Raw genomic sequence first — 98346 nt, forward strand, 5'->3', positions numbered from 1 at the left:
AGGGACCGAGGAATTCCCGGGACCGCCCTTGACCAGCGTCGATGCCACCATGCCGCACACTCCAGAACGTCAAGTTCTGAGTGTTGGGAGACCCCGAGGGCAATGAATTCTGCGTGGAGTGCGCCGAGGCCGAACGAGCGGCCATCATCGCGGCCGAGAACGCGTGACAGAGAGAGGCAGGGCAGAGGGACGCGGCAAAGAGGCGTGGCGCCCTACCCCCGCGCCGCCTCCCTCAGCTCCCCCTTCACCACCTTCCCGCTCGCATTCCTCGGCAGTTCCGCCACGAACTCGACCGACCTCGGCACCTTGTAGTTCGCCATCTCGCGTCGCGACCACGCCATCAGGTCGTCCGCCGTGACCACGGAACCCGGGCGCCGCACCACGTACGCCTTCCCGACCTCGCCGAGGCGCGGGTCGGGTACCCCGATCACCGCGACGTCCGCCACCGCGGGGTGCAAGCCGAGCAGTTGCTCTATCTCTGCGGGATAGGCGTTGAAGCCGCCGACGATGAACATGTCCTTGATCCGGTCCGTGATGCGGAGGTTGCCCTCCTCATCGAGCACGCCCACGTCGCCCGTCCGCAGCCATCCGTCGGGCGTGAGGCTCTTCTTCGTCTCGGACGGGTCCTCGAAGTAGCCCTGCATGACGTTGTGTCCGCGGACCAGGACCTCACCCGGGTGGCCGGGGGCCTGCGCCGCCCCCGACGGCGCCACCACCCGCACCTCCGTGTCCGGGATGGCCCGGCCCGAGGTCGCCGCGATGACCTCCGCCGGGTCCCCGCGCCGGCACATCGTGACGATGCCGCTCGCCTCCGAAAGCCCGTATGCCGTGAGGACCGTGGCGATGCGCAGCTCCGCCCGCAGCCGCTCCACCAGCCGCAGCGGCACCACCGCGGCACCGGTCACCACGAGCCGCAGCGCCGACAGGTCGTGCTGGTCGCGCGCGGGGTGGTCCAGGATCGACTGGTGGAGCGTGGGCGGACCCGGCAGCACCGAGATCCGTTCCGCGGCGACGTTCGCCAGGACCGTGTCCACGTTGAAGACCGGCTGCGGCACCATCGTCGCGCCCCGCATCAGGCACGCGATGATCCCCGCCTTGTAGCCGAAGGTGTGGAAGAAGGGGTTCACGATCAGATAGCGGTCGCCCTCGCACAGCCCTGCCAGCTCGCTCCACACGTCGTAGCAGCGCAGCGTCTGCGCGTGGGTGATGACCGCGCCCTTGGGGCGGCCCGTCGTGCCCGACGTGAAGATGATGTCCGAGGGCGCCGAACCCTCCACCGACGCCGCCCGCGCGCGGACCGTGTCGCCGGACAGCCCCTCCCCGTCGGCCAGGAAGTCCTTCCAGGTGCGGAAGTCCTCCGGGGCGTCGTCGGCGAGCACGATCACCTGGTCCAGATGCGGCAGCCCCGGCAGCGGCCCGTCCCCCGCCCCCTCCCCCGCCGCCCGGCGCAGCGAGGCGACGTACGACGTACCGAGGAACGTACCGGTGACGAACAGGATCTTCGCCCGGCTGCGCGCCAGGACATACGCCGCCTCGGCGCCCTTGAAGCGGGTGTTGAGGGGGACGAGCACCGCGCCGGCCGAGACCGCGCCGAGCGCGGAGACGATCCAGTCGAGGGTGTTCGGCGCCCAGACGGCGACGCGGTCACCGGGCTCGACGCCGTTCGCCACGCAGGCGGCCGCGGCCCGCGCCACGCGCTCGCCCAGCTCCCGGTACGTCACACGGGTACGGCCCTCGACGACCGCCTCCCGCTCTGCATACCGCTCGGCGGACGCCCGCACGAGTCCGGGGATGCTGCCCCACTCCAGGTCGCCGCGCATAGCAAGCCCTCCCGACGCAGTAGCTGACTATCCGTCAGATTAGCTGTAGCCTGACGCGCTGTCAGCAGTGGGGACACGCTCGCGAGACGGCGGAGGTTCCGTTGCCCATGGGCTCAATCAAGGACGCTACAGCGATAGTCGGGATCGGCCAGACCCCCTTCGCGAAACAACTCCCGGACAGTGAGAAGACGTTGGCGTGCAAGGCGATACTCGCCGCCCTCGACGACGCGGGCATCGACCCTTCCGAGGTCGATGCCTTCGCCTCGTACACGATGGAGGAGACCGACGAGGTCGAGGTCGCCAAGGCCATCGGCGCGGGCGACGTGACCTTCTTCAGCAAGGTCGGCTACGGCGGCGGCGGTTCCTGTGCCACGGTCGGACACCTCGCATCCGCCATCGCCACCGGGCAGGCGAGCGTGGGCATCGCCTGGCGGTCGAGGAAGCGGGGCAGCGGGCCCCGCCCCTGGAAGAACACCACCGTCCAACTCCCCACGCCCGCCCAGTGGACACGCCCCTTCGGGCTGCTCCGTCCGGCCGACGAGATCGCGATGCTGGCACGCCGCCACATGCACGAGTACGGCACCACCCGCGACCACCTCTTCAACGTCGCCCTCGCCTGCCGCAACCGCGCCAACCAGAATCCGGCCGCGATGATGTACGAGCGCCCGCTGACCCGCGACATGTATATGACCTCGCGCTGGATCAGCGAGCCGCTCTGCCTCTTCGACAACTGCCTGGAGACGGACGGCGCGTTGGCGTGCGTGATCGTGTCGGCCGAGCGGGCCCGCGACTGCCGCCAGAAGCCCGTGTACGTCCACTCCGTCGCGCAGGGCCTGCCCGCGCAGCACCACGGAATGGTCAACTACTGGAACGACGACCCGCTCTCGGGCCCGGCCTGGACGGCGGCCCGACACCTGTGGAAACAGGCGGACTTCGGCCCCCAGGACGTGGACGTGGCCCAGATATACGACGCCTTCACCCCGCTCATCCCGCTCTCCCTGGAGGGCTACGGCTTCTGCGGCCGGGGCGAGGGCGGCGCGTTCACGGAGGGCGGCGCCCTGGAGAGCGGCGGCCGCCTCCCCATCAACACGGGCGGCGGCGGCCTCTCGGAGGCCTACGTCCACGGCTTCAACCTCATCAACGAGGGCGTGAAACAACTACGGGGCACGTCAACGGCCCAGGTCCCGGACGCGGGAACGTGCCTGGTGACAGCGGGAGAAGGGGTCCCGACGTCGGCGATCCTGCTGAGGTCCCCGTAAAAGGGGGCGCGCCCCGTAAGGGGCACGGGGAACTGCGCGACCAGCCACAACAATCCCGCACCCGCAAAGGACGACCAACATGGCAGACGCGACGGCGAAACACGAACCCCTCCTGACGCCCACCTTCGACGACGACGGCGCCCCTTTCTGGGAGTACGCCGCGAAGAACGAACTCCGCATGCAAGCCTGCGCCCGGCAAGGCTGCGGAGAGCTCCGGTTCCCGCCAAGGCCCTGCTGCCCCCACTGCCGGTCCTTCGACAGCGAGTGGCGCAGGATGAGCGGCCGAGGCCGCATCTGGTCCTACGTCTTCCCGCACCCCCCACTGCTCCCCGCCTACGCCGAACAGGCCCCGTACAACGCGATCGTCGTCGAACTCGCCGACGCCCCCCGCATCCGCCTCGTCGGCAACCTGGTCGCATCCCCCGACGCCCCGCTGAACTCCGTCGACCCGGACCGGCTCCGGATCGGCGCGAAGGTGCAGGTCGTCTTCGCGGACGTCGGCGGCGTCGCGGTCCCGCGCTGGATCCTGGAGCGCCCGTGAGCGCCCTGCGCAGCACCAAGGACAAGGACTCGGGCGTGGCGGTCCTGACCCTGGACCGCCCCGAGCGGCACAACGCCATCGACCTGGAGACGGCCGCCGAACTGGCCGCCGCCTGGCGGCAGTTCCGGTTCGACGACACCGTGCGGGCGGTGGTGGTGACGGGCGCGGGCGAGAAGGCGTTCTGCACCGGCATCGACCGCGGCGCGGACGTCCCCCAGCCGAACTCGCCGTACACGATCGACGATCCGCTCATCGCGATCGGACCGAAGGCGAACGACCTGTGGAAGCCGGTGATCGCCGCGGTCAACGGCATGGCCTGCGGCGGCGCCTTCTACCTCCTGGGCGAGGCGGAGTTCGTCGTCGCGGACGAGCACGCCACGTTCTTCGACCCGCACACCACGTACGGCATGGTCAGCGCCTACGAGACGATCCACATGGCGCAGCGCATGCCGTTCGGCGAGGTCGCCAGGATGGCCCTGATGGGCACGGCCGAGCGGGTCTCGGCACGGCGGGCGTACGAGACGGGCCTGGTCTCCGAACTGACGGCCCCCGGCGGCGCGTTGGCGGCAGCGGTCCGCTCAGCCGAGACCATCGCCTCGTACCCCACGGAGGCGGTGCAGGGCACGGTACGGGCCGTCTGGTCGGCGAAGGAGGCGGCCCGAGCCCAGGCCCTGGCGCACGCGCCGCACCTGATCGCCCTGGGGAACCTGCCGCCGGACCGCCAGGCGGAACTGTTCAAGGAACGGAGAAGCGGCGAGTTCCGTACGAGATAGCAGTACGGGATGGGAGTACGGGATTGCGGTACGGGATAGGAGTACGCGATTGCGGTACGGCCTCCTCACCCCGTGAGCCCAGCCCTCTCGAGGCGCGGCCGGTCTCGTCACATGGCGGGCGTCACGCACCCGGCGTAGCGTCGATCTTGAGAGGCGCGTCAGGAACCGCGCACGCACGAGGAGGCCCTACATGGTCCGCAACGTCCTCGGGTCGATCCTCGCTCTCATCGGAGCGACGGCCGCCGTATGGAGCCCCTTCCAAGCCTGGTACGACGGCCGTCACGGACGTGACTTCCGCATCGAGGAACTCTTCTCCGGGGCCGGGATCACGGACGCCGAGGCCGAGCTCTTCGGCTCGCTCTTCCTCCCCTTCGCCTTCGCGGCCCTGGTGACGCTGGTCGGCCTGATGCTGCGCGCACGGCTCCTGGTGGCGCTCGCGGGCGTGATCGTGCTCGGCTTCACCGTGCTGTGGATGGTCCGCCAGGGCCAGGCGGAGGGCAGCCTGACCGTCTCCGGCGACGGCTCGGGCCTCGGCCAAGGGCTCCTGAACAGCTTCGGGGGCGGGATCTTCCTGCTCCTGGGCGCGGCCGTGATGAGCGGTCGCGCCACCCGCCGCACCGCTCCGGAGCCGGCCCCCACGGTCCCCACCCTGGACGGCGACGACTGGCCCCCGCCCCAGCAGGACCCACCCCAGCAGGACCCGGTTCCCCCGCACCGGTCCTAGGCCGAGGCACACGCCGGGCCCGGCCTAGGTACGGGGCGACGTCCCCGTCCCCCGCTCCGCGTCCAGCGCGTACACGCAGCGGTCCTTGCTGCACGCGTACACCACGCCGTCCCTCACCACGGGCGCCCCGGTGATCTCGCCGCCCGTGGCCAGCTTCCAGCGGAGGCGGCCGTCGTCCGCCTTCAGGGTGTACAGGAGGTGGTCCGTGGAGCCGAAGTGGATCCGCCGGTCGGCGACCACGGGCGCGCCCACGACCTCGCCGCCCGCCTGGAACCGCCACTTCGGCGTGCCCGTCACCGCGTCGAGGGTGTAGAGGCCCTTGCCGCTGCCCACGTGGACGTGGCCGTCCGCGACGAGGACCGGCTCGATCGAGGAACGGGACTCCGTGGCGATGCGCCAGCGGTCGCGGCCGTCCGTGGCGTCGAGGGCGTACACCGTGCCGAGGTAGTCGGCAAGGTAGACGCCGCCGCCCGTCACGGCGGGGCCCGGCGCGAAGGCGGGCGGGCAGAGGAAGGCCGCGGGGGCCTCGAAGTGCCAGCGGACGTGGCCGCTCGCCACGTCGATCGCAAGGACTCGGGTCCCCGCGGCCACGTACACGTACCCGTCCTGGGCCTGGGTGAGCCGCACCGGCACACCTCCGCAGGACGCGGCGTCGCCCACGGGGTAGGACCAGCGCTCCTCCCCGGTCCTGGCCTCCAGGGCGCGCAGCCTGGCGTCCTTCCAGACGTAGACCGTGCCGTCGAACGCGGCGGGCCCGGCCTCCGGCGTCTCGAAGTCGGTCTGCGCCCCGGTGATCTCCCAGAGCTTCTCGCCGTTGACCGCCTCCCAGGCCTGGACGCCGCCGCCGCGCGTGCCGGTGACGACGGTTCCGCGGTCGGCCTGGAGGGAGTACACCCATGCGTCGGTCGGCAGGCGCCACAGGTCGGAGCCGTCGGCGCCGTCCAAGGCGTAGAGCGTCGGGCCGTCGGAGGCGTGGATACGGCCGTCCGCGACCGCCATCGACCAGGCGACGTCCCTCGTCTTGAAGCTGCGGCGGCCCGTGGAGACGTCCAGGGCGTGGACCTCGAAGGAGGTGACGTAGACCAGGTTGCCCGCCACCGCGGGCGTGCCCCACACGTCGTTCGACATGCGGAAGCGCCACGGCCGCCATGACGTGGTGCCCGGGTCGGGCGACGCGGCGGGCGCGGGCACGGCGGGCGCGACGCCGTTGGTCGCGCCCTTGGGCGTCGAGGACCGCGACCAGGACGCGGCGAGCCCGGAGCCGCCGGGCACCGCGGCCGAACGGGCGTCGGCCACCCGCGGCCCGGGGCCGATCGGCACCTGCGCGCCCGCGAGCCGCACGGGCCCCGCGTCGGGCGTGACCGCGAACGGCGCCTGGGACGGCGCGGGCGGCGGCTGCTGCGGCGGAGGCGGCGCCGTGACGGGCGCGGCGGACGGGGCCTGGGCGGCGGCACCGCGGCTGCCGCCGCGCGCCACGGCGGCCGGGACCCTGGCCGGCGGGCGGCCGCCCCTGCGGGCCTCGATGAGCGCGACGGCCCGCTCGGGCAGCCACGCGGAGGCCGTGCCGCTGTCGTCGTCGCCCGCGCTCTCGGAGGCGAAGAGGTGGGGGGCGAGCTGCGCCTGCAGGTCGGCGGGCGTGGGCCGCAGGGCGGCCTCCATCTGCATGCAGGACTCGATGAGGGGCCGCAGCTCGTCCGGCAGCCCCTCCAGGTCGGGCCCCTCGCGCAGCAGCATGAAGACCGTCTCGACGGGGTTGGCGCCATGGAACGGCGCGTGCCCGGTGGCGGCGAACACGAGGGTCGAGCCGAGCGAGAAGACGTCACTCGCGCCGGTCACGCTGCGCGAGTCCTTGGCCTGCTCGGGCGACATGTACGCGGGCGTGCCCACGGCGACGTTCGTCATGGTCAGGCGCGTGTTCGAGACGCCGGACGCGATGCCGAAGTCGATCACGCGCGGCCCGTCCTCGACGACGAGGACGTTGGACGGCTTGAGGTCGCGGTGGACCAGGCCCGCGCCGTGGATGGACTCCAGCGCCTCGGCCACGCCCGCCGCGAGCCAGCGCACCGCCTGGGTGGGCAGCGGCCCGTGTTCATTCACTATTTCTTCGAGCGAGGGCGCGGGGACGTACGCGGTGGCGAGCCAGGGCACGGCGGCCCGCGGATCGGCGTCCACCACAGCGGCCGTATAGAAACCGGACACGGCGCGCGCGGCCTCGACCTCACGCGTGAAGCGGACACGGAACAGCTGGTCCTCCGCGAGCTCGGTCCGCACCGTCTTGATCGCCACGCGCCGCCCCGACGCGGAGCGCGCGAGATAGACCAGACCCATGCCACCGGCACCGAGTCGCCCGAGGACCTCGAACGGGCCGATCCGCCTCGGATCGTGCTGCGTCAGCTGATCCACCACTTGCCCTGCCACCTCCCCGTACGCGGCCGCCGAAGAAGACAGCCCCGTGCAGCGTCTCACCACCGAGCCGCTACGGCGGCACGCACCCTGATTCTTCCTGTCCGAGGCGGCGGTGGCGAACCCGGGGCGGGATCGGGGTGTCTACGGACAAATCACTAGTCGACCTGTCCTACAGATCGTGTCGCCACGTCCTACAGATCGTGTCGCCACGTCCTACAGGTCGTGTCGAGCCGCCCCGCAGCCCCTCTCGGCCCGTCCTAGAGATCCTGCAGAACCGCGAATCTCGCCCCTTGATTGTCCGTGAGCACGACGAACCGCCCGTACGGAGTGTCGACGGGTGGCGCCTGCACGCGCCCGCCGAGCCGCGTCGCCGCCTCGGCCGTCGCGTCGGCGTCGGTGACATTGAAGTAGACGAGGAAGTGCGCGGGCATCTCCGCGGGAACGGAGTCCCCGACCAGGGCGCGCCCGCCGATCGCGGTGTCCGTCCCCGGCACGGCCCCCGCGGGCGACCAGATGCGGAAGCTCTCGCCGCCGATGTCCAGGTCGAGGCCGCCGTATCCGAAGACGCCCTCGTAGAAGGGGTCGACCACGCTCTTGTCACGGGAGTACACCTCGGCCCAGCAGAACGACCCGGGCCGCTGCTGCTTGCCGAAGCCCGGGTGTGTGCCGCCCTGCCAGAGCCCGAAGACCGCGCCCTCGGGGTCGGCGGCGAGCGCCATCGCCCCGAAGGGCCCGACCGGCATGACCTCCATGATCATCGAGCCGCCCGCGCCCTTGATCCGCCCGGCGAGCGCGGCGGCGTCGGGCGTGGCCAGGTACACCGTCCATACGGTGGGCATGCGGCCGTCGGCCTTGGGCGCGAGGGCGGCGACGGGCAGCCCGTCGCTGTACGCCTGGGCGTAGCGCCCGTACTCCGGCCCCGCGCCTTCGTCGAAGGTCCACCCGAAGAGCGCACCGTAGAACCGCTTGCCGCCCTCGACGTCCGGGAGCATCGCGTCGACCCAGCAGGGCACGCCCTCCGCGAATGCGCCCCCTGTGTCCCGCTCTGCGTAGTCCATGCCAGTCAAGCTAGCCGCCCGCCACCGTGCCCGCAGCGCGTCGATTCGAACATTTGGCCAATTCCTACGGGGTGAGCCCTCCGCCGCTCTCACGCGCCCCAACCCCATTTGCACTCGGCCGAATCGCGCTCCGATCACCCCTCGGTAAGCTGACGGCATGACAGGACAGGTACGTACCGTCGACGGCCGTGTGGCCGGTCGACGAGGTCAGGCGACGCGTCAGAAGCTGCTCGACTGCCTCAGCGAGATGCTCAGCTCCTCGCCCTACCGGGACGTCAAAGTCATCGACGTCGCCCGGAAGGCGGGGACTTCACCCGCGACCTTCTACCAGTACTTTCCGGACGTGGAAGGTGCCGTTCTCGAGATCGCGGAGCAAATGGCCGCGGAGGGCGCCGAGTTGACCCAGTTGCTCGACGGTCGCTCGTGGGTCGGCAAGGCCGGCTGGCAGACCTCTCAGGATCTGGTCGACGGCTTCCTCGACTTCTGGCGCAAGAACGACGCGATCCTCCGGGTCGTCGATCTGGGCGCCGCCGAGGGCGACAAGCGCTTCTACAAGATCCGGATGAAGATCCTCAACTCGGTCAACAACTCCCTTACGGACACCGTGAAGGAGCTCCAGGCCAAGGGCAAGGTCGACAAGGACGTCAGCCCCGCCGCCATGGCCGGCTCCCTGGTCGCGATGCTCGCCGCGGTCGCCTCGCACCAGCGCGGCTTCCAGACGTGGGGCGTCAAGCAAGCCGAACTCAAGCCGAATCTGGCGATGTTGGTGCATTTGGGCGTGACCGGAAAGAAGCCGACGAAGTAGCCCTGGCGGGCTCCCGTCCTCTTGTCCTGTCAGCCCGGCGGCGGATCACTTGCGTGATCCGCCGCTGTGGTCTCCAGGACTGGGCGCCGACCTTCTTCCGCGGCTGCGCTGTGGTTGCTCGCGCAGTTCCCCGCGCCCCTGACGGGGCGCCCCCTCAGCGGCGTTCCAGGCGGAACAGGCGGATCTCGCGGTTCACCCGGGATTGGTACGTGGCGTACGGCGGCCAGAATTTCAGTGCTGCCGACCAGACCTCCGCCCGCTCCTCGCCCTTCAACAGCCTTGCGCGGACCGGGATGTCCGCGCCCCGCCAGCTCACCTCGGCGTCGGGATGGGCCAGCAGGTTGGCGGTCCACGCGGGGTGACCCGGCCTGCCGAAGTTGGAGCCGATCAGAATCCAACTGCCCGACTCCTCCTCCGGCATGCACGCCAACGGCGTACGCCGCGACAGTCCGCTCTTCGCGCCGCGCGCCGTCAGGACGACGCCGGGCAGCATCTTCGCGCTCAGGAGCACCTTGCCGCGGGTCAGGCGGTGCACAGTGCGGTCCATCGCCGGGATGAAGTGCGGGGCGATCCTCGCGAAGGTCCGGGTGGACGACACCTTCTGCATCAGGCGCCGGCCCGGCGACATCAGACGGCCTTCCCGAGCTCGGCTTCGTCCGCGGACTCCACGGACTCCACGACCTCCACGGCTCCCGCGGCCTCTCCCTCCTGGTCCGCGAACAGCCCCGCCCGCTCCCCCGCCCGCGCCCGCAGCCGGTGCACGGGGCCGAGGAGCAGGTCGTCGCCCGCCGCGCGCTTGAAGTAGAGGTGCGCCTCGTGCTCCCAGGTGAAGCCGATCCCGCCGTGCAGTTGCACCGCCTCGGACGCGGCGGTGCGCAGCGCGTCGAGCGCCTGCGCGAGTGCGAGGCCGCCCGCCCGCTCGGCCCCCTGCCCGCCGAACCCGGCGGCCTCGGCGCCCGCCGCCCACGCCGCGTAGTAGGCGGCCGATCGCGCGGCCTGCACCTGCACGTACACGTCGGCGAGGCGGTGCTTGACCGCCTGGAAGGAGCCGATCGCGCGCCCGAACTGCTCGCGCTGCTGGACGTATTCGACGGTCCGCTCCAGGGCCCGGTCCGCGGCGCCGACCAGTTCGGCGGCGACGACCGTGGCCGCGACGTCCCCGACGGCGGCGAGCGCGTCCGGCACATCGGCCTCGTCCGCCGTGTCGGCGCCCAGCAACTCCGCCTCAACATCCCGCAGTTCGACGCGGGCCTGGGTGCGGGTCTCGTCGAGACCGGTCTGCCGCGCCCGCACCATGCCGGGCGCTCCCTCGCGTACGAGGAACAGGAGCGTCCGGGAGCGCGCGAAGCCGCCCGCGTGCGCGGCCACGACAAGGAGGCCCGCGCTGTGCCCGTCGATGACCTGCTCGGCCTGGCCGTACAGCCGCCACACCCCGTCGTGGAGCCTGGCCTGCACGCCGCCCGCACGGCCGCCGCCCGCCCAGTCGCCGCGGTTGTCGCCGACGAGGCCGAGCGCCGTGGCGAGCCCGGTGCCGGGGACGGCGAGGGCGGCCGTCAGCTCACCCGCGGCGATGCGGGGCAGGAGCTCCGCGCGCTGCTCGTCGGTGCCGAGCGCGAGGATCAGCGGGGCGGCGAGGGCGGCGGTGGCGAGAAGCGGGGTGGGGGCCAGGGCACGGCCCAGCTCCTCGCAGCCCAGGGCGAGTTCGGCCGTGGTGCAGCCGACGCCTCCGTACGCCTCGGGAAGGGCGAGGCCGGGCAGGCCGAGCTGTTCGGCGAGGGCGCCCCACAGGGCGCTGTCGTGACCGGCCGGGGTGCGCACCGCGGCCCTGACCTCGTCGGGTCCGCAGCGTTTGGTGATCACTTCGCGAAGGGTGCGGCGGATCTCGCCCTGCTCCGCGCTGAAGGCGGCGTCCATCGGCAGGCTCCTCCCCCGGGCACGGCGAACCCGGACCCGAATCTGACGGGCCGTCATGCTAGGCCGGTGGCGGCGATATGCACAGAGCGGTGACGTCACACAACGCGTCCCCGCCCCTCTCCCGCACCCGCACATCTGATGTACCGTCAGATTCATGCCTACTGCCCCCAGTTCCACCTCCACCAGGCCGGGCACGCGAGGCCCCGGCCGCAAGGTCGCCGTCGTCGGTGTCGCCCTCTCGGACTGCGGCCGGGTCGACGAGGCCACCCCCTACGCACTGCACGCCCAGGCCGCCCGCCGCGCGCTCGCCGACTCCGGGCTCGGCCGCGACGTCATCGACGGCATCGCGTCGGCGGGCCTCGGCACGCTCGCCCCCGTCGAGGTCGCCGAGTACCTCGGCCTCGCGCCCCGCTGGGCGGACTCGACCTCGGTCGGCGGCTCCACCTGGGAGGTGATGGCCGCGCACGCGGCGGACGCGATAGCGGCGGGGCGGGCCAACGCCGTACTCCTCGTGTACGGATCGACGGCCCGCGCGGACATCAAGGCGAAGCGGCGTACGTCCAACCTGTCGTTCGGCGCGCGGGGACCGCTGCAGTTCGAAGTCCCCTACGGGCACTCCCTGATCGCCAAGTACGCGATGGCCGCCCGCCGCCACATGCACGAGTACGGCACGACACTGGAGCAGCTCGCCTCGGTGGCCGTGCAGGCGCGGGCGAACGCGGCGACCAACCCGGACGCGATGTTCCGCGACCCGATCACGGTGGACGAGGTCCTGAGCGGCCCCATGATCGCGGACCCGTTCACCAAACTGCACTGCTGCATACGGTCCGACGGCGGCTGCGCGGTGCTGCTCGCCGCCGAGGAGTACGTACGGGACTGCGCGTCCGAGCCCGTATGGGTCCTCGGCGCGGGCGAGCACGTCTCGCACACGACCATGTCGGAGTGGGACGACTTCACCGTCTCCCCGGCGGCGGTCAGCGGCAGGATCGCCTTCGAGCGGGCGGGGGTGCGGCCCGCGGACATCGACATCGCCGAGATTTACGACGCCTTCACCTACATGACGCTGGTGACGCTGGAGGACCTCGGCTTCTGCGAGAAGGGCGAGGGGGGATCCTTCGTGGAGAAGGGCCGCCTGCTGCGGGACGGCGAACTGCCGACCAACACGGACGGCGGCGGCCTCTCCGCCCAGCATCCGGGCATGCGGGGTCTCTTCCTGCTGGTGGAGGCGGTGCGGCAGCTGCGGGGGCAGGCGGGCGAAGGGCAGGTGCGACGGGCGGACGGGAGCGTGCCCGAGCTGGCGGTGGCGTCCGGGACGGGCGGCTGGTTCTGTTCGTCCGGGACGGTGATCCTTGGCCGATAGGCGGTCGACCGGCCGCCGCCAGGTGATCACTGAGGCTGTGCAGAGTCCCCCCCAGCCTGCATGAGGAACCGTCAGTCCTGGGGAAGGCAAAGGGAGTTGCCCCACACGGAGGGCGTGAGCGTGAAGGTGGGGGCGGATTCGGGTGAGCCGACGGTGCGGGGCCCCGGAGGAGGGGGCGTTCGCGGACGGGGTGTTCGCGGACGGGGTGTTCGCGGACGGGGTGCTCGTGGACGGGGTGCTCGTGGACGGGGTGCTCGTGGACGAGAGGTTCATGGACGAGAGGTTCATGGACGGCGAGCTGCTGTACGGCGCACTGATGGCACAGCTCGTCGGGGAATCGGAGTGAAACGGGACCCGGCATCGGGGTGATTCCCGGGAGCCACGGCGTCGGCGCGCCCGTCCGCGCTCACCCACGGTGACTTCCTGGAGGCGACACGATCCCTCGCCCCACCCCGAAGGAGCCGCTCCGTGCGCCACCTCAGACGCACCCTCGTCGCCACGGCCACCGCCCTGGCCGCCACCGCCTTCCCCGCCCTCTCGGCGACCGCCGACACCGGCACCACCTCCGGTCCGCTCCCCCCTGGCCTGACGGGAGCGGGCTATCTCCAGCTCCACGCACGGGACTTCGCGCCCTTCTGCGACCTGGAGCCGGACGGGGAGCCCCGGGCCGACACCCGCACGCTGGCCATGGACTTGAAGCGGCTGCCCGGCCTGGAGGAGTCGTACCGGGCCGAGCTGGCGATCGAGGGCGAGGTCCAGCTGGGCGTGGACGAGGAGGGCGGGGACTCCCTGTACTGGATCGGCGAGGCCGAGGGAGATCCGACCTCCTTCGTCTTCATCGCCGTCGACGGGGCGTGCACGGAGACGGCCGCCGACGACGACATCACCGGGACGGCGGAGACGAAGGACCGCGAGTACCTCTTCGGCTCGGACCCCGAGGACCCGGAGCGGACCGAGGTCGTCGACTTCGAGCCCGAGCGGCTGCCCGCGCCCGCGGTGCCGCCCCTCAAGCTCCCGAACACGCTCCCGAAGGCCCCGGCGACGTCCCCAAAAGTCCAGACGCCCACCGGTGAGGCCCGCGCGGGCAAGAAGGCCGTCATCGACGTCGTCATCGGCTACACGCCGCTCGCCGAGCAGGGCCTCAAGGACGGTACGAACTCGCAGGAACGCATGCTGTGGGGCAAGTCATTCCCCTGGCAGCCGCGGGAGATCGGCGACACCATCAAGGCCGCCGAACTGCAGATGAACCGGGCGTTCAAGACCAGCGGGGTGAACGCCGAGGTCAACGTCGTCCACTCCTTCGAGGTGAAGGGCTACAAGGGCACCGAGGACCCGTCCGTCCTCCAGGAGGACATGGAGGCGGGCCGCGGCGAGCTCGGCAAGCTGGCCCACAAGGTGCGCGAGCAGTACGGCGCCGACCTGGTGTCGTTCTGGACCAACGTCCCGAAGGCGATCGGCACGCCGTTCACGGCGGGGCAGGGCAGCCTGTCCTCCACCAAGCTGTCGAAGGGCACGAACGGACTCGCGTACTCCACCATCGACGTCTTCACCGCGACGGGCCGCGACCCGGGCTTCGCCCACGAGCTCGGCCACAACCTGGCGCTGTGGCACGACCCGATCACGCTGGAGCAGCAGATCAAGCAGGCCGCGAAGGAGAACAACCTTTCCGAGGCCGAGGTGCGCAAGCAGATGGTCCCGCCGTACCCGGGGTCGCAGGGCTGGATCACGCCGGACGGCAAGTTCTTCACGACCATGGCGTACCGCATCACGTGCGAGGCCAAGTTCGGGGAGGGCAAGGGGAAGTGCGAGTACGCAGGGGCGTACTCCAACCCGAAGGTGATCGCGAAGGACAAGAAGGACCCGCTCGGCACGGGCGGCACCTCGAACGCGGCGGCCGTCCTGAAGCAGACCGCCCCCGTCGTCGCCGACTACCGCAAGGCCGCCGCCGCGAAGCTGGTGACGCGCGTGGCGCCTGTGGCGAAGGCGGGCAAGGTCGCGGCCTCGCCGAAGGCCCCGTACACGAAGGGCACCCAGGTGACGCTGACGGCGGCCCCGTCGAAGTACTGGGCGCCGCGCTCGTGGCTGGTCGGCACGGCGCGGCAGGCCGCGAAGGGCAACAGGACCGTGGTGACGCTGCCTGCGGGCACGCAGACGGTCACGGCCGAGTTCGGCTGCCGGATGCGCACGGCGGGCGGCACCCTCGGCAAGGCGTGGGCGAAGGCGGGTGCGGAGAAGAAGAAGCTGGGCTGCCCGACGGGGGCCCCGGTGCGCGCGAAGAACAAGGACTTCTCGCAGCGCTTCGAGGGCGGCACGATCGCGTGGGTCGCGAAGACAGGGAAGGTCGTCGTGCGCTGACACTGCGCACGCTCGTTTCCTTGCCCTCGGGGCCGCCCGGCGCTGCTGCCGGGCGGCCCCGCGCCACAATCGACACATGAAACCACCGGCAGAAGCCGTTCCCCAGGAGACCTTCCGTACGCTGCTCCGGTCCCAGAAGGTCTGGGACATCGAGCTCCCCGCCTTCGATCCCGCGCACGCCCCTGCCGCTCCCCTGCCCCTCTTCCACACGTGGTTCGCGGAGGCCGTGGCGTCCGGGCAGCCCGAGCCGCACACCATGGGCCTCGCGACGGTGGCCGAGGACGGCGGGCCCGACGTGCGGACCGTGATGCTGCACGACGCGGACGACCACGGCTGGCACTTCGCCTCGCACACGAGCAGCCGCAAGGGCCGCCAGCTCGCCGCCCGGCCGGAGGCCGCCCTGCACTTCTACTGGGCGGCGCAGGGCCGGCAGATCCGGGTCAGGGGCCGGGTCAGCGCGGCACCGCACGCCGAGAGCCTCGCCGATCTGCACGCCCGCTCGACCGGCGCGCTGGCGGCGGCACTGGTGGGCCACCAGAGCGAAGTCCTGGGAAGCACCGAGGAGTTGGCGCGTTCGTCGGCCGCCGCGTGGGAGCGGGCGCAGGCGGAGCCGGACGCGGACTCGCCGACGTGGACGCTGTACGTCCTCGACCCCCTTGAGGCGGAGTTCTTCCAGGGGGACGAGCGGCGCCGCCATGTCCGGCTGAGGTACCGCAGGGAGGAGGCGGACGAGACGTGGGTCAAGGAACTGCTGTGGCCGTGACCGGGGGGAGGTCGCTCGTGGCCGGGGGGGCGCCGCTCGCGGCCGAGGGGTCGTCGCTCGTGACCGAGGCTTCGCTCGGGGAGGGCTCCTGCGGCATCCGGGGTTCGCGGAGCACCCGCAGTCGGCGGCTGTCTTCTCCTAGCCGTCCTGGCGAACCCTCTCGGTGAAGTCGTACTGGGCGAAGTCCCGCACGGGGCGGTAACCGATGCGCTGGTAGAGGCTGTTACTGGTCGGGTTGGCGAGGTCCGTGAAGAGCAGAACCTCGGCCGCGCCCGCGTCCAGGGCGGCGCAGGTGACCGCGGCGGTGACGGCGCCGCCGTAGCCGCGGCCTCGCTGGTCGGCGGGGGTGTAGACGGGGGCGACGCGGACCTGGCCCGCGCTGCGGCGGGTGACTCCTGCCATGGCGACGGGGGTGCCGTCGGGGGTCTCCCAGAGCGTGCAGCCTCCGTAGGCGAGGCGGGCGTCGGCCCACGCGCCGGGGGCCATGGCGGGGCGCTCGCCGACGGCTTCGCCGAACTCTTCGTGCCAGCGCGCCAGGAGCTCCCGGTCCGCCTCGGTGGCGACGCGGGCGCGGCCGGGCGGTGCGGTCTCGGGCGGGGTGAGGGTGCCGAGCCGGTAGAGGCGCTGGAGCCTGTCGGCCGCCACGGATGCCCCGGTGCGCTTCTCCCAGGCTTCGGCGAAGGCCTCCGCGGTACCGCGCTCGGTGGCGACTCCGGGCAGGTCGGGGCTGATGTCGGCGAGCCTGCGGGCGAGGGCGTCGGCGGCCTCGGGGCTGACGGGGCCGAGGGCGACGCGGTGCGGCGGGGTCCGCACGAAGGCACCCCGGACGGCGCCGTCGTCTTCGGCGTACGTGCCGAAGAGGGGTTCTCCATCGCCGTACGTGTGGAGACCGCGCGCACGAAGGTTGTCCGTGACGCTGAGAAGGACGGTGTGCAGGGCGGGTTCGGAGCGCAGGAAGTCTCCGGCGCGGGCAAGGAACTCGTCGAGATCAGCGGTCAACTGCCAGGCGGAGCGCGGTTCTGAGGGCATACCCCATGATCCCGCGCACCCCTGTCACCCGCCTCCGGATTACCGCCGCCCCGGCCGCGCCGACCGCCTCCGGACCACGACCGCCCCAGCCACGACGACCACCTCCGAACCACGACCGCCCCGGCCACGACGACCACCTCCGAACCACCGCCACCCGGCCGCCGCAGGCCTCCCCCGACCCCCTGCCCAGCCGTCGGCTATCCGTCCACCGGCCGGAACACCGCGACCGCCGCTTCGTCCACCGCCTCGCGGCGGAACCTGACCTCCACGGCCATCCCGATCCGCAGCGCGTCCTCCTCGCAGTCGACGATCTCCGTCATCATGCGCGGCCCCTCGGCGAGGTCGACGACGGCGGCGACGTAGGGGACGCGGCCACCGAACGGCGGCAGGTCGTTGCGGTGCACGACCGACCAGGTGTAGAGCGTGGCCCGGCCGCTCGCCCGCTCCCAGGTGACGTCCTCGCTCCAGCAGTGCGGGCAGAACTCGCGCGGATAGTGGTGCGCCGCACCGCACGCACCGCAGCGGCGGATCAGCAGCCGCCCCTCGGCGGCGGCGTCCCAGTAGGGCCGGGTGAAGGCGTCCGCCTCGGGCAGGTCGAAGCGCGGGGTGGTGGGCAGGTCCGTACTCATCGGCAGAGTCCGATCGCGTCGTCGGGGCACCTGATCCGCCAGGACGGGCCGGGAAACCGGAAGAACCAGCCGTTCTCGGCCTGTTGGCGCTCGGGCACCGGGCACCGCGGCCCTGGGCCAGCGCGGGGCGCCGCGAACTGATCGGCACCGGTACGCCGTTTCCAGTCCACGCCGCGGTCTCTCCCACTTCGCCTGACGGTTCTACGTTTCTGACGGTACGTCAGTTCAACGCACCGGACGCCGAGCGCGCAAGAGGCGTACACCCCGTACGCCCGTGATCAGTTCGCAACCGATTTCGGACTTGACCGTCACCCATCAAGTAATCGCGCGGTTACTCTCCAGTCATGGCCGACTCGTCCCCTCCGCTTACGCCCCGGCAGGACCGCCCCGTCTACGTGATCGGCGGCGGCCCCGGCGGTCTCGCCACGGCGGCGGCCCTGCGCGCACGCGGCGTCCGCGCGGTCGTCCTGGAGAAGTCCGAACGCGTCGGCGCCTCCTGGCGCGGCCACTACGACCGCCTCCACCTGCACACGACGCGCCGCCTCTCCGCCCTGCCGGGGCTGCCGATCCCGCGGTCGTTCGGCCGCTGGGTGTCGCGGGACGACGTCGTCCGCTACCTGGAGAAGTACGCCGAGCACCACCGCCTCGACATCGTCACCGGAGTCGAGGTGACCGGCCTGGAGCGCGCCGCCGACGGCACCGGCTGGCTGCTGCACGCCACCGGAGGGCGGGAGTTGACGGGCAGCGCGGTGGTGATCGCCACCGGCTACAACCACACCCCCCACCTCCCGGACTGGCCGGGCCGCGACACCTGGTCCGGCGAACTCCTGCACGCGGGCGACTACCGCAACGCCAAGCCCTACGCCGGCAAGGACGTCCTGGTCGTCGGCGTCGGCAACACCGGCGCCGAGATCGCCGTCGACCTGGTCGAGGGCGGCGCGGCCCGGGTACGCCTCGCCGTGCGCACCGCCCCGCACATCGTGCGCCGCTCCACCGCGGGGTGGCCCGCGCAGCTCAGCGGCATCCTGTGCCGCAGGCTCCCGGTCGCCCTGTCCGACCGCCTCGCGGGCCCGGTCACCAGGCTCAGCGTCCCCGACCTCTCGGCGCAGGGGCTGCCGCGCCCCGACACGGGGCTGTTCTCACGGGCCGCGCAGGGGGCGATCCCGGTCCAGGACGTCGGCCTGATCGACGCGGTGCGCAAGGGCCGGGTCGAACCGGTCGCCACGGTGGAGTCCTTCGAGGACGGCAAGATCGTCCTGGCCGACGGCAGCCGCATCGGCCCGGACACGGTCATCGCCGCGACCGGCTACCGCCGCGCCCTGGAGAACCTGGTGGGCGACCTCGACATCCTCGACCCCCGAGGCCGCCCGAAAACCCACGGCCGCCGCACGTCGAAGCAGACCCCCGGCCTGTACTTCACCGGCTTCACGAACCCCATCAGCGGGATGCTCCGCGAACTGGCCAGGGACGCGGAGAGAATCGCGAAGGCGATAGCCCGCTGACGATCCACCTGCCGGGCGCGCCCGCCCCGCAAGGGGCGCGGGGAACTGCGCGATCACCCACACCCGACCGAATCCCGCAAGGCAACACATCCTCCCCCCATGGCGAACAGGCGCCCCACCCCGGCCGATTCACCCCCTTGGCATAAGCCGGACCCTGCGCTTCCGTGGACAGGCAAGGACACCTGAGCCCCGCCCCCGCCCCGCACCGCCCCGCCAGGCTTTACATGCAGGGCCATTCCTGACACAGCGTCAGTTCAGTAATCTGACTGTGCGTCAGTTAAGTGCTGTCACACAGGAGCGGGCGGACCGATGCTTGGATCGACTCACGGCACCTTCACCACCGACCCCCGCCGCGCGCATGTTGTGGCCTGCGGCGAACTCCCCCCTCACGCCGTCCACGGCAGGGCCGACCCCGCACAGGACCTGGACGTCAGCGGCCGGCCGCTGCATGCCGACGTACCCGATCTGGACCGCTTCTTCCGGCCCGAGTCCGTCGCCGTCATCGGCGCGTCCGACGCCGAGGGCCGCCCCAACACCGGCATCACCCGCCAGCTCATCGCCTGGGCCGAGCGGGTCGGCGCGCGGCTGCACCCCGTGCACCCCACACGTCCTTCGGTCTTCGGCATCCCCTGCTTCCCTTCCGTCGCCGACCTGCCCGAACAGGTCGATCTGGCCGTGCTGTTGGTCGGCGACCCACTGCCGGTGATCGAGCAGCTCGCCGAGGAGAAGGTGCGGTTCGCCGTCGCCTTCGCCTCCGGGTTCGCCGAGACCGGCGAGGAGGGCGCCGCCGCGCAGGCCCGCCTCGCGGCGGCCGTGCGGCGCTCGGGCCTCAGGCTGCTCGGCCCGAACACCAACCTCAACGCCTTCGAGAAGTTCCGCGACGACCTCGAAGGCCCCGCCATCGCGCTGATCACCCAGTCCGGCCACCAGGGCCGCCCCCTCTTCACCCTGCAGGAGCTGGGCATCCGCCTCTCGCACTGGGCACCCACAGGCAACGAGGCCGACCTGGAGACCGCCGACTTCATCTCCTACTTCGCCGGGCAGCCCGAGGTCGGCGCCATCGCCGCCTACGTCGAGGGCCTCAAGGACGGCCGCGCCTTCCTGCTCGCCGCGGACCGGGCGGCGAGGCAGGGCGTGCCCGTCGTCGCCGTCAAGGTCGGCCGGACCGAGACCGGCGCCCGCATGGCCGCCTCACACACCGGCAAACTGACCGGCGCCGACGCGGTGGTGGACGCGGCGATGCGGCAGTTCGGCGTGATCCGCGTCGACGGGCTCGACGAACTCCAGGACACCTCGGCCCTGTTGGCGCGCGCCAGGCCGCCGAAGGCCGACGGTGTCGTCGTCTATTCGATCTCGGGCGGCACGGGCGCGCACTTCTCGGACCTGGCGACCGAGGCGGGCCTGACCCTGCCCACGCTCGGTGACGCCAAGCAGGCGGAGCTGCACCAGTGGATACCGGAGTACCTGAACGTCGCCAACCCCGTCGACAACGGCGGGCACCCCGTCGGCGACTGGCGTGGCCGCAGGATCATCGACGCGATCCTCGACGACCCTGAGGTGGGGGTGCTGATCTGTCCGATCACCGGCCCCTTCCCGCCGATGAGCGACAAGCTCGCGCAGGACCTGGTGGACGCGGCGGAGCAGACGGACAAGCTGGTGTGCGTGGTGTGGGGCTCGCCCGTGGGCACCGAGGACGCCTATCGCACGACGCTGCTCGGCTCCTCGCGCGTCGCCACCTTCCGCACCTTCGCCAACTGCATCACGGCGGTGCGCGCCTATCTGGACCACCACCGCTTCACGGCTGCCTACCGCTCCCCCTTCGACGAGGCGCCGCGCTCCCCCTCGCCCTCCTTCCGCAAGGCGCAGGCCCTGATGCGGCCGGGCCAGCAGCTCAGCGAGCACGCGGCGAAGCAGCTGCTGCGCGCGTACGGGATCCGGGTGCCGCGGGAGCAGTTGGTGACCAGCGCGGCGGCGGCCGTCCGCGCGGCCGGGCTCGTCGGCTACCCGGTCGTCATGAAGGCCTCGGGTCCTCAGCTTGCGCACAAGACCGAACTGGGCCTGGTAAAGGTGGGGTTGACCTCGGCGAGCCAGGTGCGGGACGCCTATCGGGAGCTCACGGACATCGCCCGCTACGAGGGCGTCTCGCTGGACGGCGTCCTGGTCTGCCAGATGGTCGAACGGGGTGTCGAGATGGTCGTCGGCGTCACGCACGACTCGCTCTTCGGGCCGACCGTGACGGTCGGGCTCGGCGGCGTACTCGTGGAAGTCCTGCGGGACGCGGCCGTGCGGGTGCCGCCCTTCGGGGACGACCAGGCGAAGGCGATGCTTCTGGAACTGCGCGGGCGCGCCTTGCTGGACGGGGTCCGGGGGGCGCCGCCCGCCGATGTCGACGCGCTCGTCGAGGTCGTGCTGCGGGTTCAGCGGATGGCGCTTGAACTGGGCGATGAGCTGGCGGAGTTGGACATCAATCCGCTGATGGTGCTGCCGCGGGGGCAGGGGGCCGTGGCCCTCGACGCCTTCGCGGTGTGCCGTTGATGCCGTTGACCCGAGCCTCCACCGCACCCACCTCCATACGAAACGGAGCCACTCCCCCGTGACAGCCACGACAGCCTCCCCCGGCCCCGAAACTCCCCGCGATCCCCTCGACTCATTGATACGCCACGCCACTGACAACGGCGTCTCGTGGATCACGCTCAACCGGCCCGAGGCCATGAACGCCGTCACCTGGGACCAGCGCGAACGCATCATCGCGCTGCTCGGCGAGGCCTCCGGAGACCCCGCCGTGCGCGCCGTCGTGATCACCGCGACCGGCAAGGGATTCTGCGCGGGCGCCGACCTGCGCGGTGCGCCCGGAACCGGCACGCCCGGAACCGGCACGCCCCGCACGGGCGAACGCGTACCCGGCGACGTCGCCCGCACCATCCGCCAGGGCGCCCAGCGCCTCATCGCGGCCGTGCTCGACTGCGAGAAGCCGGTGATCGCCGCGGTGAACGGCACCGCGGCCGGCATCGGCGCCCACCTCGCGTTCGCCTGCGACCTGGTCATCGCGGCCGAACAGGCCAAGTTCATCGAGGTGTTCGTACGCCGCGGCCTCGTGCCGGACGGCGGCGGCGCCTATCTGCTGCCGCGTCTGATCGGGCCGCAGCGCGCCAAGGAGCTGATGTTCTTCGGGGACTCCGTGTCTGCCGCGGACGCCGAACGCCTCGGGCTCGTCAACCGCGTCGTACCGGCCGACGACCTGGAGAAGACGGCCCGCGAGTGGGCGGAGCGGCTCGCGACCGGGCCGACCCGCGCCATCGCCATGACCAAGCAGCTGGTGAACGCCTCCCTGGAGTCGGACCGCGCGACGGCCTTCGCCGCGGAGGCCGCGGCGCAGGAGATCAACATGACCACGGCGGACGCGAACGAGGGCGTGGCGAGCTTCGTGGAGCGCCGCACCCCGTCGTACGAGGGACGTTGACGTCGCCGCGCGACCTCCTATGGTGATGCCCAACGGCGCGGCAGAGGAGGGCACATGGCCCGCTATCCACGCGACGGCGTCTATCTGATCAGGAGCGATGCCGGCGACCTGTACGTCGAGTTGACCGACGGCGACATCGGCCCGAACGTGCCGCTCGTCGGCGGGCCCGCGCACAAGGGGCCCAGCCAGCAGTGGGAACTGGTCGCGGTGGAGCCGGAGCCCGACGACACCCACACCAACACGTACACGATCAAGAGCAAGCTCGGCGAGGTGTACGCGGGGCAGCTCGCGTCACGCCTCTTCCCGCCCCGGGCAGGATCCCGCCCCACGCCGCTCACCTGGTCGATCGAGTACGTCGACGAGGGCGTCGTCCGCATCCTGAGCCCTCGCTCCGACCAGTCGTTCGAGCTGGAGAGGGACGGCGCGGTGCCGGAGATCCTGCTCACCCGCTGGAAGAACGCGCCGACGCAGCGGTGGATCCTGGAACAGATGTAGCGGCGGGTCGGCGGAGAGGGAGCGGAGAGGGTCAGCGGTCCCGGCGCAGGATCTGGATGTCGGGCGAGTCCGGATCGCCCTCGCTCACGAAGAGTTCGGGGTCGCCCTCCGTGCCGCCGATGATCCAGTTCTGCAGGCCTTCGCAGGCGGCTTCGTAGGCGTCGTCGACGTCCGAGGCGTCGGCCGCGGAGGGGACATCGATCCGGACCGACGGCCGGTCCAGGTCCGTGTCGACGTCCACCGTCCAGGTGGCGCTCTCCGGGCAGCCGCGCGCCTGGGCACGGCCGTCCTCGCGCAGCCGCAGTTCGACGGCGTCCCCGTCCCCGCCGCGCCAGACGCCGACGATCTGCTCGGAGGCGAGCTGCGGCGGCTCGTACTCCTTGATCAAGCCCGTCCCTGTGGCCACGAAGCCGAAGGTCAGGGCGGCCCCGAAGAGGCCGATCGAGGCGGGCACCGACCAGAACCACATCCTGCGCCGCCGCAGCGGCTTGCCGGTGCGGGCCTCGTACCCGCGGTGGTACGCGACGGCGAGCGCGGGCAGGACTCCGCTCACCGCGATCCACAGGGCGGGGTCGACGTACGGGCCGCCGAGGGCCACGAAGAAGACCGCCCAGACCAGGGCCACGGGCACGAGCCCCGCCAGGGTCCACGCCCACCCCGGACCCCGGTCGCGCGACCGCGCGGCGGCCATGCGCCCCAGGGAGACCGCGGGGAGCGTCAGGACCACCGAGTGCACGAGACCGATGAGCGGGAACAGCACGGGCCCGAAGAGGAACGCGCAGGCCAGGCCGATGAAGTCGCCCTCGGGCGCTCCGTAGTTGTCGTTGTCGAACGACAGCGCCCAGCTCAGCATGACGGCCGCCGGTATCTGCGCGGCACAGGCCGCCGTGGCCGCCGTGACGCCGCCGTCGCTCCAGGCCTCGCGCATGGACTTTTCGCCATTCCCCCACTTCATGGGGCTGAAGATACGCGCGGCCCTGAGGAGCCCCTGAGGCAGCCCGCCCACCCCTTCCCATCTGACGACCCGTCAGCTTCAATGGTCGGTGTGATGGGACACGCAGGGATGGCGGCCACCGCTGTTCGATACCTCAGGTCGGTCGGGGCCCCCACCACGGGCCCCGTGGAGGCTCTACCGCGCCCCCAGCTGCGCGCGGTCGGCGACGACGAGCGGGCGCCGCTCGATCCGGGCGAGTTCCGGCGCGTGCTCGGGAACTTCGCGACGGGCGTCACCGTGATCACGGCACCCGCCGTCGAGGACGACCCCGAGGGCAGGACCGGCCCCGCGGGATTCGCCTGCCAGTCCTTCTCGTCGCTCTCCCTGGACCCGCCGCTGGTCTCCTTCATGGTGGCGCGTACGTCGACGACGTGGCCCCGCATCGCGCGCGCGGGCGTCTTCTGCGTGAACGTCCTCGGCGCCGACCAGGGCGAGCTGTGCCGCGGCTTCGCGGTGAGCGGCGCCGACAAGTTCGCCGGGGTCTCCTACGACGCGGCGCCGGTGACCGGCTCCCCGCGCCTGGCCGGGGCGCCCGCCTGGATCGACTGCACGATCCAGGCCGTGCACACCGGCGGCGACCACCTCATCGTGGTGGGCCGGGTGGACGCCCTCGGCACGGCGGACGGCGACACCGGGCCCCTCCTCTTCCACAAGGGCGCCTTCGGCCGCTTCACGCACTGAGCGCCACGGGTTCAGGCGCCGAGCGCCACCGGAGCCGTCTCGCGCCGCCGGATCACCAGCGCCATCAGCGCGGCCGCCGCGCACAGCGCCCCGGAGGCGTACCAGATCACGTCGTACGACCCGAAGGTGTCCCGCGCGACGCCGCCGAGGAACGCGACCAGGGCGGCGCCCACCTGGTGCGAGGCGAGGACCCAGCCGAAGACGATCGCGCTGTCGTCGCCGTACTGCTCGCGGCACAGGGCCAGGGTCGGCGGGACGGTGGCCACCCAGTCCAAGCCGTAGAAGACGATGAAGAAGAGCATCGGCGGGTGGACGTTCGGCGCGAGCAGGATCGGCAGGAAGAGCAGCGAGACGCCGCGCAGCGCGTAGTACACGGCGAGCAGGCGCCGCGCGTCGAAGCGGTCCGTGAGCCAGCCGGACGCGACGGTCCCGATGACGTCGAAGATCCCGATGACGGCGAGCAGCGAGGCCGCGGCCTGGATGGGCATGCCGTGGTCGTGCGCGGCGGGCACGAAGTGGGTCTGGACGAGCCCGTTCGTCGAGGCGCCGCAGATCGCGAAGCTGCCCGCGAGGAGCCAGAAGGGGCCGGTGCGGGCGGCCTTGAACAGCACGCCGAGCGTGCGCCGCGCGGCTCCCGTGACGGGCGCGGGCTTCTCCACGAACTCCTTCGCGCCATACGGCTTGAGCCCCACGTCGGCCGGGTGGTCGCGCAGCAGCAGCCAGACGAAGGGCACGACGACGAGCGCCGCGAGCGCGACCGTCACGGCCGCGGGCCGCCACTCGTAGGTGTCGACGATCCAGGAGAGCAGCGGCAGGAAGATCAACTGCCCCGAGGCGGAGGCCGCGGTGAGGATGCCGGTGACCAGGCCGCGCCGCTCGGTGAACCACCGGTTGGTGACCGTGGCGGCGAAGGCGAGCGCCATCGAGCCGGAGCCGAGCCCGACGAGGAAGCCCCAGTACAGGAGCAACTGCCAGGCGGAGTCCATCCACACGGTCAGGCCGGAGCCTGCCGCGATCACGACCAGGGCGACCGCGACGACCTTGCGGATGCCGAAGCGGTCCATCAGCGCGGCGGCGAACGGCGCGGTCAGGCCGTACAGCGCGAGGTTGATGGAGACCGCGAGCCCGATGGTGCCGCGCGACCAGTGGAACTCCTGGTGCAGCGGGTCGATGAGCAGGCCGGGCAGGGAGCGGAACGCGGCGGCACCGATGATCGTCACGAACGTGAAAGCGGCGACGAACCACGCGCGGTGGATACGGGAACGGCGGCGCGCGGGCCCGCTCGGCGGGGAGGTCCGCGCGGGCGTCTCGGTTGTCTGGTTCACGTCATCCAGAATCCGCCGACCACCCTCCCCGAACGAGTGGCCCGAGGGACAGCATTCGCTAGGATCGGGCCATGGCCGAACCCGCTGCGACACCCCCCGCTCAGGACGGACACCGAGTCGCCGTCCTGGCCCTGGACGGGGTGATCCCCTTCGAACTGGGCATCCCCCAAAGGATCTTCGGCCGCGCGCGCACCGAGGAGGGCCGCCACCTCTACTCCGTGGTGACCTGCTCGATCCGCCCGCCGGGCCCGGTCCGCACGGACGCCGACTTCGCGATCCTGGTCGAGAACGGCCCCGAGGCGCTGGCCGAGGCGGACACGGTCGTGATCCCGGCCTCGTACGAACTGGGTCCGGTGTACGAGGAGGGCCGCCTCACCGACGAACTGGCCGCCGCCCTCGCCCACATCAGGCCGGGCACGCGCCTGGTCGCCATCTGCACGGGTGGGTACGTCCTGGCCGCCGCGGGCCACCTGGACGGCCGCGCCGCAACCACGCACTGGTCGTCGGCCGAGCACTTCCAGAAGCTCTTCCCGCAGGTCAAGGTCGACGCGGACGTCCTGTTCATCGACGACGGCGACGTCCTGACATCAGCAGGCGTGGCAGCGGGGCTCGACCTCTGCCTCCACGTCGTACGCCGCGACCACGGCACCGCGGTCGCCAACGACGTGGCCCGCCGCACCGTCGTACCGCCGCACCGCGACGGCGGCCAGGCACAGTACATCCAACGCCCGCTCCCCGAACCACAGTTGGCGACCACTCGCACGGCGCGTGCCTGGGCGCTCGGCCGCCTCGACCAGCCCCTGCAACTGCGTGACATGGCGGAGCAGGAGGCGATGTCGGTCCGCACCTTCACCCGGCGCTTCCGCGAGGAGGTCGGCATCAGCCCCGGCCAGTGGCTGACGCAGCAGCGGGTGGAACGGGCCCGCCACCTCCTGGAGTCGACCGCCCTCACGGTCGACCAGGTGGCACGGGAGGCGGGCTTCGGCACAGCGCAATCGATGCGCCAGCACCTACAGGCGGCGCTCGGGGTCACCCCCACCGCGTACCGCCGTACGTTCCGCGACGTCACCCCCGCCTGAGCCGAGGCGCTCCTCAGCCGGCGGCCGCACTTCCCCCAACGCCGCGATCACAGTGAGTACGAGACCGAGGCCCACCCCTGCCAACACGGCCGTGGACGGCGAGACGACGCTCAGCAACCCACCGGCCAGCGACCCGCTCGCCGCGTAGCCCGCGCCGACCGCCGCGTACATCACCGAGTACCCGGCGGCGAGGGCGCTGGGCGGCAGCACTTCGCGCAGGGAGAGGTTGCGGGTGAGCATGACCCCGGCCTGCAGCACACCGGCGACGCCGAGAACAGCAAACATCCACGCCACACCGGGCACAACAGCGACAACGGCCAAACACCCGGAGAGCGCGAACATCAACACCATGCTCTGCGTCCGGAGCCGTCCGGTCCATGTCCTGAGCCCATAGACGAACGACCCCACGGCGGACCCCACGGCAAGCACCGCCAGGAGGGGCCCCGCCCAGCCGACCCCGATGCCCCTCTGCTCCAGCAGGGCGGGCAGCACCAGTTCGGCGAGGGCGAGCATGGACAGACCGGCCGCTCCGGTGACGAAGATCGGCCAGGCCCGTACGAGGATCCGCGCCATGGGCTCCCCACCGCGGTCGTCCGTGTCGGCCTGCCACCCGGCGGGCAGCATCCAGAGCCCGGCGACGGCGGAGGCCATCAAGCCTCCGGCAAGCAAGAGCGGCAGAGCGGGCGAGGCCCCCAACGCAAGCCCGGTCACGACGGCCGGGGCAACGGCCCATACCCCGAAGGTCAACATCGATTCGACGGACAGGGCCTGGGCGACGGCCTTCTCCGGTACGAGGCCGGTCAGCAGCGCGCGGAGCCCTCCGGGGGCGGCGGCGGGGGCGGCCCCGGCAAAGAAGGCGAAGCCCCCGAGCACAACAGGATGGGCACCCGGCAGAACCCCCAGCCCCAGAAACGCGACGGCCCCCACGGCAAGCCCCGCGGCCAACTGCGGCCGGGCCCGCTCGGCCCGCATCCGCATGCCGAGGAGCGGCGCCCCCACGATCTCGCCCACGACATACACAGCGGCGAGCACGGCTCCCAGGGCATACCCCCCGGGCCGCTCCCGCACCAGAAACACGAGGGCGAGCGGCGCCCCCGCCACAGGCATCCGCGCCCCCACAGCCACGGCACCCCACCGCAGCACGCCCCCAGTCATGACCTCGCGATAACCCATCCCCCGAAACTAGACGCCTCCACGGGGAACGTCCCTGAAATTTCCTCACCCGACGGCACCCCTTCCCCCGCCGCTCCGCGGCGGATATCCCCCACCCACCCGCAACCGCTGGAAGCCACCCCGCAACCGGTGGAGGTCGCCCCGCAGCCGGTGGAAGGCGCACCCCCACCCACCCGCAGGCGCCAAGCCGACGCGAGGGGACGCGGGGGTATGTGCGCACGGAGCACCGAGCACAACGCCAACCCCAGCCGCAGCAACAACACCCCACAACAAAGATGGCGAGTACGGACATACCCCCGCGGCCCCGCACCCAAAGAAACAAGGCGTACGACCCGCACAGGGCAAAGCACCCACACCAAAAGACGAACCAGCCCCCACACCCACGACCACACCCCACACACCCGCAGACAAACCCCACGCGAAAGGTCACGATGCCCAGCACCGCCCTCCTCCGCGCCGCCCTCCTCTCCCCCTTCAAGCACCCCCGCCCCGACGCACAGCCACCCCGCGCCCACCTCACCGCCGCCCTCACCCCCGACCCCCGCCACCTCGCCGTCTACGAGCGCGTCTGCGGGTTCGCCACCGGTCGGGACAGCATTCCCCTGACGTACCCGCACGCCCTCGCCTTCCCCCTGGCCATGCGCCTGATGACCGCCCGGGACTTCCCGCTGCCGCTCCTCGGGCTCGTGCACACGTCCATCGACATCACCCAGCACCGAGCCCTACACCCCGGCGAGGAACTACAACTGGACGTACACGTAAGGAAGTTGGCCCCACACCGCCGCGGCACAGAAGCCACCGTCGTCACCGAGGCGAAGGCGAAGGACGGCACACCGCTCTGGGAGTCCAGCAGTACGTACTTGGCCCGACACAAGACACACGGACCCAAAGAATCCAGACCCCGCCCAGAGCAACCCCCCACACCCCACACGCCCCCCACCACCGAAACAACCTGGCATCTCACCTCCGACCTGGGCCGCCGCTACGCCTCCGTCAGCGGCGACCGCAACCCCATCCACCTGCACCCCCTGACCGCCCGCCTCTTCGGCTTCCCCCGCGCCATCGCCCACGGCATGTGGACCGTGGCCCGCTGCCTGGCCCAGCACAGCGCCGACGACCCCGCCCACGTCCACGCCCACGTCCACGCCCACGCGGAGTTCAAGGCACCGATCCTGCTCCCGGCCACGGTGACGTACGGCTCACAGGGCACGACGTTCGAACTACGCGGCACCAAAGGCCAGTTGCACATCAGGGGCGAGGTCACACCCCGCTGAGAGGAAGCCCCGCCGACATCACGACGGAGCCCAACGCCGCCCCTCCATCAGATCCCCGAGCCCGGCCCACGCGAAGTTCATGAGGGTGGCCGCCGCCTCCTTCGCCGACACGGACGCATCCGTGTTGGCCCACCCCGCAAGCGACTCCGCGGCCCCCACCAACGCCTGGGCGAGCCCCGCGACTTCACGGTCCGGCAGCGAGGGATCGCCGTGCGCCGCCCGCGCCGCCTCCGCGATCAGCGACGTCACGAACGCGACGATCTCCTCCCGCATCGCGGCGACCTCGGCCGCGAACGGCTCCCCCTGCGTCCGCGCCTGGCTGTGCAGCACGGCCCACCCGTCGGGCCGCTCGGCGGTATGCGTGAAGAACGCCCGCAGTCCGTCCCACAGTTGACGATCGGCGGTCTCCCCGGAGGGATCACTCACCCCACTCCGCACCGCCTCCACCAACGCGGCGGCCTCCCGCCGAATGCACGCGCTGAAGAGCTCTTCCTTGGAGTTCAGGTACAGATACACCAGCGGCTTCGACACCCCGGCGAGCTCCGCGATCTCATCCATGGACGCGGCCCGGTACCCCCGCTGCCCGAAGATCCGCACCGCCGCGTCCAGCATCTGCTGCTCACGCACGGCCCGCGGCATTCTCGTCTGCCGCCGCTTCTCGCCCACCCGGCCCCCGCTTTCCCACGCTGTCCGTTCACAGGTCAGCGTACGGTCAACGGAGGCCGGAGAACGATTACCGGATGCGGAGCCCCACGGGCACGATCAACGCGTCGGCCCGAGAGCCGAGCTTCTCGGCGACGCCGTCCCGCAGCGGCCCGTACACCTCGTCATGGAGACGAAGCAGCTGCGAGGACCCTAGAACCTCGTCCCCGGCGTGGAAGTCCGAGCGAAGCAGCCGCACCACATCCGTGGCCTCGTCCCGGACCAGGAGCCGGAACCGCCCGAGCCGGCAGATCACACCGCCGCCCGTCTCATCGACGACAGCCACCTGAAAATTGCCGAGGCGCTCGAAGTGGCTCTCCTTCTCGAAGAGTTCAGCGGCCCGTTCGGCCTCACCCAGCGCCACGAGCGCCACGATCGCGGCGCCCGCCAATTCCATCGCGGGCCGGTCACAGACTCGGCCGAGTTTTTCCAGAATCACGGGACCAATTCGATACGGAAACGTATGCGCCTGGCACCGCACGAACCCCTCGTGATCCCCCACCACCCAACCGACCCGCTCAAGCGTCTCTCCGTAAGTGCGATACCAGTCCCCCGATTCCCTGTACCGGTTGTACTTCTTGTTGGCCACGAGCTGCGCAAGGAGAACAGAATGGAGAACATCCTTCCTGTGCCCCTTGGAAACCCCCGCCGAAAACGCGACGAGACTGCCGCCGTCGACAGCGACGGCGGCGCCGTCCCCACCACGCGGAACCGAGACCGGGACCGTCATATCTCCAGCTCGTCGATGAACTTGTCGGCCTTGTCGCCGAGCTTCTCGATGATCGCCTCACGGACCTGTTCGTACACGTCCTCGTTGAGCGTCATCGTCTGCCGGGACTGGTACATCGTCGTGCTGGCACGCGGGAAGCTGAAGAACAGCACGCGCGTGACGCGCTCGTTGGTCTTGAAGTGGAACGCGCCGATCTTCATCACGACGGTGTCGCGCGCCGAGACTCCGCACGTCGAGATCTGGAAGTTGCCCAGCTTCTCGCTGTGCGAGCTGCTCTCGAAGAGCACCACGCGACGGTCCCTGTCCGGCAGGGCCTTCAGCGCCGCGATGGCGGCCTTGGCAGCCGTCAGTTCACCGCCCGTGGCAATGGCCTGGAGCAGCGCGATGACGGCCCGGTCCACGGTGAACCGCGACCCCGCCACCGAGAGCTTGGCGAACGAGAAGGACGGCACGACCCAGCCGACCTGTTCGAGCACCGTCCGGTAGAAGCCGTACCACTTGGCGGTGTCCTTCTCCCGGTCGTACTTCTTGTTCGCCGCGAGCTGCGCGACCAGCGTGGAGTTGAGGACATCGGACTTCTGCTGGCCGTTCAGGCCGTCGGTAAAAGCGACGACGGATCCGGCGACGACCGCGGCCGACTCCTCTTCTTCCTGGAGCGCCACGCCTGCCGGGAAATAGCTCATTTCCGGAAGATCGAGCTCCAGGGAATCGATGAACTGAAGCGAATCGGCGACCTTCTGTTTCTGTTGGAGTTCAATGTCGGAAGACGTCACAACGCCCCCTCTGCTCCCCCATCGGCTGGCGCCGAGTACCAGAACAAGCTGCCGATCGGCGCCACTGGTGAGGGTAATAGTAAACCCGCCGATGCACCCGTCAAGGGCAGGGCAGAATGACCACGAAAAGCCCCGCTCCGGATCAATTCCGGGGCGGGGCTGATGCGTTGAGAAGAGAGCCGTAAGCCTTACGCGGTCGCAGGCACCGCACGCGACGACGGCGCCTCGTCGAAGTCGTCGAGCGGCGAAGAGGAGGCACTCTCGTAGGCCTCGCGGTCCAGGATCTTCTCCCGCGCCGCGACGACCACCGGAACCAGCGCCTGGCCGGCGACGTTCGTCGCCGTGCGCATCATGTCCAGGACCGGGTCGATGGCGAGGAGCAGACCCACGCCCTCCATCGGCAGGCCGAGCGTCGACAGGGTCAGGGTCAGCATGACCGTGGCGCCCGTCAGACCCGCCGTCGCCGCCGAGCCGACGACCGACACGAACGCGATGAGCAGGTACTCCTTGATGCCCAGGTTCACGTCGAAGATCTGCGCGACGAAGATCGCGGCGATCGACGGGTAGATCGCGGCGCAGCCGTCCATCTTGGTGGTCGCGCCGAAGGGCACGGCGAAGGACGTGTACTCCTTCGGGACGCCGAGGCGCTCGGTGACCTTCTGGGTGACCGGCATGGTGCCGACCGAGGAGCGCGAGACGAAGGCCAGCTGGATCGCGGGCCAGGCGCCCTTGAAGAACTGGAGCGGGTTGACCTTGGCGACGAACGCGAGCAGCAGCGGGTAGACGCCGAACATCACCAGGGCGCAGCCGATGTAGATGTCCGCGGTGAAGGTCGCGTACTTGCTGATGAGGTTCCAGCCGTAGTCCGCGATGGCGAAGCCGATGAGGCCGACGGTGCCGATCGGGGAGAGCTTGATGACCCACCACAGGGCCTTCTGCAGGAGGGCGAGAACCGACTCGCTCAGCTCCAGGATCGGCTGGGCCTTGTCGCCGATCTTCAGTACGGCGACACCGGCGACGGCGGCCATGAAGACGATCTGCAGGACGTTGAGCTCCGTGAAGGGCGTGATGACGTCCGTCGGGATGATCCCGGTCAGGAAGTCGATCCAGGAGCCCGCGTGGTCGGGGGCCTTGCCGTCCTTGGGGGTCAGGCCGGTGCCGGAGCCGGGGTTGGTCAGCAGGCCGATGGCGAGGCCGATGACCACCGCGATCAGCGAGGTGATCATGAACCAGAGCAGGGTGCGGCTGGCAAGGCGCGCGGCGTTGTTGACCTTCCGCAGGTTGGTGATCGACACCAGGATCGCGAAGAAGACGAGCGGGGCGACCGCGAGCTTCAGGAGCCCGATGAAGGTCTCACCGACCTTGGAGAGGGTGGTGACGAGCCAGGAGATGTCCTGGCTGCGGGCGAGCCAGCCGAGCAGGACACCCAGGACGAGACCGCCGAGGATCTGCGCCCAGAACGGGATCTTGAGGAACTTGGGTATCCGGAAGCCGGACTGGGGCTTCTCGGGCTGGCCGGCCTTGTCGGCGGGCGTCGCGGAATTCGCGGACACGGACACACTCCGGTGAGGACAGAAAGGGGGAGGGAGACGTACGGGAGCGGCGACCGCGAAGGGTCAGCGGCGCCACTGCAGCGGGGGTCACGGTCAGACGTGACAGGCCGCGGACATGCAGCGGCAGAGGTCGACATGCAGGCGCGCCACGAGCGGGACGCTCATGGCGTGGCGGTGCGCTGCTGCTGTCTTCATGTCGAACACGTTAACACTTGTACTTTGAGAACATCAAAGGTCTTGTTTGAGGTAAGCGGAAGGGCTACCCCCGCTTGATCGGCGCCCCAGCGGCCCCAACTCCCCCACGACGCAAGGAACCCCGGCCCCGGAGCGAGATGCTCCGGAACCGGGGTTCCGAGAAGTGTGTGACGAAGCTTACGAGCCCTGCGGGCGTCGCTCGCGAGCCTACGAGCCCAATGCCTACGAGCCCGACGCCTGCGCGCGGGCGGCGTCGTCGGCGCCGTCCTCCTGGGTGCGGTTCGCCTCCAGGTTGGCCTTGGCGCGGTCGACCTTCGCGACGACCTGCTCGGACGCGCGGTCGCGCTCCTTGCGGAGGGCCACGAAGCTGATGGGCGCGGAGATGACCAGCGACAGGAGCAGCACCCAGAGCAGGTTGGACTCGCCGAGGCCGCGCGGCAGGATCTCGGTGTAGACAAGGCCCCAGACGACCAAGAAGCAACCCACGAAGATCCCGAGGCGCATCAGCGTGTAGCGGAGCATGTCAATCCACTCTTCCGTTCCGAAATGGGCCCGAGCTGGACGAGCCTCTCCAGTGAAGCATGGGAATCCCCGCGCGAGGCAAGCGGGTACGTCCCGGAGCAGGTCTACGCCAGCGGCAGCAGCATCATGACGTCGCCCCTGCCCTCGCCGGACCCGACGCGGATGGCACCGGGCACGCGCCCGACCTCCTTGTATCCGCAGGAGGCGTAGAAGCGGTCGACCCCGGTGCCGCCCCGGCAGGTGAGCCGTATCGCCTCGATGCCGTCGATCCCGCGGGCCGCCCCCTCGGCGGCCGCCATCAGGTCGCGGCCGTAGCCCTTGCCCTGGTGGCGGGGGTGGACCATGACCGTGTAGAGCCACAGCCAGTGCTTCATCAGCCGGTGGGTGTTGTACGTGAGGAAGGCGGTGGCGGCGACGGCGCCCTGCTCGTCGCGTCCGACGAGGAGGCGGGCGCGCCCCTCGGCCATCGCGACCAGGTGCCGTACGAACTCCGGGCGGATCTCGTCGGCCGTGACCGGCGGCACGAACCCGACGGCGCCGCCCGCCGCGGTGACCTCGACCCACAGGTCGAGGACCCCGTCGCGCAGGGCGGCGTCGACAGGGGGCGCCTCCCACGCCCTTCAGGCAGTGGGGGAGGGTCGAGCTGGAAGGTGAGCAGCATGAGTGGGACCGGCCCGCCTCAGATGCGCATGGCCTGCGGCGTCTCGCGCAGCATCGGGTCGGGGCCCTCGTACTCGCGGATGGCCTCGTAGCGGGTGTTGCGCTCGACCGGGCGGAAGCCTGCCTCACGGATCAGGTCGAGGAGGTCCTCGCGGGTCAGCTTGTTCGGCGTACCGAAGTTGTCCGCGTCGTGCGTGATCTTGTACTCGACGACGGAGCCGTCCATGTCGTCGGCGCCGTGCTGCAGGGCGAGCTGCGTGGTGTGCAGGCCGTGCATGACCCAGAAGACCTTGACGTGCGGGACGTTGTCGAACAGCAGACGCGACACCGCGAAGGTCTTCAGCGCCTCCGCGCCCGACGCCATGGTCGTGCGCGCCTGGAGCTTGTTGCGGACCTTGCCGTCCTGCATGTCGACGAAGTCGTGCTGGTAGCGCAGCGGGATGAAGACCTGGAAGCCGCCGGTCTCGTCCTGCAGCTCACGCAGGCGGAGCACGTGGTCGACGCGGTGGCGGCGCTCCTCGATGTGGCCGTACAGCATCGTGCACGGGGTCTTCAGACCCTTCTCGTGCGCGAGGCGGTGGATGCGCGACCAGTCCTCCCAGTGGGTGCGGTGGTCGACGATGTGCTGGCGGACCTCCCAGTCGAAGATCTCCGCGCCGCCGCCGGTGAGCGACTCCAGGCCGGCCTCGATGAGCTCGTCGAGGATCTCGGAGGCGGACAGGCCGGAGATGGTCTCGAAGTGGTGGATCTCGGTGGCGGTGAAGGCCTTCAACGACACGTTCGGGAGCGCCTTCTTGAGCTCGCTCAGCGAACGCGGGTAGTAGCGCCACGGCAGGTTCGGGTGCAGGCCGTTGACGATGTGCAGCTCGGTGAGGTTCTCGCCCTCCATCGCCTTGGCGAGGCGGACGGCCTCCTCGATGCGCATCGTGTACGCGTCCTTCTCGCCCGGCTTGCGCTGGAACGAGCAGTACGCGCAGGACGCGGTGCACACGTTCGTCATGTTGAGGTGACGGTTGACGTTGAAGTGCACGACGTCGCCGTTCTTGCGCGTGCGCACCTCGTGGGCGAGGCCGCCGAGCCAGGCCAGGTCGTCCGACTCGTAGAGCGCGATGCCGTCCTCGCGGGACAGCCGCTCGCCGTCCCGGACCTTCTGCTCAAGATCGCGCTTGAGACCTGCGTCCATGCCTCGCCCTTACCTCTCCCTACGACCTGCCACAAACCCCGCCAACGGTACTCCCCCGCCCATCGAGCGGGAGGCCCCGCCTAGACCTCTTCGGGGAGTTCGCCGACGCGGTTCTCCCACTTGGTGGAGAGCACGATCGTGGTCCGGGTGCGGGAGACCCCGCGGGTGCCGCTGAGCCGGCGGATCGTCTTCTCCAGGCCGTCCACGTCACTGGCCCTGACCTTGAGCATGTACGAGTCGTCGCCCGCGATGAACCAGCAGTCCTCGATCTCGTGCAGGTCCTTCAGGCGCCGCGCCACGTCCTCGTGGTCGGCGGCGTCGGAGAGCGAGATGCCGATGAGGGCGATGACGCCGAGGCCGAGCGAGGCGGAGTCGACGGTCGCGCGGTAGCCCGTGATGACACCGGCCGCCTCAAGACGGTTGATCCGGTCCGTGACGCTGGGGCCGGAGAGGCCCACGAGCCGCCCGAGTTCGGCGTACGAGGCCCGGCCGTTCTCCCGCAGGGCCTGGATGAGCTGCCTGTCCACGGCGTCCATAGGTGCGATGCCTTTCATTATTCAGTGATACCGCGAGTCTATGTGTAGAATCTAAGGCGCAACAGGGTTCACACCCTGTGAATCTTTCTCAATCTCAGCCGATCAACGACGATCCTTCAGGAGTGAGTCACCCGTGTACTCGATCGAGATGGCCTACGCCCGCATGCGCGAGCTCCAGGACATGGCCAACCGCTCGCGTGCCCACCAGCCCACCCCCGCGCCCAAGGTGTCGGCCCGCAAGAAGCGCGCCGCCAAGAAGCGCTAGTCCCCACGGGAGCCAGAGCCACCTCCGGATCCGGAGCCCAGCTCTCCCTCCCAACGGCGGTACAAGCTGTGCGGCACCCCTGCCGCGTCCAGCACCCGCCCGGCGACGAAGTCCACCAGATCCTGGATGTGCGTCGCCCCCGCGTAGAACGCCGGAGAGGCGGGCAGCACGTTCGCGCCCGCCTCGTCCAGGCTCACCAAGTGCTTCAGCGTCTGCCCGTTCAGCGGGGTCTCGCGTACGCAGACCACGAGCCGTCGGCCTTCCTTCAGCGTCACGCTCGCCGACCGCTGCAGCAGATCCTTCGAGAGCCCGAGCGCCACGCCCGCTACGCACGCCGTGGACGCGGGCACGATCAGCATCCCGCGCGTCGCGTACGACCCCGACGACGGCCCGGCCGCCATGTCGCCGGCGGCCCAGTACCGCATGTCGGCAAGGGACTCCTCGCTCACGTCGAACGTGTCCGGCTTGCCGTCCGCACCGCGCCCGAGCCACTGCCGCAGATCCTCGCGCCAGTGCGCGTCGCGGAACGAGATGCCCGTCTCGTCGAGCAGCGTCAGCCGCGAGGCGCGCGACACCACGAGGTCCACGCTCTGCCCCGCGTCGAGCAGCGCGCGCAGCACGGCGGCGGCGTACGGGGTCCCCGAGGCCCCCGACACCCCCACGATCCAAGGCTTACGCTGCGTATCTCCTGGATTCACGCTGTGAGCCTATCCGGCGGCCGTTCAGACGGTGAGCCCGCGTACGAGCAGATCGAGCAGCGCGCACACGAACAGGGCGATCCCGATGAAACCGTTCACCTGGAAGAACGCGCGGTTCAGGCGGGACAGGTCGTGCGGCTTCACGATCGAGTGCTCGTACACGAACGCGCCCGCGACGACCGCGAGCCCCAGCCAGAAGAACGCACCCGCGTCGGTGAGCGCCGCGTACCAGACGAACAGCGCCGTGGTCACCAGGTGGCAGGCGCGCGCGCCCCGGATCGCGGCGGGGATGCCGAACCGCGCGGGCACCGACATCACGCCGACCTCGCGGTCGGTCTCCACGTCCTGGCAGGCGTAGATCAGGTCGAAGCCGCCGATCCAGATGCCGACCGCGAGGCCGAGGACCACGGCGTGCCAGGACCACTCGCCCGTGATCGCGATCCAGGCGCCGACCGGACCCATCGCCTGGGCGAGGCCGAGGATCGCCTGCGGGAAGTTGGTGAACCGCTTGCCGTACGGATAGACGACCATCGGGATCACCGCGATCGGCGCGAGCGCCAGGCACAGCGGGTTGAGCAGGGCCGCCGAGCCCAGGAAGATCACCAGGGCGATGAGCGCGCCCGTCCACGCGGACTTCACCGACACCGCGCCCGTGACCAGTTCGCGGTGGGCGGTCCTGGGGTTACGGGCGTCGATCTCGCGGTCGATGATCCGGTTCGCGGCCATGGCGAACGTCCGCAGACCGACCATGCAGATCGTCACCAGGAGCAGCCGCCCCCAGTGGATGTTCTTGTCGAGCTGGAACATCGCGGTCAGCGACGCGATGTAGGCGAAGGGCAGCGCGAAGACCGAGTGCTCGATCATGACGAGCCGCAGGAAGGCCTTGGTGCGCCCCGGCTGCGGGATCGCGGCAGAGGCTGAGCTCACAGCCCGTACTCCTTCCAGCGGCGGTCGACCATCGCCGCCGTATCCGGGTCGGACTCGACCATGTCCGGCCAGCCCCCGTCCCGTACGTATCCCTCTTCGGGGAGCTTCTTCGTCGCGTCGATGCCCGCCTTGCCGCCCCAGAACTGCTGGTACGAGGCGTGGTCGAGGTGGTCGACCGGGCCCTCGACGACGGTGAGGTCACGGGCGTAGTCGGTGTTGCCGAGCGCGCGCCAGGACACCTCGTGCAGGTCGTGCACGTCGCAGTCCTTGTCCACGACGACGATCAGCTTCGTCAGGGACATCATGTGCGCGCCCCAGATGGCGTGCATCACCTTCTGCGCGTGCTTCGGGTACTTCTTGTCGATCGAGACGATCGCGCAGTTGTGGAAGCCGCCCGACTCCGGCAGGTGGTAGTCGACGATGTCCGGGACGATCACCTTGAGGAGGGGCAGGAAGAAGCGTTCGGTCGCGCGGCCCAGCGGACCGTCCTCCGTGGGCGGGCGGCCCACCACGATCGACTGGAGCAGCGGACGCCTCCGCATCGTCACGCAGTCGATCGTGAGGGCGGGGAAGTCCTCCTGCGGCGTGTAGAAGCCGGTGTGGTCGCCGAAGGGGCCCTCCGGCAGCATCTCGCCCGGCTCCAGCCAGCCCTCGACGACGACCTCGGCGTGGGCAGGGACCTGGAGCGGGACCGTCTTGCAGTCGACCATCTCGACGCGCTTGCCCTGGATGAACCCGGCGAGCATGTACTCGTCCATGTCACCGGGCAGCGGCGCCGTGGAGGCGTACGTCACGGCGGGCGGACAGCCGAAGGCGATCGCGACGGGGAGCTTCTCGCCCCTGCGGGCGGCCACCTGGTAGTGGTTGCGGCTGTCCTTGTGGATCTGCCAGTGCATGCCGATGGTGCGCTTGTCGTGGCGCTGCAGGCGGTACAGACCGAGGTTGCGCACCCCGGTGTCCGGGTCCTTGGTGTGGGTCAGGCCCAGGTTGAAGAAGGAGCCGCCGTCCTCGGGCCAGGTGAAGAGCGCGGGCAGCTGCTCCAGGTCCACGTCGTCGCCGGTGAGGACGGTCTCCTGGACGGGGGCGCTGTCGGACTTCACCTTCTTCGGCGGTACGTGCGTCATCGCGCCGAGCTTGCCGAACGCCTCGCGGATGCCGACGAAGCCGTGCGGCAGCTCCGGCTTGAGCAGGCCGCCGATCTTCTCGCTGATCTCGCCGTAGGACTTCAGGCCGAGCGCCTTGAGCAGGCGGCGGTCCGTCCCGTACACGTTCATCGCCAGGGGCATCGACGAACCCTTGACGTTCTCGAAGAGGAGCGCGGGACCGCCGGACTTCTGCACCCGGTCGACGATCTCGCCGACCTCCAGGTACGGGTCGACCTCGGCCTTGATGCGCTTGAGATCGCCCTCGCGCTCCAGTGCACGGAGCAGGGAGCGAAGATCGTCGTAAGCCATGCGTTCCAGTATCCGGCACCGGCTACCCTGGCCCCGTCACCGGGGGCTCGCACGCCTCCCGCCGCCACCTCTTGGGGGATCGCGCCACCATGCTCAGGTATCTGCCGTTCCTGCTGGTCCTGGCAGTGTGGATCTATGCCTTCATCGATGTCCTGAACACCCCGGAGAAGGAGGTCAAGCACTTCCCCAAGGTGGTGTGGGTCATCATCGTGCTCCTGTTCGGCGAGGTCCTGCTCGGCCCCATCGCCTGGTTCGTCACGGGCAAGGTGCGCCACGCCCCCGGCGCGGGCGGCGGCGGCATCGGACGCGGCCGGGGCCGGACCCAGTGGGTGGCGCCCGACGACAACCCCGAGTTCCTCAAGTCCCTCAGGGACGAGGACCCCGACGAGAAGAAGAAGCGGGACCAGGGCGAGGGCTGAGATCCCGTGGAACTGCGGCTGCTCGTGACCTTCGAGAAGGTCGCCACCGTCCTCAGCTTCACCCGGGCCGCCACCGAGCTGAAGTACGCCCAGTCCAGCGTCACCAGCCAGATCCGCGCCCTCGAATCGTCCCTCGGCACCGAGCTCTTCGACCGGCTCGGCAGCCGGATCAGGCTGACCGAGGCCGGTGAGCGGCTGCTGCCCTACGCCCGGCAGATCATCGAACTCGCCGACGAGGCACGGGCCGCGGTCGTCGGCGAGGAGGAGCCGTCCGGCGCCATCGCGGTCGGCACGATGGAGTCGCTGACCTCCTACCGGCTTCCGCCGCTCCTGGAGCTCTTCCACCACCGCTATCCGAAGGTGCGGCTCTCGCTGCGCCCCACCCTGGGCGACGAGACCCGGCAGGCGCTGCGGCAGGGGACGTACGACGTGGGGTTCCTGATGGAGCCGGAGACCGAGCACCAGGGCCTGGAGACCGAGGTCCTCGCGCGGGAGCCGCTGGTCCTGGTCTGCGCGCCGGACCATCCGCTGGCCGCGCGCGGAGCCGCCCCGCTCGCCACGGGCGATCTGGCCTCCGTGCAGCTCGTCGGCACCGAACCCGGCTGCCCCTACCGGGACCTCTTCGAGGACGAGCTGCGGACGCGGACCGGGGAGCCGCCGCCGTTCATGGAATTCGGCACCATCGAGGCGACGAAGCAGGGCGTGGCCGGCGGACTCGGGGTCGCGCTGCTGCCCGCCGTGGCGGTGGCCAGGGAGCTGGCGGACGGCACGCTGGTGCGGCTGCCGTGGGAGCCGCCGTTCACCTTGTGGACGCAGCTCGCATGGCGGTCGGGGAAGCGTCTTCCGTCCCATGTGCGGCTGTTCGTGGAGCAGGCCGTGCGGCTCGTGCGGGAGCAGGGTTCGCCGCCCGCGCAAGGGTGACCTTGAGGCTCGCGAGCACGATCAGCGGGACGCCGAGCGCCTGGACGAGCCCGATGTGGTGGCCGTAGACCGCCCAGTCGGCGACCATCGCGACCGCCGGGTAGGTGAAGGCGAGCACCGCGATCTTGGCGGTGGGCAGCTTCGCGTACGCCGCGTACATCAGGACGTACATCAGGCCGGTGTGGATCACGCCGAGGCCGACGAGCCAGGCCCATCCGGTGCCGGTGCCGCTCATCGCGCCGAAGTCGGCGAAGGGCAGCAACAACGGGATGCCGACGACGACTTGGGTCAGTGCGATCAGGTGCGGACGTACGCCGGTGACGCGCTTGGTGACGAGCGTGGACAGGGCGTAGAGGAGCGCCGCGAGCAGCGCGAGGCCGATGCCCGCGAGCGAGCCCGCGTCGCCCGGCCGCACCCCGGAGACCAGCACGAGCCCCGCGAACGCGGCGGCCAGCCAGCCCAGTTGGAAGCGGGACAGGCGCTCGCGCAGGACGAGGGCGCTGAGCAGCACCAGGAAGAACGGCTGCGTGTGGTAGACGACGGTGGCCAGCGAGATCGAGGTGGCCTCGTACGCCTTGAAGAGGAACACCCAGTTGAAGACGATGAACACCCCGCCGAGCGCGGCGAGTGAGAGCTTCTCGAGGGTGAGGCCGTGGTCGCGGAAGTAGCCGCGGGCGAAGGCGTACGCGCCCAGGGCGAGGGCGCCGAACAGGACGCGGAAGAAGACGACGTCGAAGGCGGACGCGCCGGACTCGACGACGAAGATGCCGAGGGTCCCGGAGAGCACCATGGCGGCGGTGAGCTGGGCCGTGCCCGTGCGTTCCGAAGAAGCGCCCTCCGAAGAGGTGCGTTCCGAAGAGGTGTTCGCTGTCATGCCAAGGACGCTACGAGCGGGCGTATGCCCTGGTCCACGCGCCAGTGGGGCGTCCTTCCGATGGGCCGATCGGCGCTGTCGATGAGGCCTGACTGGGGCCTCGCGCGGGCACGATGTCAGGCATGAGCAGCGCACCCCGCACCCCGACGAGCGCACCCCGCATCCCGACGGTCGACCTCGGCCCGTGGCTGTCCGGCGACCCCGAGGCCCGCGTGCGCACGGCGCGCACCGTCGACGAAGCCCTGCGCACGGCGGGGTTCCTCCTGGTGACCGGGCACGGCGTCGATCCCGCCCTGCGCGCCGCGATCCGGGCGTCGGCCCGCGGCTTCTTCCGCCTGCCCGTCGAGACGAAGCAGCCGTACGCGGTGAAGGTGGGCGGGCGCGGCTGGCTGGGCCCCGGCGCCGAGGCCAACAGCTACGCCGAGGGCACGGCCGCTCCCGCGGACCTCAAGGAGTCGCTGTCCTTCGCGGCCGACGAGCCGACGGGGAACGCTGCGGTGGACGCCGAGTGGTTCGCGCCCAACACCTGGCCGGACGAGACGCCCGAGCTGCGGGCTCTCGTCCAGACGTATCTGCGGGAGATGCGGTCGCTCTCCGACCGCCTCCTCGAACTGCTGGGCGCCGCGCTCGGTGAGGGCGAGGACTTCTTCACCCGGCACACCGGGCACCCCACGTGGGGCTTCAACATCAACTGGTATCCGGGGCGGGAGACCGTGGGCGAGCCGGAGCCGGGCCAGTTCCGCATCGGCCCGCACACCGACTTCGGCACGGTCACGGTCCTGGACCGGCAGGCGGGCCGGGGCGGGCTCCAGGTCTTCACGGACGAGGGCGGCTGGGAGGACGCGCCGTTCGACCCGGAGGCGTTCACGGTCAACATCGGTGATCTGATGGCGCGTTGGACCGACGGACGGTGGCAGTCGGGCCGTCACCGCGTGCTGCCGCCGCCCGCCGAGGAGCCCGCGGAGGAGCTGATGTCGCTCGTCTACTTCTACGAGTGCGATCCGGGCACGGACGTCAGGGGCATCGACTCGCACGTGTATCTGCGGGGCCAGCTGGACGCGATCACGGTGGAGTCCGGCGATGCCACGGACGTCACCGGTGGCTGAGGCGCGGGACCGCGCCTGGCTCGCGACCGCCGTCGCGGAGGCCAGGCAGGGCCTCGCCGAGGGCGGCATCCCCATCGGCGCCGCGCTCTACGCCGACGACGGCACACTCCTTGGCCGCGGGCACAACAGGCGTGTGCAGGACGGCGATCCGTCGGCGCACGCGGAGACGTCGGCGTTCCGCGCCGCGGGCCGGCAGCGCTCGTACCGCGGCACGACGATGGTGACGACGCTCTCGCCCTGCTGGTACTGCAGCGGCCTGGTACGGCAGTTCGGGATCTCGCGGGTGGTCGTGGGCGAGGCCCGGACCTTCCACGGCGGCCACGACTGGCTGGCGGAGCACGGCGTGGAGATCGTGCTCCTCGACGACGCGGAGTGCGCGGCGATGATGCGTGGGTTCCTGGCGGAGCGGCCCGAGCTGTGGGCCGAGGACGTCGGCGAGTAGCCCCGCGGCTCACTGCTCGGCGGCGTACGCCTCGCGCAGTTCCCGCCAGCGGTCCAGGCTCCACGTCGACCAGTCCTTGGGGCGGCCGGCCAGCGCGTCCACCAGGAACTCGAAGTGGTTGTGCCATCCGGCGAGGCAGTCGAGCCGCAGCGCGTCGTCGCCCTCGAACTCGTTGGTGAAGCGGACGGTGGTGGCCGTCGCGCCCGCGGGCTCCAGATGGAACCGGCAGCGGCCGTGCAGGTCGATCGTGTACTCGGCGACGCGCTCGGGGTCCCACGCGGTGACGCGGCCCGGGTGGACCGCGTCGTCCTCGTTGTTGAGCCAGCGCAGCGTGACGGCGCCGCCGAGCCTCGGTTCGAGGACATCGGCGGCGGCGAGCCAGCCCTCCAGGCCGCCGGGCGTGGCCACGGCGACCCAGACCTTTTCCACAGGCTGGGGAAGGCGGAGCTCGTAGTGCAGGTGCTGGGTGGGGCCCTCGGTCCGGCTGGTGCCCTGTCCGATCGTCGCGGTCATGGCACAAGACTCACCCGGTCCGCCCCGTTCCGCACCCCTTGGGGGTACTTACGGACGCTGCCCCGCCTTGTCGACGACGGTGCGCTCCAGGACGGCGCTGAGGCCGAGGACGTCGCCCTTCTCGGCCCCGGACGGCAGATCCTCGACCGCGACCTCCCGCTCGCCCAGGAACTGCTTGGTCTCCTTGTCGAAGATCAGCTCCTCGCGGATGCCCTGGTCCTCACGGGCGATGGCGACGCCGTGCCGCCCCTCGACGTCGACCACGTCGTCGATCAGCTCTACGCCGGGGATCTTCGCCGCGGCGAGCCAGAGGGCCGCGGCCTGCTCGGGCGGCATCAGCGACTCGTGCGAGAGGTCGCCGACCAGCGTGAAGGTGGCCTGGTCCTCGCCGGAGCCGCCTTCGCTCTCCTTGTGGAGCCAGTCCAGCATGTTGACCGGGTCGGTCGGCAGCTTCTGCAGGTTGCGGTAGTAGGTGTCCGTCGGCATGAGCGGCGTCTCCGCCTCCATGGCCTCGTGCTCGGCGCCCTTGGCGGGCTCGTGCCGCATGTCGTCGTGCTTGCCGTCCACCGAGTACCACATCTCGCGCGAGTGGACGGGGTCGAGCTTCCCGGGTCCGCCGTCCTCGTCGTCCGACACGTAGCCGACCTTGCTCTTGATGTAGACGTACTGGTCGTCCCTGATCTCCTTGGGCATGGGCTGCTTCTCCGCCGCCGCGGCGATCTCCTCCAGCATCCGCACGGTCTCCTTCGACGGAGGCCCCGCCTGCGCCGCCTGGTCGCCGAAGGGCGAGGCGACGAGGACGGCCGCCGCGACGGACGCGGCCACGGCTCCCGCGACGAGTGCGGGCCGGAACCAGATCTTGGCGTTCCGCCTCGGCACGGGGACGGTCTTCTTCTCGTACGGCTTCTCGTTCGTGTTCTCGTTCGTCTTCTCGTTCTGCCGGATCTCGGTCAACAGGTGCTCCCTGAGCAGGTGATGACGGCCCGGCGGAAGGTCGCGCTCGGGAAGTTCGTTCATCGGTTTCCCTCCCTGATGGGCCCGACCGCGGGAGTGCGGTCGTCTCTTACCTGTCCGCGGCGCTTGGGGGGTTCCAAGGCTTTCGCGAGTTTTGTACGGGCCCGGGAGAGCCGGGAGCGCACCGTGCCGACGGGGATGCCCAGGGCGGCCGCGGCGGAGGCGTAGTCGAGCCCCGACCAGACGCACAGGGCGAGCACCTCCCGCTCGGTGCGGCGCAGCGTTTCCAGGGCCGTGCGCACGAGGGCGAGCTGGTCCTTGTCGTCGATGCGCCCGGCGATCTCGTCGGCGAAGTCGGCTACCACCTCGTCACGCGGCAGCCGGGCGACGGCGGCCGCGTGCCGCCGCGCAGCGCGGCGCGTGTTGCGGGTGACGTTGGTCGCGACGCCCAGCAGCCAGGGCCGCAGCGAGCCGCCCTCCTCGTCGAGCTTTCCGCGCAGCCGCCAGGCGTCCAGGAAGGTGAGGGACACGACGTCCTCGGCCTGCGCCCAGTTACCCGTGAGGCGGTAGGCGTGGTTGTAGACGGAGCGGGCGTACGCGTCGAAGAGCTCGCCGAAGGCGTCGGCGTCACCGTCCCTGATCCGTACCCGCAGGGCGCGGTGGCGTTTCCGCAGTTCCTGAAGTTCCCCCTGATTCGTCTCCACGCCCTCTACCTGTCCGTACGCGAAAGGCCGGTTCCCGTGACCTGGGTCACAGGAACCGGCCTCAAGCGGCAACGGCGGTACGGGGGTTGGGCCCCCGGGGGCTCAGAGCCCAGGGCTCAGACGCCGGCGTACGAGTGCTTGCCGGTGACGAAGATGTTCACGCCGTAGTAGTTGAACAGCCAGCAGCCGAACGCGATGAGCGCCAGGTAGGCGGCCTTGCGGCCCTTCCAGCCCGCGGTCGCGCGCGCGTGCAGGTAGCAGGCGTAGGCGACCCAGGTGATGAAGGACCAGACCTCCTTGGGGTCCCAGCCCCAGTAGCGGCCCCAGGCGTCGCCCGCCCAGATCGCGCCCGCGATGATCGTGAACGTCCACAGCGGGAAGATCGCGGCGTTCAGGCGGTAGGAGAACTTGTCCAGCGAGGCCGCCGACGGCAGCCGCTCCATGACGGACGAGGCGAACTTGCCGGGCTGTCCGCCGCTCTGCAGCTTGGTCTCGTAGCTGTCCCGGAAGAGGTAGAGCATCGTCGAGACAAAGCCGACGTAGAAGACCGCACCGCAGAAGATCGCCGTCGAGACGTGGATCCACAGCCAGTACGAGTGCAGGGCGGGCACCAGCTGGTCGCTGGAGGTGTACAGGACGGTGACGGCGAGACCGAGGTCGAGCAGGATCGTGGTGACCAGCGGGAGGCCGAGCCAGGCGATGTTCTTCTTCAGCGCGAACAGCACCAGGTACACACCGACGGCGGCGGTGGAGAAGGTGATGCTGAACTCGTACATGTTGCCCCACGGCGCCCGCTGCACCGACAGCGCGCGGGTGAGCACACCGCCGAACTCCAGGAGGAACGCGAGCACGGTGAGGGACACCGCGATGCGGCCGTAGAGGTCGCCCTTCTCGTCGCCCGCCGCGGCCCCGGGCCCGTCCGGCACGTCACGGCTTCCGGCGACGGACCGCGTGACGACCTTCGGCCGCTCCAGGGTGGCGGTGCCGCCCTTGGCCTGGACGGCGACCTCGGGCGCCTTCGCCGCGGCCTTGCTCGGGGTGAGCGCGGCGGCGGTGCGGGCGACCTTGCTGCGGCTGCCGAAGAGCCACTCCGCCATGTGCGCGAAGAAGGCCAGGAGGTAGACGGCCATCGCGGAGTAGATCAGCACGTTGCTGATGTGCGCGAGGCCCTCGTTCGGTTCGGCGGCCAGGGTGGTGGCGAGATTCACTTCTCAGCCCCTTCGGCAGGAACAACAACATCGGGGTCGGGGTCGGGCGCGCTGGGCGCCTTCTCGTGCAGGTGGGCGGCGAGGTCGGCGAGTTCCTCGGGGAGCTTCGCGGACTCGCTGCGGCCGAGGCCCGCCATCTCCACGACGGTGACGCCGTCGGCGCCCTTCACCGCACGCACCCACACGCGGCGGCGCTGGATGAACAGGGAGCCCGCGAGGCCGACGATCGCGGCGACCGCGCCGACCAGCGCCCACACGGAGCCGGGCTCCTGGGAGATCTGGAAGGTCGCCCACTCCTTGAGCTCCTTCTCGTACGTGACCGACCCGGCGCCGTTCGGCAGCTTCATGGTCTCGCCCGGCCGCATCCGCTGCTTGAGCAGGTCGCCGTTCTTGTCCTTGAACTTCTGCATCTTGCGGGTGTCGAGCTGGTACACGTTCTGCGGGACGCCCGCGTTGACGCCCAGGCTGCCGTGGTAGGCGGAGAGCGCGAGCACCGGGTACTCGGGGGCGGGGAACTGCGAGAACATCTGCCCCTTGCCCGCGCCCGCGAAGGTCGGCACGAAGAAGGCGTTGAAGCCGAGCTGGTCCGGCTTGCCGTCCTTGTCGCGGTAGCCGTCCATGACCTTGATGGCGCCGGTCGCGGTGCCGTTCTGGTCGATGGGCAGCAGCGGGACGGACGCCGAGTAGACGACCTTGCCCTTGCCGTCGCGGACGGTGACCTTGGGGGCGTAGCCGTGGCCGATGAGGTAGACCTTCGAGCCGTCGATCTCCAGCGGCTTGTTGACCTCGATGGTCTTCTTCTTCTCGGGCCCGTCGGCGCCTTCGCTGTAGCTGACCTTGGCCCGGTAGGTGCGGGGGGTGCCGCGGTTGGGGCCCGACTTCTCGTACGTCCCCTCGAAGTCGTCGAGCCTGAAGCTGAACGGCGCCAGCTCCTCGGTGTCGAAGAGGCTGCCGGACTTGAAGTCGTCGTACTGGCTGAGCGTGTTGGAGAAGCCGTCGCCCTCCATGATCAGCTTGCCGCCCTCGGACTTGAACAGCTGCCCGGCGGCGAACGCGATCAGCATCACGATCAGCGAGATGTGGAAGATCAGGTTGCCGGCCTCGCGCAGATAGCCCTTCTCCGCGGCGACCGAACCGCTGGAGCCGGAGCCCGCGGCGGGGACGGTGTGCGAGCGGAAGCGGCGCTCCTTGAGCATCGCGAGCGCGGCCTCGTGCACCTGCTCGGGCTCGGCCTCGGTGCGCCACGTCGTGTACGCGGGCAGGCGCGTCAGCTTCCTGGGCGCGCCCGGCGGACGGCCGCGCAGCTGGCCGACGAACTGCCAGGTGCGGGGCACGATGCAGCCGATGAGGGAGACGAAGAGCAGGATGTAGATCGCGGAGAACCACACCGAGCTGTAGACGTCGAAGAGCTGCAGCTTCTCGTAGATCGGCCCGAGCGTCGTGTGCCGGTCCATGAAGTCCTGGACCTTGAGCTCGTCGACGTTGTTCTGCGGGATCAGCGAGCCAGGGATCGCGCCGAGCGAGAGCAGCAGGAGCAGGATCAGCGCGACCCGCATCGAGGTGAGCTGCCGCCAGAACCAGCGGGCCCAGCCGATGACGCCGAGCGAGGGGAGATGGGGCGTCTCCTCCTTGGGAGCGGTCGACAGCTGCGCGCCGGCCGCGCCGAGTTCGCTCTGCTCGCTCTGTTCGTTCTGCTCTTCAGGGGCTTCGGTCTTGCTCATGGATCAGATCCCCACCGTGTAGCTGTTGGTCCAGACCTGCATCTCCTGGATGATGCTGTCCCACGCACCGGTGACGAGGAGCAGGCCGGTCGCGATCATCATGATGCCGCCGATCCGCATCACCCACGCATAGTGCCGCTTGATCCACCCGAAGGCGCCGAGCGCCTTGCGGAAGGCCACGGCCGCGAGGATGAACGGGATGCCGAGCCCGAGGGAGTAGGCGATGCCCAGCAGCGCGCCGCGCTGCGGGTTGCCCCCGTCGGTGGCGAGCAGCAGGACGGAGGAGAGCGTCGGGCCGATGCACGGCGTCCAGCCGACGGCGAAGAGGGCACCGACTATCGGGGCACCGGCAAGACCCACCGAGGGGCGCTTGTGGAAGCGGAACTCGCGCTGGGTGAGCCAGGGCATGAGCCCCATGAAGAAGAGTCCGAGCACGATCATCACCACGCCGAGCACGCTGTTGATGGTGCTCTGGTGCTCCTTGAGCGTGCGCCCGATCGCCCCGAAGAAGACGGTGGCGGAGACGAAGACCACGGTGAAGCCGGCCACGAAGAGAGCGGCACCGGCGACCATCCGGCCGCGCCGGGCCTCGCCGAGATCCTGGCCGCTGACCCCGGTCACGTACGACAGATAGCCGGGCACGAGCGGCAGCACGCACGGGGAGAAGAAGGAGACGAGCCCGCCGAGCACCGCGACCGGGATCGCGAGGAGCAGGGCCCCGCTCAGGACGGTCTGGTTCGGACCCGTGATGGCCGCGAGCGTCGACATCACTTCTCCGCGAGCACGGGGTCGATCATCTTCCGCAGCTTCTCTTCGTTCAGCGGCTGCTGCGAGCGGGCCGCGATCTTCCCGTCACGGTCGACGACGAGCGTCGAGGGGATGAAGTTCGGGTTCATCGTGCCCTTGGGGAAGCGCAGCATCAGCTTGCCCGTCGGGTCGTACACGCTCGGGTAGGTGACCTTGTGTTCCTTCTCGAACGCGATGGCCGGGCCGCGCTCGGGGTCCCGGGTGTTGATCCCGACGAACTCGACGCCCTTGGCCTTCGTGTCGGCGGCGACCTTCACGAAGTTGGGTGCCTCGGCCCGGCACGGCGCGCACCAGGAGCCCCAGACGTTGATCACGAGGATCTTGCCCTTGTAGGCCTTGCCGAGGTGGAGCTGCTTGCCGTCGAGCGTCTCGCCGTCGAGCTCCGGGAGCGGCTTGCGGTCCGCCTTCTTGGCGGTGGCGATGCCATCGGAACCGGCCACGAAGTTGGTGTTGCCGCCGCCGCCCGACGTGCCGCCGGAGCCGCACGCGGTAAGGACCAGCGCTCCGACCGCGGCTCCCGCGGAGAGCAGGGCCACACGGCCGCGGCGGCCGCCGATCCGGCGGCTACGGCTGCGGTTCGCGGTCTCGGGGGCGCGGCAGGCGGCACTCATGTGAAAAGTTTCGCATGCCCGTTTCGGGGATCTTCCGCACCCCCCGCGGTTGCGGAAGATCCCATTTCAGGCGGCCTTTCCGAGGCCCTTCCAGCCACCCGCGGGCTGCTGTCCGACCTCCAGGCCCTGGAGCGCGGCGAGGACCTTCGGGTCCTGCACGTCGAGCCAGTCGACGAACTGCCGGAAGGAGACCAGGCGTACGTCCTTCTTGCCCGCGATGTGCTTCAGGGCCTCCTCGACGGCATCCATGTAGATGCCGCCGTTCCACTCCTCGAAGTGGTTGCCGATGAAGAACGGCGCGCGGTTGGACTCGTAGGCCCGCTTGAAGCCGGAGATGTAGGCCTCGGTGGCCTGCTTGCGCCAGCCCGGGTAGTTGGCCGGCGGCGCCTTCGTGGAGTTCTTCGACTGGTTGGCGAGGATGTTGTAGTCCATCGACAGGACCTCGAAGGAGTGCCCGGGGAAGGGCACGGCCTGCAGCGGCAGGTCCCAGATGCCCATCTTCTTCTCGGGCCAGCGCTGGCGGCCGCCGGGCGAGGACGCGTCGTAGCGCCAGCCGAGCTTCTTCGCCGTCGGCAGCAGATTGTTCTGGCCGAGCAGACAAGGCGTGCGGCCGCCGACGAGTTCCTTGTCGTAGTCGAAGGGAAGCGACGGCAGATCGGTCCAGCCGGTGTTCGTACGCCACTTCTTCACAAAGGACTTGGCCTGGTCGATCTCGTCCTGCCATTGCGCGGGCGTCCAGTTGGCGACGGAACCCGTGCCCGCGCAGAAGTGCCCGTTGAAGTGCGTGCCGATTTCATGGCCGTCGAGCCATGCCTCGCGGACGTACTTCAGCGTCTCCTTGATGTGACCGTCGGTGAGATAGCCGATGTCGGAGGCGCCGACGGCGTTGTTCGGCGGACGGTACAGACGCTTCTTGGATTCCGGGAGCAGATAAAGCCCGGAGAGGAAGAACGTCATGTGCGCTTCGTGCTCCTTGGCGAGCTTCAAAAAGCGCGGGAACAGTCCGTTCCCCACTTCGCCCGCGCCGTCCCACGAGAAGACGACGAACTGCGGAGGCGTCTGACCGGGCTCCAGCGGCACCGGCTTGTCCGGCTGGTGGGGCTGCTTGCCGGTGAAGGCGGTCGACCCGTCACCGATCGGCTTGGCCGGGCGCTCGGCGCCGGGCTGCCCGTCCTTGGACTTTTCCGCGGGCCCCGACGCATCGCCGTCACCCCCGGTGCCGCATGCCGCGAGCCCGAAGGCGGCGGCCGCACCGGCTCCGAGACCGAGCATTCCCCTGCGGCTGATGTCGCGCATTCCATCCCCATTCGTCGCGCCCCTGGGTCCGTACCGCTGCATCTGCCATGCAAGACGGACAACCACTTAGAGGGCGCGACGAACACGGGGGTTCCGACAAGTCGCACATATTTATGAGCTTTTACCCGCAAGGGACATACAGTCGCGACGCGATTACCCCACGTCGCGATTGTTCACGTCGGCAATGCGCGGGATTATCAGGCGCCGAACGCCTTGTCCTTGCCCTTCACCGGCTTGGCGCCCGCGAGAAGATGTGCGGGCACGAGATCGCGGGCCGGTTCCGTATATCCCACCGAGACGATCTTGTCGCCGCGATAAGTGAACGTGGTCAGCGAGGCCAGCGTGCACTGCCGCTTGCGCGGGTCGTGCCACAGCCTCCGCTTCTCCACGAAGCTGCGCACGATCCAGATCGGCAACTGGTGGCTGACACACACCGCCTCATGCCCGCGGGCCGCGTCCTTCGCCGCGTCCAGGGCGCCCATCATCCGCACGACCTGCTCGATGTACGGCTCGCCCCAGGACGGCTTGAAGGGGTTGACGAGGTGCTTCCAGTTCTCCGGGTTCTTCAGCGCGCCGTCGCCCACCCCGAAGGTCTTGCCCTCGAAGACGTTGCCCGCCTCGATGAGCCGGCCGTCCGTGGCGAGGTCCAGGCCGTGCGCCTTGGCGATCGGCGTGGCCGTCTCCTGGGCGCGGTCCAGGGGGGAGGCCACGACATGCGTGACGTCGCGCCCGGAGAGGTGCTCGGCGACGCGGTCGGCCATCTGCCGACCGAGCTCGGAGAGGTGGTAGTCGGGCAGGCGCCCGTACAGAATCCCCTCCGGGTTGTGCACCTCGCCGTGGCGCATCAGATGGACGACGGTCAGCTCCTCGCCCGCCGGGGTGCCGGTCATGCGGTGGCCTCCGTGGCTTCCGCGGCCGCGCGCGCGGCACCCGGCAGGGCGGCGGCGATCCGCTCGATGGCCCGCTCGTCGTGAGCGGTGGACACGAACCAGGACTCGAAGGCCGAGGGCGGCAGATAGACGCCCTGCGACAGCATCGAGTGGAAGAAGGCGGTGAAGCGGAAGGACTCCTGCGCCTTCGCGTCCTCGTAGTTGCGCACCTCGCGCTCGGTGAAGAAGACGGAGAACATGTTGGACGCGTTCTGCAGCCGGTGGGCGACGCCCTCCTTGGTGAGCGCCTCCGTCACCAGCGAGCGCAGCTGCGCGGAGACGGCGTCCACCTTCTCGTACGCGGCGTCGTCCAGGAGCCGCAGCTGCGCGAGGCCCGCGGCCGTCGCGACCGGGTTACCGGACAGCGTGCCCGCCTGGTAGACGGGACCGGCCGGGGCGAGGTGCGCCATGACGTCGGCGCGGCCGCCGAAGGCCGCGGCCGGGAAGCCGCCGCCCATGACCTTGCCGAAGGTCATCAGGTCGGGCGCGACGCCGTCGACGCCGAACCAACCGGCCTTCGACGTACGGAAGCCCGTCATGACCTCGTCGGAGATGTACAGGGCGCCGTTCTTGGCGCAGGCGGCCTTGAGGCCTTCGTTGAAGCCGGGGCCCGGCGGGACCACGCCCATGTTGCCCGGCGACGCCTCGGTGATCACGCAGGCGATCTCACCGGGGTACGTGTGGAAGGCCTCGTGCACCGCTTCCAGGTCGTTGTACGGAACGACGATCGTGTCGCCCGCCTGGGCGCCGGTGACGCCGGGGGTGTCGGGCAGGCCGAAGGTGGCGACGCCCGAACCGGCGGCGGCGAGCAGGGCGTCGACGTGCCCGTGGTAGCACCCGGCGAACTTGATCACCTTGGCGCGGCCGGTGAAGCCGCGGGCCAGACGGATGGCCGACATGGTCGCCTCGGTGCCGCTGGAGACGAGCCGCACCTGCTCCACGGGCTCGATGCGGGCCACGATCTCCTCGGCGAGCGCGACCTCGCCCTCGCCGGGCGTGCCGAAGGAGGTGCCGCGCGCGACGGCCTCCTGCACGGCGGCCGTCACCTCGGGGTGGGAGTGTCCGAGGATCATCGGACCCCACGAGCACACGAGGTCGACGTACTCACGGCCGTCGGCGTCAGTCAGGTACGGACCGGTACCGGACACCATGAAACGGGGCGTACCACCCACAGCGCGGAACGCGCGCACGGGAGAGTTCACACCGCCGGGCGTCACGGCCGCCGCACGGTCGAAAAGAGTCTGCGAAACTGGGGCGCTATACGGGAAGCTCACACGAGCCATGGTGTCAGAGGGTCCGGACATCCTGCGGACAGGTGTTTCACTCCACGTTTTAGAGGGTGACCGTGGGGGAGGTCACTGACACGATGATCGGGTTGCGTGGCGGGGGCCGCGAGGCCTAGAAAAGACAGGGCTCTGCCGCCCTGGAAAAGCAGTCGGGTGGAGATATGCATCGCGGTGGCGGACTGGGCGAGGGGACCGACGGCCTGGGCCCCCGGCGTGCCCGGCGGGGCAAGCACCGACGCGAGGCGGAAGCGGATCCGGCACAGACGCCCGAGCAGCCGCGTGGCGGATCCGGTGAGTCCCGGCGGGACCGGGCGAGCAGCAGGAGTGGCGGGGTGGGGGTGACGTACAAGTACTTCGGCGCCCCGGACGGCGCGACCGCCGCCCGTGTGCCGATCTCGATGCGGCCCGAGGAGCTCGGCGGTGACGAGCTCGGCATGGGCGGCATGTTCACGAAGATCAAGCCGGAGACGATGGCCGCGATGGTCCTCACCGGCATCGAGGGCATACCCCTGCACAAGGTCCCCCCGCTGGAGCTGGTCGTCCTCCACCCCGACTACGCCGTGGTGAAGCTCCCCATGACCGTCGTCGACCCGCTGCGCGGCATCGGCGAGGAATCGGTCGGCGCCGCGGCCTTCATATGGTCGACCGTCCCGGACCGCGGCGGCCCGCGCGACGCCTTCAACGTCTACCAACTCCTGCACGAGTGGCAGGATTTCAGCCACCGTCTGCACGACGCGGGGCATCAGGCGTACTGCCTGGTCTGGCCCTGACCCCTCATCCGGCCCGACTCCTCACGTGATACCGGCCCGACCTCTCACGTGATCCGGACCGACCTCTCACATGATCCGGTCCGGCACCTCACATGATCCGGTCCGGCACCTCACACGGCTTTCCGGCTGCCGTACGCTGACGGCATGGGGAAATCCGTGAACGAACCGATGGGTGTCGCTACCGCACTGGTCCGTTCCGCGTTCCTGGTCAACGCCGTGTACGCCGAGTCCGGCAGGGAGTACGGCCTGACCCCGCAGCAGGGACAGCTGCTCTGCGTCCTGATGATCCAGCCGTACGGCATGCGGGAGTTGGGCGCGATGCTCGGCCTCGCCAAGTCCAGCCTCACCGGTCTGGTGGACCGCAGCGCCCAGCACGGCCTGGTGCGCCGCGAGCCCGACCCGCTGGACGGCCGCGCGATCCGCGTCGCGCTGACCGAGCACGGCAGCCGCCTCGCCGACGACTTCTACACCGAGACCTGCCGACGCATCGAAGCGTTGCCGGCAGGCCTGGGCGCGAGCGACCGCGGCACGCTCACGGAGCTCCTTGCCCGCGTCGTGCGGGACAACGAAGTGCCTGCGGTCTTCATGGAGGAGCAGGGGGCCAAGTCCTAAGGACCGCCGGGCCGCCCCGAGGGGATCAGTTCCGAGGCCCCTCGACGCCGAACAGCTCCTCGAACCGCCCGGTGAACAGATCCGCGCCCTTGTACTGGGCGACGGTCTCGGCGGGCAGGACGGACACCCCGTCGGGGCCCGGCACTTGGCCGACCCCTCCCGTGGGGCCCAGCGGCAGCAGCACCGAGGGGACGGGCGAGGGCAGATAGCGCGCGGCGGGCTCCTCGCCGCGCAGCTGGGCCTTGATGTTCTCGGCGACGACCTCGGCGTGCTTCATGGCGTACCCGGCCATCTTGGCCTCGGCGAGGTCGGTGAGGTCGCCGAGCGCGTAGATGTGGCGGTGCCCCTCGACGTTGAGCGCCTCGGTCACGCGGAGTTGGCCCTTGGGGGTGCGCGCCGCGGCCAGGACGCCGTCGAGATAGCCGCTGTCGACGCGCACTCCGTAGCAGCGGAACCAGATGTCGGCGCCGACCTCGCCCCCGTCGGTCGTGCCGACGGTGAACTCCTTCGCCTGCCCCGGCTCGCTCGGCGGCTCTTCGGCCAGCGCGGTGCCGAGCCGCAACTCGACGCCCAGGCCTTCGAGCTGACGGAGCAGATCCTCCCGCATGGCCGCGTCGAAGCCGGGCACCAGCTGGTCGGCGGGGTCGACGACGACCACGCCCTTGTCCGGCCACACGGCCTTGATCTCACCGGCCAGCTCAAGGCCGACGGGCCCCGCGCCCACGATCAACACCCGCTCGGCGCCGGAGAGTTCCTCGTGCGTGGCCCGGAGCCGCCCCAGCGCCTCCGCGGCGACGTCGGTGTCGGTCTTCGCCGGGTACGGGTAGCCGGACCCCGTGGCGAGGACGAGGTAGTCGGCGTCCACCCGGCCGCCGGAGGCCAGGGTGACACCGTCGGAGTCGACTCCGACGGCACGGTCGCGCACGACCCTGCCGCGCCGGAGGAGTCCGTCGTACGGAAAGAAGATGTTGCCCGCCCACTCCGGCGCGACCAGGGCGCGCAGCGAGCCGGCCGCGTGGACGAAGGCGTCCTTGGGGTCGACGAGGACGACGTCGGCCTCCTCGTCCAGCGCCTTGGCTACCGCGGCGCCGCCGTAGCCTCCGCCGATGACCGCGACAGTACGACTCATGTTCCCAACCCCCAGTGACAGCAAGCCCGTCGACCCGTCGAACGGGACGGGAAGCTAGTTCGTTCCACGAACGATATTAGTTCGTGGAACGAACTTCAAGGCCGACCACCCTCCCTACTCCCCTCGCAACGAGGCAAGTTGCTGCTCGAAGGGGACGACGCCGACCTCGTTACGCACCGCCCCGGCAGGCCGCACGATCCCGACGAGCTCGCCCGCCGCCCGCTCGATCCGCTCCTCCAGCCCCTCGGCGCCCCAGTCCTCGGACGCCGCGTACACCCCGGTCGGCACGACGACGGCCCGCAGATAGGCGAAGAGGGGCCGCAGTGCGTGGTCCAGGACGAGGGAGTGCCGCGCGCTGCCGCCGGTGGCGGCCACGAGGACCGGCGTACCGACGAGCGCGTCCCGCTCGAACCCGCTCAGGACGTCGAAGAAGGACTTGAACAGACCGCTGTAGGAGGCGGAGAAGACCGGCGTGACGGCGATCAGGGCGTCGGCGCCCGCCACCGCGTCGACCGCGGCGCCCAGGGCGGGGCCGGGGAAGCCGGTGGTGAGGCCGTGCGCGATCTCGACGGCGAGGTCGCGCAGTTCGACGACTTCCACGTCCGTCTCGGCGCGTCGACCGACGGCGGCCGCGAGCCGGTCGCCGAGGAGCCGGGTGGACGAGGGCACGCTCAGCCCCGCGGACACGACGACGAGCTTCATGCCGACACCCCTTCCTGGGCCGGGCTTCCTTCCTGGGCCGGGCTTCCTTCCTGGGCCGGGCTTCCTTCCTGGGCCGCGGCCACGCGCAGGGCGTGCGTGGGCGCCTCCGGCACACCGGCCGGACGGTTCTTGGCGAACTCCTCGCGCAGTACGGGGACGACCTCCTCGCCGAGGATGTCGAGCTGTTCGAGGACGGTCTTCAGCGGGAGCCCGGCGTGGTCCATCAGGAACAACTGCCGCTGGTAGTCGCCCACGTTGTCGCGGAAGGACAGGGTCCGCTCGATGACCTGCTGCGGGGAGCCCACGGTCAGCGGGGTCTGCGCGGTGAACTCCTCCAGCGAGGGCCCGTGTCCGTAGACCGGTGCGTTGTCGAAGTAGGGCCTGAACTCCCGCACGGCGTCCTGGGAGTTCGTGCGCATGAAGACCTGCCCGCCAAGCCCCACGACGGCTTGCTCCGGAGTGCCGTGCCCGTAGTGCGCGTACCGCTGCCGATAGAGCTCGACCATCCTCTTCGTGTGGTCGGCGGGCCAGAAGATGTTGTTGTGGAAGAAGCCGTCTCCGTAGTACGCGGCCTGCTCGGCGATCTCCGGGGACCTGATCGAGCCGTGCCAGACGAAGGGGGCGACGCCGTCCAGGGGCCGGGGCGTCGAGGTGAACGACTGCAGCGGCGTACGGAACTTGCCCTCCCACGTCACGACGTCCTCGTCCCAGAGCCGGCGCAGGAGCGCGTAGTTCTCGACGGCGAGGTTGATGCCCTGGCGGATGTCCTTGCCGAACCAGGGGTACACCGGCCCGGTGTTGCCGCGCCCCATCATCAGGTCGACCCGCCCGTCCGCGAGGTGCTGGAGCATCGCGAAGTCCTCGGCGATCTTCACCGGGTCGTTGGTGGTGATGAGGGTGGTCGAGGTGGAGAGGACGAGCCGTTCGGTGCGGGCGGCGATGTAGCCGAGCATCGTGGTCGGGGACGAGGGCACGAAGGGCGGATTGTGGTGCTCGCCGGTCGCGAAGACGTCCAGTCCGACCTCCTCGGCCTTGAGCGCGATGGCGACCATGGCCTTGATGCGCTCGGCCTCGGTCGGGGTACGACCGGTGGTCGGGTCGGCGGTGACGTCGCCGACGCTGAAGATCCCGAACTGCATGGCTGGCTCACTTCCACAGGTGGTTGATCATTCAACTACACCTACGGAACGAGGGCGGGGCCGGACATATTCCCCTCGCCCGCCCCGCTCGCTCCCGGCATTGTCAGACCCTCCCTCTAGCGTGAGGGCATGGAGCCTTCGCACGCGCAGCCGACGATCCGTCTGGAGCCCTGGCCGGAGGACGGCCTCGACCTCCTCCTCCGCCTCAACACCCCGGAGATGACAGAGCACTTGGGCGGCCCCGAGACCCACGAGAAGGTCGTGGACCGCCACCGCCGCTATCTGGCCCTCGACGCCAAGGGCCAGATGTTCCGCGTCACACTGGACGGCCGGACGGCGGGCTCGATCGGGTACTGGGAGACGACCTGGCAGGGCGAGACGGTCTGGGAGACCGGCTGGGGCGTCCTGCCCGAGTTCCAGGGCATGGGCATCGCGGCGGGCGCCGCGCGGCTGGTGATCGAGGAGGCGAGGGCGGCGGGCCGCCACGCCCACCTGCACGCCTTCCCCGCGACGGATCACGGGGCGTCGAACGCGGTGTGCCGCAAGGCGGGCTTCACCCTGCGGGGCGAGGCGACGATCGAGTACCCCAAGGGCAACTGGCACCCCTGCAACGACTGGCGCCTCACCCTGACCGCGAGGTAGCCCCTCCGGGGCGGGGGCCGAGCCCCCCTCGGAAGCCCCCCTCAGAAGCGCCCCTCAGAAGTAATAGGTGTCCCCGGTGTCGAGGGCCAGCACCGCGTGCTCGTTGTTCCGGGGATTGTGGTCGACGGCCCCGCCGTTCCACGCGGTCCCGATGCGCACACCCACCTCACCGACCCCGCCCGGCACGCCCTGGAGCCGCACCACGACGTCGACAGGCTCCCCCACACTCCCGGCGTCCAGCGCCCCGGTACGGCACAGCACGGTCCGCGGCTCCGAGCGCAGACACCCGTCGGGCAGCGCCTGCCCGTCCACCAGCGGCACGGACCAGCGCAGCCGCACCGTGACGCCGTCGAGGTCGGAGGGCCCGTGGTTCCGCGGCACGAAGCGGACCCGGACAGTCCCGTCGTACAGGGACACGTCGCCGTGGAAGGCGACATCGGCCTCGGGCGCGATGGGCTCGGGCGCGACGGCCTCGGGCGCGACGGGCTCGGCCACGGCAACACCCCCACAGAGCACCCCACCCAACGCGACAGCGCCGACACCGACGTACGCACTCACACGAGCCAAAAGAGGAACCCGCACTCCAACCTCCACCCGCACACCCACAAACCAGCCGGCCCACCGGACCGCCGGACCATCGCCCCGATATATGCCACAACACCCCATATCAACCCCCCGAACACCTCACATGCCACCCTGATGACCATGCTGATCGCCCGCTCCGCCGCTCTCTTCGTCCTCGCCGCGCTCTTCGAGATCGGCGGCGCCTGGCTCGTCTGGCAGGGAGTGCGCGAGCACAAGGGCTGGGCCTGGATCGGCGCCGGCGTCATCGCGCTCGGCGTCTACGGCTTCGTGGCCACGCTCCAGCCCGACGCCGAGTTCGGCCGCATCCTCGCGGCGTACGGCGGGATCTTCGTCGCCGGTTCGATCGCCTGGGGCATGGTCGCGGACGGCTACCGGCCGGACCGGTGGGACGTCGTGGGAGCGCTGATCTGCCTCGCGGGAATGGCCCTGATCATGTACGCGCCGCGAGGCCGCTGAATCGCACGCATATCCTGGCCGGTGAACCGATCCCACCGGTACCGCACCGGATCCGCCTGCCCGAGGAGCGCCCCATGACCGCCGCCGCCACCCGCATCGCGATCATCACCGGCGCGAGCAGCGGCATCGGTGCCGCCACCGCCCGCGGCCTCGCCGCCGCCGGCTACCGCGTCGTGCTCACCGCGCGCCGCAAGGACCGCATCGAGGCCCTCGCCGCCGAGCTGAACGAGGCCGGGCACGACGCGGTCGCGTACGCACTGGACGTCACCGACCGCGCCGCGGTGGACACCTTCGCGACGGCCTTCAAGAAGATTGCGGTCCTGGTGAACAACGCGGGCGGCGCGCTCGGCGCGGACACCATCGCCACCGGCGACCCCGCCGACTGGCGCCAGATGTACGAGACGAACGTCATCGGCACCCTGAATGTCACCCAGGCCCTGCTCCCCGCGCTCACCGCGAGCGGCGACGGCACGGTGGTCGTCCTCTCCTCGACCGCCGGGCACGGCACGTACGAGGGCGGCGGTGGCTACGTCGCCGCCAAGCACGCCGAGCACGTCCTCGCCGAGACCCTCCGCCTGGAGATCGTCGGCACCCCGGTCCGCGTGATCGAGGTCGCCCCCGGCATGGTCAAGACGGACGAGTTCGCGCTGACCCGCTTCGGCGGCGACGCCGACAAGGCCGCGAAGGTCTACGCGGGCGTCGCCGAACCGCTCACCGCCGACGACGTGGCGGACACGATCACCTGGGCGGTCACGCGCCCGCCGCACGTCAACATCGACCTCCTGGTGGTCCGCCCGCGCGCTCAGGCGTCCAACACCAAGGTCCACAGGGAGTCGTGACGATGGGCCTCCCCGGCGACGATCCCGGCACCCCCGCGTACTCCGCCGACTCCCCCGACCCGCTCGAACGCCTCACGCACGAGCACGAGGCCCGCCGCCTCAAGGAGGAGAAGAAGAACGAGCGCATGGTGTGGTGGTACCTCGCGTACTTCCTCTTCGGCATCCACCTGGTGGCATTCGTGATGATCTACGCCGTCAAGCACGCGAAGTAGGCGTTCCGCTCCGCGCGTTCGCAGGTCGCGAGTCACGAGTCACGAGTCACCCACACCGGTGAACGCGTCCTATCGCCATGCGGGTTGATGTTCGGCTTCTCGCAGGCCGACGGGCACCTTCGACAAGGAGCCGACCAGAAGGGCAAGTTGAGCGTCGAGATCAACGTGCGGGACATCGGCATGACGCTCAGCACAGCCGTGGGGGTCCACTTCGCCCGCTACGTACGCCAACTGACCGGACCGGAGCGGAGCGGAGCGGAGCGGCTGATCAAACGTAATGCCCGCGACGGGATCTGCAACGTTCTCCACACGAAAGAGAACGCCCAGGCGCTGGCTGCGGATCTGCACTACCCGGGCTGCCTCGCACTGGCACGCAAGCTCACCGCCGCCGACTCACTCTCCACGTGGATTCGCCCCGCCTCTGGCGCCTCAAGACCGGCCGGGTCCCCATGCCCGCCCCTGAACCGCAGGACCGCTGACGGAATCCGGGGTGTCGCACCAGCGGCACCCCGGCTGCGCTTCAGCCCTTCACGCAAATGACCTGCTTCAGCTTCGCCACGACCTCGACGAGGTCTCGCTGATGCTCCATGACCTGCTCGATCGGCTTGTAGGCCGCAGGGATCTCATCCACGACGCCCGAGTCCTTACGGCACTCGACGCCCCGCGTCTGCTCCTCCAGGTCCTTCGTCGAGAAGCGCCGCTTCGCCGCGCCCCGGCTCATGCGCCGACCGGCGCCGTGCGAGGCCGAGTTGAAGGCCTTCTCGTTGCCGAGGCCCTTCACGATGTACGTAGCTGTGCCCATCGATCCCGGGATGATCCCAAGGTCACCCGTACCGGCCCGGATGGCGCCTTTCCGCGTCACCAGCAGATCCATGCCTTCGTACCGTTCCTCCGCCACATAGTTGTGGTGGCAGCTGATCTCCGGCTCGAAGGTCACCTTCGCCTTTTTGAACTCCTTGCGGACCACGTCCTTCAGGAGCCCCATCATGATCGAGCGGTTGTACTTCGCGTACTCCTGCGCCCAGTAGAGGTCATTCCGATAGGCGGCCATCTGCGGGGTGTCCGAGACGAACACCGCGAGGTCACGGTCGACAAGACCCTGGTTGTGCGAGAGCTTCTGCGCGACGCCGATGTGATGCTCGGCGAGTTCCTTGCCAATGTTGCGGGACCCGGAGTGGAGCGTAAGCCACACCGCACCCCCGGAATCGAACGAAATTTCTAGGTGATGATTTCCGCTGCCGAGCGTCCCCATCTGCTTGGCCGCCCGCTCCTCCCGGAACTTGACCGCCTCGGCAACCCCCTCGAACCGCCCCCAGAAGTCGTCCCACCCAGCGGTGGCCACCCCATGGAAGCGCCCCGGATCCACCGGATCCGCATGCATCCCCCGCCCCACCGGAATCACCTGCTCGATCTTCGACCGCAGCCGCGAAAGATCACCCGGAAGGTCATTCGCGGTCAGCGACGTCTTGACGGCGCTCATCCCGCAGCCGATGTCGACGCCGACCGCCGCAGGGCAGACCGCGCCCTGCATGGCGATCACCGAACCGACCGTCGCACCCTTGCCGAAGTGGACGTCCGGCATGACGGCGAGGCCCTTGATCCACGGCAGCGTCGCGACGTTCCGCAGTTGCTGCATCGCCGCGTCCTCGACCGACGTCGGGTCGGTCCACATCCGGATCGGCACCTTCGCACCGGGAACCTCTACGTACGACATTTCGCCCTCATTCCCCCGAAAACAAACACAAGTCGGAAGCGCAAATACCGGAGCCAAGGTCAACGAAAGGGGTAACGGACCGGCATCCACGGCAGCGCGTGCGATAGACATTGTGTCCACCGGCCGCCCACCGGCGGCAACCGAATATCCAGGCAGAACCAGCGAACCACGCGAACCATGCGAACCACGCGAGAGGAGCCATCACGGTGCAGCGGAAGGCCAAGGCCTGTGTACCCGGTGTCGCCGCGCTCCTCGCGGCGCTGCTCGTCGGCTGCAGCGGCGGCTCGGGCCTCGGCGACGAGAGCGACGACTCCAAGCCCGGCGAGGGCGGCAGTTCGACCGCCCCGGCCCAGCCCGGCAAGTACCGCACGCTTCCCGAGCCGTGCGGCGAGCTCGACCGCGACACCCTCGACGCGATGCTGCCCGGCATCGCGGAGATGGAGGACACCGAACAGCGCGACAAGGCGTACGAGGGCACGCCCACGGTGACGTACGACACCGACCGGCGCGTGGGCTGCCGCTGGAAGGTCCAGTCGTCCGACGCTTCCCACCACCTCTTCGTCGACTTCGAGCGCGTCGTCTCGTACGACGGCACAGTCAGCGACGACGACCGCGCCGCCGAGGTCTACGCGACGAAGCTGCGGGACGCGGACCTCCCCGAGCCGGCCGCGTCGGGCTCGGACGAGGACGAGCCGGACGAGCCGGACGAGCCCAAGAAGTCGGACGAGTCGGAGAAGGCGAAGGGGTCGGGAGAGTCCGGCAAGGGCAAGGGCTCCGAGGCGGGCGACAAGGCCCAGGGGGGCAAGAGCGCCAAGACCGCCGCGAGCGACGACGACAAGGGCAAGAAGGACGACGGCAAGGGCAAGAAGGACGGCGAGCAGGCCGCCGACGCCACCACCCAGCCCGCGACGCCGCCCCCCGGCCTGGAGCCCCGTGCCCTCGACGACCTCGGCGACGAGGCCTTCCTGGACGACGCCCTCGCCACCGCCGCGTCCGCCACCCGTCACCGCACCGTGACTGTGGTGTTCCGCACGTCGAACGTCATCGTGACCATCGAGTACGACGAGCAGCCCGGCCGCCGCACGGATGTCCCCGACAGCAAGGAAATGCAGGACAAGGCCCTTGAACTGGCCGACACCCTGGCCGGCGACTTCGACGAGTAGGCGGCGGGCGGAGCGGACGCGGACGGGGGCCCGGCTCCCCCGAAGCGGAGTCGCCCGCCGTCGCTTACGCGTACCGTGGCCCCTCGGACCCGACGACGTCACGAGACGAACTGGACGTCACGAGACGAACTGAGTGAAGGAACCATGCACCGACCTGCACAGCGACAGCGACAGCTCCGCAGCCGCCTTCTCGTCTGCGCGGCCGCCGTACCGGTGATCCTCGTCGCCTCCGGCTGCTCCTCAGACTCCGACTCCGGCTCCGACGGCGCCAAGAAGGACTCGGGCACGAAGGCCTCCGCCTCGGCCAAGGCCGACGGCGACAAGGCCCCGGAGGTCGAGAAGGCCGCGTACGCCAAGCTTCCCGAGCCCTGCGACGTCCTGTCGAAGAAGACGCTCGAGGAGCTCGTCCCGAAGGCGAAGGACAAGTCGGGCAAGGCGGGCACGTCCAGCGACCTGGCCCTGCGCGGCAGCTGCTCCTGGGACAGCCTGGAGAACAACGGCGTGGACGGCTCCCAGTTCCGCTGGCTGCGCGTCTCGCTGATGCGCTTCGACTCGGACTCCTCGCTCGGCAGCGGTGCCAAGCGCGCGCAGGACAACTTCGCCAAGCAGGTCGCGGACGCCAAGGCCACCAAGGACGCCAAGAGCGTCAAGGAGGAGCCGGTCCAGGGCGTCGGCGAGCAGGCGACCCTCGTGCGGTACGACCTGAAGAAGGACAAGGACACCTTCAAGCAGCAGACGATCGTGACCCGCGTCGAGAACGCGGTCATCACGGTCGACTTCAACGGCGCGGGCCTCGCGGGCGACAAGACCCCCGACGCCGGCAAGCTGGCGAAGGACGCCGAGAAGGCGGCGAAGGAGGCCGCGGCCTCGGTCGTCTCCGCCAACGAGGGCGGCGGCAAGGCCCCGGAGTCGGACGAGAAGCCGAAGAAGGACGACTCCAAGTCCGACGACGCCGACTCCGACGACACCAAGTCCGACGACAGCAAGTCGAAGGACAAGGCGAGCGACAAGACGAGCGACAAGGCGAGCACCCACAAGTCCTGACGCAGCGCAGGTAGCGCACGCAGCGCACGTAACGCACGCGGCTCAAAGCGGCTCAACTCACGCCACGAGCAGGCAAGTCGACGGAGCCCGGCCCCCCGAGGGGCCGGGCTCCTGGCGTACCGCCCCACAGTCCACCGCACGCATGTGCCAGGCTGTCGCTCGCAACAGACAGATCAGGGAGGGGACCGCGGGTGGCCGCGATGCAACTGACACGTACTCACCGGATGCTCATCGGCGTGGTCGTCGCCGGTGCGGTGGTCATCGCTGGCATCGGTTTCGCCGGGTCGTACGCAGCCGTACGCGAACTGGCCGTCGAGAAGGGCTTCGGCGACTTCTCGTACTTCTTCCCCATCGGCATAGACGCGGGCATCTGCGTCCTGCTCGCCCTCGACCTGCTGCTGACCTGGCTCCGCATCCCCTTCCCGCTGCTGCGCCAGACGGCGTGGCTGCTCACGGCGGCCACGATCGCCTTCAACTCGGTCTCGGCCTGGCCCGACCCCGTGGGCGTCGGCATGCACGCCGTCATCCCGGTCCTGTTCGTGGTCGCGGTCGAGGCCGCGCGGCACGCGGTGGGCCGGATCGCGGACATCACCGCCGACAAGCACATGGAGGGCGTACGGCTGACCCGCTGGCTGCTCTCCCCCATCCCCACCTTCAAGTTGTGGCGCCGGATGAAGCTGTGGGAGCTGCGCAGCTACGAGCAGGTCATCAAGCTGGAGCAGGACCGCCTCGTCTACCAGGCCCGCCTGCAGGCCCGCTTCGGCCGCTCCTGGCGCCGCAAGGCCCCGGTGGAGTCCCTGATGCCGCTGCGCCTCGCACGCATCGGGGTACCGCTCTCGGAGACGGCCCCCGCGGGCCTCGCGGCCGCCGGCATCGAACCGGTGCTGCTGCCGCCCGCCCCCGCGGTCACGGCGGCTCCGGAGGCCGCCGACCGCCCGCAGCAGCCCCAACTGGCCGCCGCCCCCGAGCCCGTCCAGGTTCAGGACCAGGCCCAGGATCAGGACCAGGCCCAGGAGGACCCGACACCGCCGCCGTCCCCTGAGGAGACTCTCCCGGTGGGCCAGCACGAAAGCCCTTGGTTCGCCGCCCACAACGCCTCGAACGCGCCCGTGGTCTCGTACGACGAGTGGTACGCCGAGCAGGAGCGCCTTCAGCAGGCGGCGCCCCACGTCCCCGAACAGGCGCAGCCGCCGGTCGACCCCGCCCCGGAGCACGCCGAGTTCCAGGAGTTCCCGGTCCCGAACGGCGCGGGCGGCACGCGTCCGCTGGGCGACGGCATCCCGCAGGCGGAGCCCCAGGGCTACCCTGCGCCCCAGCCTCAGGCCGAACCCGAGCAGCACCCCGAGCAGCACCCCGAGCCGGCCCCCGCTCCCGGCCCCGCCCCCGGTCCCACCGACGAGGAGCTGTACGAGGTCTTCCGGTACTCGATAGGGGGCGAGGGCATGCCCACCCCCGGCGCCTTCGCGGCGAACGTCGAAGCGACGTACGGACTGCGGCTCCAGTCCCGCGAACTGAACACCTACATGGACCGGTTCACGGCCCGCCTCAATGACGAGCTCATGGAAGACCACATCGCCTAGCGGACCCGCGCCCGCGCCCAGCGGGCCAATGACGCACACCCGTGAAGTGATCTACGGGGCACCGTTACATGACCTTCAACTGGCTGCAATGGCGGGTGATTTACCTTTATTTCGCACTCGCCGGACAGCACAGAGCAAAACGGCTGTACCGCGCGGATCCACCAGACCAGTGGGTCCGTGCCGCGCGGGGGCACACCACCGCATCGTGAAGGGGAACACCGCCGTCATGCGCACCATCACTCACCGCCGCAGCGCCCTGCGTACCGCCACCATCTCGGTCATCGCCGGTACGGCCCTGCTGGCTCCCGCCGCGGCGGCCCTGGCCAGCGCGCCCGCCCCCGAGCGCCCCGCCGCCGTGCAGCCGGCCGCCGCGAAGGCCGCGAACGTCACGAAGATCGACATCGGCGCCGGTGTCACCATCACCGTCAAGGGCGGCCAGCCGTCCTACAACGGCAAGGTCATCAAGCCGGGCCAGACCATCGACAACGGCATATACGTGCACCTGAGCGCCGACGGCAAGCGCCTGTACAGCAAGACGCAGGGCGGTGGCACCCCGTACGCGATCTGGGACGTCAAGACCGGCAAGCTGCTCGGTACCCAGAAGAACAGCCCCACCGCGAAGGTGAAGGCCGCGCTGACCGCCAAGCCGTCCGCGACCTCCGTGAAGGCCTGGCAGGAGCTGCGCGTCAGCGGCAAGGCGACGGGCATCAAGGCCGGCAGCAAGGTGAGCCTGCAGCAGAAGCAGCGCGGCACGTGGAAGACGCTGCCCGCGAGCACGACCGTCAACAAGTCCGGCGCGTACTCCCTGCGCGTCAAGCTCGGCCTGAAGGGCAAGAACGAGCTCCGCGTGCAGAGCGGCGCCACGCTGTCGCCGGTCTTCAACGTCACGGTGCGCTAGAGCGCGTTCCTCGGAACACCCGGGCGCGGGATCACCTGTTGGTGATCCCGCGCCCGCCTGTTCGAGCGGGGCGCGCGTCAGCCCCGTACCTTCTGCCGCTTCTTCGTCGTCTCTCCGTAGAGGGCGAGCGCGGCGCCGATCACGAAGAGCACGGCGTAGAGCGGCGTGGGGATGTCCCACCACTTGTGCAGGAGTCCCCAGGGGTTGTCGCCCCAGACACGGCCGGCGAAGCCGAGCGCTCCCTGGATCCCGACGACCCATCCGGCGATGGCGATGATTTCCTTCATGCCTCCACGATCGCCGGGGGCAGGCGCCGAAGCGTCCTGCCCCCGGCGGAGATCGTGGGTAGTCCGAAGGATGCAGCCGGCCTCGACCGGCCGGGCCCTAAGCGCCCAGCAGCTTCCTGACCCGGTCGGCACCCACCGCGAGCAGCAGCGTGGGCAGGCGCGGTCCGGTCTCCCGGGTGACCAGGAGGCGGTACAGGAGCGCGAAGAACGAGCGCTGGGCGACCTTGATCTCCGGCGGCAGCTCCTTGGCCGTGGCGTCGGCCGAGAATCCGGCCCGCACCTTCGGGACGCCGTAGACGAGGTGGGTCAGGCCGTCCAGGGACCAGTGCGAGTCCAGGCCCTCCAGGAGGAGGCGGAGCGACTCGCGGCCCTCGTCGTCCAGGGAGGACAGGAGCTCGGTGTCCGGCTCGGCACGGACGATCGTGCGCGCGTCGGCCGGGACCTGCGTGGTGATCCAGTTCTCGGCGCGGTCCAGACGGGGCCTGACCTCGTCGAGGGAGGCGAGCGGCGCCGACGGGTCGAGGTCGCCCAGGATCCGCAGCGTCTGGTCCTCGGCGCCGGCGGTGATGTCGGCGACGGAGGCCAGCGTGCGGTACGGCAGCGGCCGCGGGGTGCGCGGCAGCTCACCGGCGGCGGTGCGCACCGCGCGGGTGTGCGCGGCGGCGTCGGCGGGCAGCACCGAGCCGTCGGCGACCTTGGCCTCCAGCTTGTCCCACTCGTCGTAGAGCCGCTGGATCTCCTGGTCGAAGGCGATCTTGAAGGACTGGTTGGGCTTGCGGCGCGCGTACAGCCAGCGGAGCAGCGGCGCCTCCATGATCTTCAGGGCGTCGGCCGGGGTCGGCACGCCGCCCTTGGAGGACGACATCTTGGCCATGCCGGAGATGCCCACGAAGGCGTACATGGGGCCGATGGGCTGCACGCCGTCGAAGATCTGGCGGACGATCTGGCCGCCGACCACGAAGGAGGAACCGGGCGATGAGTGGTCCACACCGGACGGCTCGAAGATCACGCCCTCGTACGCCCAGCGCATGGGCCAGTCGACCTTCCAGACCAGCTTGCCGCGGTTGAACTCGCTGAGCCGGACGGTCTCGCCGAAGCCGCAGCCCTCGGCCGTGCAGGTGTAGACGAGCTCGGTGGTCTCGTCGTCGTACGAGACGACGGTGGTCAGGTCCTTCTCGCACCGGCCGCAGTAGGGCTTGTACGGGAAGTAGCCGCCGGTGCCGCCGCTGCCGTCGTCCTCGGCGGCCGCGCCGGAGCCCTCCGCTGCCTCCAGCTCGGCCTCGTCGACGGGCTTCTGCTGCTGCTTGCCCTTGGCGGGGCCCTTCGAGGGGTCCTTCTTGGTGCGGTACTGGTCGAGGATGGCGTCGATGTCACCGCGGTGCTTCATCGCGTGCAGGATCTGCTCGCGGTAGACGCCCGAGGTGTACTGCTCGGTCTGGCTGATCCCGTCGTACTCCACGCCGAGCTCGTCCAGGGACGCGGTCATCGCGGCCTTGAAGTGCTCGGCCCAGTTCGGGTACGCGGAGCCGGCCGGGGCCGGGACGGAGGTCAGCGGCTTGCCGATGTGCTCGGCCCAGGACTCGTCGATGCCGGGGACGCCTGCCGGGACCTTGCGGTAGCGGTCGTAGTCGTCCCAGGAGATCAGGTGCCTGACCTCGTACCCGCGGCGGCGGATCTCGTCGGCGACCAGGTGCGGGGTCATGACCTCGCGGAGGTTGCCGAGGTGGATCGGCCCGGAGGGCGAGAGACCGGAGGCGACGACGACCGGTTTGCCCGGGGCACGACGCTCCGACTCGGCGATGACCTCGTCCGCGTAGCGGGAGACCCAGTCGGTGGTATCAGTGCTCTGAGCTGCCACGATCGGCACGTCCTCTTGTTTCCTCGGGTTCTCGGAATCTGGCGTCAGCCATTGTCCCAGACGGAAGGACCCGCTCCGGGGTTGCTTTTATCCGGGCGAACCGGTGTCCCTCCCCATGGGACACTCGGTACGCACGTTCCTGCACGCCATTTACCAGAACGGAAGCTCATGGCCCCGGTCACGTCCCTCACCGCCTCCGTCCATCAGCGCCTCGCGGACGCCCTCACGGCTGCCCTCCCGGCGGCCGGCGCCGCGGACCCGCTGCTGCGACGCAGCGACCGGGCCGACTTCCAGGCCAACGGGATCCTGGCGCTGGCCAAGAAGGAGAAGGCGAATCCGCGGGAGCTCGCGACGCAGGTCGTGGAGCGGATCGAGAACGGCGACCTGCTCGCGGACGTCGAGGTCTCCGGCCCCGGCTTCCTGAACGTGACGGTCACCGACAAGGCGATCACCGAGACGCTCGCGGCCCGCGCCGCCGACGGCGACCGGCTCGGCGTCCCGCTGAACCCGGACGCGGGCACCACCGTCATCGACTACGCCCAGCCGAACGTGGCGAAGGAGATGCACGTCGGCCATCTGCGGTCCGCCGTGATCGGTGACGCCCTGCGCCACCTCCTGGACTTCACGGGTGAGAAGACGATCGGCCGCCACCACATCGGCGACTGGGGCACCCAGTTCGGCATGCTCATCCAGTATCTGATCGAGCACCCGGACGAGCTCGCCCCGGCCGCCGACGTCGACGGCGAGCAGGCGATGAGCAACCTCAACCGCGTCTACAAGGCCTCGCGCGCCGTCTTCGACGCGGACGAGGACTTCAAGGAGCGGGCCCGCAAGCGGGTCGTGGCCCTGCAGTCCGGCGACAAGGAGACCCTGGACCTCTGGCAGCGGTTCGTGGACGAGTCGAAGGTCTACTTCTACTCGGTCTTCGAGAAGCTCGACATGGAGATCCGGGACGACGAGATCGTCGGCGAGTCCGCGTACAACGACATGATGGCCGAGACGGCCCGGCTCCTGGAGGAGTCCGGCGTCGCGGTCCGCTCCGAGGGCGCCCTCGTCGTCTTCTTCGACGACATCAAGGGCAAGGACGACCAGCCGGTCCCGCTGATCGTGCAGAAGGCGGACGGCGGGTTCGGGTACGCGGCGTCCGACCTCTCCGCGATCCGCGACCGCGTCTTCGGCCTGCACGCGACGACCCTGCTGTACGTCGTGGACGTGCGCCAGTCGCTGCACTTCAAGATGGTCTTCGAGACGGCCCGCCGCATGGGCTGGCTGAACGACCAGGTCAAGGCCCACAACATGGGCTACGGCACGGTGCTCGGCGCGGACGGCAAGCCGTTCAAGACCCGTGAGGGCGAGACCGTCCGCCTGGAGGACCTGCTCGACGAGGCTGCGCAGCGCGCCGCCGAGGTGGTGCGCGAGAAGGCACGGGACCTCACCGAGGAGGAGATCCAGGAGCGGGGCGCCCAGGTCGGCATCGGCGCGGTGAAGTACGCGGACCTCTCCACGTCCGCCAACCGCGACTACAAGTTCGACCTGGACCAGATGGTCTCGCTGAACGGCGACACGTCGGTCTACCTCCAGTATGCGTACGCCCGTATCCAGTCGATCCTGCGCAAGGCCGGCGAGACCGGACCCGTCCCGCACCCGGAGCTCGAACTCGCCCCGGCGGAGCGCTCGTTGGGCCTCCACCTGGACGCGTTCGGCGACACGGTCGCGGAGGCAGCCGCGGAGTACGCCCCCCACAAGCTGGCCGCCTACCTCTACCAACTGGCCTCGCTGTACACGTCGTTCTACGACAAGTGCCCGGTCCTGAAGGCGGAGACCCCGGACCAGGTCGAGAACCGCCTGTTCCTGTGCGACGTCACGGCGCGGACGCTGCACCAGGGCATGGCGCTGCTCGGCATCCGGACGCCTGAGCGGCTCTGACGGCTCCGACGGCTCCGACGGCTCTCTCAGTCGTACGGCGATGGCCCGCCCCCTCGTTGGGGGCGGGCCATCGTCATGTCAGGCGTAGTAGTGGATGGTGCCCCGCAGCGCCGGAGTCGCGCCCTCGCAGTGCTGGGTGAACGTCGCCGCGAAGGCCTTCGGCGCGCCGGAGGCGTCCAGGGCGAGCTTGGTCACCTTGAACTCGCCCTCGGTGGTGTTGCAGCCGCGCGCGTTGCCGCCCGCGTCGAGCTGGCCGAGGCCGCCCTCACCGGACCTGCTGGCCTGATAGGTCTTGCCGATCTCCAGCTTCTGGCCCTCGGGCGCGGCGAGGACGACGGACCAGTCGTCGCGCTTGCCCGAGACGCTGTAGCGGAGGAAGGAGGCGGAGCCGTACGCCTCGAAGGTGCTGGTCGAGCCGGTGTAGCTGTTGGTCTTGCCCTGGCCGATGTAGTCACCGGCATCGCTGGCGTAGCGGTAGGAGAGTGGGTACGCCTTGTACTTGACGGTGCCCTTGAGCGCCGCGGTGGCGCCCTCGCAGTTCTGCGTGAAGGTGGCGTCGAGCAGCGTCACGTTGCCGGAGTCGTCCGTCTCGATCTGGTTGACGGAGAACTGGCCGTACACCTCGTTGCAGCCGCGGCCGTCGCCGCCGACGTCGAGGCCGGGCGCGCGGCCCGTGCGGAACGCGGCGCGCTCGGCGTTGCGGTAGACCCCGGGGTGCAGCTTCTCGCCGCGGGGCGCGGCGAGGTCGATGGACCAGGAGATGTCCGGGGTGGACACCTCGACGTTCAGGAACTCGGCGGTGCCGCTGAGCTTGATCGTGTCGGTGGGAGCCTTGTACGTCGCGGACTTGCCCTGGCCGATGTAGTCACCGGCGGCGCTCGTGTACGCGTACGAGGTGGTGGCGACCGGGTCACCGGCCGCGGCTTGCGCGGGTACGGCGGCGGCGAACAGGCCGGCGGCGGCCGCGAGGCCGACCAGAGCGCGCCGGACCCGCTGCCGTCTCTTGGTGGGCGGGGTGGAACTCGTCATGGAAATCCCCTCCTTGAAGTCCTTGAGGACAGAGATCACCTTAGGACGAGGGTCTGACAGCCCACCGGAGAAAAGGAGTTGGGCCGACCGCTACCGGCCCCGAAGACCCGCCCCGAGCCTGCGCAGCCCCTCGGCGATCTCATCGGGAGACTGAGTGACGAAGCACATCCGCAAGGTCGCCCGGTCCGGTTCCCCGGCGAAGAACGGCGCTCCGGGAACGTACGCCACGTTGTGCGTGATCACCGTCCGCAGCAGCTCCGTCGTGTCGTACCCCTCGGGCAGCCGCGCCCAGACGAACATGCCACCCTCGGGCCGGATCCAACTCGCCCCGTCCGGAAGGGAGTCCGCGAGCTCCGCGAGCATGGCGTCGCGCCGCTCGCGGTAGACGCCCGCGACCCGGGCGACGTGCGCGTCCAGGTCGTTGTCCGCCAAGTACCGTGCCGCGGCGAGCTGGTTGACGGTCGGCGTGTGCAGGTCGGCGGCCTGCTTGGCGACGGCGCAGGCGCGCAGCAGAGCGGCGGGGGCGCGCAGCCAGCCGAGGCGCAGGCCCGGCGCCATGACCTTGGAGAAGCTGCCGAGCAGGACGGTCCTGTCCTCGGCCCCGGGGTACGTGGCGATCCACGGCACGCGCTCGCCCTCGAAGCGCAGCTCGCCGTACGGGTCGTCCTCGACGATCCACAGGCCGCGCCGTTCGGCGATCCCGGCGATGGCCGCGCGGCGGTCGGCGGGCAGGGTGCGTCCCGTCGGGTTCTGGAAGGTGGGGACGGTGTAGAGCAGCTTGGGGGCGTGCAGGGCGACGAGTTCGTCGAGGGCGGCCGGGTCGATGCCGGACGCGTCGCAGGGCACGGGCACGACGCGCGCGCCCGCGAAGCCGAAGGCCTGAAGTGCCGCCAGATAACAGGGGTTCTCGACGAGGACCGTGTCGCCCGGCTCGATCAGCGCGGTCGCGAGCAGCGAGAGCGCCTGCTGGGATCCGGTGGTGACGAGCACGTCGTCGGCGTCGGTCGCGAGGCCCCGCACGTCGGTGCGCCCGGCTATGGCGGCGCGCAGCGCGGGCTCGCCCTCGGTCGTCGAGTACTGCAGGGCGCGCTCGGGCGTCTCGGTGAGCACGGCATGGAAGGCGGCCGCCACACCCTCGCCGTCGAAGAGGCCGGGGGCGGGCAGTCCGCCCGCGAAGTTGATGACCTCGGGGCGCGCGGTGACCGCGAGGATGTCCCGTACCGGGGAGCCCCCGACCGCTGCGGCGCGCGCGGCGAGCGGCGGCGTGGGGGCTGCGGTGCGGGAGGGCTCTGTGACGGTCACGGCGACGGCTCCTTCGGCTCGGACGGCTGTTCCCGCACCCTAAGCACCCGGGTGGGACCCCCACACGCCATTCCGGGATGCGGACGCGGGCGAACCGACAGCGGACCGCCCGCCCGCGACCCGGAGTTCGAACTGCCCACCCACGTACGGAAGTTCGGACCGCCCACCCACGTCCCTGGGCTCAGCCGTCCTGCAGCTGCCTCTGCCACTTGTCGGCGCCGGGCGGCCAACCGTAGGTGGGGCGTCCCTTCTTCCCGCTGGTGCGGAACGGCTTGCCCTGGTCGTCCACGCGAAGCACGTTGTGCCGCTTGCCGCTGGACCACTCCAGCTCCAAGTACCACCGCACGTCGTGCAGATCGGTGTTGGCCATGATGTAGAAGACCTCGGGGTCGTTCTCGCTGACCTTGTACGGGAAGTCGCGCTGCCCGGCCTTGGGCGTGGCCCGCGGCGCCGCATCGTCGAGGTCGACGGAGAAGGACTTGGTGTTCACCGTGCCGCCGCAGCCGGTCGCCATCTGGAAGTTGTTCCAGGCCAGCGGCGCGCTGGTGCTCTGCACGCGGACGTCCATGTCCTGCAGTACGACGGTCTCCTTGCCCATGCCCTGCACGGTGACCTCGATCCACTGGACGCCGGCTGGGACGGCACCGAGGTCGCCGACCCAGCTGGACGCGTCCTGCGGCGCGGGCTGTTGCGGGACCTGTTCGGCCTTGCGGTTCACCAGGAAGTCCTGGAGGCAGGGGTCGTCGTACGCGTACGGCCTGGTGCGCGCCGTCAGCGGCACCTCGTGTCCCTCGTCGGATTCGCCCGCGGACGCGGGGCCCTTGCCGTTGCCGTGGGAGGCGCCGGGGGAAGGGCTGCCCTTCCCGGAAGGCGATGCGGAGGAGCCGTCCTTCTTCTTGTCCTCGGCCTTGTCCTTGTCGCCGTCCTTGCCCTTGCTGTCGTCCTTGGCCTTGTCCTTGCCGGAGGAGGCGTCGGGCGAGTCAGCGGTGTCCGGCGAGGAGGCCGCACCTGTGTCCCGCTTGTTCCCGTCCCCGCCGCCGTTCATGGCGAGGGCCACGGAGCCGAGCCCGACGACCGCGGCGACGGCGGCCGCGAGGACCAGCGTCCGCTTCCTGCGCGAGGGGGTCTGCTTCGAGAGGACCACCAACTGGTCCGATTCCGGGCCGGGCTGTGCCTGTGCCTGTGCCTCGGGCTCGGGCTCGGGCTCGGGCACAGGAACTACCCGTGCCTGCGGTTCCGGTTCCGGTTCCGGCTCCGGCTCCGGCTCCGCCTGTGTCTGCGGCTCCGGTTCCGCCTTCCTGCCCCGCGCCGCGTCCGCCAGGATCCACCGCCGGTGGACCTCGACGAGCTCCTCCGGCGTCGCCTTGCACAGCCGGGCCAGCCGCTCGATCGGCGCGAACTCCGTCGGCACCGCATCCCCGTTGCAGTACCGGTGCAGCGTCGACGTACTCATGTGAAGCCTCTTGGCCAGCACTCCATAGCTGAGCCCGGACCGCTCCTTGAGCTCCCGCAGCAGCTCCGCGAGCGATGACATCTCGGTCCTCCCCATTCCAGTCACGCGTTCCAGGGAGCAGGAATTCCCCCAGGTCAGAGCCGGTGCGAACGTTCCACCGTCCCCAACTCCCCGTCCCTTGTGGCGGCCGGGACGATCCACCACACAGGCTGTGGCCATCCAAGCACGCCGCTTCCGGCACGAGCCACGAAGGATCAGCCATGTCCCACAACCGCTCTCGCACCGCTCTCGCCATCCGTACCGGCGCCGCCGCGGCGGTCGCGCTCGGCGCCCTTTCCTTGACGGCCTGTTCAGACGGCTTGGGCACCCGCGACGAGGGCGCGGCAACGCTCGTGGCCTCATCGATCGACCAGCAGAACACGGCCGGGCAGGCCGCGGCCAAGCGGCTCACCGCGGACGACAGGGCAGCCAAGTCGGCCCGATCGGCCAAGGCCACCGGGACCGCGGAGGCAACCTCGGCCAAGGCTGCCGCCCCGGTCACCTGCAGCTCCACCAACACCAAGGTGAAGGTCACCAAGGTCTCCCGCCCGGTCAACCACCTCCTGGTCACCGCCACGAACACCGGCACCAAGCCCTGCTTCGCCTACAACGCCCCCTTCCTTCGCTTCGACGACGCCCAGGCCCCGGTCGCCGTCAACCGCGACTCCGTGCCGCAGTCGGTCGTCACCCTGGAGCCCGGCCAGTCCGCGTACGCGGGCATCACCACCTCGGCGGCCGACGGCAGCGGACAGGACGGCTACACCGCCGAACGCCTCGGCGTCCTCTTCTCCAACCGCGCGATGAACGGCAGCGTCGGCTCGGAGGTGTCGCCCGCGCTCCCGGCGGGCGGCGTGTACGTGGACAGCGCGGCGTCGACCACCTACTGGCAGCAGACACGGGAGGACGCCCTGAGCTGGTGACCGGAGTCCGCCCGACCGAGGCCGGGGACGGGGACAGGAACACGGAGCCAAGGTCGCCCGCTCACCCACCTTTTGGTGAGTACCGCACAAAAAAGTCGGTACTTGTCGGACCCACAGTGCCCTACGAGGATCAAACGCGTACCCCAACGGAACGCCCTCGAAGGAGCCCCCGTGGCCAGCACCACCGCACCCGCCTCCGTCCTCGGCCTCGGCCTGATGGGCACCGCACTCGCCTCCGCCCTGATCAAGGCGGGGCACCCGACCACCGTGTGGAACCGCACGCGGTCCAAGACCGGCCCGCTCGTCGCCCAGGGCGCCACCCCCGCCGACACCGCGCGGGAGGCCATCACCGCGAACGAGTTGGTCATCGTCTGCCTCACGACCAACGACAGCGTCCGCAGCCTCCTGGAGCCCGAGGCCGAGGCCCTCGCGGGCCGCACCGTCGTGAACCTCACGAACGGAACGCCCGGCCAGGCAAGGGAGTTGGCGGACTGGGCCGCGGCGCACGGCATCACGTACATCGACGGCGGCATCATGGCCGTCCCGCAGATGATCGCCACCCCCGCCGCGTACATCCTCTACAGCGGCACCGACGAAGCGGCCTTCGAGGCCCACCGCCCGACCCTGGCCGCACTCGCCGACACCAAGTGGGTCGGCAAGGACCCGGGCCTCGCCGCCCTGTACGACCTGTCGCTGCTCACCGGCATGTACGGCACGGCGATGGGCGTCGCCCAGGCCTTCGCCCTGATCGGCAGCGAGGGCATCCCACCCCTCGAGTTCGCGCCACTCCTGACGGAGTGGGTGGTCGCGATGGCGCACGGGAACATCGCCGGCGCGGCGGAGGGCCTGGCCACCGGGCAGCACCTCACAGACGTCTCGAACCTCGCCATGAACAAGGCGGCGTTCCCGAACTTCACCAGCGCGTACGAAGCGCAGGGCCTGCGCACCGACCTGTTCGCCCCGCTCCAGGACCTCCTGGACCGCGCGGTCGAGCAGGGCCACGGCGAGGACGGCTTCTCGCGCCTGACGCTGCTGCTCAAGAAGGACTGAGGCCCGGCACACGCCCTCCTTCCCCTCCCCCTCTTCACTTTAGGTAGACTGGTCTACCTAATTGGAGAAGGGGTACGCGTGCCGAACACCGAAGACAAGCCCGCGAAGCCGCGCCGCAGAGGTGCCGCGCGAGGGCGCATCCTCGACGCCGCCGCCCGCCGCTTCTACGCCGACGGCGTCGCGGCCACGGGCATCGACACCATCACCGCCGAGGCCGGCGTGGCGAAGATGAGCCTGTACAACAACTTCGCCTCCAAGAACGACCTCGTCCGCGCCTACCTCCAGGCACGCCACGAGGAGTGGCTCGGCCTCTACCGGCGGCGCCTGACCGACGCGCGGAGCCCCCGGGACGGGATCCTCGCCGTCTTCGAGGCGTACGCGGATCACGCCGACCACGCCTACGAACACGGGTTCCGCGGCTGCGGACTCCTCAACGCCGCCGCCGAACTGCCGAACGGGCACGAGGGGCGGGCGGTGGTCCGCCGCCACAAGGAGGAGGTCGAAGGGCTGCTCGTCGCCCATCTGCAAGAACTGCTCACCGAACGGGAGGCGGAGGCCGCCGCCGAACACCTCGCCTTCCTCCTCGAAGGGGCCATCGTGCGGGCCGGTCTCGAAGGCGACGGCGAGCGCATGCGGCACGCCCGCGACCTGGCGGCACGCCTGGTCGACGGCCTGGTCGACGATCGATGACCGGGCAGACGGCCCCCACCGGACAGCACGCCACCCGGCAGCACGGATACGGCATCGGCGCCGCCGCCGTCCTCCTCGCCTCCGTCCTGTGGGGTACCACCGGAACCGCGGCGACCTTCGCGCCGGACGTGGGCCCCCTGGCCGTCGGCGCCGCGGCCATGGGCATCGGCGGACTGCTGCAGGCCCTCCTCGCGGGGCGCCGCATCGTGCGGGAGCGGCCCCGGCTGCGGGCCCAGTGGCCGACCGTGCTGGTCGGCGGCGTGGGCGTGGCGCTGTACCCGCTGGCCTTTTACACCTCCATGCACCTCGCGGGAGTCGCGGTCGGCACCGTCGTCTCCCTCGGCTCGGCCCCGCCCGCGTCGGCCCTGATCGAACGGATCGTGGACCGGCGACGGCTCTCCCGGCGGTGGGCCGCAGGCGCCGCGCTCGGTCTGGCGGGCACGGTGCTGCTGTGCGCGGCCGAGGCCGCGCAGGGCGGATCCGGGAACGGTGCGGCGTCTTCCGGATCCGCCTGGCGGACCGTCGCGGGCGTCGGGCTCGGCCTGGTCGCGGGCCTCACGTACGCCGTGTACGCCTGGGCCGCGCACCGCCTGATCACCCGGGGCGTCGCCCCGCGCGCGGCCATGGGCTCGGTGTTCGGCCTCGGCGGGCTGATGCTCGTACCCGTACTGCTCTGCACGGGCGCCCCGTTGCTCGCCTCCTGGACGAACGCGGGCGTCGGGCTCTACATGGCGCTGGTGCCGATGTTCGCCGGGTACGTGCTCTTCGGCTTCGGCCTGGCCCGCATCCCCGTGAGCACGGCGACCACCCTGTCGCTCCTGGAACCCGCGGTGGCCGCCGTCTTCGCGGTCGCGGTGGTCGGCGAACACCTGCCCGCCCTCGGCTGGTCGGGCATCGCTCTGGTCATCGCGTCCCTGGGCGTCCTGACCGCACCCCCGCGACGCAGGAAGCCACTTGCCGCCCAACCGCCCCCGAACCAGCGGCACACCACACCCACGGCTACGGAACCAGCACCACCTTCCCCGTCGTCTCCCGCCGCTCCATAGCGGCGTGCGCCTCGGCCGCCCGCTCCAGCGGGAAAGTCTGCACGTCCGGGACCAACTCCCCCTTGCCCGCGGCCTCCAGAGCCGCGCGCTCGTGGGCGGGCCCCTCCTCGCGGTGGCCGATCAGCTCCAACAGGGCATTGACGTACGAGATGTTCCGCTCGGCAAGGACCTTCTCGTCCGGCTCGAAGGCCTCCTGCGAGGACCAGCCGATGACAACGTACCGCCCGCCGTCCCCGATCAACTCGAAGGCGGCTGCGGCCTTTTCGCCCCCGACCCCGTCCAGGACGGCGGTCACGGGCCGCCCGCCGAGCGCCTCGCGCACCTCGTCCTGCCAGCCGGGGCGGTTGTAGTCGACGGCGACGTCGGCGCCGAGCGCGCGGACGGCCTCGGCCTTCGCGGGCCCGCCCGCGGCACCGACGACCGTGGCGCCAAGCGCGTGCGCGTACTGCACGACGAGCCGCCCGACACCCCCGGCGGCCGAGGTCACCAACACCACGTCGTCCAGGCTCAGTCGGGCGGTCCCGAGCAGCCCCACGGCCGTCGCGCCGGTGACCACCATGGCGACCGCGGACTCGAAGTCCAGGCCGTCCGGCACCTCGTGCAGGCCCTCGGCCTCGGCGACCGCCAGCTCGGCGTACCCGCCGGGCGAGCCGTGCGAGGTCACGACGGCCCTGCCGAGCCAGGCGGGGTCGACGCCGGGCCCGACGGCGTCCACCGTGCCCGCCACCTCGCCGCCGAAGACGGCGGGCAGCTCGGGCAGCGGCGGCGCCATGTCGCTCGCTTCGCCGCGGCGCATGACGGTCTCGACGAAGTGAACTCCCGCCGCCCGTACGGCGATCCGCACCTGCCCCGGCCCCGCGACGGGGTCGGGCAGGGTCTCGTAGCGCAGATTCTCGGCGGGTCCGAACTCGTGCAGAACCACGGCGTGCATGACGTCCTCCTGGGATTCCTGGAAAGACTCGGCGTCTGTGCACACCACTCTCCGACCTCGACCGAAGTTGAGGTCAAGAGCTGTCCGCCCCAAGATCCCGGACGCTAGAGCCCGCGCGCGACCTCGGTCGCCCAGTACGTGAGGATCATGTTCGCGCCCGCGCGCTTGATGCCCGTCAGGGACTCCAGGATCGCCCTGTCCCGGTCGATCCAGCCCCGCTCGGCGGCGGCCTCGATCATCGCGTACTCGCCGCTGATCTGGTACGCGGCCACCGGCACGTCCACCGCGTCGGCGACGCGGGCCAGGATGTCGAGGTAGGGACCCGCGGGCTTGACCATCACCATGTCGGCGCCCTCCTCCAGGTCCAGCGCCAACTCCCGCAGGGACTCACGAGTGTTGGCGGGGTCCTGCTGGTAGGTCTTGCGGTCGCCCTTGAGGGACGACCCGACGGCCTCGCGGAAGGGGCCGTAAAAGGCCGACGAGTACTTGGCGGTGTAGGCGAGGATCGACACGTCCTCGTGGCCGACCTGGTCCAACGCGTCGCGGACGACGCCGACCTGACCGTCCATCATGCCGCTCGGGCCCACCACGTGGGCGCCCGCGTCGGCCTGGACCTGCGCCATCTCCGCGTACCGCTCCAGGGTGGCGTCGTTGTCGACCCGGCCCTCGGCGTCGAGCACACCGCAGTGGCCGTGGTCGGTGGTCTCGTCGAGACACAGGTCCGACATGACGATGAGGTCGTCGCCGACCTCGGCGCGCACGTCACGGATGGCGACCTGCAGGATCCCGTCCGGGTCGGTGCCCGGCGTACCCACGGCGTCCTTCTTGGACTCCTCCGGCACACCGAAGAGCATGATCCCGGAGACCCCGGCCTCCAGCGCCTCGACGGCGGCCTTCTTCAGGGTGTCGCGGGTGTGCTGGAAGACACCGGGCATCGCCCCGATCTCCACCGGGGCACTGATCCCCTCGCGCACGAAGGCGGGCAGGATCAGATCCGCCGGATGCAGTCGCGTCTCGGCGACCATGCGCCGCATGGCAGGAGTGGTCCGCAGCCGCCGCGGCCGCGCTCCGGGGAAGGATCCGTACTGAGTCACTGACTCTCACCTCACGCTGAGTTCGCTCGCTCCCGCCCCAGTTGTGGGCAGGCGTTCCGCAGGGGGTCCCCCCAGGCCCTCAAGGCTCTGGGGGAGGAACGGGTGGGCACCTGAGAGAGGCGCCCACCCGCAAAATACCTACGGAGCAGTACGCCGCCGACGAGACCCCGGCCGCCGCTCGCTGGGCCGCGTCACAGGGTCCCCCGCCTCAAGAGCCGCCGCACGCCTCGCCGCGCCGAACTCCGCCAACGCCTCCGCCAGCTTGTGCACCGACGGCTCCGGAGCCATCACGTCCACCCGAAGCCCGTGCTCCTCCGCGGTCTTGGCCGTGGCGGGGCCGATACACGCGATCACGGTCACGTTGTGCGGCTTGCCCGCGATGCCGACGAGGTTCCGCACGGTCGAGGACGAGGTGAAGAGAACGGCGTCGAAACCGCCCCCCTTGATCGCCTCCCGCGTCTCGGCCGGCGGCGGCGACGCACGCACGGTCCGGTAGGCCGTGACGTCGTCGACCTCCCAGCCCAGGTCGATGAGCCCCGCGACCAGCGTCTCCGTGGCGATGTCGGCCCGCGGCAGGAAGACACGGTCGATCGGGTCGAAGACGGGGTCGTACGGCGGCCAGTCCTCCAACAGCCCGGCGGCGGACTGCTCCCCGCTGGGCACCAGATCCGGCTTCACACCGAAGGCCACCAGCGCGGCGGCGGTCTGCTCGCCGACGGCGGCGACCTTGATCCCGGCGAAGGCACGCGCGTCGAGCCCGTACTCCTCGAACTTCTCGCGCACGGCCTTGACGGCGTTCACGCTGGTGAAGGCGATCCACTCGTAGCGACCCGTCACGAGCCCCTTGACCGCGCGCTCCATCTGCTGGGGCGTGCGCGGCGGCTCGACCGCGATGGTCGGGACCTCGTGCGGCACGGCGCCGTAGGACCGCAGCTGGTCGGAGAGCGAGGCCGCCTGCTCCTTCGTACGCGGTACGAGCACGCGCCACCCGAAGAGCGGCTTCGACTCGAACCACGACAGCTGGTCGCGCTGGGCGGCGGCGGAGCGCTCGCCGACCACGGCTATGACGGGCCGGCCGCCCTCCGGCGAGGGCAGCGCCTTCGCCTGCTTGAGGACCTGCGCGATGGTGCCGAGCGTGGCGGTCCAGGTGCGCTGGCGCGTCGTCGTACCGCCGACGGTGACGGTCATCGGGGTGTCCGGCTTGCGGCCCGCGGCCACCAGCTCACCGGCGGCCGCCGCGACGGAGTCGAGCGCCGTCGAGACCACGACGGTCCCGTCGGACGCGCCGACCTCGCTCCAGCAACGGTCCGACGCGGTACGGGCGTCGACGAAGCGGACGTCGGTGCCCTGGGCGTCCCGCAGCGGCACACCGGCGTACGCGGGCACGCCGACGGCGGCCGCGATGCCGGGCACGACCTCGAAGGGGATGCCCTCGGCGGCGCAGGCGAGCATCTCGCCGGCCGCGTCCGTGTCGAGGCCCGGGTCGCCGCTCACCGCGCGCACGACCCGCCTGCCGCCCCTCGCGGCCTCCATGACAAGATTGGCAGCGGCCCGCAACGCAGGCGCCTCAACGGTCGCTGACGTCTCGTCAGCTGCCGCCGGCTGCGGTGTGTCCACACCTCCCCTGGCATGCACGCGGACGACGTCGAGTACTTCCGGCTCGGCGATCAGCACATCCGCTCGGGCCAGCGCCTCGACGGCGCGCAGGGTCAGCAGTCCCGGATCTCCGGGACCGGCACCGAGGAAGGTGACGTGCCCGTGTGCGGGAAGGCCGGGAAGGTTCGAGGTGGGGCTCAAAGTGCTCGCTCCCCCATCAGACCGGCCGCGCCCTTGGCGAGCATCTCGGCCGCGAGTTCGCGGCCCAGCGCCATGGCTTGGGTCTCCGTCTCGGGCACGGGACCGGTGGTGGACAGCTGCACCAGCGTCGAGCCGTCGGTCGTACCGACGACGCCGCGCAGGCGCATTTCCTTGACAATCTGCCCGTCGGCCAGCAAGTCGGCCAGTGCGCCAACAGGCGCGCTGCAACCGGCTTCCAGGGCGGCGAGCAGGGACCGCTCGGCGGTCACGGCGGCCCGGGTGTACGGGTCGTCGAGCTCGGCGAGCGCGGCGGCGAGTGACGCGTTGTGCGCGGCACACTCGATCGCCAGTGCCCCCTGGCCGGGGGCGGGCAGAACGGTGTCGACCGACAGGAAGTCGGTCACCGCGTCGATCCTGCCGACGCGGTTGAGTCCGGCGGCGGCGAGCACGACGGCGTCGAGCTCCCCCTTGTGCACGTATCCGATGCGGGTGTCTACGTTCCCGCGGATCGGCACGGTCTCGATGGTCATGCCGTGGCTGCGCGCGTAGGCGTTCAGCTGCGCCATGCGGCGCGGCGAACCCGTGCCCACCCGGGCGCCCTTGGGCAGCTCGGGGAAGGTCAGCCCGTCGCGGGCCACCAGCACGTCCCGCGGGTCCTCGCGCACCGGCACCGCGGCGAGCGTGAGCTCGTCGGGCTGCGCGGTGGGCAGGTCCTTGAGGGAGTGGACGGCGAAGTCGACCTCGTCGCGGGCCAGGGCCTCGCGCAGGGCGGCGACGAAGACGCCGGTGCCACCGATCTGCGCGAGGTGCTCGCGCGAGGTGTCGCCGTACGTCGTGATCTCCACGAGTTCGACGGGGCGTCCCGTCAACTGCTGTACCGCTTCGGCCACTTGGCCGGACTGGGCCATGGCCAGCTTGCTGCGCCTGGTCCCGAGCCTCAGGGCCTTCTCGTTCATGCCCGGCCTCGATTCGGGTCGTCGTTCTCGTTGTTCATGTGGTCGGCCCTGCTGACCGCCGCGACCGTCTGCGGGTCGAGGTCGAAGAGCGTGCGCAGCGCGTCCGCGTACCCGGCGCCGCCGGGTTCGCCCGCCAGCTGCTTGACCCGCACCGTCGGCGCGTGCAGCAGCTTGTCCACCACACGGCGCACGGTCTGCGTGATCTCCGCGCGTTGCTTGTCCTCGAGACCCGGCAGTCGTCCTTCGAGCCGTGCCATCTCACCGGCCACCACATCGGCGGCCATGGTGCGCAGGGCGACCACGGTCGGCGTGATGTGCGCGGCACGCTGCGCGGCACCGAAGGCGGCGACCTCGTCGGAGACGATGCCGCGCACCTTCTCCACGTCATCGGCCATCGGGGCGTCCGCGGAGGCCTCGGCGAGCGACTCGATGTCGACGAGCCGCACCCCTTCGAGGCGGTGGACCGCGGCGTCGATGTCGCGGGGCATGGCGAGGTCGAGCAGCGCGAGCACGGCCGGACGGGCCGCGGCGGCCGACGACGGCAGGGGGCCGCGCCGCTCGGGCAGCCGCCCGGTGACGCTCGCGGCCGCCACCAGCGCGGCGATGGCATCGGCGTCGGCCTGCGGGTCGGCGGCCCTGCGCTCGGCCGGGGCGTTGTCCACCCAGGCGGCGTGCTGTTCCAGGGTCGCGGCGTCCATCCCCGCGACGGCCGCTTCACCGGCGACGGAGAAGCCGCGGGCCGCGGCGACGTCGGAGAGGTCCACCGGGCAGCCGTCGTCGCTGCCCGCGGCGTTCCCTGCGGCCGGGCGCACGGCCTGGTCCGCCGAGCCGCCCGTGGCCTGCGCCGGTACGTCGCCGGTGCGCCGGGCCACGGCGGGCAGCCGGTCCGCGACGGCCGCAGCGACGGCGTCCGCGGTCAGGACGAGCCCGGTCGCCCCGGTGCAAGAGATGGCCACGTCGGCACGTGTCAGTTCGTCCGCGACGTCGTCCATGGGAACGGCACGCGCGGTCACCCCGGTGCCCGACTCCGTCAGGATCTCGGCGAGGCGGTGCGCGCGCTCCAACGTGCGGTTGGCGACGACGACTTCCTCGACGCCGGCCCGCGCGAGCGTGGCCGCGGCGAGCGAGGACATGGAGCCCGCGCCGATCACCAGGGCGCGCTTGCCCTTGGCCCAGGCGTCCACCGGCCCGCGCGCGGCGAGCTGTTCGAGGCCGAAGGTCACGAGCGACTGCCCGGCCCGGTCGATGCCGGTCTCGGAGTGCGCGCGCTTGCCGACCCGAAGGGCCTGCTGGAAGAGGTCGTTGAGGAGCTTGCCCGCGGTGTGCAGGTCCTGCGAGCGCGCCAGGGCGTCCTTGATCTGCCCGAGGATCTGCCCCTCGCCGACGACCATCGAGTCGAGCCCGCACGCCACCGAGAAGAGGTGGTGGACGGCACGGTCCTCGTAGTGGACGTACAGATAAGGGGTGAGCTCCTCCAGGCCGACGCCGCTGTGCTGCGCGAGCAGCGTGGACAGCTCGGCGACGCCCGCGTGGAACTTGTCCACGTCGGCGTAGAGCTCGATGCGGTTGCAGGTGGCGAGCACGGCCGCCTCGGTGGCGGGCTCGGCGGCGAGGGTGTCCTGCAGGAGCTTGGCCTGCGCGTCCGCGGACAGCGCGGCCCGCTCCAGGACGCTCACCGGAGCGCTGCGGTGACTCAGCCCGACGACCAGGAGACTCATGCCGGCATCACGGCGGGGACGTCCCCGTCGGGTCCCTTCCGCTGCTGCTTGCCCGGCGCGGTCGGCACGGCGCCCTCGGGGGCGGCGTCCTCACCAGCCTTGCGCTGCTCGTGGAAGGCGAGGATCTGCAGCTCGATGGAGAGGTCGACCTTGCGTACGTCGACACCGTCCGGCACGGACAGGACGGTCGGCGCGAAGTTCAGGATGGAGGTCACACCGGCGGCGACGAGCCGCTCGCAGACCTGCTGGGCGGCGCCGGCCGGGGTCGCGATGACACCGATCGACACTCCGTTGTCCTCGATGATCTTCTCGAGGTCGTCGGTGTGCTGCACGGGCATCCCGGCGACGGGCTTTCCGGCCATTGCCGGATCGGCGTCGATCAGCGCCGCGACACGGAAACCACGCGAGGCGAACCCGCCGTAATTGGCAAGCGCGGCCCCGAGGTTACCGATACCGACGATCACAACCGGCCAGTCCTGGGTCAGGCCGAGTTCGCGGGAGATCTGGTACACGAGATACTCGACGTCGTACCCGACGCCACGCGTCCCGTACGAACCGAGATACGAGAAGTCCTTGCGCAGCTTCGCGGAGTTGACCCCTGCGGCGGCCGCGAGCTCCTCGGAGGAGACCGTGGGCACCGAGCGCTCCGACAGCGCGGTGAGGGCTCGGAGGTACAGCGGAAGCCTGGCGACGGTGGCCTCGGGAATCCCTCGGCTGCGGGTCGCCGGTCGGTGAGTTCGGCCAGTTGCCACGGTGCTCCTGCGGGTAGAGCGGGGCTGCAGGCGGTCACTCGTCCCCAGACCGCCCCGTCGAATGCAGGCTATGTCTTTGTGAACGCGTGCACAAAGATGGTGTCCGATTTGCCCGGCCAACGTGACCGGGGTCACGCGCCCCCGGCGCGCAATCGTGGAACCAGCGCACGGGGAGCGTCGTTGCTCACCTGAAGGGGGCAAAACCGTACACACTCCTCACGATCATCGCCCCCGAGACCAAAACCGCCCCAAAGCGTAAACGACTTCGCGCGAACTTTGGACTGGTCGGTCAGTACAGATCCGGCCTACCCCGCGAGTTCCCGCCGGAGCCGGCCTTCGTCCACGCGCCAGAAGGTGTGCTGCTCGCCGTCCACGAGGACCACCGGAATCTGCTCCCAGTAGGCGCGACGCAGTTCTTCGTCCTGCGTGATGTCCTTCTTCTCCCATGCGGCCCCCGTCTCGCCGCAGACCTTCTCGATCACCGCCTGTGCGTCATCACACAGATGACAGCCGGGCTTCCCGATCAAGGTGACCGTGCGGTCCTCGGGCCTCTTCTTCTGCGTACGACGGAAAATCGGGCTCATGCCTCCCATTCTCGCCCCGCCGACGCGCCCGGCGGACGCCTCCGGAGAGCGCCGTTTAACGGCTCGGTAGCGGAGAGTTCACAGGGTCGAATCCTGCCGACTCCGGAACTACCGAACGAACTAGCTATGCTCGCGTCATGGCCGCTCTCGGATGGCTCACCCCCCGTAGGCGCTCCGCCACGGCGCGGAGCGTGTTGGCAGGCGAGGCCTCGGCTGAGGCAGCGCGCAAATCCTCCCAGGAGCTGGAGGAACTCGACGCGCTCGCGGCGCAGGCCGCGCCCGACGAGGAGCCGAAGGAACCGGAGTTCCCGGTCGTCGGCGACGACAAGGCCGCCGCCTTCTTCGACCTCGACAACACCGTGATGCAGGGCGCCGCGATCTTCCACTTCGGCCGCGGCCTGTACAAGCGGAAGTTCTTCGAGCGTCAGGAACTGGTCCGATTCGCCTGGCAGCAGGCGTGGTTCAGGCTCGCCGGCGTCGAGGACCCCGAGCACATGCAGGACGCCCGCGACAGCGCCCTGTCCATCGTCAAGGGCCACCGCGTCGCCGAGCTGATGACCATCGGCGAGGAGATCTACGACGAGTACATGGCCGAGCGCATCTGGCCGGGCACCCGCGCCCTCGCCCAGGCCCACCTCGACGCGGGCCAGAAGGTCTGGCTCGTCACCGCGGCCCCGGTGGAGATCGCCACGGTCATCGCCCGCCGCCTCGGCCTGACCGGCGCACTCGGCACCGTCGCCGAGTCCATCGGCGGCGTCTACACCGGCAAGCTCGTCGGCGAACCCCTGCACGGCCCCGCGAAGGCCGAGGCCGTCCGCGCCCTGGCCGCCGCCGAGGGCCTGGACCTCGGCCGCTGCGCCGCGTACAGCGATTCGCACAACGACATCCCGATGCTCTCGCTCGTCGGGCATCCGTACGCGATCAATCCCGACGCCAAGCTGCGCAAGCACGCCCGCGAACGGGACTGGCGCCTGCGGGACTACCGCACCGGCCGCAAGGCCGCGAAGGTCGGCATCCCGGCCGCCGCGGGCGTCGGCGCGCTGGCGGGCGGCGCGGCCGCGGCCATCGCCCTGCACCGCCGCCGCCACTGAACATTCTCTCGGTCCTACCCCGCCCCGCCCCCCGCCAGTCACGTTGGTTGAACTCGGCCACAACACGCCCCGCGCGGAGACGGAATGCGAACTAATCCGATCAACAAGTGCTCACTCTCCGGTACTTGATCAGGCTCAAATCGGTTACAGAAGCGACGTAATCGATGATTTGAGCAACTGGGTGTAGCGCTGCCTGTACGAAGCGTTATTCTCCTCAGACGCATAAGGGACCCCGCACGTCGCTACGACGGGTGAACGGTCCCGCACTGCACGTGATGGAAGCTCTGCCTCTGGGAGTCCCGTGTACCCACACGTCGGGGTTGACGCCTCGGGCCTGGCTACGCTGCGCGCAACGGTCATCGACCGCTTGCGCGGCTTCGTCCCCACCGCGTACGCCGTCCCCGCCGTCCCCGCCTTCGCCGTCCCCGCACCCGCCGGGCCGTGCTATGCCCTGGCGGACGGCGGTGCGACTGTGAGCAGACGGGCCCGCTCCGGCGCCGCTGCCGCCGCATCGGCCCCCGCCCCCCGCCGCCCCGCCGCGGACAGCGACAGCGCCCGCATGATGGACCTCGTCGAGCGCGCCCAGGCCGGCGAGTCCGACGCCTTCGGCCGCCTCTACGACCAGTACAGCGACACCGTCTACCGCTACATCTACTACCGCGTGGGGGGCAAGGCGACCGCCGAGGACCTCACGAGTGAGACCTTTCTGCGCGCCCTGCGCCGGATCGGCACCTTCACCTGGCAGGGCCGCGACTTCGGCGCCTGGCTGGTCACGATCGCCCGCAACCTGGTCGCCGACCACTTCAAGTCGAGCCGTTTCCGCCTCGAAGTGACCACTGGCGAAATGCTCGACGCCAACGAAGTCGAGCGCAGCCCCGAGGACTCCGTCCTGGAGTCGCTGTCGAACGCCGCCCTCCTCGAAGCCGTCCGCCGCCTCAACCCCCAGCAGCAGGAGTGCGTGACCCTGCGCTTCCTCCAGGGCCTCTCCGTCGCCGAGACCGCCCGGGTCATGGGCAAGAACGAGGGCGCGATCAAGACCCTCCAGTACCGCGCGGTGCGCACGCTGGCGCGCCTCCTGCCGGACGACGCGCGCTAACGCTCCACGGCGGCTCGCGCTGGCGCTCCGTAGCGCCCAACTCACCGACCGTGGCGGCCAGATGGCCGCCACGGCACTTCCTCAATTCTTCGCGGTCCGATCATCTTTCGTCCGTAACCCAAGTGCCGCGACGCTCGTTGTGCGGGATGCAGGCTCCCTGTGGTCGCTACCTGATGCTCCCCGGGCTCTTAATGAGCAGGGGAGACCCCACTCGCTCACCCGATCGTGTGGAAATGGTCAGGACATGCAACCCTCAGGACCCCCTGGGGAGTCGACCGTCATGACGAGAGGAGGTGCCGCCAGTGATCGCGAACGTATCGGCCCACCGGCGGGCGAACGCCTTCGCCCAGGCCCTGGAGGAGCATTCCGACCAGGACCCGGCGGCCGAGCAGTCCGAGGACTCCGCGTCCACACCCGCATCCGCGGCCGCATCCGTGGAGTCCCCCGAAACCACCGCGGCCCGTGCCGAACCGACCGAGCAGAGCCGCATGCTGGCCCTGACGGAAGGTCTGGACGCGCTGCCCAAGCCCGCCCTCGACCCCGAGGTGAAGGTCGTCCAACGCGCCCAGCTGGTGGCCGCGATGGAAGCCATGCTCCTGGAGGGCGGCACCCCCTCGGTACCCGAACAGCGCTCCCGCAAGGGCGCCCACCGAGCGGCCTCCTTGCGGAAGTTGCGGCCGCGGTCCCGCCTGTCCAAGGGCATCGCGGCGGGTGGCCTCACGGTCGGCGTGGCCGCGGGCGCGTTCAGCGGAGTCGCCGCCGCCAGCTCCGACGCCCTGCCGGGCGATTCGTTGTACGGCCTCAAGCGCGGCATGGAAGACCTCAAGCTGGGCATGGCCGACGACGACGCCGACCGCGGCAGGATCTACCTCGACCAGGCGTCGACGCGGCTGAACGAGGCCCGCAGGCTCATGGAACGCGGCCGCGCGGGCGACCTCGACCACGAGTCCGTCGGCGAGGTCAGGCGAGCCCTCTCCGGCATGCGGCACGACGCCACCGAAGGCCACCGCCTGCTCCACGAGGCCTACCAGCGCGACGGCTCCCTCGGCCCCATCCAGGCGCTGTCCTCCTTCTCCCAGTCGCACCGGGACAGTTGGAGCGACCTCCAGGGCCGCCTCCCGGTCCAGCTGGGCGATGTGAGCCAGCAGGTGGCCTCCGTCTTCGACGCCATAGACCAAGAGGTCGACCCGCTGCGCTCGCTGCTGCCGCGTACCCCCGAGAAGAGCGGCAGCACCACCGGCCGGACCTCCCAGAGCCCCCGGGGCTCCGAAGGCACCGACCGGCACTCCTCCCGCCCCTCGGGCAGCGGAGCGACGCACGGCGGAGGTACCGGCAGCGAAAGCAAACCCAAGCCGTCCACCTCGGACAGCCAGGGCGAAGGCCTCCTCGGCGGCGCCACGGGCGGCCTCCTCGACCCACCGGACGAGAAGACGACCCCGCCCTCCTCGGACGGCAAGAGCAAGCCAGGCACGGGAGACAGCTCGGCCAAGCCGGACGTCACCCTGCCCCCGCTCCTGCCCGGCCTGCTCCCGGAGCTGGGCATCGACGGCGAGGACGCGAAGTAGCCGTCGGCAGTACGCGGTTGGGGGCGCCCTCCGAACATGGAGGGCGCCCCCAACCGCGTACACCCCTGCGCCCCGAAGGGACGCCGGGAACTGCGCGACAAGTCACGAAGCGCCCGCGGAGCGCTCAGAAGAACACAGACCGCCGCTGCACCAACAGCTTGTACAGCGAGTGCTGGATCTGCTCCCGCACCTGATCCGTCAGGTTGAACATCAGCATCGGATCATCCGCCGCCTCCGGCGGATAACCGTCCGTCGGAATCGGCTCCCCGAACTGAATCGTCCACTTCGTCGGCAACGGCACCGCACCCAACGGCCCCAGCCACGGGAACGTGGGCGTGATCGGGAAGTACGGGAACCCGAGCACCCGCGCCAGCGTCTTCGCGTTGCCGATCATGGGGTAGATCTCCTCCGCCCCCACGATCGAGCACGGCACGATCGGCGACCCCGTCCGCAGCGCCGTCGACACGAAGCCGCCGCGGCCGAACCGCTGCAGCTTGTAGCGCTCGCTGAACGGCTTGCCGATGCCCTTGAAGCCCTCCGGCATCACCCCGACCAGCTCGCCCCGCTCGAGCAGCCGCTCCGCGTCCTCCGCACAGGCCAGGGTGTGCCCGGCCTTGCGGGCCAGTTCGTTGACCACCGGCAGCATGAAGACGAGATCGGCGGCGAGCAGCCGCAGATGCCGGCCCTGCGGATGGTTGTCGTGCACCGCGACCTGCATCATCAGGCCGTCCAGCGGCAGCGTCCCGGAGTGATTGGCGACGATCAGCGCCCCGCCGTCGGCGGGGATGTTCTCGATGCCCTTCACCTCCACCCGGAAGTACTTCTCGTAGAAGGGGCGGAGCAGCGACATCAGGACCTGGTCGGTGAGCTCCTCGTCGTAACCGAAGTCGTCGACCTCGTAGTCACCGGTCAGCCGTCGCCGCAGGAAGGAGAGGCCGCCCGCGATGCGCCGGTCCCAGCCGCCGGCGCCCCTCGTCTCGGCGGCCGCCCGCTCCGGTTCGGTGCGCTCCACGCGCCGCTCCCCGTCCTGCCGCTCCTCCTTCTGCCCGTCCTGCTGTCCGGGCAGCGCCTTGACCCCGGCCACGGGGTCGCCCTTGCGCCGGGGCGCCGACCTGCGGCGCGACGTGCGCTGCGCGCCCCCGCGCGACCGGTCGTCGTCGAACGGAATGACCTTGGCGTCCGCCATCGTTGACGCTCTCCTCAGTTGACGCTCTGGATGCCACCCGCGAAGGGCAGCGCGGCGATCCGGTCGACTGCCCCCGCGAGGGCACTTGGCGGCAGCAGTCCAGGACCCCGGCTGCGTACGAAGTCCGCGAACGTCTCCGCGGTCGTGTACTTCGGCCTGAACCCCAGTGTCTCGCGCATCTGCCGGGTGGCCACGACCCTGCCGTGCGTGAGCAGCCTGATCTGCTCCGGCGAGAAGTCCGTCGCGCCGAGCGTGCGCAGGGCCGAGCCGAACCAGGTGACGGCCGGCAGGAGCACCGGCACGGTGGGGCGGCCGAGCCGCCGCGAGCACTGCGAGAGCAGCAACTGCCCGTCGCCCGCGATGTTGAACGTGCCGCTGTTGAGCGTCCCGCGCTCCGGATCGTGCGAGGCGAGCCGCAGCACCTCGACCGCGTCGTCCTCGTGGACGAACTGCAGGCGCGGGTCGTAGCCGAACACGGTCGGCAGGACCGGCAGCGAGAAGTACTCGGCGAGCGGGGAGTCCGCGGCGGGCCCCAGGATGTTCGCGAAGCGCAGCACGCACACCGCGACGTCCGGGCGCCGCCGCGCGAAACCGCGCACATAGCCCTCGACCTCGACGGTGTCCTTGGCGAAGCCACCGCTGGGCAGCGACTTGGGCGGCGTGGTCTCGGTGAAGACCGCGGGGTCCTTGGGCGCGGAGCCGTACACGCTGGTGCTCGACTTCACCACGAGCCGCTTCACCGTCGGCGACTTCTGGCAGGCGCCGAGCAGCTGCATCGTGCCGATGACGTTGGTCTCCTTGACCGAGCCCCGGCCGCCCCTGCCGCCGCGGCCGCCCAGCGCGGTGGCCGTGACGTCCATGTGCACGACCGTGTCCACGGCGTACTCGGCGAGGACCTTGGCGATCGCGGGCTGCCTGATGTCGGCCTGGACGAAGTCGGCGCCCCCCAGATGGTGCTCGGGAGGGACCGCGTCGACGGCGACCACCCGGTCGACGTCGGGATCTCGCTGGACGCGGCGGACGAACCGTCCACCCAGCTGTCGGGCCACCCCGGTCACGAGCACGACCTTGCCCAAGATCAGCGCCTGCCTTTCCCCAACCCTCGCCGCTCACGGACGACTGTGTCCCGGCCCACGCTAGCGGGTGGATGTTGCGCTGTGATGACCGTGCGATGCGGGAAGTGACGACGGACACAGGTGTACGTACGGACCAAGCGGCCGGTCGTCAAATACCGCACCGCCCCACAAGCACCGCGGGGCACGGCCCCACAAGCACCGCGAAGCATCGCGCGGCACGCCCCACAAGTACCACGCAGCAAGGCCCCAAACATGCCGAAGCCCTCCCACCGGCGGTGGGAGGGCTTCGGAACGCGCTGTTGCAGCGGCCGCTTACTTCTTGTTGCGACGCTGAACGCGGGTGCGCTTCAGCAGCTTGCGGTGCTTCTTCTTGGCCATCCGCTTACGCCGCTTCTTGATAACAGAGCCCACGACTACCCTCGCTCACTTCTCTTCACTCGGTGCGGGGCAGCAGACTGGGCCCACACGACCTACGTCGGCCTAGCCTACCCGCCCCCGCGTGAGGGACGTAATCGAGGGGGCATGGCCCCTGCGCGAAGGGCCCTGAGGCCCGTCGCTCAACCTGCCTCGACCCCCACATAGGACTCGCGGAGGTACTCGTGAACCGCCTGCTCCGGGACCCGGAAGGACCTCCCGACCCGGATGGCGGGCAGATGACCACTGTGCACCAGCCGGTACACGGTCATCTTGGACACTCGCATCACTGCGGCGACTTCCGCCACGGTCAGAAATGCGACCTCGTTCAGCGGCCTTTGGTCTGCAGCCATGACACCCCACCTGAACCTTCCGCACATGACGGGCACCGGCTTCCCCTTCCGGTGACTCTTCGTCCCTGCGCGCTCACTCCCCAGACTAGGGGCGGATGATGCGAGTGGGGAAGAGGAGTAGCCATCGGCCGCCTACTGTGACAGACACGCTCGATTGAGTACATAGCGAGTAAGCGGTCGGTAGTAATCAGACCGCACAGCGTCATCAAGCGGAACGACGACGGACACCTGCCCCTCGGCCTCTCCGACGAACAGGGCAGGATCGTCCGTATCCGCCAGACCGATCGCCTCAAACCCCAGCTGACCTGCTCCGCAGACCCATCCGTGGTCGCCGACGACCAGCTCGGGAAGCGGTCCGCCGGCCTCCGCCGCGGCATCCAGGGCGGCCCGAACCGGGAGTGGTGAGTGGGTGTGTGCGCCGGTCTCACTCCCGGTGAGACGCACGCCGGGTTCGCGCACCAGCGCGACTCCTTGTACGTAGTCAAGGTTGTACGTGCGTAGGCCGAACCGGGTCGTTATGTCGACACTGTTGCCCTGCGCGGGGGTGAGGACGGTGCAGCCCGCCGCCGACAATGCGTCCGCCAACGCGGCGTAGAACCCGAGAAGTCGGTGCGGATGACCGGTCCCGAAGAGCACCGGGAGACGCCTTCGCGCGGCCTCGCCGAGCCTCTCGGCAAAGGCGTCGAGAGCCGTCAACGTCCGCTCAGGATCGATGACATCGGCCCCAGAAGTATGCATCGGGTCGGCGGACACCCCGCACTTGTCGGCCATCAGCCGCAGCAGATCGCCGGGCCCCCAGCTCCACTCGGGGTCCAGCCCGAGAAGTATCCGAGGGTCGCGGGCCGCAAAGAGGCGATAGCTCCGCAGGCTCTCTTCCCGCGACGTGGCCACAGGCCCGGCCAACCGAGCCGCCAACAAATGCGCACGCAACGCGCCGGTGCTCAACACGCCCCCGATGCTGGCGCATCACATCCCCGCAGACCCCCAAAACCCCGGAAAACCCCCACAGTTGGCGTAACGCGGGCACAATGAATCCAGCCCCTCCGGCGTTCGAGGAGCGGGGTCAGGGAAGGAAACCCCCTACGCCAACAACCCCCGCAACGGAAACGCGGCCCGCCGAGCCGCAAGCACCGCCTGATCGAGCCGATCAGCCGGGTCGTACCCCGACCCCCAGTCCTTCCACTCCACGGGCCACCGCCCATCCGTCATCCGCCCCGGCGCCAACTGCCGCGTCCGAGCGAAGACTTCCTGCCGCCACGCCTCAGGAACCTCCGCGAAGGGATCGACCGGCCGCCCCGCCGCGATACCCACCAGATGCGTCCACGACCGCGGCACCACATCCACCACGGCGTACCCCCCACCCCCCAGAGCGACCCACCGCCCCTCGGCATACTCATGGGCCAGCTCATGGCAGGCGACCTGCACGGCGCGCTGCGCATCAAGCGAAACGGCAAGGTGCGCAAGCGGATCCTCGAAGTGCGTATCGGCCCCGTGCTGCGTCACGAGAACCTCCGGCCGAAACTCGGCCAGCAACTCCGGCACCACGGCATGAAAGGCCCGCACCCACCCCGCGTCCCCGGTCCCGGCCGGCAGCGCGACATTCACCGCGGACCCCTCGGCCGCCCCGCCCGCCCCCGTCTCCTCGGGCCACCCGGTCTGCGGGAACAGCGTCCGCGGATGCTCGTGCAGCGAAATCGTCAGAACCCGCGGGTCCTCCCAGAACGCGGCCTGCACACCATCCCCGTGGTGCACATCGACGTCCACGTAAGCGACCCGCTCGGCGCCCAGCTCAAGAAGGCGCGCGACGGCCAGCGCCGCGTCGTTGTAGATACAGAACCCCGAGGCACCCCCGGGCATCGCATGGTGCAGCCCACCGGCGAAGTTCACGGCATGCAGCGCGTCCCCGCGCCACACCGCCTCGGCCGCGCCCACGGACTGCCCGGCGATCAAAGCCGACACCTCGTGCATGCCTGCGAAGGCCGGGTCGTCTTCCGTCCCCAGCCCGTACTCCCCGCGCGCGGACGCCGGATCCACGGAAGCGGCCTTGACCGCCCGCACATAGTCCTCGCGATGCACGAGCCGCAGCGTCGAATCACCGGCACGCTTGGCCGCGACCACATCCAGCTCCTGGTCGAGCCCGAAGGCGTCGACAAGACTTCGGGTCAGCCCGAGTCTGACCGGGTCCATGGGGTGACCCGGGCCGAAGTCATAGCCCGATACTGCCTCGTCCCACATCAGCTGTGCGCGGCCGCTCATGCCCGTCACCGTATCGGTCCGCTTCCGGGGCGAAGGAGCGGGCATACAACAAGGTCACGAGCACCAACACCATGGGAACGAGCATGGCCCCGCGGTAGTTCCACGCGTCCCCGATCGCGCCCACCAACGGCGAACCGATCAGAAACCCCACGTAGTTGAAGACATTCAGTCGCGCGACGGCCGCATCCGAAGCCCCGGGGAACAGTCTCCCCGCCGCCGCGAACGTCTGCGGAACGATCACGCACAACCCCAGCCCGAGCACCGTGAACCCGGCGATCCCGACCCACGCACCGGGCGCCACCGCCACCACCGCGAACCCCAGCGCGGCCACCACCGACCCGGCCCGCACCACCGCCACGGCCCCGAACCGCCGCACACCCAGGTCCCCGAGCCCCCGCCCCACCAGCGTCATGACCATGTAGACGTTGTACGGAACGGTCGAGACCTCCTCCGAACTCCCCAGCACGTCCTGCAGATACTTGGCACTCCAATTGGAGACGGTCGAGTCCCCGATGTACGCGAAGCTCATCACCAGGCACAGCGGAAGCAGCAACTTGAAGACGACGCCCCCGCTGCTCCCCTCGCCACCGAGGCCGGGGCCTTCCCCCTCCCCCGCCGCATCGACGTACCAACGACTCCCGACCAGCGCCACAGGCAACAGCACGACCACGGCCGGCAGATAGGACGCGAACAGCGCGAGATCCCAGTGCGCCCCGGCCCAGGCCAGCGACGCCCCCACGATCCCGCCCAGGCTGTACGCCGCGTGGAAGCCGAGCATGATGCTGCGCCCGTACGCCCTCTGAAGGCTGACCCCGAGCATGTTCATCGACGCGTCGAGCGCACCCACCGAGAGCCCGAACACCCCCAGTGCCACGGCCACGTGCCACAGCGCGTCTCCCGCGCCCACCCCCAGCAGCGACAACAGGACGGCGGGCTGCGACCACCGCAGCACCGCACTCGGTGGCACCCTCTTGACCAGCTGCTCGGTGCCCACGCTCCCGACCCCGGCCAGAATCGGCACCGCGGCGAGGAAGACGGGCAACAGCCCGTCGGATATCCCGTAGCGATCCTGGATCGCCGGAATCCGCGTCACGAGCAGGGCGAAGGTCACACCCTGCACCAGGAAGGCGAACGCCAGCGAGGCCCTGCCGCGCCGCAGCTCTTCGGTCATGGCTGCAGAGCGTAGGGCCCCTGGCTACCCGTGGGTAGATAGATCACTCAACCAATTCCGGCGCGGCTCGACACCTCCGGCGCGGCTCGACACCGCGCTCAGCGGCCCTCGACGGCCTGCCCGACCATCTGCTCCATCGGCCCGACGGCCAGGGCGCCGCTGACCATGACGGTCAGCGTGATCGTCACCGCCGCGATCGCACCACCCAGCCACACCATGGTGTCGACGGGCAGGGTGTAAGCCCCCACCACCCGCAGCAGCGCCTCCCCGAGGAGCGCACCGCCCCAGGCCACGGAGAAGGTCCGCTCCATACGGGCGAACCGCCCCCGCTCAGCCATCAACCGGTCCCAGGCCGCGACCCGCTCCGCGTTCCCCTTGGTCACCCAGGGCTTGAGCGCGGCGGTCATCAGCGGCCGCCCGGCCATCACCGACACCAGGACGACGATGCCCACGGTCGCGGTGATCCCGCTGTCCTTGGCGAGCATGAGCCGCGGATCACCGGCCACCAGGCTCATCAGCAGCCCGACGACGTTGGCCGTCAGGATCAGCGCCGCGAGCCCGTTGACCCGCCGCTCCTTGACCAGCCCCCACGCGGTACGCCCGGCCGGCACCACGCTGCTCCAGGCCAGCGCCCCCAGGGTCCCCATCCCGAACCCCTTGCTGAGCAGGTAGTACAAGGCCGTGGGCACCAGGGCGTCCAGCACGAGCGGCTTCAGGGACTCGATACGGGCCTTGCGTACGTCGTCCAGGGCGCCGGAGTCAGTAACGACGGCGGCGGAACCTTCTCGGACCTCTCCACGCCCCTCGGCACGGACCGCGGTGGGGGCCTCTGCGGCGAGCTGACTCATGATCGGGTTCCTCCGTCGTGGCTGCGAGCGTCGCGTTCCTTCGTGACGCCCTCAGCTTCGCCGCAGACCCCCGTCCGCCGACAGAAACGATCGTCCGGACCTGGCAATGACAAATGTCAGCCCCACCGCACGGCCCCTGTCACGGCTCACGTCATACGAGCAGGCCAGGCAACTCCCGCATGTCCTCGAAGAGTTCAGTGGCACCGGCGAGACGCTCGGCAGGCGTCATGGCGGTGAACCCGAGCACATCCATCCCCGCGGCGACCGCGGCCTGCACACCCAGCGGACTGTCCTCCACGACGACGCACTTCTCCGGCGCCACTCCCATGCGCTCGGCGGCGTACAGAAAAAGATCGGGCGCCGGCTTCCCCCGCCCCACGTCCTGCGCGCTGAAGATCCGTTCCTCGCCGAACCACTTGTCGAGCCCGGCCTTCCGATGCCCGACCCGAATCCGCTCATGGCTCCCGGAGGAGGCCAGGCAGTAGGCCACCCCGTCCCCGGCCAGCTTTTCCAGCACTTCCACGGCCCCGTCCACGGGCTCCAGCTCACGCTCGAAGGCCGCGAACACCCGCCCGTGAAAAACATCGTCGAAGTCCGCGGGAAGCCGCTGCCCGGTCCGCTCGAGAACGAGATCGTGTACGCGGTGGACGGCGGCCCCCATGTAGTCGCGCAGGGAGTCCTCGTAGGAGGTGGGGTGCCCGAGCTCGGTCAGATAGCCGGCGAGGATCGTGTTGGAGATCGGCTCACTGTCCACGAGGACGCCGTCATTGTCGAAGATGACCAGGTCGTATCGCATATCTCGACCCTAAGCCTTGATCGAACGACCCATAACGCAAGAAAGCCCCGGACCGTTCCCGGTCCGGGGCTTTCTTCAAAATTAGTTCGGCGGCGTCCTACTCTCCCACAGGGTCCCCCCTGCAGTACCATCGGCGCTGTGAGGCTTAGCTTCCGGGTTCGGAATGTAA

At 70.5% G+C, this 98346-nt stretch carries 97 protein-coding genes, 1 rRNA gene and 1 pseudogene; 40 read left to right on the plus strand and 59 right to left on the minus strand.

What is annotated here, in order from left to right:
* Positions 1 to 212 precede the first annotated feature (212 nt).
* The gene (locus tag AB0B50_RS40295) at positions 213 to 1820 is read right to left on the minus strand and encodes a FadD3 family acyl-CoA ligase (RefSeq protein ID WP_362341592.1); all 1608 of its coding nucleotides are present in this window, start codon (positions 1818 to 1820) and stop codon (positions 213 to 215) included.
* Positions 1821 to 1927: 107 nt separating this feature from the next.
* Between AB0B50_RS40295 and AB0B50_RS40300 the strand changes: the two genes are divergently transcribed.
* The 4 genes from AB0B50_RS40300 to AB0B50_RS40315 all read left to right on the plus strand — a co-directional run bounded on the left by AB0B50_RS40300 (position 1928) and on the right by AB0B50_RS40315 (position 5117).
* On the plus strand, positions 1928 to 3079 hold the full coding sequence (locus AB0B50_RS40300) for a lipid-transfer protein (protein WP_362341595.1): 1152 nt from the start codon (positions 1928 to 1930) through the stop codon (positions 3077 to 3079).
* Positions 3080 to 3158: 79 nt separating this feature from the next.
* Positions 3159 to 3620, plus strand: a complete 462-nt coding sequence (locus AB0B50_RS40305; protein WP_362341598.1) for an OB-fold domain-containing protein — start codon at positions 3159 to 3161, stop codon at positions 3618 to 3620.
* Positions 3617 to 4393 (plus strand): enoyl-CoA hydratase/isomerase family protein, encoded by a 777-nt coding sequence (locus AB0B50_RS40310; protein ID WP_362341601.1) that lies wholly within the window; start codon positions 3617 to 3619, stop codon positions 4391 to 4393. The genes AB0B50_RS40305 and AB0B50_RS40310 overlap by 4 nt, the downstream gene beginning before the upstream one ends.
* Positions 4394 to 4583: 190 nt before the next feature.
* On the plus strand, positions 4584 to 5117 hold the full coding sequence (locus AB0B50_RS40315; RefSeq protein ID WP_362341605.1) for a hypothetical protein: 534 nt from the start codon (positions 4584 to 4586) through the stop codon (positions 5115 to 5117).
* A gap of 24 nt (positions 5118 to 5141) precedes the next feature.
* Here the strand turns inward: AB0B50_RS40315 and AB0B50_RS40320 are convergent, their stop codons facing one another.
* Complete coding sequence (locus AB0B50_RS40320; RefSeq protein ID WP_362341608.1) at positions 5142 to 7523, minus strand: serine/threonine-protein kinase; 2382 nt, start codon at positions 7521 to 7523, stop codon at positions 5142 to 5144.
* 257 nt (positions 7524 to 7780) lie between these two features.
* Positions 7781 to 8581: a VOC family protein gene (locus AB0B50_RS40325; protein WP_362341611.1), complete on the minus strand. Its 801-nt coding sequence runs from the start codon at positions 8579 to 8581 to the stop codon at positions 7781 to 7783.
* Positions 8582 to 8738: 157 nt separating this feature from the next.
* On the opposite strand from AB0B50_RS40325, the gene AB0B50_RS40330 reads away from it, so the two are divergent.
* A complete protein-coding gene (locus AB0B50_RS40330; RefSeq protein ID WP_356263500.1) occupies positions 8739 to 9386 on the plus strand; it encodes a TetR family transcriptional regulator in 648 nt (215 codons plus the stop codon).
* Between the two features lie 154 nt (positions 9387 to 9540).
* Here the strand turns inward: AB0B50_RS40330 and AB0B50_RS40335 are convergent, their stop codons facing one another.
* Complete coding sequence (locus AB0B50_RS40335; protein WP_362341615.1) at positions 9541 to 10014, minus strand: nitroreductase/quinone reductase family protein; 474 nt, start codon at positions 10012 to 10014, stop codon at positions 9541 to 9543.
* Complete coding sequence (locus AB0B50_RS40340; protein ID WP_362341617.1) at positions 10014 to 11300, minus strand: acyl-CoA dehydrogenase family protein; 1287 nt, start codon at positions 11298 to 11300, stop codon at positions 10014 to 10016. The genes AB0B50_RS40335 and AB0B50_RS40340 overlap by 1 nt, the downstream gene beginning before the upstream one ends.
* Positions 11301 to 11454: 154 nt before the next feature.
* Here AB0B50_RS40340 and AB0B50_RS40345 point away from each other — a divergent pair, with 154 nt between their 5' ends.
* The 4 genes from AB0B50_RS40345 to AB0B50_RS40360 all read left to right on the plus strand — a co-directional run bounded on the left by AB0B50_RS40345 (position 11455) and on the right by AB0B50_RS40360 (position 15778).
* Positions 11455 to 12660: an acetyl-CoA acetyltransferase gene (locus tag AB0B50_RS40345; protein ID WP_362341620.1), complete on the plus strand. Its 1206-nt coding sequence runs from the start codon at positions 11455 to 11457 to the stop codon at positions 12658 to 12660.
* A 142-nt stretch (positions 12661 to 12802) separates the two neighbouring features.
* On the plus strand, positions 12803 to 13006 hold the full coding sequence (locus tag AB0B50_RS40350; protein ID WP_362341623.1) for a hypothetical protein: 204 nt from the start codon (positions 12803 to 12805) through the stop codon (positions 13004 to 13006).
* A gap of 122 nt (positions 13007 to 13128) precedes the next feature.
* On the plus strand, positions 13129 to 15015 hold the full coding sequence (locus tag AB0B50_RS40355; protein WP_362341626.1) for a zinc-dependent metalloprotease family protein: 1887 nt from the start codon (positions 13129 to 13131) through the stop codon (positions 15013 to 15015).
* 76 nt (positions 15016 to 15091) lie between these two features.
* A complete protein-coding gene (locus AB0B50_RS40360; protein ID WP_362341629.1) occupies positions 15092 to 15778 on the plus strand; it encodes a pyridoxal 5'-phosphate synthase in 687 nt (228 codons plus the stop codon).
* Positions 15779 to 15916: 138 nt separating this feature from the next.
* On the opposite strand, the gene AB0B50_RS40365 is transcribed toward AB0B50_RS40360, so the two are convergent.
* Both AB0B50_RS40365 and AB0B50_RS40370 read right to left on the minus strand, forming a co-directional pair.
* On the minus strand, positions 15917 to 16807 hold the full coding sequence (locus AB0B50_RS40365; protein WP_362341632.1) for a GNAT family N-acetyltransferase: 891 nt from the start codon (positions 16805 to 16807) through the stop codon (positions 15917 to 15919).
* 197 nt (positions 16808 to 17004) lie between these two features.
* Positions 17005 to 17436: a Zn-ribbon domain-containing OB-fold protein gene (locus AB0B50_RS40370; protein ID WP_362341635.1), complete on the minus strand. Its 432-nt coding sequence runs from the start codon at positions 17434 to 17436 to the stop codon at positions 17005 to 17007.
* A gap of 344 nt (positions 17437 to 17780) precedes the next feature.
* Between AB0B50_RS40370 and AB0B50_RS40375 the strand changes: the two genes are divergently transcribed.
* The 4 genes from AB0B50_RS40375 (at position 17781) to AB0B50_RS40390 (ending at position 22893) form a co-directional block, all read left to right on the plus strand.
* Positions 17781 to 18938 carry an NAD(P)/FAD-dependent oxidoreductase gene (locus AB0B50_RS40375; protein WP_362341637.1) on the plus strand — a complete coding sequence of 386 codons (1158 nt, stop codon included), beginning with the start codon at positions 17781 to 17783 and terminating at the stop codon, positions 18936 to 18938.
* Positions 18939 to 19247: 309 nt separating this feature from the next.
* Positions 19248 to 21473: an acetate--CoA ligase family protein gene (locus AB0B50_RS40380; protein WP_362341640.1), complete on the plus strand. Its 2226-nt coding sequence runs from the start codon at positions 19248 to 19250 to the stop codon at positions 21471 to 21473.
* Between the two features lie 58 nt (positions 21474 to 21531).
* Positions 21532 to 22398 (plus strand): enoyl-CoA hydratase-related protein, encoded by an 867-nt coding sequence (locus AB0B50_RS40385; RefSeq protein ID WP_362341643.1) that lies wholly within the window; start codon positions 21532 to 21534, stop codon positions 22396 to 22398.
* 54 nt (positions 22399 to 22452) lie between these two features.
* Positions 22453 to 22893, plus strand: a complete 441-nt coding sequence (locus tag AB0B50_RS40390; protein ID WP_362341646.1) for a hypothetical protein — start codon at positions 22453 to 22455, stop codon at positions 22891 to 22893.
* A gap of 31 nt (positions 22894 to 22924) precedes the next feature.
* On the opposite strand, the gene AB0B50_RS40395 is transcribed toward AB0B50_RS40390, so the two are convergent.
* Positions 22925 to 23848: a hypothetical protein gene (locus tag AB0B50_RS40395; RefSeq protein WP_362341649.1), complete on the minus strand. Its 924-nt coding sequence runs from the start codon at positions 23846 to 23848 to the stop codon at positions 22925 to 22927.
* Positions 23849 to 23941: 93 nt separating this feature from the next.
* On the opposite strand from AB0B50_RS40395, the gene AB0B50_RS40400 reads away from it, so the two are divergent.
* Positions 23942 to 24568, plus strand: a complete 627-nt coding sequence (locus AB0B50_RS40400; RefSeq protein ID WP_362341651.1) for a flavin reductase family protein — start codon at positions 23942 to 23944, stop codon at positions 24566 to 24568.
* Positions 24569 to 24579: 11 nt separating this feature from the next.
* Here AB0B50_RS40400 and AB0B50_RS40405 read toward each other — a convergent pair whose 3' ends face one another.
* Positions 24580 to 25893, minus strand: a complete 1314-nt coding sequence (locus AB0B50_RS40405; RefSeq protein WP_362341654.1) for an MFS transporter — start codon at positions 25891 to 25893, stop codon at positions 24580 to 24582.
* Positions 25894 to 25964: 71 nt separating this feature from the next.
* On the opposite strand from AB0B50_RS40405, the gene AB0B50_RS40410 reads away from it, so the two are divergent.
* Positions 25965 to 26972 (plus strand): helix-turn-helix domain-containing protein, encoded by a 1008-nt coding sequence (locus AB0B50_RS40410; protein ID WP_362341656.1) that lies wholly within the window; start codon positions 25965 to 25967, stop codon positions 26970 to 26972.
* On the opposite strand, the gene AB0B50_RS40415 is transcribed toward AB0B50_RS40410, so the two are convergent.
* The gene (locus AB0B50_RS40415; RefSeq protein ID WP_362341659.1) at positions 26904 to 28127 is read right to left on the minus strand and encodes an MFS transporter; all 1224 of its coding nucleotides are present in this window, start codon (positions 28125 to 28127) and stop codon (positions 26904 to 26906) included. The genes AB0B50_RS40410 and AB0B50_RS40415 overlap by 69 nt on opposite strands.
* Positions 28128 to 28576: 449 nt before the next feature.
* Between AB0B50_RS40415 and AB0B50_RS40420 the strand changes: the two genes are divergently transcribed.
* Positions 28577 to 29419, plus strand: coding sequence for a MaoC/PaaZ C-terminal domain-containing protein (locus AB0B50_RS40420; protein ID WP_362341662.1), 843 nt, complete (start codon positions 28577 to 28579; stop codon positions 29417 to 29419).
* An 18-nt stretch (positions 29420 to 29437) separates the two neighbouring features.
* On the opposite strand, the gene AB0B50_RS40425 is transcribed toward AB0B50_RS40420, so the two are convergent.
* The 8 genes from AB0B50_RS40425 to AB0B50_RS40460 all read right to left on the minus strand — a co-directional run bounded on the left by AB0B50_RS40425 (position 29438) and on the right by AB0B50_RS40460 (position 36273).
* A complete protein-coding gene (locus AB0B50_RS40425) occupies positions 29438 to 30058 on the minus strand; it encodes a TetR/AcrR family transcriptional regulator (protein WP_362341665.1) in 621 nt (206 codons plus the stop codon).
* A 94-nt stretch (positions 30059 to 30152) separates the two neighbouring features.
* Positions 30153 to 30851 carry a hypothetical protein gene (locus AB0B50_RS40430; protein ID WP_362341669.1) on the minus strand — a complete coding sequence of 233 codons (699 nt, stop codon included), beginning with the start codon at positions 30849 to 30851 and terminating at the stop codon, positions 30153 to 30155.
* Complete coding sequence (locus AB0B50_RS40435) at positions 30848 to 31624, minus strand: hypothetical protein (protein WP_362341672.1); 777 nt, start codon at positions 31622 to 31624, stop codon at positions 30848 to 30850. Before AB0B50_RS40435 ends, AB0B50_RS40430 begins: the two co-directional genes overlap by 4 nt.
* 188 nt (positions 31625 to 31812) lie before the next feature.
* Positions 31813 to 33177: a dicarboxylate/amino acid:cation symporter gene (locus tag AB0B50_RS40440; protein WP_362341674.1), complete on the minus strand. Its 1365-nt coding sequence runs from the start codon at positions 33175 to 33177 to the stop codon at positions 31813 to 31815.
* 417 nt (positions 33178 to 33594) lie between these two features.
* The gene (locus tag AB0B50_RS40445; protein WP_362341677.1) at positions 33595 to 33894 is read right to left on the minus strand and encodes a DUF4229 domain-containing protein; all 300 of its coding nucleotides are present in this window, start codon (positions 33892 to 33894) and stop codon (positions 33595 to 33597) included.
* 104 nt (positions 33895 to 33998) lie between these two features.
* On the minus strand, positions 33999 to 34418 hold the full coding sequence (locus AB0B50_RS40450; protein ID WP_362341680.1) for a GNAT family N-acetyltransferase: 420 nt from the start codon (positions 34416 to 34418) through the stop codon (positions 33999 to 34001).
* Positions 34419 to 34573: 155 nt separating this feature from the next.
* Positions 34574 to 35737 (minus strand): aminofutalosine synthase MqnE, encoded by a 1164-nt coding sequence (gene mqnE / locus AB0B50_RS40455; protein WP_362341683.1) that lies wholly within the window; start codon positions 35735 to 35737, stop codon positions 34574 to 34576.
* 80 nt (positions 35738 to 35817) lie between these two features.
* Positions 35818 to 36273: an Lrp/AsnC family transcriptional regulator gene (locus AB0B50_RS40460; RefSeq protein ID WP_055549590.1), complete on the minus strand. Its 456-nt coding sequence runs from the start codon at positions 36271 to 36273 to the stop codon at positions 35818 to 35820.
* 133 nt (positions 36274 to 36406) lie between these two features.
* On the opposite strand from AB0B50_RS40460, the gene AB0B50_RS40465 reads away from it, so the two are divergent.
* Positions 36407 to 36538: a hypothetical protein gene (locus tag AB0B50_RS40465; RefSeq protein WP_362341852.1), complete on the plus strand. Its 132-nt coding sequence runs from the start codon at positions 36407 to 36409 to the stop codon at positions 36536 to 36538.
* Here the strand turns inward: AB0B50_RS40465 and AB0B50_RS40470 are convergent.
* Genes AB0B50_RS40470 through AB0B50_RS40480 form a run of 3 tightly spaced genes read right to left on the minus strand, consistent with a single transcriptional unit; the run spans position 36535 to position 39617 of the window.
* Entirely contained in the window at positions 36535 to 37236 is a 702-nt protein-coding gene (locus AB0B50_RS40470) for a UbiX family flavin prenyltransferase (protein WP_362341686.1), read from the minus strand. The genes AB0B50_RS40465 and AB0B50_RS40470 overlap by 4 nt on opposite strands.
* Before the next feature lie 24 nt (positions 37237 to 37260).
* Complete coding sequence (mqnP, locus tag AB0B50_RS40475) at positions 37261 to 38163, minus strand: menaquinone biosynthesis prenyltransferase MqnP (RefSeq protein ID WP_362341689.1); 903 nt, start codon at positions 38161 to 38163, stop codon at positions 37261 to 37263.
* On the minus strand, positions 38160 to 39617 hold the full coding sequence (locus tag AB0B50_RS40480) for a menaquinone biosynthesis decarboxylase (protein WP_362341692.1): 1458 nt from the start codon (positions 39615 to 39617) through the stop codon (positions 38160 to 38162). The genes mqnP and AB0B50_RS40480 overlap by 4 nt, the downstream gene beginning before the upstream one ends.
* An 89-nt stretch (positions 39618 to 39706) precedes the next feature.
* Between AB0B50_RS40480 and AB0B50_RS40485 the strand changes: the two genes are divergently transcribed.
* Together AB0B50_RS40485 and AB0B50_RS40490 are read left to right on the plus strand one after the other, a co-directional pair.
* Positions 39707 to 40036, plus strand: a complete 330-nt coding sequence (locus tag AB0B50_RS40485; protein ID WP_362341695.1) for a PLD nuclease N-terminal domain-containing protein — start codon at positions 39707 to 39709, stop codon at positions 40034 to 40036.
* Positions 40037 to 40042: 6 nt separating this feature from the next.
* Positions 40043 to 40933 (plus strand): annotated as a pseudogene (locus AB0B50_RS40490) (LysR family transcriptional regulator); the annotation flags it as partial.
* Here AB0B50_RS40490 and AB0B50_RS40495 read toward each other — a convergent pair.
* Positions 40836 to 41831, minus strand: coding sequence for a DMT family transporter (locus tag AB0B50_RS40495; protein ID WP_362341698.1), 996 nt, complete (start codon positions 41829 to 41831; stop codon positions 40836 to 40838). The pseudogene AB0B50_RS40490 and the gene AB0B50_RS40495 overlap by 98 nt on opposite strands.
* A 122-nt stretch (positions 41832 to 41953) precedes the next feature.
* Here AB0B50_RS40495 and AB0B50_RS40500 point away from each other — a divergent pair, with 122 nt between their 5' ends.
* A complete protein-coding gene (locus tag AB0B50_RS40500; protein WP_362341701.1) occupies positions 41954 to 42937 on the plus strand; it encodes a 2-oxoglutarate and iron-dependent oxygenase domain-containing protein in 984 nt (327 codons plus the stop codon).
* On the plus strand, positions 42912 to 43379 hold the full coding sequence (locus AB0B50_RS40505) for a nucleoside deaminase (RefSeq protein WP_362341704.1): 468 nt from the start codon (positions 42912 to 42914) through the stop codon (positions 43377 to 43379). The genes AB0B50_RS40500 and AB0B50_RS40505 overlap by 26 nt, the downstream gene beginning before the upstream one ends.
* Before the next feature lie 9 nt (positions 43380 to 43388).
* On the opposite strand, the gene AB0B50_RS40510 is transcribed toward AB0B50_RS40505, so the two are convergent.
* The 10 genes from AB0B50_RS40510 to hemL form a co-directional block, all read right to left on the minus strand.
* Positions 43389 to 43892 (minus strand): SRPBCC domain-containing protein, encoded by a 504-nt coding sequence (locus tag AB0B50_RS40510; RefSeq protein WP_362341707.1) that lies wholly within the window; start codon positions 43890 to 43892, stop codon positions 43389 to 43391.
* Between the two features lie 48 nt (positions 43893 to 43940).
* Positions 43941 to 44909 (minus strand): CU044_5270 family protein, encoded by a 969-nt coding sequence (locus AB0B50_RS40515; RefSeq protein ID WP_362341710.1) that lies wholly within the window; start codon positions 44907 to 44909, stop codon positions 43941 to 43943.
* Positions 44906 to 45550, minus strand: a complete 645-nt coding sequence (locus AB0B50_RS40520; RefSeq protein ID WP_362341713.1) for an RNA polymerase sigma factor — start codon at positions 45548 to 45550, stop codon at positions 44906 to 44908. Before AB0B50_RS40520 ends, AB0B50_RS40515 begins: the two co-directional genes overlap by 4 nt.
* A 116-nt stretch (positions 45551 to 45666) precedes the next feature.
* Complete coding sequence (gene ccsB, locus AB0B50_RS40525; RefSeq protein WP_362341716.1) at positions 45667 to 46758, minus strand: c-type cytochrome biogenesis protein CcsB; 1092 nt, start codon at positions 46756 to 46758, stop codon at positions 45667 to 45669.
* Entirely contained in the window at positions 46755 to 48479 is a 1725-nt protein-coding gene (locus tag AB0B50_RS40530) for a cytochrome c biogenesis protein ResB (RefSeq protein WP_362341719.1), read from the minus strand. Before AB0B50_RS40530 ends, ccsB begins: the two co-directional genes overlap by 4 nt.
* 3 nt (positions 48480 to 48482) lie before the next feature.
* Positions 48483 to 49247: a cytochrome c biogenesis CcdA family protein gene (locus tag AB0B50_RS40535; RefSeq protein WP_362341722.1), complete on the minus strand. Its 765-nt coding sequence runs from the start codon at positions 49245 to 49247 to the stop codon at positions 48483 to 48485.
* Positions 49247 to 49897 (minus strand): TlpA disulfide reductase family protein, encoded by a 651-nt coding sequence (locus tag AB0B50_RS40540; RefSeq protein WP_362341726.1) that lies wholly within the window; start codon positions 49895 to 49897, stop codon positions 49247 to 49249. Before AB0B50_RS40540 ends, AB0B50_RS40535 begins: the two co-directional genes overlap by 1 nt.
* Positions 49898 to 49963: 66 nt before the next feature.
* A complete protein-coding gene (locus tag AB0B50_RS40545) occupies positions 49964 to 51193 on the minus strand; it encodes a hypothetical protein (protein WP_362341729.1) in 1230 nt (409 codons plus the stop codon).
* A 197-nt stretch (positions 51194 to 51390) separates the two neighbouring features.
* Positions 51391 to 52083, minus strand: a complete 693-nt coding sequence (locus tag AB0B50_RS40550; protein WP_362341732.1) for a histidine phosphatase family protein — start codon at positions 52081 to 52083, stop codon at positions 51391 to 51393.
* The gene (gene hemL, locus AB0B50_RS40555; RefSeq protein ID WP_362341734.1) at positions 52080 to 53405 is read right to left on the minus strand and encodes a glutamate-1-semialdehyde 2,1-aminomutase; all 1326 of its coding nucleotides are present in this window, start codon (positions 53403 to 53405) and stop codon (positions 52080 to 52082) included. The genes AB0B50_RS40550 and hemL overlap by 4 nt, the downstream gene beginning before the upstream one ends.
* 335 nt (positions 53406 to 53740) lie before the next feature.
* Between hemL and AB0B50_RS40560 the strand changes: the two genes are divergently transcribed.
* A complete protein-coding gene (locus AB0B50_RS40560; protein WP_016640275.1) occupies positions 53741 to 54178 on the plus strand; it encodes a hypothetical protein in 438 nt (145 codons plus the stop codon).
* Between the two features lie 168 nt (positions 54179 to 54346).
* Positions 54347 to 54790, plus strand: coding sequence for a MarR family winged helix-turn-helix transcriptional regulator (locus tag AB0B50_RS40565; RefSeq protein ID WP_362341841.1), 444 nt, complete (start codon positions 54347 to 54349; stop codon positions 54788 to 54790).
* Positions 54791 to 54815: 25 nt separating this feature from the next.
* Here AB0B50_RS40565 and AB0B50_RS40570 read toward each other — a convergent pair whose 3' ends face one another.
* The 3 genes from AB0B50_RS40570 to AB0B50_RS40580 all read right to left on the minus strand — a co-directional run bounded on the left by AB0B50_RS40570 (position 54816) and on the right by AB0B50_RS40580 (position 57760).
* Positions 54816 to 55919, minus strand: coding sequence for an FAD-dependent oxidoreductase (locus AB0B50_RS40570; RefSeq protein ID WP_362341737.1), 1104 nt, complete (start codon positions 55917 to 55919; stop codon positions 54816 to 54818).
* Between the two features lie 114 nt (positions 55920 to 56033).
* Complete coding sequence (locus AB0B50_RS40575) at positions 56034 to 56621, minus strand: CE1759 family FMN reductase (RefSeq protein WP_362341740.1); 588 nt, start codon at positions 56619 to 56621, stop codon at positions 56034 to 56036.
* Positions 56618 to 57760, minus strand: a complete 1143-nt coding sequence (locus tag AB0B50_RS40580; protein ID WP_362341743.1) for an LLM class flavin-dependent oxidoreductase — start codon at positions 57758 to 57760, stop codon at positions 56618 to 56620. The genes AB0B50_RS40575 and AB0B50_RS40580 overlap by 4 nt, the downstream gene beginning before the upstream one ends.
* 129 nt (positions 57761 to 57889) lie before the next feature.
* Here AB0B50_RS40580 and AB0B50_RS40585 point away from each other — a divergent pair, with 129 nt between their 5' ends.
* Complete coding sequence (locus tag AB0B50_RS40585) at positions 57890 to 58402, plus strand: GNAT family N-acetyltransferase (protein WP_362341746.1); 513 nt, start codon at positions 57890 to 57892, stop codon at positions 58400 to 58402.
* Between the two features lie 54 nt (positions 58403 to 58456).
* On the opposite strand, the gene AB0B50_RS40590 is transcribed toward AB0B50_RS40585, so the two are convergent.
* Positions 58457 to 58897 (minus strand): hypothetical protein, encoded by a 441-nt coding sequence (locus tag AB0B50_RS40590; RefSeq protein WP_362341749.1) that lies wholly within the window; start codon positions 58895 to 58897, stop codon positions 58457 to 58459.
* A gap of 210 nt (positions 58898 to 59107) precedes the next feature.
* On the opposite strand from AB0B50_RS40590, the gene AB0B50_RS40595 reads away from it, so the two are divergent.
* The 4 genes from AB0B50_RS40595 (at position 59108) to AB0B50_RS40610 (ending at position 61034) form a co-directional block, all read left to right on the plus strand.
* Complete coding sequence (locus AB0B50_RS40595) at positions 59108 to 59443, plus strand: YnfA family protein (RefSeq protein WP_362341844.1); 336 nt, start codon at positions 59108 to 59110, stop codon at positions 59441 to 59443.
* Positions 59444 to 59517: 74 nt separating this feature from the next.
* Positions 59518 to 60282 (plus strand): SDR family NAD(P)-dependent oxidoreductase, encoded by a 765-nt coding sequence (locus AB0B50_RS40600; RefSeq protein WP_362341751.1) that lies wholly within the window; start codon positions 59518 to 59520, stop codon positions 60280 to 60282.
* Between the two features lie 2 nt (positions 60283 to 60284).
* Complete coding sequence (locus tag AB0B50_RS40605; RefSeq protein ID WP_362341847.1) at positions 60285 to 60494, plus strand: hypothetical protein; 210 nt, start codon at positions 60285 to 60287, stop codon at positions 60492 to 60494.
* A gap of 87 nt (positions 60495 to 60581) precedes the next feature.
* Positions 60582 to 61034, plus strand: coding sequence for a hypothetical protein (locus AB0B50_RS40610; protein ID WP_362341754.1), 453 nt, complete (start codon positions 60582 to 60584; stop codon positions 61032 to 61034).
* Here the strand turns inward: AB0B50_RS40610 and AB0B50_RS40615 are convergent.
* Positions 61015 to 62208: an RtcB family protein gene (locus tag AB0B50_RS40615; protein WP_362341850.1), complete on the minus strand. Its 1194-nt coding sequence runs from the start codon at positions 62206 to 62208 to the stop codon at positions 61015 to 61017. The genes AB0B50_RS40610 and AB0B50_RS40615 overlap by 20 nt on opposite strands.
* A 206-nt stretch (positions 62209 to 62414) precedes the next feature.
* Between AB0B50_RS40615 and AB0B50_RS40620 the strand changes: the two genes are divergently transcribed.
* From AB0B50_RS40620 to AB0B50_RS40635, 4 genes are all read left to right on the plus strand, one after another.
* Entirely contained in the window at positions 62415 to 63371 is a 957-nt protein-coding gene (locus AB0B50_RS40620; protein ID WP_362341757.1) for a DUF3558 domain-containing protein, read from the plus strand.
* 144 nt (positions 63372 to 63515) lie between these two features.
* A complete protein-coding gene (locus tag AB0B50_RS40625; RefSeq protein ID WP_362341758.1) occupies positions 63516 to 64415 on the plus strand; it encodes a DUF3558 domain-containing protein in 900 nt (299 codons plus the stop codon).
* A gap of 200 nt (positions 64416 to 64615) precedes the next feature.
* Positions 64616 to 65995: a DUF2637 domain-containing protein gene (locus tag AB0B50_RS40630; protein ID WP_362341761.1), complete on the plus strand. Its 1380-nt coding sequence runs from the start codon at positions 64616 to 64618 to the stop codon at positions 65993 to 65995.
* Between the two features lie 226 nt (positions 65996 to 66221).
* Entirely contained in the window at positions 66222 to 66893 is a 672-nt protein-coding gene (locus AB0B50_RS40635) for a hypothetical protein (protein WP_362341763.1), read from the plus strand.
* 77 nt (positions 66894 to 66970) lie between these two features.
* Here the strand turns inward: AB0B50_RS40635 and AB0B50_RS40640 are convergent, their stop codons facing one another.
* Together AB0B50_RS40640 and lysS are read right to left on the minus strand one after the other, a co-directional pair.
* Positions 66971 to 67180, minus strand: coding sequence for a hypothetical protein (locus AB0B50_RS40640; protein WP_362341766.1), 210 nt, complete (start codon positions 67178 to 67180; stop codon positions 66971 to 66973).
* Positions 67181 to 67277: 97 nt separating this feature from the next.
* The gene (lysS, locus tag AB0B50_RS40645; protein ID WP_362341769.1) at positions 67278 to 69047 is read right to left on the minus strand and encodes a lysine--tRNA ligase; all 1770 of its coding nucleotides are present in this window, start codon (positions 69045 to 69047) and stop codon (positions 67278 to 67280) included.
* A gap of 159 nt (positions 69048 to 69206) precedes the next feature.
* On the opposite strand from lysS, the gene argS reads away from it, so the two are divergent.
* A complete protein-coding gene (gene argS / locus AB0B50_RS40650; RefSeq protein WP_362341772.1) occupies positions 69207 to 70964 on the plus strand; it encodes an arginine--tRNA ligase in 1758 nt (585 codons plus the stop codon).
* Positions 70965 to 71042: 78 nt separating this feature from the next.
* On the opposite strand, the gene AB0B50_RS40655 is transcribed toward argS, so the two are convergent.
* From AB0B50_RS40655 to AB0B50_RS40665, 3 genes are all read right to left on the minus strand, one after another.
* Positions 71043 to 71993: a hypothetical protein gene (locus tag AB0B50_RS40655; protein ID WP_362341775.1), complete on the minus strand. Its 951-nt coding sequence runs from the start codon at positions 71991 to 71993 to the stop codon at positions 71043 to 71045.
* A gap of 90 nt (positions 71994 to 72083) precedes the next feature.
* On the minus strand, positions 72084 to 73295 hold the full coding sequence (locus tag AB0B50_RS40660; protein ID WP_362341778.1) for a PLP-dependent aminotransferase family protein: 1212 nt from the start codon (positions 73293 to 73295) through the stop codon (positions 72084 to 72086).
* 181 nt (positions 73296 to 73476) lie between these two features.
* Entirely contained in the window at positions 73477 to 74829 is a 1353-nt protein-coding gene (locus AB0B50_RS40665; protein ID WP_362341781.1) for a helix-turn-helix transcriptional regulator, read from the minus strand.
* Positions 74830 to 75008: 179 nt separating this feature from the next.
* Between AB0B50_RS40665 and AB0B50_RS40670 the strand changes: the two genes are divergently transcribed.
* From AB0B50_RS40670 to AB0B50_RS40685, 4 genes are all read left to right on the plus strand, one after another.
* The gene (locus AB0B50_RS40670) at positions 75009 to 75707 is read left to right on the plus strand and encodes a DUF4232 domain-containing protein (protein WP_362341783.1); all 699 of its coding nucleotides are present in this window, start codon (positions 75009 to 75011) and stop codon (positions 75705 to 75707) included.
* Between the two features lie 171 nt (positions 75708 to 75878).
* Positions 75879 to 76757 (plus strand): NAD(P)-binding domain-containing protein, encoded by an 879-nt coding sequence (locus AB0B50_RS40675; protein WP_362341786.1) that lies wholly within the window; start codon positions 75879 to 75881, stop codon positions 76755 to 76757.
* Between the two features lie 78 nt (positions 76758 to 76835).
* On the plus strand, positions 76836 to 77447 hold the full coding sequence (locus AB0B50_RS40680) for a TetR/AcrR family transcriptional regulator (protein WP_362341789.1): 612 nt from the start codon (positions 76836 to 76838) through the stop codon (positions 77445 to 77447).
* Complete coding sequence (locus AB0B50_RS40685; RefSeq protein ID WP_362341792.1) at positions 77444 to 78493, plus strand: DMT family transporter; 1050 nt, start codon at positions 77444 to 77446, stop codon at positions 78491 to 78493. The genes AB0B50_RS40680 and AB0B50_RS40685 overlap by 4 nt, the downstream gene beginning before the upstream one ends.
* Here AB0B50_RS40685 and AB0B50_RS40690 read toward each other — a convergent pair.
* The 7 genes from AB0B50_RS40690 to AB0B50_RS40720 all read right to left on the minus strand — a co-directional run bounded on the left by AB0B50_RS40690 (position 78447) and on the right by AB0B50_RS40720 (position 86325).
* A complete protein-coding gene (locus tag AB0B50_RS40690) occupies positions 78447 to 79424 on the minus strand; it encodes a zinc-binding dehydrogenase (RefSeq protein WP_362341794.1) in 978 nt (325 codons plus the stop codon). The genes AB0B50_RS40685 and AB0B50_RS40690 overlap by 47 nt on opposite strands.
* A 104-nt stretch (positions 79425 to 79528) precedes the next feature.
* Positions 79529 to 80518 carry a porphobilinogen synthase gene (hemB, locus tag AB0B50_RS40695; RefSeq protein ID WP_362341797.1) on the minus strand — a complete coding sequence of 330 codons (990 nt, stop codon included), beginning with the start codon at positions 80516 to 80518 and terminating at the stop codon, positions 79529 to 79531.
* Between the two features lie 138 nt (positions 80519 to 80656).
* A complete protein-coding gene (locus AB0B50_RS40700) occupies positions 80657 to 82315 on the minus strand; it encodes a uroporphyrinogen-III synthase (protein ID WP_362341799.1) in 1659 nt (552 codons plus the stop codon).
* Positions 82312 to 83271 (minus strand): hydroxymethylbilane synthase, encoded by a 960-nt coding sequence (hemC, locus tag AB0B50_RS40705; RefSeq protein WP_362341801.1) that lies wholly within the window; start codon positions 83269 to 83271, stop codon positions 82312 to 82314. The genes AB0B50_RS40700 and hemC overlap by 4 nt, the downstream gene beginning before the upstream one ends.
* Positions 83268 to 84989 carry a glutamyl-tRNA reductase gene (locus AB0B50_RS40710; RefSeq protein WP_362341804.1) on the minus strand — a complete coding sequence of 574 codons (1722 nt, stop codon included), beginning with the start codon at positions 84987 to 84989 and terminating at the stop codon, positions 83268 to 83270. The genes hemC and AB0B50_RS40710 overlap by 4 nt, the downstream gene beginning before the upstream one ends.
* Positions 84986 to 85741 (minus strand): redox-sensing transcriptional repressor Rex, encoded by a 756-nt coding sequence (locus AB0B50_RS40715; protein ID WP_362341807.1) that lies wholly within the window; start codon positions 85739 to 85741, stop codon positions 84986 to 84988. The genes AB0B50_RS40710 and AB0B50_RS40715 overlap by 4 nt, the downstream gene beginning before the upstream one ends.
* A 305-nt stretch (positions 85742 to 86046) precedes the next feature.
* Positions 86047 to 86325 (minus strand): glutaredoxin family protein, encoded by a 279-nt coding sequence (locus AB0B50_RS40720; protein ID WP_362341810.1) that lies wholly within the window; start codon positions 86323 to 86325, stop codon positions 86047 to 86049.
* 137 nt (positions 86326 to 86462) lie between these two features.
* Between AB0B50_RS40720 and AB0B50_RS40725 the strand changes: the two genes are divergently transcribed.
* From AB0B50_RS40725 to AB0B50_RS40735, 3 genes are all read left to right on the plus strand, one after another.
* On the plus strand, positions 86463 to 87416 hold the full coding sequence (locus tag AB0B50_RS40725) for an HAD-IB family hydrolase (protein ID WP_362341813.1): 954 nt from the start codon (positions 86463 to 86465) through the stop codon (positions 87414 to 87416).
* A gap of 301 nt (positions 87417 to 87717) precedes the next feature.
* Positions 87718 to 88512, plus strand: coding sequence for an ECF subfamily RNA polymerase sigma factor, BldN family (locus AB0B50_RS40730; protein ID WP_362341816.1), 795 nt, complete (start codon positions 87718 to 87720; stop codon positions 88510 to 88512).
* Between the two features lie 302 nt (positions 88513 to 88814).
* Complete coding sequence (locus AB0B50_RS40735) at positions 88815 to 90077, plus strand: DUF5667 domain-containing protein (protein WP_362341819.1); 1263 nt, start codon at positions 88815 to 88817, stop codon at positions 90075 to 90077.
* 124 nt (positions 90078 to 90201) lie between these two features.
* Here the strand turns inward: AB0B50_RS40735 and AB0B50_RS40740 are convergent, their stop codons facing one another.
* The 10 genes from AB0B50_RS40740 to rrf all read right to left on the minus strand — a co-directional run.
* Positions 90202 to 91263, minus strand: a complete 1062-nt coding sequence (locus tag AB0B50_RS40740) for a lysophospholipid acyltransferase family protein (protein WP_362341822.1) — start codon at positions 91261 to 91263, stop codon at positions 90202 to 90204.
* Positions 91264 to 91277: 14 nt separating this feature from the next.
* Positions 91278 to 92339 carry an NAD-dependent epimerase/dehydratase family protein gene (locus tag AB0B50_RS40745; protein WP_362341825.1) on the minus strand — a complete coding sequence of 354 codons (1062 nt, stop codon included), beginning with the start codon at positions 92337 to 92339 and terminating at the stop codon, positions 91278 to 91280.
* 312 nt (positions 92340 to 92651) lie between these two features.
* Complete coding sequence (locus AB0B50_RS40750; RefSeq protein WP_003948845.1) at positions 92652 to 92750, minus strand: AURKAIP1/COX24 domain-containing protein; 99 nt, start codon at positions 92748 to 92750, stop codon at positions 92652 to 92654.
* Between the two features lie 146 nt (positions 92751 to 92896).
* Entirely contained in the window at positions 92897 to 93106 is a 210-nt protein-coding gene (locus tag AB0B50_RS40755; RefSeq protein ID WP_266863634.1) for a helix-turn-helix domain-containing protein, read from the minus strand.
* Positions 93107 to 93238: 132 nt separating this feature from the next.
* On the minus strand, positions 93239 to 94054 hold the full coding sequence (locus tag AB0B50_RS40760; RefSeq protein ID WP_362341828.1) for a phosphatase: 816 nt from the start codon (positions 94052 to 94054) through the stop codon (positions 93239 to 93241).
* 132 nt (positions 94055 to 94186) lie between these two features.
* Positions 94187 to 95362, minus strand: coding sequence for an acetoin utilization protein AcuC (locus AB0B50_RS40765; RefSeq protein WP_362341831.1), 1176 nt, complete (start codon positions 95360 to 95362; stop codon positions 94187 to 94189).
* Positions 95313 to 96533, minus strand: coding sequence for an MFS transporter (locus AB0B50_RS40770; protein ID WP_362341833.1), 1221 nt, complete (start codon positions 96531 to 96533; stop codon positions 95313 to 95315). The genes AB0B50_RS40765 and AB0B50_RS40770 overlap by 50 nt, the downstream gene beginning before the upstream one ends.
* A gap of 98 nt (positions 96534 to 96631) precedes the next feature.
* Entirely contained in the window at positions 96632 to 97381 is a 750-nt protein-coding gene (locus AB0B50_RS40775) for a VC0807 family protein (RefSeq protein ID WP_362341836.1), read from the minus strand.
* 151 nt (positions 97382 to 97532) lie between these two features.
* Positions 97533 to 98177, minus strand: a complete 645-nt coding sequence (locus AB0B50_RS40780) for an HAD family hydrolase (RefSeq protein WP_362341838.1) — start codon at positions 98175 to 98177, stop codon at positions 97533 to 97535.
* Positions 98178 to 98261: 84 nt separating this feature from the next.
* A 5S ribosomal RNA gene (gene rrf / locus AB0B50_RS40785) occupies positions 98262 to 98346 on the minus strand; the annotation flags it as partial.

The organism is Streptomyces sp. NPDC041068 (assembly GCF_040647455.1).
Lineage (GTDB): Bacteria > Actinomycetota > Actinomycetes > Streptomycetales > Streptomycetaceae > Streptomyces.

Coding starts and splice junctions, on each gene's coding strand:
- AB0B50_RS40295 (WP_362341592.1), bottom strand. CDS start 1,820: ATGCGCGGCGACCTGGAGTGGGGCAGCATCCCCGGACTCGTGCGGGCG.
- AB0B50_RS40300 (WP_362341595.1), top strand. CDS start 1,928: ATGGGCTCAATCAAGGACGCTACAGCGATAGTCGGGATCGGCCAGACC.
- AB0B50_RS40305 (WP_362341598.1), top strand. CDS start 3,159: ATGGCAGACGCGACGGCGAAACACGAACCCCTCCTGACGCCCACCTTC.
- AB0B50_RS40315 (WP_362341605.1), top strand. CDS start 4,584: ATGGTCCGCAACGTCCTCGGGTCGATCCTCGCTCTCATCGGAGCGACG.
- AB0B50_RS40325 (WP_362341611.1), bottom strand. CDS start 8,581: ATGGACTACGCAGAGCGGGACACAGGGGGCGCATTCGCGGAGGGCGTG.
- AB0B50_RS40330 (WP_356263500.1), top strand. CDS start 8,739: ATGACAGGACAGGTACGTACCGTCGACGGCCGTGTGGCCGGTCGACGA.
- AB0B50_RS40335 (WP_362341615.1), bottom strand. CDS start 10,014: ATGTCGCCGGGCCGGCGCCTGATGCAGAAGGTGTCGTCCACCCGGACC.
- AB0B50_RS40340 (WP_362341617.1), bottom strand. CDS start 11,300: ATGGACGCCGCCTTCAGCGCGGAGCAGGGCGAGATCCGCCGCACCCTT.
- AB0B50_RS40345 (WP_362341620.1), top strand. CDS start 11,455: ATGCCTACTGCCCCCAGTTCCACCTCCACCAGGCCGGGCACGCGAGGC.
- AB0B50_RS40360 (WP_362341629.1), top strand. CDS start 15,092: ATGAAACCACCGGCAGAAGCCGTTCCCCAGGAGACCTTCCGTACGCTG.
- AB0B50_RS40365 (WP_362341632.1), bottom strand. CDS start 16,807: ATGCCCTCAGAACCGCGCTCCGCCTGGCAGTTGACCGCTGATCTCGAC.
- AB0B50_RS40370 (WP_362341635.1), bottom strand. CDS start 17,436: ATGAGTACGGACCTGCCCACCACCCCGCGCTTCGACCTGCCCGAGGCG.
- AB0B50_RS40375 (WP_362341637.1), top strand. CDS start 17,781: ATGGCCGACTCGTCCCCTCCGCTTACGCCCCGGCAGGACCGCCCCGTC.
- AB0B50_RS40380 (WP_362341640.1), top strand. CDS start 19,248: ATGCTTGGATCGACTCACGGCACCTTCACCACCGACCCCCGCCGCGCG.
- AB0B50_RS40390 (WP_362341646.1), top strand. CDS start 22,453: ATGGCCCGCTATCCACGCGACGGCGTCTATCTGATCAGGAGCGATGCC.
- AB0B50_RS40395 (WP_362341649.1), bottom strand. CDS start 23,848: ATGAAGTGGGGGAATGGCGAAAAGTCCATGCGCGAGGCCTGGAGCGAC.
- AB0B50_RS40400 (WP_362341651.1), top strand. CDS start 23,942: ATGGGACACGCAGGGATGGCGGCCACCGCTGTTCGATACCTCAGGTCG.
- AB0B50_RS40410 (WP_362341656.1), top strand. CDS start 25,965: ATGGCCGAACCCGCTGCGACACCCCCCGCTCAGGACGGACACCGAGTC.
- AB0B50_RS40415 (WP_362341659.1), bottom strand. CDS start 28,127: ATGACTGGGGGCGTGCTGCGGTGGGGTGCCGTGGCTGTGGGGGCGCGG.
- AB0B50_RS40420 (WP_362341662.1), top strand. CDS start 28,577: ATGCCCAGCACCGCCCTCCTCCGCGCCGCCCTCCTCTCCCCCTTCAAG.
- AB0B50_RS40425 (WP_362341665.1), bottom strand. CDS start 30,058: ATGCCGCGGGCCGTGCGTGAGCAGCAGATGCTGGACGCGGCGGTGCGG.
- AB0B50_RS40430 (WP_362341669.1), bottom strand. CDS start 30,851: ATGACGGTCCCGGTCTCGGTTCCGCGTGGTGGGGACGGCGCCGCCGTC.
- AB0B50_RS40445 (WP_362341677.1), bottom strand. CDS start 33,894: ATGCTCCGCTACACGCTGATGCGCCTCGGGATCTTCGTGGGTTGCTTC.
- mqnE (WP_362341683.1), bottom strand. CDS start 35,737: ATGGACGCAGGTCTCAAGCGCGATCTTGAGCAGAAGGTCCGGGACGGC.
- AB0B50_RS40460 (WP_055549590.1), bottom strand. CDS start 36,273: ATGGACGCCGTGGACAGGCAGCTCATCCAGGCCCTGCGGGAGAACGGC.
- AB0B50_RS40480 (WP_362341692.1), bottom strand. CDS start 39,617: ATGGCTTACGACGATCTTCGCTCCCTGCTCCGTGCACTGGAGCGCGAG.
- AB0B50_RS40485 (WP_362341695.1), top strand. CDS start 39,707: ATGCTCAGGTATCTGCCGTTCCTGCTGGTCCTGGCAGTGTGGATCTAT.
- AB0B50_RS40495 (WP_362341698.1), bottom strand. CDS start 41,831: ATGACAGCGAACACCTCTTCGGAACGCACCTCTTCGGAGGGCGCTTCT.
- AB0B50_RS40500 (WP_362341701.1), top strand. CDS start 41,954: ATGAGCAGCGCACCCCGCACCCCGACGAGCGCACCCCGCATCCCGACG.
- AB0B50_RS40505 (WP_362341704.1), top strand. CDS start 42,912: ATGCCACGGACGTCACCGGTGGCTGAGGCGCGGGACCGCGCCTGGCTC.
- AB0B50_RS40510 (WP_362341707.1), bottom strand. CDS start 43,892: ATGACCGCGACGATCGGACAGGGCACCAGCCGGACCGAGGGCCCCACC.
- AB0B50_RS40515 (WP_362341710.1), bottom strand. CDS start 44,909: ATGAACGAACTTCCCGAGCGCGACCTTCCGCCGGGCCGTCATCACCTG.
- AB0B50_RS40530 (WP_362341719.1), bottom strand. CDS start 48,479: ATGAGCAAGACCGAAGCCCCTGAAGAGCAGAACGAACAGAGCGAGCAG.
- AB0B50_RS40535 (WP_362341722.1), bottom strand. CDS start 49,247: ATGTCGACGCTCGCGGCCATCACGGGTCCGAACCAGACCGTCCTGAGC.
- AB0B50_RS40540 (WP_362341726.1), bottom strand. CDS start 49,897: ATGAGTGCCGCCTGCCGCGCCCCCGAGACCGCGAACCGCAGCCGTAGC.
- AB0B50_RS40545 (WP_362341729.1), bottom strand. CDS start 51,193: ATGCGCGACATCAGCCGCAGGGGAATGCTCGGTCTCGGAGCCGGTGCG.
- AB0B50_RS40550 (WP_362341732.1), bottom strand. CDS start 52,083: ATGACCGGCACCCCGGCGGGCGAGGAGCTGACCGTCGTCCATCTGATG.
- hemL (WP_362341734.1), bottom strand. CDS start 53,405: ATGGCTCGTGTGAGCTTCCCGTATAGCGCCCCAGTTTCGCAGACTCTT.
- AB0B50_RS40565 (WP_362341841.1), top strand. CDS start 54,347: ATGGGTGTCGCTACCGCACTGGTCCGTTCCGCGTTCCTGGTCAACGCC.
- AB0B50_RS40570 (WP_362341737.1), bottom strand. CDS start 55,919: ATGAGTCGTACTGTCGCGGTCATCGGCGGAGGCTACGGCGGCGCCGCG.
- AB0B50_RS40575 (WP_362341740.1), bottom strand. CDS start 56,621: ATGAAGCTCGTCGTCGTGTCCGCGGGGCTGAGCGTGCCCTCGTCCACC.
- AB0B50_RS40580 (WP_362341743.1), bottom strand. CDS start 57,760: ATGCAGTTCGGGATCTTCAGCGTCGGCGACGTCACCGCCGACCCGACC.
- AB0B50_RS40585 (WP_362341746.1), top strand. CDS start 57,890: ATGGAGCCTTCGCACGCGCAGCCGACGATCCGTCTGGAGCCCTGGCCG.
- AB0B50_RS40595 (WP_362341844.1), top strand. CDS start 59,108: ATGCTGATCGCCCGCTCCGCCGCTCTCTTCGTCCTCGCCGCGCTCTTC.
- AB0B50_RS40600 (WP_362341751.1), top strand. CDS start 59,518: ATGACCGCCGCCGCCACCCGCATCGCGATCATCACCGGCGCGAGCAGC.
- AB0B50_RS40605 (WP_362341847.1), top strand. CDS start 60,285: ATGGGCCTCCCCGGCGACGATCCCGGCACCCCCGCGTACTCCGCCGAC.
- AB0B50_RS40610 (WP_362341754.1), top strand. CDS start 60,582: ATGTTCGGCTTCTCGCAGGCCGACGGGCACCTTCGACAAGGAGCCGAC.
- AB0B50_RS40615 (WP_362341850.1), bottom strand. CDS start 62,208: ATGTCGTACGTAGAGGTTCCCGGTGCGAAGGTGCCGATCCGGATGTGG.
- AB0B50_RS40625 (WP_362341758.1), top strand. CDS start 63,516: ATGCACCGACCTGCACAGCGACAGCGACAGCTCCGCAGCCGCCTTCTC.
- AB0B50_RS40630 (WP_362341761.1), top strand. CDS start 64,616: ATGCAACTGACACGTACTCACCGGATGCTCATCGGCGTGGTCGTCGCC.
- AB0B50_RS40635 (WP_362341763.1), top strand. CDS start 66,222: ATGCGCACCATCACTCACCGCCGCAGCGCCCTGCGTACCGCCACCATC.
- AB0B50_RS40640 (WP_362341766.1), bottom strand. CDS start 67,180: ATGAAGGAAATCATCGCCATCGCCGGATGGGTCGTCGGGATCCAGGGA.
- argS (WP_362341772.1), top strand. CDS start 69,207: ATGGCCCCGGTCACGTCCCTCACCGCCTCCGTCCATCAGCGCCTCGCG.
- AB0B50_RS40655 (WP_362341775.1), bottom strand. CDS start 71,993: ATGACGAGTTCCACCCCGCCCACCAAGAGACGGCAGCGGGTCCGGCGC.
- AB0B50_RS40665 (WP_362341781.1), bottom strand. CDS start 74,829: ATGTCATCGCTCGCGGAGCTGCTGCGGGAGCTCAAGGAGCGGTCCGGG.
- AB0B50_RS40670 (WP_362341783.1), top strand. CDS start 75,009: ATGTCCCACAACCGCTCTCGCACCGCTCTCGCCATCCGTACCGGCGCC.
- AB0B50_RS40685 (WP_362341792.1), top strand. CDS start 77,444: ATGACCGGGCAGACGGCCCCCACCGGACAGCACGCCACCCGGCAGCAC.
- AB0B50_RS40690 (WP_362341794.1), bottom strand. CDS start 79,424: ATGCACGCCGTGGTTCTGCACGAGTTCGGACCCGCCGAGAATCTGCGC.
- hemC (WP_362341801.1), bottom strand. CDS start 83,271: ATGAACGAGAAGGCCCTGAGGCTCGGGACCAGGCGCAGCAAGCTGGCC.
- AB0B50_RS40710 (WP_362341804.1), bottom strand. CDS start 84,989: ATGAGTCTCCTGGTCGTCGGGCTGAGTCACCGCAGCGCTCCGGTGAGC.
- AB0B50_RS40720 (WP_362341810.1), bottom strand. CDS start 86,325: ATGAGCCCGATTTTCCGTCGTACGCAGAAGAAGAGGCCCGAGGACCGC.
- AB0B50_RS40725 (WP_362341813.1), top strand. CDS start 86,463: ATGGCCGCTCTCGGATGGCTCACCCCCCGTAGGCGCTCCGCCACGGCG.
- AB0B50_RS40740 (WP_362341822.1), bottom strand. CDS start 91,263: ATGGCGGACGCCAAGGTCATTCCGTTCGACGACGACCGGTCGCGCGGG.
- AB0B50_RS40755 (WP_266863634.1), bottom strand. CDS start 93,106: ATGGCTGCAGACCAAAGGCCGCTGAACGAGGTCGCATTTCTGACCGTG.
- AB0B50_RS40765 (WP_362341831.1), bottom strand. CDS start 95,362: ATGAGCGGCCGCGCACAGCTGATGTGGGACGAGGCAGTATCGGGCTAT.
- AB0B50_RS40770 (WP_362341833.1), bottom strand. CDS start 96,533: ATGACCGAAGAGCTGCGGCGCGGCAGGGCCTCGCTGGCGTTCGCCTTC.
- AB0B50_RS40775 (WP_362341836.1), bottom strand. CDS start 97,381: ATGAGTCAGCTCGCCGCAGAGGCCCCCACCGCGGTCCGTGCCGAGGGG.
- AB0B50_RS40780 (WP_362341838.1), bottom strand. CDS start 98,177: ATGCGATACGACCTGGTCATCTTCGACAATGACGGCGTCCTCGTGGAC.